Origin of the sequence: Streptococcus penaeicida (assembly GCF_002887775.1) — a bacterium.
Classification (GTDB): domain Bacteria; phylum Bacillota; class Bacilli; order Lactobacillales; family Streptococcaceae; genus Streptococcus; species Streptococcus penaeicida.
The window spans coordinates 1-90,547 of record NZ_LOCM01000020.1 but is presented as its reverse complement, the minus strand read 5'-3'; the positions used below and the strand labels follow the sequence as shown (position 1 = coordinate 90,547).

The window sequence follows — 90,547 nt, the reverse complement described above, 5'->3', positions numbered from 1 at the left end:
GAGGTAGCCTTTCTAAAGTGTTTTTAGACAATTCTATTTTATCAAGACTATCGCAACCATGCAAAAAGCAACGGCAAAAACCGTTGCTTTTTTGTTATAGTCGTGTAGACTTTTGTCCCAGACTCTTCTAGATAAGTCCGTAATATTTTAAGCCGAAGGCGATACCGTCTTCTGTGTTTTTATGGGTGATAAATTCCGCTAATTCTTTCAGTTGAGGGATTGCATTTTCCATTGCAACTGGATGGTCAACAGCCTTGAGCAGGTCCAAATCATTGCCTCCATCCCCAAATCCATATGTCGGGACATCATCTAAGTTCAAAGCACGTTTGATAATATCAACGCCTGTACCTTTGTTAAATCCTTTTTTTACGACGTCTATTGAATAGGGACTATTCCTTAAAAAACAAAGATTAGGAACTGCTTCTACATAAAGATGGTCGTTTTCAATGTTGGAACCACCTACCAGAATCATATTGATGTCTACATCTAAGTAGTAGCTAGGGTCGGTTCGGGGAATAGGGCCATGGAAGTAGTTGAAGTGACCAATCAAGCCCGGAGACTGTCCAGCTAATACCAACTCTTCCGGGGTATAATAAGCGATACTTTCACCTAAACTACGGGCTAACTCTAATGTTTTTGTGATATCGTCATTATCAATTGTTTCTGAAAAAATAATCTCATTGTTAACTTGAACCACCATACCATTGAGCATGGCTACTGAATTGATACCAGATTCTTCCAAGACATTTTCTAATTCTAAAATGGAACGACCAGTAGCGATAACTGGAAGATAGCCATTGGCACGAAGTTGGTCTAATGCTTGTCGATTTTCAGAAGAAACATGAGATGAAGCATCAAGTAGTGTCCCGTCTAAGTCAAAAAAAACAATTCCCTTATAGTTCATAAATTCTTACCATTATATTTTCTATTAATTTTAGTAAAATCATTTTACCCTTAGATCTATTTTACCATGACTTTTGTAAAAACACTTTCATAAGGTCTTTCCTATCTTTTTAGATTTAATTGTGTTAAACTAGTCTAGTTGTTATTTGAACGACAGAACTATAAAGGCTTATAAGGCAGCTTCGCACTGCTTTTTTAGAAAAGAGAAACATTTGAAATTTACAGAATTAAACTTATCAGAAGACATCCAATCAGCTGTTGTAACAGCAGGTTTTGAACAAGCATCTCCAATCCAAGAGATGACGATTCCACTAGCATTAGAAGGAAAAGATGTCATTGGTCAAGCACAAACAGGAACTGGTAAAACAGCTGCTTTTGGACTTCCAACCTTGAATAAGATCCGCACGGATGAAAACATTATCCAAGCACTCGTTATTGCACCAACTCGTGAACTTGCTGTTCAGAGTCAAGAAGAACTCTTCCGTTTCGGTCGTGATAAAGGTGTTAAAGTCCGCTCAGTATATGGTGGCGCAAGTATTGACAAACAAATTAAAGCCCTTAAATCTGGTGCTCATATTGTTGTAGGTACTCCAGGTCGTTTGCTTGACTTGATTAAACGAAAAGCATTAAGACTTGACCATGTTGAAACACTTATCCTTGATGAAGCTGACGAAATGCTTAACATGGGCTTCTTAGAAGATATTGAAGCAATTATCAGCCGCGTTCCTGCTGAACGCCAAACCCTGCTCTTTTCTGCAACTATGCCAGATCCAATTAAACAAATCGGCGTTAAGTTCATGAAAAATCCAGAGCATGTCCAAATTAAAAATAAAGAATTAACCAACGTTAATGTTGAACAATATTACGTTCGTGTTAAGGAACAAGAAAAATTTGATACTATGACACGTTTGATGGACGTTGATCAACCAGAACTTTCAATCGTTTTTGGTCGTACAAAACGTCGTGTCGATGAAATTACACGTGGTTTGAAATTACGTGGTTTCCGTGCAGAAGGTATCCATGGTGATCTTGACCAGAATAAACGTTTACGTGTTATTCGTGACTTCAAAGGGGACCAAGTTGATATCTTGGTAGCAACAGACGTTGCTGCACGTGGATTAGATATTTCAAACGTAACCCACGTTTATAACTATGATATTACACAGGATCCAGAAAGCTATGTTCACCGTATTGGACGTACTGGACGTGCAGGTAAATCAGGGGAATCAATCACATTCGTTTCACCAAACGAAATGGGTTACTTGACTATGATTGAGAACCTCACCAAGAAACAAATGAAACCACTTAAACCAGCAACTGCTGAAGAAGCTTTCCAAGCTAAAAAGAAAGTGGCACTTAAAAAGATTGAACGTGATTTCGCAGACGAAACAATTCGTTCAAACTTTGATAAATTTAAAGGTGATGCTATCCAACTTGCCTCTGAATTTACACCTGAAGAGTTAGCATTATACATCTTAAGCTTAACTGTCCAAGATCCAGCTGACCAACCAGAAGTTGAGATTGCTCGTGAAAAACCATTGCCATTTAAATATGTTGGTGGTGGCCATGGTGGTGGTAAAAAATCAGCTAAAGGTGGCCGTGGACGTGACAATCGTCGTGGTGGTGGACGTGATGGTGACCGTCGTGGAGGCGGATACCGTGGTAAACGTGATGACCGTCGTGGTGGTGAAAAACGTGATGACCGTCGTAAAGATAAACGTGACGAAAACGGTGGTGGACGTGACTTCAAACGTAAACCAAAACGTAATGCGAGTGAATTCTTTAATAAAGACAAAAAATCAAATAAAAAAGATTCAGGGTTTGTCATTCGTCATAAAGGTGAATAATCCAAAAAGTGAGTTGAATTCGTTTTCAGCTCTCTTTTTTTATAGGTCTATCATATCTTTTTAGTATAGAATTTGTTATAATGGTGGCAACCATTTTTGGTATTTTTAATGAAAAATTAGGAGGACGATTGGATGTCCAATGCCAATCACCCGTCTTTTGATAAAGCTACAAAAGCCGGATTTGTAATCGCACTCGGAATTGTATATGGAGATATAGGAACAAGTCCCCTCTATACCATGCAGTCATTAGTTGAGAACCAGGGTGGTTTGACACAAATGTCTGAACAATTCATTCTAGGTTCAGTTTCACTCATTATTTGGACCCTGACCTTAATTACAACTGTTAAATATGTTTGGATTGCCTTGAAAGCTGATAACCATCACGAAGGGGGAATTTTCTCCCTTTATACTTTGGTTCGAAAAATGTCCAAATGGTTAATCGTACCAGCAATGATAGGTGGAGCTACCTTACTATCAGATGGAGCTCTAACGCCAGCAGTGACAGTAACCTCCGCCATTGAAGGTCTAAAGGCAGTACCTGGAATAGATACAATTTATAATAATCAAACAAATGTCATCATAACCACATTAATGATACTCTTAATGCTATTTAGTATCCAGCGATTTGGAACCAGTTTAATCGGTAAGCTATTTGGTCCAGTCATGTTAGTTTGGTTCAGTTTTCTTGGCCTTATGGGTCTAATTAACAGTTTAGGACACTTGGAAATTTTCAGGGCAATTAACCCTTACTACGCTATCCATTTATTAATGAGCCCAGAAAACCATCGGGGAATCTTTATCTTAGGATCTATTTTTCTTGCTACCACCGGAGCAGAAGCCCTTTATTCTGATTTAGGTCACGTTGGTCGGGGGAATATATATGTCAGCTGGCCTTTTGTAAAAGCCTGTATCGTCTTATCTTATTGTGGGCAGGGTGCTTGGATTTTAGCCAATAAAAATAGTGGCATTGAATTAAATCCCTTCTTTGCAAGCGTCCCAGAAAACTTCCGGGTTTACGCCGTAATCCTTGCCACAATGGCAGCCATTATTGCATCGCAAGCATTAATTACTGGGTCATTTACCCTAGTTGCAGAAGCAATGCGCTTGAAAATTTTCCCACTCTTTAGAGTTACCTATCCGGGTGAGAATTTAGGACAATTATACATTCCAGTGATTAACTGGGTTTTGTTCTTAATCACATCAAGTACAGTTCTTTATTTCCGAAATTCAGCACATATGGAATCAGCATATGGTCTAGCCATTACCATTACCATGTTAATGACAACCATCCTCTTAAATTATTATTTAATCAAACGAGGAATGAAGTCAATGTTGGCACATTTAGTCATGTCATTCTTCGCCATTATCGAGTTTATCTTCTTCTGGCGTCAGCCGTTAAATTCCTTCATGGTGGCTATGTTGTTGTTATCATAGCTTTTACCATTATTTCCCTTATGTTCATCTGGCATCGTGGAACAAAAATTGTCTTTAAGTATGTTAAGTCACTTAACCTTTTGGACTACCGTGATCAAATTAAAGCTCTTCGCGATGACACATCAATTGATTTGTACCAAACTAATGTTGTCTATTTAACTAACCGTATTAAAGATAACATGATTGATAAATCCATTCTCTATTCTATCTTAGACAAACGACCAAAACGAGCTAAAGTTTATTGGTTTGTGAATGTAAAAGTTACAGATGAACCCTACACAGCTAAATATAAGGTTGATATGATGGATACGGATTATATGGTTAAAGTAGAACTTTACCTTGGTTTTAGAATGCCTCAAACCGTTCCTCGTTATCTGAGAACCATTGTTCAAGATTTGATGGAAAGTGGTCGCTTACCGAAACAAGTACAAGAATATTCGATTTCACCAGGACGTGAAGTTGGGGATTTCCGCTTTGTCATCATTGAAGAACGGGTCTCTCAAGCTAGACAATTAACAGGTTTCGAACGTTTCATTATGCAAACCAAATCAAATATTAAACACTTCACAGCAACACCTACCCGTTGGTTTGGGTTACAGTATTCTGAAGTTAAAGTCGAATTAGTGCCATTGATACTTTCAGATATTTTAAAACTCCCAATCAAAGAAGTCAAAGAAGTCGAAGTAAAACCTGAGACAGTATAATCTAAAAGACATGGGAATTGTTCTCATGTCTTTATTTTTTGGACTAAGTATTTTATTTTTTTAGATGCTCTTTGATATAATCTAATTTTTGTTGACGTGTTTTCCGTTTTTTGAAGAGAGCTTCGGCGCTCATGGCTTCTTGTTTATTTGGAAAAGTTTCACTATATATAAGGTTAACAGGTAAGCGAGCACGGGTGTATTTTGCCCCTTTGCCAGTATTGTGCTTTTTCAATCTATTTTCTAAATCAGTGGTATAACCAGTATAAAGTGTTCCATCGGCACACTCTAATACGTACATATATGCTTGCTTATCTGTCATGACTGAAAGCCTTTTTGATTAATAAAAAGAGAGCTTGCAAGGCCAAGATAATAAAATAGAAGATAAACCAGACTAATTCGGTGACCATTTTTGCACCCGCAGTTTGAATGGCACCAGTGCCATCTGTATTACGAAACCATAAAAAAAGTGCAACAATGACAACTAAGCAAAATAAGATGAGGTTACCGAGGAGGAAAAATTTTTTCATAGGTTTTTACTTTCTTTTTCATTTTCATGTGAACCAAAATAAATCTGCTTAATTTGTTCAGTGTAGTCTCCATTGTCTTGGTGGACAATCAGTGGTGGCAGAATTTTTAATCCTTCAATAGAGCCATCTTTGATGGCTTCAATTAAGAGCATATTAGCGTCTTTTCCTACTTTGGGATAAACAAATTGAATGCGTTTTGGAGCTAAGCCATATTGTCTTAAACAATCTAGAATATCAATGAAACGATCGGGCCGATGAACCAGAGCCAAACGACCATTTGATTTTAGGGCATGTCGACTGATTTGACAAATTTCTTCTAAATTTGTAGTAATTTCATGTCGGGCTAAAAGATAATGCTCAGAGAGATTTTTTTTAGATGTTTCACTTGCTTTGAAATAAGGTGGATTACAAAGAATTAAATCAACTCCTGATCTAGGAACGTAATCGAGGAGATTTTTTAAATCATCACGGACCATGGAAACTTGTTCTTCTAAATGATTGAGTTTGATGGAACGTTGGGCCATATCAGCAAGTCTTTCTTGGATTTCAACTTCCACGATTCGTGCTCTTGTTTGTTGACTAGCAAAAAGGCCAACGGCCCCGTTTCCTGAACAAAGGTCGACGATTAACCCTCTGCTAGGTATTTTTGGAAAACGGGAGAGAAGGACACTATCTATAGAATAAGAAAAAACATCTTTATTTTGAATTATTTTAACTTGGTCTGAATAAAGTTGGTCAATACGCTCACCCGTTTTTAAAAGATTTTCATTCATAGCCTTATTATAGCAAAAAAAGAACATGATAGAAATGCTTTGCTTTGTATCCTCTTGAGTCTTGCTTGTATGATAAAGTTGACATTCAGTTGTTTCGTGATACAATAAATAAAGTCAAATCGATTAAAGGAGAATCAGTTGTTTTACGCTTATTTACGAGGACTTGTTGTCTTTATATTATGGGTTGTGAACGGCAACGCCCATTATCACAATGAAGAAAATATTTTGCATAAAGATGAAAATTATATCTTGGTAGCACCCCACCGGACCTTCTGGGATCCCGTTTATATGGCTTTTGCTGCCCGTCCTAAACAATTTATCTTTATGGCTAAGAAAGAGTTATTTACCAATCGCCTTTTTGCTTGGTGGATCAAAATGTGTGGTGCTTTTCCAATTGATCGTGAAAATCCATCGCCGGATGCCATTCGTTATCCCGTCAACGTTTTGAAAAAGAAAGACCGGTCCTTGGTCATGTTTCCAAGTGGTAGTCGTCATTCTCAAGATGTTAAAGGTGGCGTTGCGGTTATTGCTAAAATGGCAAAAGTTAAAATTATGCCAGCAGCTACGCTGGACCAATGACGCTCAAAGGATTAATTGCTGGTGAGCGCGTGGACATGAATTTTGGTCATCCGATTGATATTTCGGACATTAAACGCATGAATGATGAAGGAATTGCTGAAGTTGCTAACCGAATTCAAACGGAATTTAACCGCTTGGATGCTGAGAATGCACCTTATCAAACAGGAAAAAAACGTCATATTTTAACCTATCTCTATCGTATCCCACTGGCCTTGGTACTGATTATCGTACTCTTACTAACCCTCATCTTTACTGTTATTGCAAGTTTTGTTTGGGATCCAGATAAACATAAATCTTAAAAATATCCTTCTGGATATTTTTTTTTGATTTTCAGATATTATTTTCAAAAAAAGTCGAATGATATAGTGAGGTGAAAAAATGTTAGAAAAACTATTAGCTTTAAAAGAGAAGAATCCAGAAATCTTCAATTGGTCCAATATATTAACAGCCTTGTTAAGTTTCGCTTTACTAGTCACCTTAGGTCTTTTCTTTTTTGGGGGCATTAGGTCCCCAGAAAAGAAAACATCTAATGTCAATTTTGATACAATAGCCAAAAATAGTGAGGTGTCAGCTGAGCTAGTAGAATCAAAAACGAAACCTGATAGGACAACTATTCAAGAAATAGTGGTGGATTTAAAAGGGGCTGTTAAGAAAGAGGGGGTTTACCACTTGCCTCTTGAAAGCCGTCTTACTGATTTAATTGAAATGGCAGGAGGACTCAAGGAGTCAGCTGACCCTAAAGCTATTAATTTAGCTCAGAAATTAAGTGATGGATCGGTCATTTATGTGGCACAAAAAGGGGAAGCAAAAGCAGTAAATCTCACGGAAAATTTATCTTCCCAATCTTCTCAAGATGAAGGTGGAAAGGGCAAGGTCAATATTAATAAGGCAAGTGTTGCTGATTTGCAAAAGATTCCTGGTATTGGTGAAAAGAGAGCGCAAGAAATTATCGAGGCTCGAGAAGCTACTGGCGGATTTGAGAAACTGGAGGACCTTTTGAAAATTTCAGGAATTGGAAAAAAGACTTTAGAAAAGTTAAAAAATGAAATCAGCCTTGACTAAGCGATTTCCTATACCACTTATTCAATTCACTTACCTCCTTTTATTGGCCTTTTATAGTTTTCATTATCCAAGTTGGCCTTTGTTTCTTGTAGACTTACTAGCAGCATATCTCTTGATCAAAAATTATCCTAAGTTATTTATTAAAATGATCTGTCTCCTTCTTTTTGCGACGGGCTATTTTTTTCTGCAAGAAGTGAAAGAGCAAAAAGCGATGAATAAGCAAGTCATAAATCCTAATCAGGTTCGCTTAATACCAGATAGCCAATCCATAAATGGTGATTCCATGGCATTTATAGCTTCTGATTATCATGACAATAATTACAAAATCTTTTATCGATTGAAAAGTAAGAAAGAAGCTGATTTTTTTAAAGGAAATTCTGATTTTCTCTTAATTTCTGCAGCTATTAAACTTGAAAAAGCTGAACAAATGCGAAATTTTTCAGGCTTTGACTATCGGGAATTTTTAAAAAAACAAGGGATATATAGGGTCGGTCGAATAAGTGACATAAGGAATATAAGGATTTCAAAAGCAAATTCTATTTTTGAGCATTTAAGAAAGTGGAGACGGCAAGGAATTGTTCTTTGCCAAAGACAATTTCCAAAGCCCATGTCGGATTACATGACGGGCCTATTATTTGGTTATCTGGATAAATCATTTGGTCAAATGACCCAGATTTATAGTCAATTAGGAATCATTCATCTTTTTGCCTTGTCAGGAATGCAAGTTTCCTTTTTTCTCAATCTTTTTCGAAAATTCCTCGTCATTTGTGGTATTCCAAAGGATCATTTTCCCTATTTTGATTTGCCTTTCTCAATTGTTTATGCTTTTTTAACTGGATTAAGTATTTCCGTTATTAGAAGTTTACTGCAAAGAAATTTAAGAAATTTCCAGGTGAAAGGATTGGATAATCTTTCTCTAGCTTTCCTTCTCATGTTCTTTTTTCAGCCTAATTTTCTTCATAGTATTGGAGGAATCCTTTCTTTTGCTTACGCTTTTTTCATTACAATTATTAGTTGTGACCACTATGAAGGAAAGAAACGAATCCTTGTGGAAACATTTGTGCTTAGTATTTGTCTCCTGCCTTTCTTAATGATATTCTTTGGCCAGTTTAACCCAGTTGCTATTATCCTAACAGCGGTCTTTTCCCTACTTTTTGATAGTCTTATTCTACCTGCTCTTTGCCTTGCTTTTCTCTTATCACCTATTGTTAAGCTAAGCTCTTTTAATCCTATCTTTATGTTAATGGAAAGATTAGTTAGCAGTTTAGGGCAACATTTTAGCAGAGCAATTATTTTCGGAAAACCTAATAGCTTTCAATTTTTACTTTTAATCTTTTTAATTGGCTTTCTTTTACATGTCATTAAGGAGTTTAGAAAGACTATTGGAATCCTAGTGGTCATTTTTGTATTATCATTTAGCATCAGGCTGCCATTTACCAATGAAGTAACCATTGTTGATATAGGGCAAGGAGATAGTATTTTGATACGAGATACTTGGAATCGAACCATTTTAATTGATGTAGGGGGAAGTCAACATTTTCAAGGGAAAGAGGCTTGGCAGAAGAAGTACCAAGAGGCAAATGCTGAGGGAACGCTAATACCCTATCTAAAAAGCCGTGGTATCAGTAAGATAGATCAACTGGTTTTGACGCATACGGATAATGATCATGTTGGAGATATGGAAGCTGTAGCAAGGCATATTAATATTAAAGAGATATTAGTCAGTCAGGGAAGTTTAAAGAATAGTGCTTTTCTTTCAAGGCTAAAAAAAATAAATGTTCCAACAAGTGTCGTCAAAGCAGGTGACCGCTTGCCAATTATGGGTTCTTATTTACAGGTTTTATACCCCTGGAAAATTGGTGATGGTAAAAATAACGACTCGATTACCCTTTATGGGAAACTACTCAATCAAAACTTTCTCTTTACAGGTGATTTGGAAGCTGAAGGTGAAGAAGATATTATGGAGGAATACACCCACTTACCTGTAGACATTTTAAAGGCAGGTCATCATGGTTCAAAAGGTTCTTCTTCTAAAGTTTTTCTCAAACACATTTCTGCAAAAGTTGCCTTGGTTTCAGCCGGGAAAAATAATCACTTTCATCACCCACATCCTGAGACCTTAAACCGATTTAGGGAGAGGGGGATGACAGTTTATCGAACGGATCAACAGGGGGCCATTCGTTTTACTGGTTGGAAGGAGTGGCAGGTGGAAACTTGCCACTAAGTCACTATCATTAATTTTGATTAGTTGAAGGATGATGCATATAATAGTCGATAATTTTGATATAATAGGGACATGATTGCAATTGAAAAATTAAAAAAATTGTCTAAAGAAAATTTAGACTTGATTACTCTGGTGACTGGTGAAGATTTTGGCCAATACAGTCAAATCAAAGAAAGACTATTGGAAACAATTGGCTATGACAAAGATGATTTGGTCTATTCCTATTTTGATATGTCTGAAGGTGTCTATCAAGATGCTGAAATGGATCTTTTGAGCCTACCCTTTTTTGCAGATGCCAAGATTGTTATTTTTGACCAATTATTAGATATTACCACACAAAAAAAGAACTATCTAAAAGAACAAGAATTAAAAGCCTTGGAAGCTTATCTAGAAAATCCTTTAGAAACGACACGCCTGATTATTTTTGCTCCAGGTAAATTGGATGGAAAAAGACGGATTGTTAAGCTCTTGAAAAGAGATGCCCAGCTATTTGAAGCAAATCTCTTAAAAGAGCAGGAATTAAAGTCTTATTTTCAATCTTATGGAAATGAATTAGGGCTAAGCTTTGATAGTGGTGTTTTTGATCGCTTATTTGCTAAAGCTAATGGTGATTTTAGTCAAATGGTCAAAAATCTAAGGTTTTTAAGCTCTTACAAAAAAGATGGTCATATAACCTTGACGGATATCGAAGAAGCGATACCGAAGACCTTACAAGATAATATTTTTGATTTATCGCGGTTTTTAATTCAAAAGGAAAGTGCTCAGGTTACTGATTTGGTTCATGACTTAAGACTGGCTGGTGAAGATGAAGTCAAATTAATCGCTATTTTATTGGGACAATTCCGTCTATTCCTGCAAATTGCGATTTTACAAAAGCAAGGAAAGAATGAACAGGCCATTGTTCAAAGTTTATCTGAATTAATGGGACGAATGGTTAATCCTTTTCAAGTTAAATACGCCCTGAGAGATTCCCGACAACTGCGGTTAAGTTTTTTGAAGAAATGTGTGCATACCTAATTGAGACAGATTATCAGATCAAAACGGGTGTCAATGATAAGGCCTATTTATTTGATTTAGCAATGCTTAAAATCATGGTTGATTGACGGTTAAGAAAGTCTTTCCAAGAGCTTAAATGACTTGTTTCCTATTAATCAAAATAGTTGAAAGCTCTACCAAATTACGTTAATATAGACTTATCAAATAAAGGAAAAGAGGAATACCTAATGGCTATTATTTTACCTGAACTTCCATACGCATATGATGCACTTGAACCACAAATTGACAAAGAGACTATGACTCTTCACCATGATAAACACCATGCAACTTATGTTGCTAATGCAAATGCAGCTTTAAAAAAACATCCTGAATTAGGTGAAAATGTTGAAGAACTTTTAGCAAATGTTGACTCTATTCCTGAAGATATCCGTCAAGCCTTGATTAACAATGGTGGTGGACACCTTAACCACGCTCTTTTCTGGGAATTATTATCACCTGAAAAAACTGAAATCACTAGCGATGTTGCATCTGCTATTGACCAAGCATTTGGTTCATTTGATGCCTTTAAAGAATCTTTCACAGCTGCAGCAACTGGCCGTTTCGGTTCTGGTTGGGCATGGTTAGTTGTTAATGGAGAAGGTAAACTTGAAGTTATCTCAACTGCAAATCAAGATACACCTATTTCACAAGGTAAGAAACCTATCTTAGGTCTTGATGTTTGGGAACATGCTTACTACCTCAACTACCGTAATGTACGTCCAAACTACATCAAAGCTTTCTTTGAAATTATCAACTGGAATAAAGTTGATGAATTATATCAAGCAGCAAAAGCATAAGAAGAAGCTTGGCAAAACTATAGAAACTGATCCTCAGGATCAGTTTTTTTGGCTCTTTGACAACTGTAGTGGGTAGATGAAAAGCTAAGTTCTAGAGAGTATCAATTTGATACTCTCTTTTTTTATGAATGATTTCATGACTTATTTCTTTCCACTTGAAGAGAGCTGATTGTATTGAATTTTGTATTTTTGAAATGAATATCTCATCAAAATTAAATAAAAAATAAAAAATTACTAATTTTTTAACAAAAGAGACCTCTAAAATTTTATTATTATTTGAAAACACCATAAAACATAGGTTTTGTAATCAAAATGACATACTAATGTCGAAAATTTGCAACAAAGCCTTGCTTTTTTATTAAATTAATATAAAATATAATTATAGGAGATGAGATTGTGCGTGATAGAAAATTTTTTGGGATGCCAGAAACTGTTAAAATCGTTGTTTTAGCTATACTAGCTCTTTTTTTAGGTCTAGTTGTAACCGTTTCAGCTTTAGAAAAAGGCAAAGCCCATTCACATAAAGATGAAGTAAAAAAAAATTATTAAGAAAAAAAGAAAAAGCCCAAAGAAAAAATCTGCGGAGGCTAAAAAAGGCAGTTATGGATGCTGATTTAGCGCGGATGGATTCTTTAGGTTTATATTATGAATACGATAAATTAAGTTTAGTTGATACCGTTAAGGCTTATTTGGATGAATTTGGTATTGATCATTCACAAATTGCTTTTACTTACAAAGATATTGAATCGGGTAAAATGTATTCCATGAATGAAACCCAACCTATGACTGCTGGTTCAACTTATAAATTACCTTTAAATATGTTGGTAGTTGATGAAGTGGAAAAGGGTAAATACACTCTAGACGAGCGCTTTGACATCACAAATACAACTTATGAGTATTTAATGGAACATAATGCTTATGTTAACCAATTTGCTGGAGCCATGTCAATTCCAGATATGCAAGAATATTCTTTAGTTTATTCTGAGAATACGCCTGCCTACGCCTTAGCGGAACGTTTAGGAGGCATGGAAAAAGCCTACAAAAAGTTTAGTCGTTATGGTAAATCAAAAGCAGAAATAAAGACTATTCGTGAGGAAGGTAATAAGACTACAACAGATTACTATATCCAAGTCTTAGATTACCTTTGGAAACATAAAGAAAAGTATAAGGATATTTTATATTACATTGGCGAATCTTTCCCAGGTCAGTATTATAAGACTTATTTGCCTGCAGATTTAGTGGTTTATCAAAAGCCGGGCTACGTACGTGAAGCTCTCAATGTAGATGCTATTGTCTGCGAAAAGAGTCCCTACATGATTGCTCTTTACACAAAAAATTTGGGTGGGTCAACTGAGAAATCTGAAGAAATTTCTGGTCCTGGTTACAACCAACTAGTTGGTTTAACTTATGTCATAAATGAGTGGCATCGTGTTAATCAAAATAAAGAATAAATTTGAAGCCAAAATAACCGAGACATAAATCTCGGTTATTTTTTTGCTATTAAATAAATAAAGCCGTAGGTATATTATTTTTAGTGCAAAATCAATTTTTTAAAGTTGTCTGTCTTTTTTAAGGCTGACTATTTTACAAACATAGCGTCACCGAAACTAAAGAATCGGTATTTTTCGTCAACGGCATGTTTGTAAGCTTCAAGGACAAATTCGCGTCCAGCGAAGGCCGATACAAGCATGACTAAAGTAGATTTTGGTAAGTGGAAGTTGGTTGAAAAGGCATCAACAACTGTAAATTTGTAACCCGGTTTGATAAAGATATTTGTCCAACCAGAATCAGCTTGGATCTCTCCCTTAAATTTGCTACCAATCGTTTCTAAAGTTCGGATTGAAGTTGTTCCGACTGCGACAACACGACCACCCGCTTTTTTAACATCGCGAAGGATTTGGGCAGACTCTTCTGATAGATGGTAGAACTCAGAGTGCATTTCATGAGCATCAACATTATCGACCGATACCGGACGGAAGGTACCAAGTCCGACGTGAAGGGTTAGGTATACCAAATGAACCCCTTTAGCCTGAATTTTTTCCAATAATTCCTGAGTGAAATGGAGGCCAGCTGTGGGGGCTGCCGCAGAACCGTTTTCTTTAGCATAAACGGTTTGGTAACGTTCAGAATCCTCTAATTTTTCATGAATGTATGGTGGGAGTGGCATTTCGCCAAGGCTTTCCAAGACTTCTAAGAAGATACCTTCATAAGAAAAGGAGACGATTCTACCACCATGCTCAAGTTCTTCAAGGACAGTTGCTTTTAAGCGACCATCACCAAATGAGATTTGGCTTCCAACCTTAAGGCGTTTGGCCGGTTTAGCCAGTACCTCCCAGTCATCCCCTTGGGTATTTTTCAAAAGTAAAAGCTCTACATGCCCGTGGGTATCTGGTTTTTCACCATGTAGGCGGGCTGGTAAGACGCGGGTATTATTCATAACTAGGGCATCGCCTGGATTGAGTTGGTCGATGATGTGATCGAAGTGGCTGTCAACCATGGTCTTTTTTTCGTGATCAATAATCAGTAGCTTTGAGCTATCTCTTTGTTCCAGTGGTGTTTGGGCGATTAATTCTTCGGGTAATTCAAAATCAAAATCGTTTGTATTCATTCTTGCTCCTTTACTGGTTTTATCCTGTCCAGGCAAACCAAATCTTAACTATTATAGCATGCTCGTGATACTACGTCATTAGTCTAGCTTAAAAAAGAAATGATAGTTGACAAATATTGGTCTATACCATATAATAGAATTATAAATAGGTCTATACCAATAAAGGAGATATCATGAAAGTTATTCGTGTTCAAAATCAAACAGAAGGTGGCCAAGTGGCCTTTACGTTATTGAAAGAAGCTATGGCAGATGGGGCTAAGACATTGGGATTAGCTACTGGTAGTACACCGCTTGCTTTTTATAAAGAAGTGGTGGCATCTGATTTGGAATTCACTGATATGACAAGCATCAACCTAGATGAGTACGTGGGTCTGGCTAAAGAACATGACCAAAGTTATGATTACTTTATGCGTGACAACCTTTTTAATGCGAAACCTTTTAAAGAAAACTTCTTACCAAATGGACTTGCAAGTGATTTGGATGCTGAAGTAAAGGCTTATGATGGGGTCATCGCTCAACACCCAATCGATTTCCAAATTCTTGGTATTGGTCGTAATGGTCACATTGGCTTTAATGAACCTGGCACATCTTTTGATATGACAACTCATGTTGTGGACTTGCAAGAATCAACTATCGAAGCTAATAGCCGTTTCTTTGCCTCTCGTGAAGATGTTCCTAAACAAGCTATTTCTATGGGGATCGCATCAATCATGAAATCAAAAACCATTATTTTAATGGCTTTTGGCAAAGAAAAAGCCCATGCCATCAAAGAAATGATTACTGGACCTGTAACAGAGGATCTTCCTGCGTCAGTGCTGCAAAAGCATGACAATGTCATTGTCATTGTTGACCAAGAGGCGGCCTCAGAATTAGAAAGCCTTTAAGAAAAAACTTGAAGAAAAGCGGAAGTCCATCTTCCGCTTTTTGTGTTACACTATTTTTATGCGATTAGATAAATTTTTAGAAGCTCAAAAAATTGGCTCAAGAGGCCAGGTCAAAAAACTGATAAAAAATCAAGAAATCTTAGTAGATGGGCAAGTTGCAAGTTCTGGCCGTCAGAACGTTGACTCAGGCCTGCAAGCCATTACTTTAGGAGATCACTTGTTAGAAGGGCAGGGGCATCATTATTATATTCTCAATAAACCTAATGGACATATCTGTGCTCGTAGTGATGCCCAACATCCTACTGTTCTAGACTGCTTATCTGATCAAGATCGTTGGCCGGATCTTTACCCCATTGGTCGGCTGGATCGGGATACGGAGGGCTTGGTCTTGTTAACGGATAATGGTCCCCTAGGCTTTCGTATGCTGCATCCCAAGCACCATGTCACAAAGACCTATTATGTGGAGGTTAATGGCTATTTAGGGGATGACGCGCCTGAATTCTTCAGATCTGGGGTTCGCTTCCTTGACGGCACGGTCTGTAAAGCGGCAGCCTTGGAGATTTTGTCTAGCAGTCCGAATTTGTCTTCGGCGCAGGTGACTATCTCTGAAGGGAAATTCCACCAAGTCAAAAAAATGTTCCTAGCCTATGGTCTTAAGGTAACTTTTTTGAAGAGAATAAGCTTCGCAGATTTTCACTTGGGAGATTTGGCTGTCGGCAAGTATCGAACATTAAGTCAGAAGGAGATTAGCCTTTTAAAAAGCTACTTGGACTGAAAATATGATGGAAATATCATGAAATAATTCACAATCCTTGAAAAAATGACCTGCTACCGCTATACTGGTTAAGGATCATTTTTTAAGGAGTTTTTTTATGTCACATAAATTGTCGACCAAATGGGCCATCTTGTCCGTTTCACTTTTCTTGATGTCACACTTAGCCATTGCTCCGGCCATTCCTAAGTTGTATCAACTCTATCATGGGGCAAATCCCCATATTGGCTTGGCTTCTGTGGAAACCTTGGTGACCATTCCAGCATGATGATTACCCTTTTTGTTCTCCTCAGTAATCTTGTGGTGGCAAAAATTGGTAAATTGAAGACCATTCGTCTTGGCTTAATCCTGATTTTAATCTCAGGTATTGTCTCATTTTTAACCAGTAAATTTGTCCTTGTTCTATTAGCTCGTTTACTTCTTGGAATTGGGATTGGGCTTTATAATTCACTGTCTATCAGTATCTTGAGTGATTTTTATGAGGGTGATGAAAGAGCTAGTATGATTGGTTTCCGGACCGCGACTCTCAATATTGGTAAAGCCTTAACCACTTTTATGGTTGGTTTGGCCCTCATGATTGGCGTTAATTATACTTACTTGGTTTACCTCCTGGTTATTCCTGTTTATTTCTTCTTCAATGCAAAGGTACCAGGTTTAGACAAGGAATTAGTATCCTTAAAGTCAGCCCGCATTTTTGATGCTAAGATTGCTATGTTAATGGTGATTACTTTTTTAGTGGGCGTTGCTTATATTGGGGCAACGGTTAAAATTCCAACTCTTTTGGTGACCAAATACCATTATTCAAGCTTCTTTGCTAGTAATATGCTGACAGTTTTAGCCTTTTCAGGAATTTTCTCTGGTCTCTTATTTGGCTTCTTAACCAAATTCCTCAAAGAAAAAGCGCTCTTAGTCATGCTTGCCTTGATGGCACTTGGCAATTTCCTCTTTGCTCTTAGTCCATGGCCAATTCTCTTTGTTCTGGCTTCCGTTCTGATCGGAGCTAGTTTTGTCGGAACCATGTCATCCGTCTTTTACTTAATCGCAAAAAGCTATAGTCAAGAGCATATCCACTTTGTGACCAGCTTGGCTATTACCGCAGGGAACATTGGGGTTATTTTAACGCCGGTACTACTCACTAAAATTCCCGCAGCCTTTCATTTGGAGGCCTTCACAACGCCTTTCTTAATCAGTACGGCTTTTATGGTGATTAGTCTGGCCCTTTTCCCACTCTTGCAGAAAAAATAATTTTTGTGAGTTATCTTCGGATAACTCTTTTTTTTCGAATAAAGAAGTATGGAAAGTGGAGGTGTCTATGTTAAAGGCTTTAGATTCTGACGGAAAAATTTTCTGTTTACTTGATGGCTTGCCAGTATCAGGTGCTTACTTTTGTCCCCTGTGTCGGGGGAAGCTTTGCTTCAAGAATGGAAAAATTATGCGACCGCACTTTGCCCATCTACGTGTGGGGAATTGTCATTATGCTTGGGAAAACGAGTCAGAGGAGCATTTAAGTTTGAAGGCTTTGATTTACCGCAACTTGAGGCCTTTTCATCAGGTGGAAATTGAAAAGTATTTGGACGACTGTGAGCAGGTGGCTGATTTGCTTGTCAATAACCGCCTTGCCTTGGAAATTCAATGCAGTACATTAGCCATTGAGCGCTTGAGAGAGCGGACTTTGGCTTATCAGAAGGAAGGTTTTCATGTTCGTTGGTTGTTAGGCAAATCACTATGGTTGGGGAGAAAATTAAGTCAGCTACAGCGACAATTTCTTTTGTATTCGCGCACCATTGGTTTTCATTTATGGGAATTAGATTTGACCAAAGAAAGTATTCGTCTAAAATACCTCATTCATGAAGATTATTTTGGACGAACTTACTATCAAACAAGGGAGTTTCCATTGAGTTCGGACATGTTAAAAATCTTAAGAATCCCCTTCATTGACCAATTTGTTGAGCCCTTGACTCTAGAGATGCCCAAAAATCTTTTGGTGAAGATTCAAAAAGCTTTACGCCGGAAAAACCCTTATTGGTTAAGAGAACAAGAAAATGCCTATTTACGAGGGGAAAATATCCTGATGAAAAAGGCGGAGGATTTTTTTCCATTTTTTCATCCACCCCTATCTGAGATTGGTTTTTGCCAGATTGATAAAGACTATCTAAGAGACGGTGACAACTTTTTTTTTATATTATAAGAATATTAGGAATAAACAGGTACAAACCCTCTACCCTCCCTATTTTTATGTTAAAATGGAAGTAAGAAATTTTTAGGAGGATATGATGGCAGATAACAGAAGTCATTTAGACGAAAAATACACTTGGGATTTAAGTACGATTTTTGCAAGCGACCAAGAATGGGAAAAAGAAGTAGAGCTTCTTAAAACAGAGTTAGATAAAGCTCAAGGACTAGCAGGACATTTACTTGATTCCGCAAAAACATTGTTAGAAACAACAGAGATTGAATTGGACTTGTCTCGTCGTATTGAAAAGATCTATGTTTATGCGTCAATGAAGAATGACCAAGATACAACTGTAGCTAAATATCAAGAATATCAATCAAAAGCATCAGCTCTCTATGCAAAATTCAGTGAAGTTTTCTCGTTCTATGAGCCTGAATTTATGACAATTAGCCAAGAGCAATTTGAAACCTATCTTAATGAAGAAGAAAAACTTGAAAGCTATCACCATTTCTTTGAAAAATTATTAAAAAATAAAGACCATGTTCTTAGCCAAGTAGAAGAAGAATTATTAGCGGGTGCTTCAGAAATCTTTAATGGCGCTGAAGAAACTTTTGGTCTCTTAGACAATGCCGATATTCAATTCCCAATCATTAAAGATGAAGATGGCAATGAAGTTGAAATCACACACGGTAATTTTATCCATTTGATGGAATCTAAAGATCGGTCAGTTCGTCAAGCTGCCTATGAAGCTCTATATAGTACCTACGAACAATTCCAACACACTTATGCTAAAACACTGCAAACCAATGTTAAAGTGAATAATTTTAAGGCGCGTGTTCATCATTATGAATCTGCTCGTCAAGCAGCAATGAGTGCTAACTTTATCCCTGAAAAAGTTTATGAAACACTTTTAGAAGCTGTTAACCGTCATTTACCATTATTGCACCGTTATCTCAAATTACGTCAAAAAGTTTTAGGAGTGGACAGTCTAAAAATGTACGATGTTTATACACCATTGTCACAAACGGACTTATCTCTTAATTATGATCAAGCTTTAGATAAAGCTGAAAAAGTATTAGCCATTTTTGGTAAAGAATATAGCGATTACGTCCATGAAGCATTTTCTGAAAGATGGATTGATGTCCATGTTAATAAAGGAAAACGTTCAGGCGCTTATTCTGGTGGTTCTTATGATACCAATGCCTTCATGCTTTTAAATTGGCAAGATAATTTAGATAATTTATATACCCTTGTTCATGAAACAGGTCATAGCTTGCATTCAACTTTTACGCGTAAGAATCAACCTTATGTCTATGGTGATTACAGTATTTTCTTGGCGGAGATTGCCTCAACCACAAATGAAAATATTTTAACCGAGGAACTCCTCAAAGAGGTGACTGATGAAAAAGAACGCTTTGCGATTCTTAATAATTACTTAGATGGTTTTAGAGGAACTATTTTCCGTCAAAGTCAATTTGCCGAATTTGAGCATGCTATCTATCAAGCTGATCAAAATGGACAAGTCTTAACCAGCGACTTCTTGAACAATCTTTACGCTGATTTGAATGCTAAATACTATGGTTTAGCCAAAGAAGATAATTATTATATTCAATATGAGTGGGCTCGCATTCCTCATTTTTACTATAATTATTACGTTTACCAATATTCTACTGGTTTTGCGGCAGCAAGTTACTTAGCTAATAAAATTGTCCATGGTCAACAATCCGATATCGACCATTACTTAGATTATTTAAGGGCTGGTAATTCTGATTATCCATTAGATGTGATTGCTAAAGCTGGTGTTGATATGACAAATGACGCCTATCTTGATGCGGCTTTCAAGGTCTTTGAAGAACGTTTAACAGAATTAGAAACATTAGTTGAAAAAGGCGCACACCTATAATACGGAAAAGATAGTTTCGACTATCTTTTTCTATAATAGGATTTAGCAATCGCGATAGAAGCAATTTTGAGAGGTTAATTATGGAGAAGAATATGGGAAAATGGGTCATTTTTGACATGGATGGGGTTATCGTTGATTCCGAATATACCTTCTTAAGCAGTAAGACAGAAATGTTATTAGATCGTGGTATCGATACAGATGAAAGCTATCAGTATCAATTTATGGGAACTACTTTTGACTACATGTGGCGAGTGATGAAAGAAGAATGCCAGTTAGAGGATTCAGTAGAAGTCCTCATTACTGAAATGAATCGCAGACGCCAAGAAATGATTGATCGAGATGGCGTTAAAGCAATTAAAGGAGCAAAGGAGCTTATTCAGTTTCTAGCTAATAAGGGCTATCAGTTAGCTGTAGCCTCTTCCTCACCCAAAGATGATATTGAAAAAAATTTAGCGGCACTTGGTTTAAGCCAATATTTTAAAGTAACCGTTAGTGGGGAAGAAGTGGCTCATTCTAAACCCCAACCAGACGTTTTTCTACGTGCGGCTCAATTATTGGGAGCTGAACCTGAGAAGACTTTTGTTTTTGAAGATACTAAGAATGGTAGTTTAGCGGCTAAAGCTGCGGGTATGATTTGTATTGGTTTTGCGAATCCTGATTATCCTAAACAGGATCTGTCTGCCTGTGATTATCTAGTCGCAAAATTCGAAGATTCCTACATCTATTTTTAAAAACATACGTTTTTTATCTGCAAATCAAATACTTTGACAAAAAATAATTAGTATAATAAACTAAAACCCTAACTATTACTTATGTTAGGGTTTTTATTGTTTGTTTTTAGAAAGGTATCATCGTGAAAAGTACAAATCGTTATATCGTGGCCGGTGCTGGCGTTATTTTCCATCTCATGTTAGGCTCAACTTACGCTTGGAGTGTCTTCCGTAATCCAATTATGATGGTAACAGGATGGAGTCAATCTTCAGTAGCTTTTGCATTTTCTTTAGCCATTTTTTGTTTAGGCATGTCGGCTGCCTTTATGGGTCGATTAGTTGAAAAGTTTGGACCACGCTTAGTTGGTAGCTTATCAGCCCTACTTTATGCTAGTGGTAATATTATTGCTGGCTTAGCAATTCAAGAAAAAGAACTATGGTTACTTTACTTGGGTTATGGGGTAATTGGAGGCTTGGGCTTAGGATCAGGATATATTACACCAGTATCGACCATTATCAAATGGTTCCCAGATAAAAGAGGTTTAGCCACTGGTTTAGCCATTATGGGCTTTGGTTTCGCATCATTACTTACCAGTCCTGTTGCTCAAAAATTCATGGAGTCTGTTGGTCTTGTTAAGACCTTCTATATTCTTGGTTTCATCTATTTTGTTGTCATGCTATTAGCAGCTCAATTCATTAAGAAACCAAGTGATGAAGAATTTGCGCAATTGGTAGCCAAAGCTAAAGGGCAATCGAATACTAATCTTCATCATGGTATGGTCGCAAAACAAGCCTTAAAAACCAAAGAATTTTACATTCTTTGGATTGTCCTCTTCATCAATATTTCTTGTGGTCTAGGTTTAATCTCTGTAGTTGCACCGATGGCACAAGATTTAGCTGGAATGTCAGTGGAAGCAGCAGCTGTTGTTGTTGGCTTAATGGGTGTCTTTAATGGTTTTGGACGTCTTTTATGGGCAAGTCTTTCGGACTTTATTGGTCGTCCTCTGACCTTTATTATTCTCTTTATGGTCAATATTCTAATGTCGCTGTCCTTGTTATTCTTCCATGTACCAACACTTTTTATTCTTGCAATGGCCATCTTGATGACTTGTTATGGTGCTGGTTTCTCTCTCATCCCTCCTTATCTCAGTGATATTTTTGGAGCAAAAGAATTGGCCACCTTGCACGGTTATATTTTAACAGCTTGGGGAATTGCTGCTTTGGTTGGTCCTATGCTCCTCTCTTGGACTTTTGAATTAACTAAAAGTTATTCCACAACCCTAACCGTTTTTATCGGGATGTATCTATTTGCTTTGGCAATTTCCTTCTGGTTACGACAACGTCTTGCAAAAAAATAATGTAGTAATCAACCCTAGCCTTGACTAGGGTTTTTAGTTATAATAAAATTGTTGAAAAAGCTGAAGTTTCAGAGACTTAAGAAGGAGATGCAATTTGCAGAAAATAGTATTTTTTGATCTTGATGGTGTCTTATTTGATTCTTATGATATTTGGGATCAGATGGTTAAGAGTTTACTTGAAAGATATGGAATCCCTTTTACAGATGAGCTTCAGGCCAAGCTTTGGAGCTTGGAGATGGATCAAGCAGATCTTTACTTGACTCATCTTTTAGCGGATTTTCTGGATGAGACATCATTTAAGGTGGCTAAGGAAGAGTATTTACTTGAGGAATACAAATCTGTTACTTTAAAGAGTGGCACAAAGGAATTATTACCTTATTTGATAAAAAAAGGATATAACCTCTATGCTGTGACTAGTAATTATGGTCACTTGGCCAAAGCAGGTTTAGAAGCCAACGGGTTACTTCCTTATTTCCAACAAGTCATTTCAACATTTGACTATAATTCGGACAGTAAAGATATAGAATTTTTGAATAGCATTATAAGTTTTTATGAGCTTGAAAAGCATTCAATAGCGATGGTTGAAGATTCTTGGAAAAATCTTCTGGAAGCTAAAAAGGCTGGTATAGAGACCATTTACCTGCTTAATGATGTTTACCCCCTAGAGAAAGTTGCCAAGGAGACAATTGATTTTGCTATCACAGATTTGGATCAACTGTCCACTATTTTAAGGTAATACTAAAAATGTAAGCCTTGTCATAAAAAGTAAAATATGATAAGATTTGCTTATCAAAATGAATTAGACATTTGGGGTGCGTAAAGCTGAGATTATACCCATTGAACCTGATACAGTTAGCACTGGCGCAGGGAAATGTGTACCATTATTTTTTGTAGTGGTTTTTTTCAAAGCATGCTTTGAAATAATCTTAAGAATTTTCTCTACACCCCATTTGCATGCAAATGGGGTGTTTTTCGTCTGTCTATTTTTGAAAATGATATTAAGAAAGGATGAGGTGTTTACGTCAAAGAAGCTATGTATAACGATATTGATTAAAAATCAGTTACTTATGGATTTGTCTTATGGATTAGCTTAGCACGAATAGTACTAAGTCATATGACACTTATTTAAAAAATGGAGGAAGAAAATGAAATCATTTAGTTTAAGAGATGTCTTATTAATTGCCTTGTTATCTGTTGTTTTAGGGATTGTCTATTTTGGAGCCGGATATGTTTCAAGCTTTTTTGTACCATTCATTGGTCCCATTGCCCATGAAATTATTTATGGTATCTGGTTTGTGGCAGGTCCAATGGCCCTCTATATTCTAAGAAAACCAGGGACCGCCATTGTGACGGAGGTATTAGCTGCCTTAGTAGAAGTACTTATTGGCTCTATTTATGGACCCAGCGTCTTAATTATTGGGACTTTACAAGGTTTAGGATCAGAACTTGGCTTTACAGTTTCTGCTTATAGAAAATTTGAATGGCCAAACTTTATTCTTTCAGCCATTCTAACGTCAGTCTTTTCTTATGTTTGGTCGTATTTTGTTAATGGCTTAGCTGCCTATTCTATTTCCTATAACCTAACCATGCTTTTAGTAAGAACTCTGTCATCAATTGTTTTCTTTCTTATGACAAAAGCCTTGTGTGACAAGCTACAAGCAGCCGGAGTCTTACAATCATATGCCTTAGGACAAAAGGCCTAGCCTATGTTAGAAATCCATAATCTAACTTATGGCTTCTCCGAGAAAGCTTCACTTTTTGAAAACTTATGTTTAATAATTGAAGTAGGCCAAAGAGTACTCATTTCAGGCTATTCAGGCTGTGGTAAATCAACCTTAGCTTATCTTTTAGCTGGACTAAAAAAAGCCCAGCAAGGGTCAATCACTCTAGATGGGGAAGAGATAAAGTCAGAATCGGTCGGTCTAATCTTTCAAAATCCAGACCTACAATTTTGTATGGATACTGTCGAACACGAGCTTTTTTTCGTTTTAGAAAATCAAAGAACTCCGAAAAATCAAATGACTAATCGAGTCAAACTGGTTCTTGAACAGGTTGGTTTACCTAATACTCAGAAACGAAAATTAGACAGCTTATCTCAGGGTGAAAAACAGAGGTTGTCCTTAGCCTGTCTGTTCTTACGAGAGCCCAAAGTCATTATTCTTGATGAGGCTTTTGCCAACTTGGATTCTAGCAGTGCCAAAGCTCTTTTTAAGCTTGTGCTTGCCTATCAAGCACAGCATAGAGCCATTCTGATTTGCATCGATCATTTGTTTGCCTATTACCAGGACCAAATGGATACTTATTATTGGTTTGAAAATGGTCTCACTGCAGTCAGTTATCAGCACTTACAAAATGCCATGCCAGCACTATCCATTGGCAAAAAAGCTCTGCCATTAGGCAAAAAATTACTAGAAACTAAGGGTTTGAAAGTCAGAATTGACAAGGGCCATCATCAGGAATATCCAGATATCAGCTTGAGTGAAAATGAAATCATCTGTTTAAATGGCCCTTCTGGGTCGGGCAAATCAAGTTTCTTCCTGGGAATTTTGGGTCTCTATCCTAAGAAAGCAGATGTCTTTCAAATGGTTAAAAAGCAAGAGCTTGCCTTCTTGTTTCAGAATCCTTTAGAACAGTTTATCTATGCTAAGGTTTATGATGAAATTTTTCAAAGCTGTCGGAATCAATCTAAGACAAAAGCAATTTTAGAAAAATTAGATTTGTGGGATAAAAAGGATTTATCACCATTTCAATTGAGTCAGGGACAACAAAGGCGTTTAGCAGTTGGTATAATATTGGCTAGCCAGGCTAAACTAATCCTTTTGGATGAGCCCACTTATGGTCAAGATGCCTATCATGCACAATTAATTATCAATTTAATTTTGGACTATTTTAATCAGCATCAATGTGGCCTGATTTTTACAAGCCATGATGATCACCTTAAGACTTTGCTTGCGGATAGGTTTGTGGAGGTAGAGCATGCTTAATATAAAATCCTATAATCCATCCATGCTTTTTCTAGCCCTATTGCTTGTTACATTCACTTTCAGCTTTACCCTAAACCTCATAGTCACCCTAACTTTATTAGCTCTGGTTTGGTTGCTTTTATTAGCAAGCCATGTGGAATGGCGCCATTTTCTTAGACTTAATGGCATCGCCAGTCTCTTAATGCTTTCCATTTTTCTGGGAACTTACTTTTGGGGCAGGAATGCTCACAATCTCATCCTCTCCTTCACAGTTGCATTGAGACCTGTGCTCTTTATGAATCTTGGCTTGCTCTTTTTAACAGCTCATGATGCCTATGCCTTTCTAGTATCACTGCATCAGAATTTTGACTTACCTAGCCAGTTTACCTATGGCATACTCGCCATCTTTAACCTGATGCCACAACTTAAATTACAGTACAAACGCAACAAATTAGCCTTTGCGCTGAGAGGTCAAAAAATCACTTTTATGTCACCTAAATTGCTCCTATCACTCTTGTTTAAGACGATTTATTGGGTTGACTATTTGGAAATGGCCATGCTGTCAAAAGGGTTTAATGCTCAAGAAAAGCGGACCTATGCCCATACCTATCAAATTAAGAAAAGGGATTATGGATTACTATTTGCTAGTTGGCTATTATCAGTATTGCTGATTTGGATCTCACTAAACTACTGAGAAATTGGATAGAATCGAGGAAATTTATGTTACGAGAAAAAATGATTGCTAGCGGACAGAAATATATTGACATTATCTATGATGACCCCTTTATTCAAGGCATTATTGCTGGTAATCTTGATTTCGAGGCTGTTTGTCATTATTTAAAAGCGGATCATATTTATTTAAAACAATTTGCCGATATTTATGCTCTCTGCTTAGCCAAAGCCAAAAGCAGAGAAGAAAAGCAGTTCTTCTTAGGTCAAATTGATTTTTTAATCAATAAAGAGTTAGAGGGAATTGAGGGTCCTCATCAATGTCTGGCAAGATATACGGGAATCCCCTATTCTGAAATCATCCAAGATGGAGAATGGTACCCTAGTGCCGATCATTATATCAAGCACATGTTTTATGCCATTCATGAACAGGGTATCGCAGGAGCCTTGTCGGCAATGGCTCCCTGCCCTTGGCTATATCATGAAATCGCCAAAAAGATTAAAGCCAATCACCAAATCGGAGATCAACACCCATTCCGAAATTGGATTGACTTTTATGAAGATCGGTCCAGCGATGGGATTATGGATTTCTTTTTTGACCTGATTGAAAAGTATTCCCTTGCTATGGATAATTTGGAGAAGGCTGCACTGATCGATAATTTTATGAAATCATGCCAACATGAGAGACGCTTCTTTCAAATGGCTGTAGATCAAGAAAAATGGGAGGATTAAGATGACTCAATTACATACTGTTTTAACCATTGCTGGAACTGACCCAAGTGGCGGTGCTGGTGTTATGGCCGATTTAAAAAGTTTTCAAGCTCGGAATGTCTATGGCATGGCGGTCATCACGAGTTTGGTTGCCCAAAACACCTGTGGCGTCAGAGCAGTGGAAAATGTGTCGGTCGATTTCATTAAGCAAGAATTGGATTGTGTCTTTGAAGATATTCCGCCTCAAGCTATTAAAAGTGGTATGTTGGCCAGCCTCGAGATTATTGACTTAGTGGCTGACTATTTGCAAGACCATCAAGACATTCCTTATGTGCTAGATCCTGTTATGGTCGCAACCCGTGGTCATCGGTTGATTAATGAGGATGCCATCGAAGCCTTACGTCAGAAATTACTTCCTTTAGCCACAGTTATTACGCCAAATCTCATGGAAGCAGAAGTCATTATAGATCGTCCTCTTACAGATGAAGTGAGTATTATCAGGGCAGGACGCGATATCCAGTCACTTTATCAAGTAAAGAATGTCATTATCAAAGGAGGACATTTAGAAGGGGAAGCAATTGACTATCTCTTCTTAGAAGATGGTTCCATTAAAATGTTAAGCAGTCAGCGCGTGGACACCAAACATACGCACGGGACTGGTTGTACCTTTGCGGCTGTTATTGCTGCTGAATTAGCTAAAGGCAAATCAGTTAGTCAAGCCTTTTCGACAGCCAAGGCTTTTATTACTAAAGCTATTGAAACAGCTCCGGAATTAGGTAAGGGCAATGGCCCTGTCAATCACACAACTTATAAAGGAGAATAAAATGTTTTTAGAAAAATTAAGAGAGTCAAAACCATTTGTGATTTCAATGACCAATGATGTGGTTAAAAACTTTACGGCTAATGGCTTATTAGCTTTAGGTGCAGTCCCAGCAATGAGCGACTATGTCGAGGATTTAAGGGATATGCTTAAAGTTGCTAACGGCCTTTTAATCAATATCGGCACTCTTTCTGAAAAGAGTTTAGAAAACTATCAAGCGGCCATCAAAATAGCTAGTGAAAATAATGTTCCAGTCGTCCTTGATCCAGTTGCTGCTGGGGCAAGTCAGGTCCGTTTAGCCATCTCACAAGAGCTTGTTAAAAACCATCCTATTACAATACTGAGAGGAAATGCTAGTGAAATTGCTGCCTTATTAGGGGAAAAGCAAGAGTCAAAAGGACCAGATGGTGGTTTCATCGAAGACGTAGCTGGTTTAGCCTTGCGAGCAGAAAAAGCCTTTCAGATGCCAGTTGTTATCACTGGTGAAAGAGATGCTATTGCCCTTGATGGCTCAGTGACACTTTTGGAAAATGGCTCTGCTATGATGCCGCTAGTTACGGGAACAGGCTGCCTTCTGGGAGCAGTACTTGCTGCTTTCATAGCGGTAGCTGACCCAAGCCAGTATAAAGACTGCTTAATCGAGGCCCTTTCAAGCTATAATATCGCTGGAGAATTAGCTGAAGAAGCTAGCGCAAATAAAGGTCCTGGAAGTTATCAGATAGCATTTCTCGATGCTCTTTATAACATCAAAGATAAAGACGTGGAAGAAAGGATAAAAGTAAGTCATGAATAAAGAACTACTAGCTCTTTACTTTATTTGTGGTAGTCAAGACTGTCCGAATGGTAATCTATTAGCGACTTTAGAAAAAGCCCTAGAAGCTGGAATAAGTCTTTATCAATTTCGAGAAAAAGGAAATGGTGCCAAGGATGGGATTGAAAAAAGAAACTTAGCACTAGCTGCACAAAAATTATGTCAGTCTTATGGGGTCCCATTTATCATTAATGATGATATTGATTTGGCAATAGAATTGGATGCTGATGGTATCCATATTGGTCAGGATGATATGCCACTTGAACAAGCAAGAAAACTTTTTCCAGATAAAATCATTGGTCTATCAATCAATAATATGACTGAATTCCATCACTCCCAATTGAATTTAGTTAATTATGTAGGACTTGGTCCTTATAAGGCTACAATCTCAAAAGCGGATGCCAAAACGCCAACTGGTCTTTCCTTAATCCAAGGTGTACGAGAAGTTGACAAAGCATTACCTATTGTTGCTATAGGTGGTATACAAGAGGAAGATGTTGAAGCTATTATTGCTAATGGAGCTGATGGTATTGCAGTCATTTCAGCCATTTCACGAAGTCAGGATATTAGCAAAACAAGCCGAAGTCTAAAAGAAGAAGTTGAAAAGCATCTAGCAGAGAAAATAGAAAATTCTTGACATGCTATTAAAGGAAACATACTATTAAAATCTATTATATTTTGATACTTTTTTAAGTGTTAGTACAACGGCAATTTCGTCTGATCAAGATATCATTTACTTAGCTACCTTTTAAAAAAATACGAGGACGGATAAACAAGGTCCACGTATTTTTTTTGATAAAGTGTAAAGATTAATAAGATAGCGACATATCCAATCCGTCAACTCCGCAATTCTTGACACTGTCTCTTGGTCTATGCTATCCTAGACTAATGGTAGAATCGTATAGTAAAAATGCAAATCACAACATGCGTCGTCCTGTTGTGAAAGAAGAAATTGTTGACTTTTTAAGAACAAAGCAAGCAACTAATGCTGGCTTTTTAGCTGAGATTGAGGCTTTTGCTAAAGAGGAAAATATTCCCATTATTCAACATGAAGTGGTGGCTTATTTTCGGGTGCTTTTGCAATCATTACAGCCAAAGAATATTTTAGAAATTGGTACAGCTATTGGCTTTTCAGCATTATTGATGGCTGAAAATGCACCTGATGCTAAGATTACAACTATTGATCGTAATCCGGAAATGATAGCTTTTGCTAAGGAAAACTTTGCAAAATATGATCATCGTAAGCAAATCCAATTGCTTGAGGGGGATGCAGCTGATGTCTTGAGTCAGCTTGATCAAGAATATGACTTTGTTTTTATGGATTCAGCTAAGTCTAAATATATTGTCTTTTTGCCAGAAATTTTAAAGCATTTAAAGGTCGGTGGTCTAATTGTTTTTGATGATGTCTTCCAAGGTGGCGATATCGCTAAGCCGATTGAAGAGGTGCGTCGAGGACAAAGAACCATTTATCGTGGCCTTCATAAATTATTTGACGTTACTCTTAACCATCCGGGCTTGACTTCGAGTTTGCTACCTTTGAGTGATGGTCTATTAATGGTTCGAAAAAACCAAGAACTGATTGAATGGGAGATTAAGTAATATTTAAGATAGTATGTTATAATGAATTGGTTAAAGATAAAAAGGAGCTCACTAAAATGAAAAAATCAAACAAGCTAGTTACTGGTTTTGTAACTTTGGCTTCAGTGATGACACTGGCTGCTTGTAGTTCAACGAATGACAGCACTAAAATTGCAACAATGAAAGGTGACACTATCACCGTAACAGATTTCTATAAAGAAGCTAAAGAAACAACTGCAGCCAAACAAACTATGCTAAGTTTAATCATGGCACGTGTTTTTGAACAAGAGTATGGTAAGAAAGTTTCTGAGAAAAAAGTTGAAGAATCTTATAATAAAACTGCAGAACAATATGGTTCATCGTTCTCAGATGCACTCTCTCAAGCAGGTTTAACACCTGAAGCATACAAAAAACAAGTTCGTTCAACAATGCTTGTTGAATATGCGGTTAAGCAAGCTGCTAAAAAAGAATTAACAGATGCGAATTATAAAAAAGCTTATGATGCCTATACTCCAGATATGACAACACAAGTTATCGCTATGGATGATGCTGATAAAGCTAAGAAAGTCTTAGAACAAGTTAAAGCTGACGGTGCTGATTTTGCTAAGATTGCTAAAGATAACACTATCGAAAGCAACAAAAAAGTTGATTTTACTTTTGATTCTGCAAGTAATGACTTGCCAAGTGACGTTATCGATGCTGCTACTAAATTAAAAGATGGTTCTAAATCAGAATTAATTACTGTTATGGACTCATCGACTTATCAGAAAAAATATTTCATCGTCAATATGGTGAAAAAAGCTGAGAAGAAAGCAGATTGGAAAGAATACAAGAAACGCTTAACTGAAATCATTATGAATTCAAAACAAAAAGACACAGCTTTCCAAAATAAAGTCATCGCAGCTACCCTTGATAAAGCTAATGTTAAGATTAAAGAAAAAGCTTTTGCTGATATCTTGTCTCAATTTGCTTCAAACAAAGGGACTGGTGGTATTGCCTCCACAGTTGGTCAAAAATAATTTCTATTTGACCTTGACTTAAAAAGACGCTATAATTAATTGTTAAGAATTGTTAGAGAAATAGATTTTCTACAGAAAAGTGACGGTTGCTGCGAGTCATGAAAATTGCTTTAACATGCTACTTAACACTATACAATTTTATAAAGACATTAAAGATAATGACAAGTTCATTGAATGGAGGTGGTACCGCGGTTTTCGCCCTCTATACAGTGGTCTTGTCTTTTATTTATGAAAAAAGGAAGGATTGAAAGTGTTTAGATATTTTGGTGCTGAATAATGCATCAGTAAATCAGAAGTTAGTGGTATCTCATTAACACACTTTCTCTAGAAAAAAATGAAATCATTAAGTTCAGCGCAAATTCGCCAAATGTGGTTAGACTTTTGGAAGTCAAAAGGCCATTCTGTTGAGCCTTCAGCCAATTTAGTTCCTGTCAACGACCCAACTTTGTTATGGATTAACTCCGGTGTTGCAACCCTTAAAAAATATTTTGATGGTTCGGTTATTCCAGAAAATCCAAGAATTACCAATGCTCAAAAATCAATTCGTACTAACGATATTGAAAATGTAGGAAAAACTGCTCGTCACCATACTATGTTTGAAATGCTTGGGAACTTCTCTATCGGTGATTATTTCCGTGATGAAGCCATTGAGTGGGGCTTTGAGCTTTTAACAAGTCCAGAGTGGTTTGATTTCCCTAAAGAAAAACTTTACATGACATACTATCCAGAAGATACTGATTCGTACAACCGTTGGATTGCTTTGGGTGTAGACCCAAGTCACTTGATTCCTTTAGAGGAAAACTTCTGGGAAATTGGTGCGGGTCCTTCTGGTCCGGACACTGAAATTTTCTTCGATCGTGGCCCTGCTTTTGACCCAGAAAACATCGGTATCCGTCTCTTAGAAGAAGACTTGGAAAATGACCGTTACATTGAAATCTGGAACATCGTTTTATCACAATTTAACGCTGATCCTGAGGTTCCTCGTTCTGAGTACAAAGAGCTTCCAAACAAAAACATTGATACGGGTGCTGGTCTGGAACGTCTTGTAGCAGTCATGCAAGGGGCTAAAACCAACTTTGAAACAGACCTCTTTATGCCGATTATTCAAGAAGTTGAAAAACTTTCTGGCAAAACTTATGACCAAGATGGCGATAACATGAGCTTTAAGGTTATTGCTGACCATATTCGTGCCCTTTCATTTGCTATTGGTGATGGTGCCTTACCTGGTAATGAAGGTCGTGGCTATGTTCTTCGTCGTCTACTTCGTCGTGCTGTTATGCATGGCCGTCGTTTAGGGATTACAGAGACTTTCCTTTACAAACTTGTTGTAACGGTTGGTCAAATCATGGAATCTTACTACCCAGAAATTCTTGAAAAACGTGACTTCATCGAAAAAATTGTTAAACGTGAAGAAGAAACCTTTGCTCGTACCATTGATGCAGGTTCTGGTCATTTGGATCAATTGCTAGCGCAGTTAAAAGAAGAGGGTAAAGATACTTTAGAAGGTAAAGATATCTTTAAATTGTACGATACCTATGGTTTCCCGGTAGAATTAACTGAGGAAATGGCAGAAGATGCTGGTTATAAAATTGACCACGCAGGCTTCAAAGCTGCCATGAAAGAGCAACAAGATCGTGCGCGTGCTGCTGTTGTAAAAGGTGGCTCAATGGGTATGCAAAATGAAACCCTTGCGGGTATTACAGAAGTTTCTGAATTCTCATACGAAGAAGAAACTTTAGAAGCAAATCTTTCAGTTATTATTGTCGATAACGAACGCAGTGAAATGGTTTCAGAAGGGCAAGCTTTATTGGTATTTGACCGCACACCATTCTACGCTGAAATGGGTGGACAAGTGGCAGACCATGGTTGGATAAAAAATGCTGCAGGTGATATTCTAGCTAAAGTCTTGGATGTCCAAAAAGCTCCAAATGGTCAAGCATTACATACAGTTGAAGTCTTGGCTAGTCTTTCACTTGATACAGATTATACCCTTGAAATTGACCATAAACGTCGTTTTGCAGTTGAGAAAAATCATACGGCAACTCACTTACTCCATGCTGCTCTTCACAATATCATTGGTGACCATGCTACACAGGCTGGTTCATTGAATGAAGAAGAATTCCTTCGTTTTGACTTCACCCATTTTGAAGCCGTAACGGCTGAAGAACTTCGTCGTATTGAAGAAGAAGTCAACCAACAAATTTGGAATGCCATTACTGTCAATACTATTGAAACGGATGTTGATACCGCTAAATCAATGGGTGCTATGGCCCTCTTTGGTGAAAAATATGGTAAGGTTGTTCGTGTTGTTACCATTGGTGATTACTCAGTTGAACTCTGTGGTGGTACGCACTTGTCAAATACTTCTGAAATTGGTCTTTTCAAGATTGTCAAAGAAGAAGGTATTGGTTCTGGCACACGTCGTATTCTAGCTGTGACCGGTCAGCAAGCTTTTGAGCTTTCCGCCAACGTGAAGACGCTCTTAAAGAAATTGCTGCTAAACTTAAAAGCTCCGCAATTAAAAGAAGTACCAGCCAAAGTGGCTAGTCTTTCTGAACAAGTGCGTGACTTACAAAAAGAAAATGCTGAACTAAAAGAAAAAGCTGCTGCAGCTCAAGCTGGCGACCTCTTTAAAGACGTTAAGGAATCTAATGGTCACACTTACATCGCAACTGAAGTAGCTGTTTCAGATGCTGGGGCACTTAGAACCTTTGCTGATAACTGGAAACAAAAAGATTATTCAGATGTTTTAGTCTTAGTGGCTTCAATCGGTGAAAAAGTCAATGTTCTCGTAGCAAGCAAAGACAAATCAGTCCATGCAGGTAATCTGATTAAAGTATTGGCACCTATCGTTTCAGGTCGTGGTGGTGGTAAACCAGACATGGCTATGGCCGGTGGTTCAGACGCAAGTCAAATCTCTGCTTTACTTGCAGCTGTTGCTGAAAACTTATAATAAATGAAAAGTGAAAACAAAATGCATTTGTTTTCACTTTTTTTGATGATTTAGCTATTAGTCTTACTTATAGCTTTTAATAAGATGATAGAATGGGCTAAGTTTGTTTTTTATTGCTATAATAGAAATACTCAAAAAAATGAAGAAAGAAATGAGTTTATATGAAAGTTTCGATTATCCAAATGGATGTTACTTATAAGGATCCAGCTCGAAATCAAGAAAGTGCCTTGAAGTTGATGGAAAAAGCTATGACAGATCAGCCTGATGTCATCATCTTACCTGAAATGTGGAATACCGGTTATGCTTTAAATGAATTAGCTGACATTGCTGATTTTCAGGGTCAAGAAACAATTGCCTTAATGTCGGATTTTGCTAAAAAATATGATGTCAATGTCATTGCAGGATCAGTTGCAGTTGAAAGAGATGGCCGCTTTTATAATACTGCTTACAGTTTTAATCGGAAAGGGCATCTCGTCAATCACTATGATAAGGTCCATTTATTTGGTTTAATGGCAGAGGATGAATACATTAGTGCTGGTGAACAAGAGTCTCTATTTGAGATTGACCAGGTCAGAGTTTCCCAACTGATTTGTTATGACATCCGCTTTCCAGAATGGGTGCGTAGCCAAATGTCTCAAGGAGCGGAAATATTGTTTGTCTCTGCCCAATGGCCAGACAGCCGGATTGAGCAGTGGGAAATTCTTTTGCGGGCTCGGGCTGTTGAGAATCAAGCCTTTGTTGTAGCAGTTAACCGCGTCGGGAAAGGCCCTAATGATCATTTTAATGGTCGTTCAATGGTCATTAATCCAATGGGTGAGCTTCTCTTTAAAGACGAAGAAGGTATGGAACTCGTTAAGACTGTCACTTTAGATCTTGAACAAGTCAAGCAAGTTCGGGGAATCATTCCAGTTTTTGCTGACAGACGGCCAGATTTATACAAGTAAGGAGCAATCATGTCATTTGAACAATCAGAATTATTAAAAGCATTACCGCCACAATTTTTTGCTAGTCTCGTAGCCAAAGTGAATGCAAAAGTAGCGAAAGGTCATGATGTCATCAATTTAGGCCAAGGGAATCCAGATCAACCTACCTATGATTTTATCGTTGATGGCTTGGTAGAGGCGGCTAAAAATCCTCAATCACATAAGTACTCTCAATTTCGTGGAAATCCCAATTTTAAAGAAGCTATTGTCAATTTCTACCAGAAGGAATATGGCGTTAAGCTGGATGCCAATCAAGAAGTTTGTGTTCTAGGTGGTGCTAAAATTGGGTTAGTTGAACTTCCGTGGGCTCTAACAAATCCTGGTGATTTAATCCTCTTACCAGATCCAGGTTACCCTGATTATTTGTCTGGAATTGCTTTGGGCAAAGCTGATTTTGTGACATATCCACTACTAGAAGAAAATCAATTTTTACCAGATTTGAAGTCTATTCCAGAAGATGTAGCCAGAAAAGCTAAAATGATGATTCTCAATTATCCAAATAATCCAACGGGTGCGGTAGCGACATTTGAATTTTACCAAGAGTTGGTGGTTTGGGCTAAAAGATATGAAGTTGCCATTATTAGTGACTTCGCATATGGTGCCCTAGGATATGATGGCTTTGAAAACCCAAGTTTCCTCAGCACACCAGGCGCTAAAGAAGTCGGAATTGAAATTTATACCTTCTCAAAAACCTTTAATATGGCTGGTTGGCGCCTGGCTTTTGCTGTTGGTAATGCTGAAATCATCGAAGCCCTCAATCTGATTCAGGATCATCTTTTCGTTAGCGTCTTCCCTGCTGTCCAAGAAGCTGGTATTAAGGCTCTTGAGGATAGACGATCAGCGCAGGCAGTAAGAAACTTAAACAAGCTTTACGATCAACGCCGAGAAGCCTTCGTGGCTGCCGCTGCCAGAATTGGCTGGAAGGCCTTTGACTCTAAAGGCTCCTTTTATGCCTGGATGCCCGTCGCCAAAGGCTATACCAGTCAAAGCTTCGCAGATCTCTTGTTAGACAAAGCCCATGTCGCAGTTGCACCAGGGATTGGTTTTGGGGAGCTAGGCGATCACTATGTTCGGATCGGTCTCTTAGTAGATCCTGATAGGTTGGAAGAAGCTGTTGCCCGAATTGCCAAATTAAACTTATTTTAATGTAAAAAAATACTTTGTCAGTGTTAGAATTGACAAAGTTTTTTTCAATTATCATTATGAACGTTTCATGACGATTTTTTCACTGAAAAATGACAAGAAAACCAGACCAAGCACTAGCCATTTCAGAAAAATTAAGAAATGGTTCTTGCTGATCGGTCTTTTTTAATCATTTGTTGGGCTAATTTTTGACAAGCCAATGCGGCTAAAATAGCTGTTGCGATGGGAAGACCGTTCCAGAGGGGTTGTCCAGTAATTTCTACCAGAAAGAAAATGGCGGCAATAGGAATATTGTTGATGATGGCTAGGAATAGGGCTGCTCCAATAACAATTGCAAAGGCAACTGATATATCGGGCAAAAAACTATTCCAAAAAACAGCTGCTAACAAGCCTAGTCCACCGCCCATCATCATGGATGGTGCGATTTTTCCGCCATAGGTTCCAGCGTAAAAGGTCACATAGACAGCGACAGCTTTTGCCAACAGTAACCCACTAGTATAGGGTAAATCTTGTTTGGCATGTAGGAAAAAAAGTAATCCTGCTTTGCCATTTCCTAGAATTTGTGGAAAAGCAATAGAAAGAAGGGCGGCAAGCATGAAGGAGGCGACAACCATATAAATATACTTACTGGAAGCCAAATGTCGTTTAGGGATAGCAGTGAGGAGTGCTTTGTATGCAAAGATAAGGATGGCAATGATCAAACCAAAAAGGCAAGCCCAGACAAAGAGATAGGGATTCCAACTTAAGGGTTTTAAGAAATATTGGACTTCGTTACCGGAAATCAAACGGACTGTCCAGACGGCCATAAAGGATGTGATGGTTGCTGATAGAAAATTGCGTTTGGACCATTTGAGGAGAATGTTTTCTAAAATAAAGATAAGAGTGGCTAGTGGGGCATTATAGACGGCACCGAGTGCGGCTCCAGAAGCACAGGCTAATAGTAAGCTAATCTCTTCTTTGGTCAGCTGGAAAAAGTGGAGCCAGCTAGCTGTTAGAGCCACTGAAACTTCACGAGATGCTCCTTCTCGGCCCAGGGGAGAACCCATAGAGACAGTCACTAGTTGTAAGATGCCATGAAAAAATTGTGACATGGGATGGGTTTCTGTATGTTCGTGGACAATGGCCTTAATGGTATAAAAAGGTTTAGCGTATTTGCCAAGAGTATACCAGCCAAAGGCAGCAACCAATCCAGCACAAATAACCGCTAAAGAGCGTCTGAAAGGTGAAATATCAGCAATTTCCAAGCTAAAGGCACCGGTGTGGTTACCGAAACTCAAGGTCTGAATCAAGTGGATGAGAACCGTGAGGGTGCTGGCAACTAGGCCTGCTGTTATTCCAGTTAAGAGTAGTAGTGCAAGCCACCTTAACTGATTTTCAATAGATTTATTCATAATATCATTATAACAAAAGCTTTTAGGCTTTGAAAGCTTAGCCTCTAATATAAGCTTAAGAATAAAAGAAAATTTTGATAAATTAAAAAAGCTGAAGCAATTCTTCAACTTTTTTGATTATATTGTTTTAAAGTCCCATTGTGTAGTCGTCATCTTGCATAGATTCTACAGAACCGAGTAAGTAGCCATTACCAACCTGACTAAAGAAGTCATGATTAGATGTCCCAGTCGAGATACCATTCATAACGATAGGGTTAACATCATTAGCAGTATCCGGGAATAGTGGGTCTTGTCCTAAATTCATCAAAGCTTTATTAGCATTATAGCGAAGGAAGGTCATGACTTCCTCAGTCCAGCCAACTTGATCATAAAGTGATTTTGTGTAATCTTCTTCATTTTCGTAGAGTTGATAAAGGAGATCATACATCCATTCTCTGAAACTCTCTTGTTGGTCTTCAGGAAGTTCATTGAAGCCAAGTTGGAATTTATAACCAATATAGGTTCCATGGACAGATTCATCACGAATGATTAATTTAATGATTTCAGCCACGTTAGCCAACTTGTTATTACCAAGGTAATATAATGGCGTAAAAAAGCCAGAATAGAAGAGGAAAGTTTCTAAGTAAGTAGAGGCAACTTTCTTTTGTAAGGCATCGCCGTTTGCATAAATCTCGTTAATGATTTTAGCTTTCTTCTGCAAGAATTCATTATTGTTTGTCCATTCAAAAATCTCTTCAATTTCTTTTTTGGTATTTAATGTTGAAAAGATAGAAGAATAAGATTTAGCGTGGACTGATTCCATGAACTGGATATTATTGAGGACAGCTTCTTCGTGAGGCGTTCTGACATCTGCACGAATAGCTTCAACACCAGTTTCAGATTGCATGGTATCTAGCAAAGTAAGCCCTCCAAAGACCTTACCAACTAAATCTTTTTCTTGAGCTGACAATTTGCGCCAGTCATCCAAGTCGTTTGAAAGTGGGATACGGGTATCAAGCCAAAATTGCTCGGTTAATTTTTCCCAAGTGGATTTATCGATGACATCTTCGATCTCATTCCAGTTTATTGCTTCATAATAAGTTGTCATTTCTTAAGTTCTCCTAAAGAGTAGTCGATATGAAAAACCATATCATAAGCCAGCAACCCATTCTTGAGTGGATTACTGGCGTTTTTTTATTGTTCAAGTCTTAATCTTCATTCATTAATGAATGAATGTACCTTGACATGTTATGTTTTTGATTAGATAACACAAGACTCACATTGATTTGCGCCAACTTCTTCACCATCATCAGTAAAGGTGCGGACATAATAGATTGATTTAATCCCTTTATTAAAGGCGTAGTTACGAAGAATTGAAAGGTCACGGGTTGTTTGTTTGCTTTCAGTTTTCCACTCGTAAATTTCCTTAGGCAGTTCACTACGTAAGAATAAAGTCAATGATAAGCCTTGATCCACATGCTCTGTCGCTGCGGCATAGACATCAATTACCTTACGCATATCCATGTCATAAGCAGAAGTGTAGTATGGGATAGTGTCAGTAGACAACCCATTGGCTGGGTAGTAAATCTTACCTATTTTCTTCTCTTGACGTTCTTCAATTCTTTGAGTGATTGGGTGAATAGAAGCAGAGCAGTCATTGATGTATGAGATTGAACCATTTGGTGCCACCGCTAAACGGTTTTGGTGATAGAGACCATCTTTTTGAACAGCTTGACGAAGAGCTTCCCAATCGGCTGCCTGAGGAATAAAATGCTCCTTGAAGAGACCTTTAACCAAGTCTGATTTGGGAACAAATCGACCAGTCACATACTTATCAAAGTAAGTACCATCTGCGTATTTAGAATTCTCGAACCCAACAAAAGTTGTTTTGCGTTCACGGGCGATGTTATTTGATTCCACCAGGGTCCAATAATTCATTAGCATGAAGTAGATGTCCGTGAATTCTACCGATTCAGGACTTCCATATTCAATGTGATTTTGTGCTAAGAAGGAGTGTAGACCCATTGCCCCAAGTCCAAAGGTGTGGGCTTGTTGATTTCCGTTCTTGATGGTTGGCACAGCTTCAATTTGCGAAGAATCCGTCACATAGGTTAAGGCACGTGTCATTGCTTTAATAGAGCGACCAAAGTCTGGCGATGTCATCATGTTTAGAATGTTAGTAGAACCCAAGTTACATGAAATATCAGTACCCAATTCAAGGAATTCTTGAGCGTCATTGATGACACTTGGCTTTTGAACTTGGAGGATTTCTGAGCACAAATTACTCATAACAATCTTACCATCTATAGGGTTTGCTTTATTAGCAGTATCAATGTTGATGATGTATGGGTAACCAGATTCTTGTTGTAGTTTAGAAATCTCGGTTTCAAGGTCACGAGCGCGAAGCTTAGTCTTAGTGATTTTAGGGTTGGCAAGCAACTCATCGTACTTTTCAGTAATATCGATATAGTTAAAAGCAACTCCATATTCACGTTCAACGTCATAAGGACTGAAGAGGTACATATCTTCATTATTTCGAGCTAACTCATAGAACTTATCAGGAACTGTTAAGCCAAGTGAGAGGGTTTTAACACGGACTTTTTCATCAGCATTTTCTTTCTTAGTAGAAAGGAAGGCAATCACGTCTGGGTGGAAGATGTTCAAGTAAACAACACCTGCCCCTTGTCTTTGCCCCAGTTGGTTAGAGTATGAGAAAGAATCTTCGAAAAGCTTCATAACAGGAACCACACCAGAAGCAGCTCCCGCATAACCCTTAATTGGTGCTCCAGCTTCACGTAAGTTGGATAAGGTAATACCTACGCCACCACCGATACGGGATAATTGCAGAGCAGAGTTAATGGAACGGCCAATGGAGTTCATATCATCTGTTACTTGAATCAAGAAACAAGAAACTAATTCACCACGGCGGCTGCGACCAGCATTCAAGAATGATGGCGTAGCAGGTTGGTAGCGCTGATTAATCATTTCAATAGCCAGATCTTTTGCTAATTCTTCATTCCCATCTGCGAAGTAAAGGGCATTGAACATAACCCGATCTTCAAGGCTTTCCAAGTAGTAGTTACCATCATTAGTTTTTAAAGCATACTGTTGGTAAAATTTATAGGCAGCCATGAATGATTTAAAGTGAAAATCTTCAGCTTTGATAATAGCAGCTAATTCCTCAATAAATTCAGGCTTATATTTTTTAATAAATGCTTTTTCGATATAGTCATTTTCCATAAGAAAATTAATTTTATCCGTAATAGAAGCAAATTGCTTTGTATTTGGGATAACATTTTCTTTGAAAAAGGCATCGAGAGCTTCTTTATCCTTATTTAATGGAATTTTTCCATTAACGGGACGATTAATTTCATTGTTAAGGCGGAAATAAGAAATATCGCCAATATCTTTAAGACTCATAAAAAACTTCCTTAATCCTTAAATAATTTCTTTTAGTTTAGCAGGTTGGAATCCTGAGAAAACCATCTGGTCACTTTCGATAACTGGAGCAGCTGTAAAACCTAGGCTTTTCACGTAATCAATTTTTTCAGGATGCTCATCAATATTAATTTCTTTGAAAGTAGCACCGTTTTGCTCTAGGAATTTTTTGGTCATTTTACATTGCATACAATTATTTTTAGAATAAAGTTTGATCATAGTTTTCTCCTTCGAATTTTTCAATACTCTAATATCATATAGAATTTGTATATAAAATGCAAGGTTTTTACCTGAAAAAAACACAATATTTTGGGGTGCATATTTAAACAAAGCACTATATATAGTATAAACACTTGGAAACTGCGATAATGACTGGCTTAATCGGATTAAGTTATAAAAACAAATCCAACAAAAGCGAATGAATATACTAAAAGATTGTTTTTTCGTCTAAATATTCCCTTGTTATCCTCCGAATCATTGAGAATTTTGATTGTAAAAGATAGTGAAATTATCAATGAAAAATTCAGAAATATTGCTTGGGAATTTGGCTATGCTTTTAGTCAACACTTAATAAGTAGGCATTATAAGCAAAAAGAAAGCAATGAAAATATTGTGAAAATTTTATTAGCTTTTAGCTAGACAGAAGATTTAATCTTGAAAACCAAAAGACAATATGCTATAATCTGTTATTGTAAGGGTTACCATGTGGTAGCTCAAAAATACACAACTATTAAAAGGAGAACCATACTATGGCTTCAAAAGATTTTCACATTGTTGCAGAAACAGGAATTCACGCACGTCCAGCTACACTACTAGTTCAAACAGCTAGCAAATTTGCTTCAGATATCACTTTAGACTATAAAGGTAAAGCTGTAAACTTGAAATCAATCATGGGCGTAATGAGCCTAGGTGTTGGTCAAGGTGCTGATGTTACTATCTCAGCTGAAGGTGCTGACGCTGATGACGCTATCGCAGCTATCGAAGAAACAATGACTAAAGAAGGATTGGCATAAAACTATGACAGAAATGCTTAATGGAATTGCAGCCTCTGATGGTGTTGCTGTTGCTAAAGCATATCTACTAGTTCAACCGGATTTGTCATTTGAGACTGTTACAGTCGAAGATACAAACGCAGAAGAAGCTCGCCTTGATGTAGCATTACAAGCTTCACAAGACGAGCTTTCTGTTATCCGTGAGAAAGCAGTAGAAAGCTTAGGCGAAGAAGCAGCTTCTGTTTTTGATGCGCATTTAATGGTCTTGTCTGACCCTGAAATGATCAGCCAAATCAAAGAAACCATTCGTGCAAAACAAACTAATGCAGAAACTGGTCTTAAAGAAGTGACTGACATGTTCATCACTATCTTTGAAGGAATGGAAGATAACCCATATATGCAAGAACGTGCAGCGGATATTAAAGACGTTGCAAAACGTGTATTAGCACACCTTTTAGGCGTTAAATTACCTAACCCAGCTACCATCAATGAAGAATCAATTGTCATCGCTCATGACTTGACGCCTTCAGATACAGCTCAATTAAATAAACAATTTGTTAAAGCTTTTGTTACAAACATCGGTGGACGTACAAGTCACTCTGCTATCATGGCACGTACACTTGAAATCGCTGCGGTTTTAGGAACAAATGACATCACAAAACGTGTTAACGATGGAGACATGGTTGCGGTTAACGGGATTACTGGTGAAGTTATCATTAACCCGAGTGAAGAACAAATTCTTGCCTTTAAAGAAGCTGGTGCAGCTTACGCTAAACAAAAAGCTGAATGGGCTCTCTTAAAAGATGCTGAAACAGTAACTGCTGATGGCAAACATTTTGAATTAGCAGCAAATATTGGAACACCAAAAGACGTTGAAGGCGTTAACGAAAATGGTGCGGAAGCAGTTGGTCTCTACCGTACAGAATTCTTATACATGGATTCACAAGACTTCCCAACTGAAGATGAACAATATGAAGCTTACAAAGCTGTTTTAGAAGGAATGAATGGTAAACCAGTTGTGGTTCGTACAATGGACATCGGTGGTGATAAGGAGTTACCATACTTTGACCTTCCTAAAGAAATGAATCCTTTCTTGGGATATCGTGCCCTTCGTATTTCAATTTCTGAAACAGGGGATGCCATGTTCCGTACACAAATGCGTGCCTTATTACGTGCATCTGTTCACGGACAACTTCGTATTATGTTCCCAATGGTTGCACTTTTGAAAGAATTTCGTGCAGCAAAAGCTGTCTTCAATGAAGAAAAAGCTAAACTTGAAGCAGAAGGTATCGCAGTTGCCAATGACATCCAAGTTGGTATCATGATTGAAATCCCTGCAGCAGCAATGTTGGCTGACCAATTTGCGAAAGAAGTAGACTTCTTCTCAATTGGAACAAACGACTTAATTCAATACACAATGGCTGCTGACCGTATGAATGAACAAGTTTCATACCTTTACCAACCATATAACCCATCAATCCTACGTTTAATCAACAACGTTATTAAATCAGCACATGCTGAAGGTAAATGGGCTGGTATGTGTGGAGAAATGGCTGGAGATCAACAAGCTGTTCCATTACTTGTGGGTATGGGCTTAGATGAATTCTCTATGTCAGCTACTTCAGTATTACGGACACGTAGCTTGATGAAAACTTTAGATACAGCTAAAATGCGTGAATACGCACAACGTGCTTTAACAGAATGTTCAACAGCTGAAGAAGTACTTGAATTAGCAAAAACATATTTACCAGAAGCTTAATTATAAGGAGTTGGGAAACCAACTTCTTTTTATGTACTCAACAATTTGATGTATCAAATTTTTATAATTTTCTGACAATAACCATATCAGAAGATTGAAATATCCTGAAAAAGTGATAGAATAGTTGTATTATCTAAAAAGGAGATAAGTAAATTGACTAAACAGTATAAAAATCTTGTCAACGGAGAGTGGAAACTTTCTGAAAATGAAATTAAAATCTATGCTCCAGCTACAGGTGAAGAACTCGGTTCAGTACCTGCTATGTCAACAGAAGAAGTAGACTTTGTCTATGATTCTGCTAAAAAAGCCTTTCCAGCATGGCGTGAACTTTCTTATGTTGAACGTGCAGCAATTCTACACAAAGCAGCTGATATCCTAGTTCGTGATGCTGAAAAAATTGGTGCTATTCTTTCAAAAGAAGTTGCTAAAGGTCATAAAGCAGCTGTCAGCGAAGTTGTTCGTACAGCTGAGATTATCAACTATGCAGCAGAAGAAGGCATCCGTATGGAAGGTGAAGTCCTTGAAGGCGGAAGTTTTGAAGCATCAAGTAAGAAAAAAATTGCTATTGTTCGCCATGAACCTGTGGGTCTGGTACTAGCCATTTCACCATTTAACTATCCAATTAATTTAGCAGGTTCTAAAATTGCTCCAGCTCTCATCGCTGGGAATGTTGTAGCCCTTAAACCACCAACACAAGGTTCAATTTCAGGTCTTTTATTAGCTGAAGTATTTGCTGAAGCTGGTGTACCTGCTGGGGTCTTTAACACAATTACAGGACGTGGTTCAGTTATTGGTGACTACATTGTAGAACATGACGCTGTTAACTTCATCAACTTTACAGGTTCAACTCCAGTTGGAGAACGTATCGGTCAATTGGCTGGTATGCGTCCTATCATGTTAGAACTTGGTGGTAAAGACTCTGCAATTGTTTTAGAAGATGCTGATTTAGCTTTAGCAGCAAAAAATATCGTTGCAGGTGCCTTTGGTTATTCAGGACAACGTTGTACAGCTGTTAAACGAGTATTAGTGATGGATTCAGTTGCTGATGATCTTGAAAAACATGTTTGTGACCTTGTGTCTAAATTATCTGTTGGCATGCCAGCTGACAATGCTGATATTACGCCATTGATTGATACAAAAGCAGCTGATTTTGTTGAGGGACTGATTAATGACGCAACTGACAAAGGTGCCAAAGCCTTAACTGAAATCAAACGTGAAGATAATTTGATTTCACCTGTAGTCTTTGATAATGTGACGACAGATATGCGTTTAGCTTGGGAAGAACCATTTGGACCAGTCTTACCATTCATCCGTGTTAAATCAGTTGAAGAAGCTATCGAAATTTCAAATGCTTCAGAGTATGGTTTGCAAGCTTCTGTCTTTACAAATAATTTCCCAAATGCCTTTGCTATTGCAGAGCAATTGGAAGTTGGAACAGTTCATCTTAACAACAAAACCCAACGTGGTACAGATAACTTCCCATTCTTAGGAGCTAAGAAATCTGGTGCAGGCGTTCAAGGTGTTAAATACTCAATTGATGCTATGACTAACTTAAAATCAATTGTTTTTGACATTGCATAATTACCCAGTCAAGTCCATACAATAATAAATTCATTAAGAACTAGTTATTCCATTTTCGGAATAGCTAGTTTTTTTGTTTATCAATAGCAAGATTCTAATTTTTCTATTATTTAATAATTTTATGATGATAAATTTCGGAATATTCATTTCTTTTTTGGGTGTCTTGTGTTAAACTAATGATACAGTTTTATAAGGAGAAACTATGAAGAAACTTTCATATATCATTATTACCCTTTTTCTCATTTTGGGTTTTAGTCTTTCAGCCTTTCTTTTTCATGAAAAATATATTCAAGGGAAACTAAACGAGATTATTAAGCAGGAAAAAAATGCCTTAAAGGAAGAAGGAGCCTATCAATCATTAGAAAACTTAAAGCAAGGAAAAGTTGACTTTTATTATTTTGCCCCCTTAAAAAATAATGCCGATTTTTACCAAGGAAATTTACCGCTATCATTATATAAAGAGAAAAGATCAGATTCTGAATTTGTTCTGATAATTCCGAAATTCACTAAAAGCTCCTTGCAAAATGTTAAACTAGCAAGTATTCATCAAGTAACTTATCGCAAGGGATTCTTAAAAGTGACTAAGAAATCTGACAAGGTTATCAGTAGCTATCATGTCACGAATGACTATCAGCAATTTCGAGTGACAGATTTGGTTAATGGTCATATAGACCGAATAGCTGAGGAAATTAAAAAATTAGATCCAGATACTGTATTTGATCCGACACTTACAGGTCATCTAACAGAAAAAAATGGCGTTTTAAGTGATTCCCTTAAAATAGATGAGAATAGTATCCTTGTCCAGGATAAAAAAGAGATAGCTTTCCAGAATCTCTTCGATGTGATTAATCCTATCTATTTAAGTGGTCAAACTAAAGTAGCCTATGACGATTATCAGAAAAAGAAAAAAGAGGAAGCTGCAGCAAAAGTTGCTAACGAAAAAATGGTAGCTCTAACTTTTGATGATGGTCCTAATCCAGAGACAACTCCTCGAGTATTAGAATTATTAGCTAAATATGGGGCTAAAGCAACTTTCTTTATGCTAGGATCTAAAGTAGCAGCAAATCAGGAACTTGTTAAGAAGGTACATGACAGTGGTAATGAGATTGGTAATCATTCGTGGGACCATCCCAATCTAACTAAATTGGCCCCAGAGCAAATTCAAAATCAAGTTCAATCAACAAATGATGCCATTGCTAAGGCTTGTGGCCAAAAGCCTATATATTTAAGGCCACCTTATGGTGCAACAAATGAAGTTGTCAAAAAAGCTTCAGCAATGAATCAGATGCTTTGGACAGTTGATACTAGAGATTGGGATAATCATAATACCCAACCATGATGGCAAATATCAAAAGTCAATTGCAACCAGGTGGCGTTGTTTTGATGCATGATATTCATAAAACGACAGTAGAAGCACTACCGACCATATTAGAATATTTTAAAAAAGAAGGTTATAAGTGTGTCACTGTTAGTCAGTTAATGGGACATAGTTAAGTCAGTAGTAAAAAAGTGAGTCTCGGACATTTCATCCTAGACTCACTTTTTTTTTTTAACTATTATTTTCTTTTTAATTCTTGATTTCGTAAAGTTAGTTCAGAAACCTGAGCAAATTTCTTTAATTTTTTGACATCCTCAGGATGATTGACTAAAGTGATGACACTACCTGCTTTACCCATTCGACCAGTTCGACCAGCTCGGTGCGTATAATTCTCTTTGTCACGCGCAACTTCAAACTGAATGACATATTCTAATTGGTCGATATCAATACCACGACCTACTAAATCGGTCGCCAATAATAAGGGAATTTGATGATCCTTGAATTTTTCTAAAATAGTTTTGCGGAATTTAACATTAACATCACTTGCAAGTGATACTGCATTAGTGCCCATAAATTGTAATTTTTCTTCAGTTGCACCTAAGTCAGAGAGACTGTTGAAAAAGACTAAGGCTCTGAAATCGGGAATATTAGCAAATTTCCGTAAGAGATCGAGACGATCTCTTTTTTCAACTTGAATATAAAAGTGTTCTAAATTACTTAAACCTTCTCCAGTTAAGTCAATGGTCTGAGTACCTGTTTCAAGGACATCTTTAGAGACGTTATCGGTTGCACTCATATAAATCATTTGATGATCACGTGGAACATGGTGAGCTATTTTTTGAACAAATCGGAATTGTGAATCACCTAGGAGTTCATCAAATTCATCTAGGATGATGGTATCGACATTCATCATCTTAATTTTTTTATGTTGAATTAATTCAAAGACCCGACCAGGTGTTCCAATAATAATTTGGGGCCCTTTTTTTAGGCGTTCAATTTGACGTTTTTGGCTTGTACCTGATATAAAGAGTTGCGCAACTAAGTCTAGTGGCTCTGCCCATTCCTTTGTTACTTCGAAAATTTGTCCAGCTAACTCGGTATTTGGAGCTAATATTAAGAGTTGTTGTGCTTTTTTACTCTCAATCTTTAAGAGGCTTGGAAGTAGATAAGCTAGGGTTTTTCCTGTTCCTGTCGGACTAATCCCTAGGATATTTTGTCCATCCAAGATGGGATGAAAAACTGCTTCTTGAATTGGAGTGAATTGATTAAATTGGCGTTCAGATAATTGATTTTGCCAAATTTGCGGTAATTTTGTAATCATGTAAATTCCTTTAACTTTAGTTATTCCATTATAGCATGAAAAAGCCTAAGTTCCTAAAAATCCAAGTCTTGTATTTAATAATCAGAATAGATAGCAAATTGATAGGAAATTTGGTAAAATATACCGAAGACTTTTAGAGACGGAGTAACACATGCACAAGAAACCCATTATTATCGGTGTAACAGGTGGTTCCGGAGGCGGAAAAACCAGTGTTTCCAGAGCAATTTTGGACAGCTTCCCAAATGCTCGGATTGCCATGATTCAACATGACTCCTATTACCGAGATCAAGCTCATCTCAGTTTTGAGGAACGTGTCAAAACTAATTATGACCATCCACTAGCTTTTGAAACGGATTTTATGATTGAGCAATTAAAAGAATTGCTTCAAGGTCGCCCAGTCGATATTCCGGTTTATGACTACAAAGCTCATACCAGAAGTGATAAGACCTTTAGACAAGAGCCACAAGATGTTATCATCGTCGAAGGAATTCTTGTTTTAGAAGATGAACGTCTGCGTGAATTAATGGATATCAAATTATTTGTTGATACCGATGATGATATCCGGATTATCCGTCGCATTAAACGTGATATGATGGAACGTGGTAGAAGTTTGGATAGCATTATTGAGCAATATACAACAGTTGTAAAGCCAATGTACCATCAATTTATTGAACCAAGTAAACGTTATGCTGATATTATTGTGCCTGAAGGGGTAAGTAATGTTGTCGCTATTGATTTAATCAATACTAAAATTGCTAGTATTCTAGCAGAACATCAAGGAGAGTAGGATTGGTCATCGCCCTTTTAAGTATATTATTAACCTGGAACATCGTTGTTTTTGCCTTATATGGCATCGACAAGCGCAAAGCCATTAAGGACCAATGGCGTATTTCAGAACGGACATTGATTCTTTCAGCCCTTTTCTTTGGTGGTTTCGGTGCACTATTAGGTGGTAAACTTTTCCATCATAAGACGCAAAAATGGTACTTCCAAGTTTCTTGGTATCTAGGCATTGCCATTATCTTTGTAGCAGCCTATTATATTTATGTTTATTTTTTCCAAAAATAGAATAGCAGTACAAGCCAGGGCTATATGTCTTGGCTTTTTACTTGCTCTTTGTGAGAAAAGTAAATCTTAAAGAAAAGGGACAGGTATGGTATAATAGAACAATGAATACGACCACTAAAGAAATGAATTACCAATTAATGATTGAACAGGCAAAAGCCCTGTTTGCTAATGAAAGCAATGCCTTGGCTAATCTATCAAATGCCAGCGCTCTTTTGATGACTACCTTGCCACACTCCGTTTTTACCGGTTTTTACTTATTTGATGGTCAGGAATTAATTTTAGGACCTTTTCAAGGTGGTGTTTCCTGTGTCCATATCCCCTTAGGTAAAGGTGTCTGTGGTCAGGCTGCTTTGGAAGAAAAGACTTTAATTGTTGCGGATGTTACCAAACATGCCAATTATATTTCTTGTGATTCCAAAGCTCGTAGCGAAATCGTCATCCCCATTTTTAAGAATCAAAAATTAGTGGGGGTTCTTGATTTGGATTCGGAATTGGTTGACGATTATGATCAGGTAGATCAAAAGTATTTGGAGGCCTTTTTGGAAATATTAGTCCAAGCTAGCCACTTTAATTTTGAAATGTTTGGAGTTGAAAATTAATGTATCAAGCCTTATATCGAAAATATCGCAGCCAGACTTTTTCTGAAATGGTTGGACAAAAAGTCGTTTCGACAACCTTGAAACAAGCAGTAGCTAGTGGAAAAATTAGTCATGCCTACCTTTTCTCTGGACCTCGTGGGACAGGGAAGACTTCAGCTGCCAAAATTTTTGCCAAAGCCATGAACTGCCCCAATCAAGTAGATGGTGAACCATGTAATAACTGTGATATTTGTCATGATATTACTAATGGTAGCTTAGAAGATGTTATTGAAATCGATGCAGCTTCGAATAATGGTGTTGATGAGATTCGGGATATTCGCGATAAATCGACCTATGCCCCAAGTCGTGCCACCTATAAAGTATACATCATTGATGAGGTCCACATGTTATCGACGGGTGCCTTTAATGCCCTTTTGAAAACCTTGGAAGAACCGACTGAAAATGTTGTCTTTATTTTGGCAACTACTGAACTTCATAAAATTCCAGCGACCATCTTATCACGAGTCCAACGCTTTGAGTTTAAGTCTATCAAGCAAAATGATATTGCCAATCACATGGCTTGGATTTTAGAGACAGAAGACATTCCTTATCAGGAGGGAGCTCTTGATTTAATTGCTCGCCGTGCTGAAGGGGGTATGCGTGATGCCTTGTCGATTTTGGATCAAGCCCTCAGTTTATCTTCTGAGGATCAAGTGGATTTGGCCATTGCTGAAGAAATCACAGGCTCAATTAGCTTGGCGGCACTGGACACTTATGTTTTTGAGATTAAGCAAAAGAATGCCCAAGAAGCACTTGCTCAACTGGCCACGATTTTCGAAAATGGCAAGAGCATGAGTCGTTTTGCCACTGACCTACTAACCTATTTGCGTGACCTCCTTTTGGCCAAGGCGGGTTCGGATTTGTACTTCCAATCTCAGCATTTTCAAGATAACCTGCAACTGAATAGCCAGGAAATTTATGCCATGATTGCGACCATTACCCATTATCTGCCGGAAATTAAAAAAGGGTCTCATCCTCGCATTTATGCAGAAATGATGACCATTGCTTTGGCTAATCCTGGCGAGATCAGCAGCTTAGAAGCATCGCCAGATTTGGTGGCCCAGTTAGAAAGTCTCAGGACCGAAGTCGCGCTGCTAAAAGAATCTATTGAGAAAATGGAATCTCAGGGACTTCAGGGAACAAGCCAGTCCTCAACTCCTGTCAGAGCTGTTAAGAGTCGTCAAACCTTTACCTACAAGGTGGATCGTCAAAAAATCTTGACTATTATGGAAGAAACGGTTCAAGATAGTGAGAAATCAAGACAATATTTAGAATCCTTGAAATCGGCTTGGAATGAAATTCTGGATTCCATTTCAGCACAAGATCGGGCCTTGCTTTTAGGGTCAGAACCTGTTTTGGCTAACGGAGAGAATGCCATTCTTGCCTTTGAAGCAGCTTTTAATGCTGAACAAGCCATGAATCGTAAAGATTTGAATGATGTTTTTGGCAATATTATGAGTAAGGCAGCTGGTTTTTCACCAAATATTTTGGCTGTTCCCAGAGCTGACTTTAACCATATCCGCAGTGAATTTGCTAAACAGATGAAATCCCAATCACAAGAAGTGGTTGAAGAAAAACCTACAACCGAGATACCGGAAGGTTTTGACTTTTTAATGGATAAAATTAAAACGAGTGAAGATTAAAAAAGAGATGGGAAGAAATGAACCGTCCCCAAAGTTAGAGTTATTCTAACTTTTGATGGGCGGTTCAGAAGACTCCATGCTCTTTTTGTTTATTACAATAATTGTAAATTTAAGAGACAATCATTTATGGTGTTTGGTTAATACTGCTTGTGTTAATAGCAAAGATATTTAAATCTTACATTTCCTTTAAATAAAAAATAGAATTTTGTTAAGTTGGATAACAGATTATGATATTTTCTGATAAGAAAAAAGCACCTACAGGTGCTGATTTTATGCATTTAATTTCTCTTTTAAAGCTTCTTGAAGAAGCTGGCTAAAATTTATATCTTGTTCTGTGCCTAAATCATTAAGCCATTTTGGAATAGTTAATGTTTTTTTTATTGAACGATTGTCTGCCTTAGAATAAATATAGCTTTTTAAAACATCAATAAATACGACTTTTTCATTTTCTTCGTATTTAGGAAAAATAGGTTTTGGAAACTCTTCATTGTTCGCTATCATATCAATGAGTACTCCAGTCAAAACGTCTTTTGCATTATAAATGGCTTCTTCTAAAGTATCTCCGTCTGTAAAGCAAGCTTTGATATCAGGGAAATTTACATAAAATACGTTATCTTCCTCAGTGATAATACAGGGATATAAGATTTTTTCTAGCATACAGTACCTCCTTATGGTATCAAAGGGGGAACAATTAAAAGTCCAGCCCTGTGATACGAACAATATTAGTTAATGTTCCACTAGGTATATCTTTTTTTGTACACTTAATGGGGCACATCCGACCATCTGTATGGCGATAAATCTCATGACTTCCTTCAGTTCGGACTTTTTCCCAACCGTTTTTTTTTCATGATTTTTACAACTAATCTGTAAGGTTTTGTTTTTGGCATAAAACTGTGTTTCTCCTTACACCAATAATATAACACGTGTTGAAACACGTGTCAATTATTAAATTTAGAGGATATAAATAAAATAATTATTTATGATCTAAAATTTTATTTTTTCTGTCAGATTCATGTAAGATCTTTTTATACTTTAGAATACTCTATAAAGAACTTCAACATAGGTTAAATCAGTCCACTTTGGCAATAACTAAGGTTAGATATCGTCGCATCTTAAATGAAAAATCAAAAAAAGCCATTTCATTTTTGAAATGGCAATTATTGCAATGTTATGAGTTAAATAGACGACTAAATCTTTCGACTCTCGAGTTGATAGCTACAAACGCCTATCTTAAAGCCATCAAAGGTTTAGCAAAATAACTTTTGTGATATAATATCAATATGACAATTAGACAATTTTTCATTATTACTTTTATTTGTGCTTTTGAAACATATTTTTTCAATGATGCGTTGCTGTCGGGGAATTACCTTTTTGCGACTTTTTGGGGCTTTCTCCTAGTTAGAGATTTGCGTAAGGCTTATAATATCCAAAAATTTACTCAGTCAATTTTGAAGGCGACTAAGGTTACCAAGAAGAAAGACTAATTTCGCCGCTGCTTAATATCTTTTCTTGGCCATCTGTCAGTTTAACAATGAGATGGCCTTGATCTGTGATATCAATGGCTTGGGCTTGGATGGTTTGGTCATTTTCGATAAAAGTGACTTGTTTGCCCAGGACTAAAGATTTTTCTTTATAGACCTTTAAGTGGTCCTTGACGGGGATTTCAAAGAAGAGTTTCCATATTTCAGTAATTAATTGGTTACGGCTGATTGGGCATCGCCCTGGAAAAGAGAAGCAGCCTTATTAGAAATGTCTGCTGGGAATTCTGGGATATCGAAGTTTAGGCCGATACCAATAATCACATCTGTAATCAGTCCGGTTTCAACAGAGGTTATGGCTTCTGTAATTATCCCGGCTATTTTTTTTTGCCCTAAATAGATGTCGTTAACCCATTTGATTTCTGTTTCGATGCCTGTCAGGCGAGAGATGGCTTTGACGACACTTGAGGCAGCGATCAAAGTATAAGGCAGCAGTTGGTCGTAAGTCACATTGGGGCGGAGGCGAAGGGACATGTAGATGCCACCCGTTTCTGAGGCAAAGAAGTCACGATTCATCCGGCCCTTGGCTTTTGTTTGACTTGGCGCCAAAAAGAGTTGAGGGCTTACCCCATTTTGGGCGATATTATCTTTGGCATCTTGTTGGGTAGAACTGCTCTTTTCCATCAAGGTAACTGGAAAGCCGACTTCTTGGCTAATGCTTTCTGCTAGCAGGATATCTCCTCCTAGGAGTTTATATCCTTTGACTTTTGATTTTTCAATCTGAAGACCTTGATTCTCTAATGTTTTGATAGCTTTCCAAATGGATGTTCTGGATAAATCCAACTTCTCTGCTAAGAGTTCACCGCTGACAAAATCCTTTTTTTGGGCTAAAAGGGTGTATATTTTTTCTGATGTTTTCATGCTTCTAGTATAGTACATTTCAAGGAATTTTCAAGTTCACTCCTTGGCTTTCTACTGTTTCTTTAGGCTCTAAATTGATAAGGCAAAAATGGCTCTAGCCAAACAGTCATAAAATGATATAATAGTAAAGTTAATGAGTCCCGAAAAGGCAGAAGTGATTCTGGTTCTTTGTAACTTTTTAACTCGACAAGGTTGTTATGCATTGTGCATTTGGCCGAATTGATATTACCAGAACAAAACTGGTAAGCTTTTATTATTTTAAAAGGGGGACATTTTTATGTCAGAACGTAAATTATTCACGTCTGAATCTGTATCAGAGGGGCATCCTGACAAGATTGCTGATCAAATTTCTGATGCCATTTTAGATGCTATTCTTACTGAGGATCCTGATGCCCATGTGGCAGCAGAAACAGTTGTTTATACTGGTTCAGTTCATGTTTTTGGGGAAATATCAACCAAAGCTTATGTTGATATTAACCGAGTGGTTCGTGATACCATTGCTGAAATTGGCTATACTGAAGCCGAATATGGTTTTTCGGCTAATGCTGTTGGTGTGCATCCATCTCTAGTGGAACAATCAGCTGATATTGCCATGGGTGTTAATGAGGCTCTTGAAGCACGTGAGGGGCAAGCAGATGATTTAAACATGATCGGTGCTGGCGACCAAGGTTTGATGTTTGGTTTTGCTATCGATGAAACACCAGAATTGATGCCTTTACCAATTTCACTGTCACATAAATTGGTTAAAAAATTAGCTGATTTGCGTAAATCTGGAGCTATTTCATATTTGCGTCCAGATGCCAAATCGCAAGTTACTGTTGAGTACGATGAAGCTGACCAACCAGTGCGCGTGGATACTGTCGTTATTTCCACTCAACATGACCCTGATGTGACTAATGAGCAAATTCGTCAGGATGTGATTGAACAAGTGGTAAAAGCGGTTATTCCAGCTAACATATTAGATGAGCAAACCCGCTTCTTTATTAATCCAACTGGCCGTTTCGTTATTGGAGGACCTCAAGGGGATTCTGGTTTGACTGGTCGTAAAATTATCGTGGACACTTACGGTGGTTACTCACGTCACGGTGGTGGTGCTTTCTCAGGTAAAGATGCCACTAAAGTGGATCGCTCCGCATCATATGCAGCTCGCTACATTGCCAAAAATATTGTTGCTGCTGGACTAGCTCGAAAAGCTGAAGTGCAATTAGCATATGCTATCGGTGTTGCCCAGCCTGTGTCTGTTAGAATTGATACCTTCAATACGGCAACTGTTGAAGAGGGGCGCATTGAAGCAGCAGTGAGACAATTATTTGATCTCCGTCCTGCCGGAATCATCAAAATGCTTGATTTAAAGAGACCTATTTATAAGCAAACAGCTGCATATGGCCATATGGGTCGGACTGACATTGATTTACCATGGGAAAAAACGGACAAGGTGGAGCAATTGAAAGCTTTACTTGGTTAAATTTTTGTTACAATTTTAATTTTTTATAAAGATGGACAGTCTTGTCTATCTTTTTTTACTGCAAAATAGCCTTTTAAGGTCTTTATCGAAGCAGTTTGCCCATTCAAGCTATTTGTATTGCTCATTAAATTATGATAAAATAAAAAGGTTGAATTCTAGTTTAAGAGAGATTTGAAAGTATGCGAAAAATTATCATTAACGGTGGCAAAAGATTGTCAGGGGAAGTAGCGGTCTCTGGCGCTAAAAACAGTGTTGTGGCATTGATTCCAGCAATTATTTTAGCTGGCGATAAAGTTACCTTAGATGGTGTTCCAGCCATCAGTGACGTGGCTTCTTTAGTCGAAATCATGGAAATTATGGGTGCTGAGGTTGATTATCAAGGAGAGACTCTTGTTATTGACCCAAGTCAAGTTCAAAGTATTCCCATGCCTTACGGAAAAATTAATAGTCTAAGAGCTTCATATTATTTTTATGGCTCACTATTAGGTCGCTTTGGTAAAGCTACTGTAGGTCTTCCTGGTGGCTGTGACCTAGGACCTCGTCCTATTGATCTTCACCTTAAAGCTTTTGAAGCTATGGGGGCAGAGGTTTCCTTTGAGGGGGAAAATATGCATCTTGAAGCTAAGGATGGTCGTCTCCATGGTGCCCATATCTATATGGACACGGTAAGTGTTGGGGCAACAATCAACACCATGTTAGCAGCAACCAGAGCTGAAGGGAAAACCGTTATTGAGAATGCGGCTAGAGAACCAGAAATTATCGATATTGCAACCTTATTAAACAATATGGGTGCTCATATTCGGGGAGCGGGTACGGATATCATCACTATTGAGGGTGTTGATACCCTTCATGGAACGAATCACCAAGTGATTCCCGATCGTATTGAAGCAGGTACCTATATTGCTTTGGCGGCAGCGATTGGTGATGGTGTTAAAGTTACCAATGTTCTTTATGAGCACCTTGAGAGTTTTATTGCCAAACTTGAAGAAATGGGTGTACGGATGACAGTTGAAGAAGATGCCATTTTTGTTGAAAAACAAGAAAATCTTAAAGCTGTTAATATCAAAACATCACCATATCCAGGTTTTGCTACCGACTTACAACAACCAATGACACCACTTTTATTAACAGCAAATGGACGTGGAACCATTATTGATACCATCTACGAAAAACGGGTCAACCATGTTCCGGAGATGGCACGAATGGGAGCTGACATTTCTATTGTTGGTGGACAAATTGTCTATCATGGTCCAAATCAATTGACGGGTGCTCAAGTAAAAGCAACTGACTTAAGAGCAGGTGCAGCACTTGTGACAGCAGGATTGATGGCAGAAGGAAAAACAGAAATTCGTAACATTGAATTTATTTTACGCGGCTATGCTAATATCATTAAGAAACTTCAAGATTTAGGTGCAGATATCTCTTTGATCGAAGAATAGATCAGGAAGTTAGAAAAACACCAGTTTGAAACTTGCTTTCATTCGATATCTAAAAAATATAAAGCCAGGGATAGGATTGTCCCTGGCTCTTTTTGTCTGATGATTTACGTGATACCAACTATATTTATCAGATGAATTAAAGAATCTCTATAAAATATCGGTTATAATCTCTCCGGATTTACTGGTTTTTTTATAAAATTAATATTTTTTCAAAAATAGAGTTGACAATTCATCAGACGAATAGTATTATTAACTTGTAAATAAAACGCTTCCAAAAAAGGGTAGCAAAAACAAGGAGGTTTCTCTGATGGAGAAAACATTTGAGGAAAGACAAGAAGTTGTCACATACAATCGTGCGAAAGTTTGGCAATTAGTGCTATTTGCTCTAAATAACGCATCCACAAATATTTATTTATTTGCCTTTATGTTTGTGACTTACTTTTCTACAGGTATCTTAGGTCTAGCAGCGATCTTTGTTAGTCAGATTATGGGTTACATTCGAATTTTTGATGGTTTTATTGACCCGGCAATCGGAATTCTAATTGATAAGACGGAAACAAAATTCGGGAAATACCGTCCAATTTTGATTCTTGGTAATATCATTACCGCCTTATCATTGATTATGCTCTTAGCTTTAGCAAATGTTGATCAAGGTATCCGTTTCCCTCTATTTGTCATTGTTTTGATTATTCATAAAATCGGGTATTCAATGCAACAAACCATTACTAAAGCAGGGCAAACAGCTCTTACCAATGATCCAAAACAACGTCCAATCTTCAATATCGTAGATGCAGTTATGACACTTCATTGATGACAGGTGGACAATTCGTTGTTTCCTCATTCTTAATTCCTAAGTTTGGAAATTTTACTCCTCAATTCTTTAATGCCTTAATCTATGGTACCATTGTTATTTCGGCAGTATTGGCTACCCTCGCAGTTATTGGCATTTGGTCTAAAGACCGTAAAGAATATTTTGGACTCGGTGAGAAAACACAGAAAACGCAACTCAAAGATTATTGGAAAGTTCTTAAAGGTAACAAACCGTTACAAGTGCTTTCTATAGCAGCTGCTTTGGTAAAATTCACTGTTCAATTCTTTGGGGATTCAGTTGTTATGGTAATGCTTTACGGAATCCTTTTTGGTAACTATGGCTTATCTGGTCAATTCTCATTACTCTTTGTTGTTCCTGGTGTCTTAATCAATATCTGGATTTCAGCAATGGCACGTAAAAAAGGCTTACGTTTCTCATATATTAAGGCATTACAGTTATCTCTAATGTCACTTCTTGTATTCGGAGTCGTTCTATTCTTTGGTAAACCTGGTTCTTTAAGTTTAACAAACATTAATTTATATACCATTACATTTATCATCACTTATATTGCTGCGCGCTATTTAAGCCAGGCACCAGCAGGACTTGTATTAACAATGGGTGCGGATATTTCTGACTATGAAACATCTGAATCTGGTCGTTATGTTTCAGGGATGATTGGAACAATCTTCTCCTTAACAGATTCGATTGCATCATCTTTTGCACCAATGGTTGTCGGAGCTATCTTAGCGACAATTGGTTTTGCGAAAAAATTCCCAACAATGGAAACACCTTTGACACCAGAACTTAAAATGGCTACAATTATCTTATTAGTAGGTATTCCATTTATCTCTTTACTAGTTGCTCTTTTCTTAATGAAATTCTATAAACTAGACAAAGAAGAAATGGTTCGCATTCAAGAAAAAATTCAAGTCATGAAGTCTGCTTCAAGTGATGAACGTGTTAAAGCGATTGCTAAAAACGTACCATTAACTGATATGGATTATGTTGATGTAACCGATTATCCAGTCGACAAAGACTAATTCAAAGAAACAGCTTCACCTCAAGTGAGCTGTTTTCTTTATATGAAAAGAATTATATAGGAGGTTAATGTGAAAAAAGTCGTTTCATTAGGTGAAATTTTATTACGTTTAAGTCCACCTCAATACCAGACCTTAACACAGGCCAATCAATTGGATTGTCAGTTCGGAGGGTCAGAGCTTAATGTCTTGGCGACGTTGGCGCAACTGGGTCTTCACGTTTCCTTGATTTCAGTCATTCCTGATAATGACTTGGGACGGATGACAGAACAATTTCTTTTTTCTAAACAAATCGGCCAAGATTATATTCTTAGAAAAGGTCATCGTCTAGGACTCTATTTCTATCAAAAAGGCTTTTCTTTGCGTGCTAGTCGAGTCACCTATGACCGAAAGTACTCTGCTTTTTGGGAAAGTAAACTGGCTGATTTTGATTTTGCAAAGGTTTTTGATGGAGCAGATTGGTTCCATGTCTCAGGCATCACGCCGGCATTAACGACTGATTTGTATGACTTAACCTATTTCTTAATGGAGAAGGCACAGGGATTAGGGATAAAAATATCCTTTGATTTGAATTTCCGAGCTAGCTTATGGGATTCTTTCCAAGATGCCCGAGAAAAATTATCACCCTTTTTAAAACTGGCTGATGTTTGTATTGGTCTTGAGCCCATTGATTTGCCAGGTCAAGAAGGAGACTTGAAAGATGAACTAGGCCTAACAAGGCCCTATAAAGATCAAGAGTTATTAAAGCAAGTTCTTAAGGAATTAGCTGAATGTTACCAATTAGAAAGCATTGCTTTTACCCAAAGAGAAAGTACTCATACCAATGAATACCAATTGAAAGGCTTTCTCTATCAAGATGGTAAACTCTATAAAACTGAGAAAGCTGGCATTCAAGTGCTAGATCGTGTTGGAACAGGTGATGCCTTTACTGCAGGACTGATTCATGGCTTATTAAAACAATCACCAGCTCAATTAGTTCTCGATATAGCCATGGCTTGCTTTAAGTTTAAACATACTATTGAAGGTGATATTAATGTTGTGACTAAACACGATATTGAACAATTATTATACCAAGAGTCACATGAAATCAAACGATAAGGAGAAAAATAATGTTATATCCAAGTTTAAGTAAAAGTAGAAGTGTCTATGATTTGAGTGGTTTATGGCAATTTAAATTAGGAAACCATAATCCAGATGAAATTTTATCAAATGAAGAAGTTATGGTTGTTCCAAGTTCTTTTAATGATGTGGTTGTTGATAAAGATAAACGTAATTACATTGGTGACTTCTGGTATGAAAGAACACTTGAAATTCCTAAAGTAGCTGAAAATGAAGAGTTGGTCTTGCGTTTTGGCTCAGTAACCCATCATGCCAAAGTCTATGTCAATGGACAACTGCTTGGTCAACATAAAGGTGGCTTTACACCTTTCGAGATAGTTGTACCTGATCAATTAGTTAATGAGTCTAGCTTACGCTTATCAGTCTGTGCCAATAATATACTTGATTACAGTACCCTTCCAGTAGGTAATTATTCTGAAGAAATTGATGAAGATGGCCAAGTTCGCAAAGTTGTTAAAGAAAACTTTGATTTCTTCAACTATGCTGGCATTCATCGTCCCGTTAAATTAGTTGTTAGACCCAAAAACCATATTAGTGATATTGTCATTACATCCCAACTATCAGATGATTTATCTAGTGCCGACCTTCATATCGCAGTAGAAACTAGCCAAGCTGTTGATAGCTATCGTTTCACCATTATGGATGATGATGGTAAAATCCTAGCTGAGTCTGAATCGTCTGACATCCACCTTAACCAAATCAGACTTTGGGAAGTTCTAGATGCTTACCTATACACAGCTCGGATCGAAACATACAAGAATGGTCAGCTGTTAGATGTCTATGAAGAACCTTTTGGTCTCCGGAAAATCGCTGTGCAAAATGGCCAATTCTTAATTAATAACAAGCCAGTTTACTTTAAAGGTTTCGGAAAACATGAGGATACCTTTATAAACGGCCGCGGCCTTAATGAGGCAGCTAACTTAATGGATTTGAACCTGATGAAAGAGATGGGCGCTAATTCCTTTCGAACCTCTCACTATCCTTATTCAGAGGAAATGATGCGCTTGGCAGACCGCATGGGTATTCTTGTTATTGATGAAATCCCTGCCGTTGGCTTATTCCAAAACTTTACCGCATCACTAGACCTTGATGGGAAAGATAATGGCACTTGGCAAAAAATGGAAACGAAAGAAGCCCATCAATTGGCAATTCAAGAATTGGTTGCTCGCGATAAAAATCACCCATCAGTGGTCATGTGGGTGGTGGCCAATGAGCCTGCCAGTCATGAACAAGGGGCACATGAGTATTTTGAACCCTTAGTTAAACTCTATAAAGACTTGGATCCACAAAAACGTCCGGTTACCTTAGTAAATATCTTGATGGCGACACCGGACAAAGATTTGGCTATGGATTTGGTGGATGTCATCTGCTTAAACCGTTATTATGGTTGGTATGTAGATCATGGTGATTTGAAAAAAGCGGCAAAAGGTCTTCGTCAAGAACTCTTGCAATGGCAAGAAAAATTCCCGGAAAAACCAATCGTCATGACGGAATATGGGGCTGATACCTTACCAGGTCTCCATTCTTCCTGGGATATTCCTTATACTGAAGAATTCCAGTCAGCCTTTTATGAAATGACTCATGGTGTCTTTGATGAGATTCCGAATTTGATTGGAGAACAGGTTTGGAACTTTGCGGACTTTGAAACCAATTTGATGATTCTGCGCGTGCAAGGAAATCATAAAGGACTCTTCTCAAGAAATCGTCAGCCCAAACAAGTGGTTAAAGATTTCAGAAAACGTTGGCAAGCCATTCCTAATTACCATTACAAAAAGAAATAGTGTACAATAGTAATAGGTAAATTAGAAGAGGTGACAAAATGGCTAGACCATTAGTAGAACAAGCAGCAGAACGCTTGTTACAATTGATATTAGAACGTGATTATCCCATTGGTGCTAAGCTTCCCAATGAATATGAATTAGCTCAAGATTTAGATGTTGGTCGTAGTACTGTTCGTGAAGCTGTTCGTAGTTTAGCGGCTCGTAACATCTTAGAGGTTAGACAAGGTTCAGGGACCTACATTAGTTCCAAAAAAGGTGTTGCAGAAGACCCTTTTGGCTTTGCCTTTGTTAAAGACCGGGTTAAGTTAACAACTGACTTATTTGAGTTACGCTATCTTTTGGAGCCGAGAATCGCTGAGCGGGCAGCTCAATTTGCTTCCGACGAAGATATTGTTAGGTTGGAAGAGGTTGTCTTAGCTATCGAGAAGGCTCTGGCAGAAAATGATCCCATCCATTTGGAATTGGATGTTAAATTCCATAGTATGCTGGCGGAAATGAGTGGTAATATTGCTGTTACCAGTATGATTCCGGTTATCAATCAGTCTATTCAAATCATTAATGAGGATTATTCAAATCGTCAGATGAAACAGACTAGTATTGATGCTCACCGAAATATTTTAAAAGCTATTCAATCTCGCCACCCAATTGCTGCATATGATAGCATGCTTGCCCATATATTGACTGTTAGACAAACGGTTTTAAACGATTGGTTTGATAAGAAAATTGACATTCAAGGTCTACCGGCTACAGATAATCCTAAAAAATAAGAGAAGGAGATCAGAGAAATCTGATCTTTTTTTTCGATTTTTAATATAAAATCCTTGACAATTCATCTGATGACTTCTATAATAGAATTATGATAACGATTACAAATGAGGAGGTCACTATGTTAGATGTCTTAAAAGAAAATTACTTTTTTGCAGTGGTACGTGGAGCGGATGAAGAGGATGCTAAAGAGATTTCACGTTATGCTATTGCTGGAGGAATTCGCAATATTGAAATCACTTTTTCAATACCAAATGCAGCCCAAGTTATGGCAGATTTGTCTGAGGAATTTGCAGATCGTAAGGATGTGGTCATTGGTGCTGGTACAGTTATGGATAGCAAGTTAGCGCAAGAAGCCATTGATGCAGGTGCCGTCTTCCTAGTAAGTCCTCATTTTGATCCATCAATAGCAAATTTAGCTATTGAAAATAAGGTTTATTATTTCCCAGGTTGTGCGACTGTTACAGAAGTTGTTACTGCTATGAAGCTTCTTGCCCAATCATTAAACTTTTCCCTGGGGGGCAAGTTGGACCTGGTTTTATTAAAGATATTCACGGACCGATCCCAGAAGTTGCTTTAATGCCTTCGGGAGGTGTTTCAATCGATAATGTTGCTGACTGGAAAAAAGCTGGTGCGGTTGCTGTTGGTGTTGGCTCAGCTTTAGCTCGGAATGTTGTCAGTCAAGGATACGAAAGTGTCACAGAAGTTGCAAAAGCTTTTGTTTCAGCTTTAGACAAATAAGAGGAGTAGCTTATGGCTTTCAATGATGACAATTTTATGCTACAAACGGGTGCTGCGAAACGCATCTATCAAGACATTAAAGACCAACCTATTTTTGATTACCATTGCCATTTAGATCCTAAAGAAATCTTTGAAGACAAGGTTTACGAAAATATTGTTGACATCTGGTTAGGTGGTGACCACTACAAATGGCGTCTCATGCGTGCTAACGGTGTTTCTGAAGATGAGATTACTGGTAGCGCTGATAAACTAAGCAAATTCAAAGCTTTTGCTAGAACCTTGGAACGTGCTTATGGTAACCCAGTATACCATTGGTCAGCAATGGAATTGAAGAATGTCTTTGGGATTGAAGAAGTCTTAACTGAAGCAAATGCTGAAGCGATTTATAACCGTCTCAATACTTACATTCAAAAAGAAGAAATCTCACCAAGAAAACTGATTGCAGCAAGCAAGGTTACCTTTATAGGAACAACCGATAATCCTTTAGATGATCTGGAGTGGCATTCAAAACTGGAGGCTGATGACAGCATGTCAACAACTGTTGCGCCGACTTTCAGACCGGACCAAGCTTTTATTGAACATACTCAATTTGCTGATTTTGTTAAAGGCTTAAGTGAAAAAACCAATCGTCAGATTACAGATTTCCAATCTTTTGTGGCTGCTTTAGAAGAACGGATTGCCTACTTTGCTCAACATGGTTGTAAGGCAAGTGACATTTCCTTTACAGAAATTGTCTTTGAAGAAGCTGATGACCAAGTCTTAGATAACTTGTTAGCGAAAGCACTTAAGGGTGAAAAAATGGCTACTTTAGATATCAAACAATGGCAAACAGCACTTTTTGCCCAACTATGCCGACTTTATAAAAAATATGGTTTTATCACACAGGTTCACTTTGGAGCACTTCGGAATAATCATTCAGAGCTTTATAAAAAATTAGGTGCCGATGTTGGTATCGATTCCATGGGTGACCAAACTGCTTTAACTCTTAATATGAACCGTCTCTTGGACAATCTTGTTCAAAAGGACAGTCTGCCAAAAATGATTTGGTATAACCTTAACCCATCCTATAACATTGCGGTGGCAAATACCCTTGCCAACTTCCAAGCTAATGAAGATGGGGTTAAATCTTATCTTCAATTTGGTGCAGGTTGGTGGTTTGCGGATACTAAGCTTGGTATGATTAGTCAAATGGATGCATTAGCAGAACAAGGTATTTTAGCGAACTTTGTTGGTATGTTGACAGATTCGCGCAGCTTCTTGTCTTATCAACGTCATGATTATTTCCGCAGAATACTTGCAAACTACTTAGGTCAGTGGATCAGCCAAGGCCAAGTTCCTGAAGATTATGATGCTCTAGGCAAGATGGCTCAGGACATTGCTTATAACAATGCGCAAGCCTATTTTAACTAAAAAGAAAACTAGAGGTATTAAGATGAAATTGTCATTTAGATGGTACGGGAAAAATGATCCTGTAACCCTTGAAGAAATTAAAGCTATTCCTGGTATGCAAGGGATTGTAACAGCAGTTTATGATGTTCCTGTTGGTCAAGCTTGGCCTTTGGAAAACATTTTAGAATTGAAAAAAATGGTAGAGGATGCTGGTTTAGAAATTACAGTTATTGAATCAATTCCCGTTCACGAAGATATCAAACAAGGTAAAGACACGCGTGATCAGTTGATTGAGAACTACAAAACATCCATTGAAAACGTTGGTCAAGCTGGAATTCCAGTTGTTTGTTACAATTTCATGCCTGTTTTCGACTGGACACGTTCTGACTTAAACCATCCACTGCCAGATGGGTCAACTTCCCTAGCTTTCTTAAAATCTGACTTAGAAGGTGTTGATCCTGTAGCGGATGACTTAAACTTACCAGGTTGGGATTCATCATATTCCAAAGAAGAAATGAAAGCCATTATTGAAAACTACCGCAATAATATTTCTGAAGAAGAGTTGTGGGCTAACTTAGACTACTTTATTAAAGCTATCATGCCTACAGCTGAGGCAGCTGGTGTAAAAATGGCGATTCACCCTGATGATCCTCCGTATGGAATCTTTGGTTTACCTAGAATTATTACTGGACAAGAAGCAGTTGAAAGGTTCTTGAATATCTATGATTCAGAAAATAACGGCATTACCATGTGTGTTGGATCATATGCGTCAGATCCTAAAAATGATGTCCTTGCTATGACAGAATATGCTTTGAAACGAAACCGTATCAACTTTATGCATACACGTAATGTAACTGCTGGTGATTGGGGCTTCCAAGAAACAGCTCACTTGTCACAAGCTGGTGATATCGACATGAACGGTGTTATCAAACTCTTGGTAGATTATGATTGGCAAGGGTCACTTCGTCCCGACCATGGTCGTCGCATTTGGGGTGATCAAACCAAAACACCAGGTTATGGTCTTTACGATCGTGCCTTAGGTGCAACCTACTTTAATGGTTTATATGAAGCAAATATGCGTGCAGCAGGTAAAACACCTGACTTCGGTATTAAAGCAAAAACAGTTGGCAATAAATAATTCGGAAGAAAAAGAAAGAGGATAATATGGCTAGAGTAATTGATTTTAAAGATAAAGTAGTTGTTGTAACGGGAGCTGGTGGTGTCCTTTGTGGCTTTATGGCTAAAGAATTCGCTAAAGCAGGTGCTAAAGTTGCCCTCTTAGACCTTAATCAAGAAGCAGCTCAAAAATTCGTTGATGAAATTGAAGCAGAGGGTGGCATTGCTAAAGCTTATAAAGCAAATGTTTTATCAAAAGAAAACTTAGAAGAAGTTCGTCAAGCCGTTCTTAAGGATCTTGGCGTTACTGATATCTTAGTAAATGGTGCTGGCGGTAACTCACCAAAAGCAACAACTGACAATGAATTCCATGCTCTTGATTTACCAGCAGAAACAAAAACTTTCTTTGACTTAGATGAAGCAGGTATCAGTTTTGTCTTCAACCTAAACTACTTAGGTACCTTATTACCAACACAAGTTTTTGCACAAGATATGGTTGGTCGTCCAGGTGCAAACATTATTAACATTTCATCAATGAATGCCTTCACACCCCTAACAAAAATCCCTGCTTATTCAGGTGCAAAAGCAGCAATCAGTAACTTTACCCAATGGTTAGCGGTTCACTTCTCTAAAGTTGGTATCCGTTGTAACGCCATTGCTCCAGGTTTCCTAGTAACCAACCAAAACCGTGGCCTTCTTTTCTCTGAAGATGGTCAACCAACAGCTCGTGCAGAAAAAATCCTTAATAACACACCAATGGGACGTTTTGGGGAAGCTGAAGAATTGATCGGCGGTCTCTTCTTCCTAGCTGACGAACAATCAGCAAGCTTTGTAAATGGTGTCGTATTACCAATCGATGGTGGATTTGCTGCCTACTCAGGTGTTTAATCTTTTCGTCACTTTGTGACATCGCAAAGCTAATAGTGTGTCTTCTCTAAAAATCATAAAAGCTCTGACCTTTAGTTAATCTCCCTAAAGGCCCGGGGCTTTTTGATTTAGACCGAAAAGTGATCAGGCTCTAACCCCATAGCATTCATCTGAAAATGCACAAAAAGCAGTCATTTCATATTTCAAACAATTTTTTCGAATAGATGACTTAGCTCTTTGAAAAACAGAAAGTGGTCATATGATTTTATCTTATAAATAAGTTATTTTTTAATTGACACCGTTTTCAAGTCGTGATATAATAAATTCATCAGATGAATTACAGGAAAATGGAGGTTCTTATGACAGATATAAAGCAAAGCTATGTCTTTTGTGTTGATTCCGATGGTTGTGCCATGGATACCATGACCTACAAACACCAATTGTTTTTTGGTCCCATCGCTGCTGACACCTTTGGTATTTCCCAAAAAGAAGACTTTTTGATGGAATGGGATCGGGTTAATCTTTTTTCGAAAACCCGTGGCGTTAACCGTTTTGTTGGTTTGGTTATGGGCTTGGAATATGCTGGTTTGGAAAATATCTCAGCTCTTAAAGAGTGGGTTGAAACAAGCAATTCCCTCTCAAATCAGTCTTTAGAAGAGGCTCTCGCAAAGAATTCAAGTGATGATTTGCTGAAGGCTTTGGACTGGTCAAATGAAGTCAACCGTCAGATTAAGGCCTATGAAGGTGATGCTTTAGCTTTCCCAAGTGCTCTTGAAACCCTGGCAAAATGTCATGATTTAGGAAAAGTTTATGTTGTGAGTTCTGCGAATAAAGAAGCGGTTGAAGAAGAGTGGCAAGAACAAGGATTGATGGCTCATGTTGACGACCTATATTGTCAAGACCGAGGTAAAAAAGAAGATGTCATCGCTGGTCTGATTAAAGAAGGCTTTACCCCTGAAAAAATCATGATGGTTGGTGATTCACCTGGTGATTTAGCAGCTGCTGAGCAAAATGCTGTTAGCTTTTATCCAATTCTTGTAGGGAAAGAAGAATTCTCTTGGCTTAATTTAAAAGATAAAATCGCAGATGCTTTTGTAAATGGCAACTTAAGCGAGCAAGATAAAGAAGCATTCAAAGATGCATTTTGGCAAAACTTAGAATAGACGAGCTGTCAGAAAGGACAAAAAAATGACACATTTAGTTGATTTAACAAAAAAACCCTTTAACTTAGATCAGGAAGCAATTGCTTGGGTTGAGAAAACCATTAGCGAGATGACACTTGATGAAAAAATTGGTCAATTATTCTTCAATATGGGAGCTAGTCGTTCAGAAGACTATTTGACACAAGTTTTAAATGATTACCATATCGCAGCCGTTCGTTATAATAAAGGACCTGCTAGTGAGATTTACGATCAAAACTTTATTTTACAAACCAAATCAAAATGGCCAATGTTAATTGCTGCCAATACCGAATCCGGTGGCGATGGTGCTGTAACTGACGGTACTATGGTTGGTGATGAAATTAAGATTGCTGCAACAAATGATTCTCAATATGCTTATGAAATGGGGCGTATTGCTGGTATTGAAGCTTCAGCTGTAGGTTGTAATGCTTCCTTTGCACCAATTGTTGATATTACCCGTAACTGGCGTAACCCTATTATTGCTAACCGTACTTGGGGTTCAAATGTTGATCAAATTATTGACCTTTCTAAACAATACATGAAAGGGATTATGGAGCACAACATTATGCCATTTGCCAAACACTTCCCGGGCGATGGTATTGACGAGCGTGACCATCATTTATCTTACGCTTCAAACCCAATGGGCAAAGAAGAATGGATGTCTACTTTCGGTCGCATTTATGGTGAATTGATTGAAGCCGGTTTACCTGGTATTATGTCAGGGCATATCCACTTGCCAAATGTGGAAAAAGAAATGCATCCTGAGCGTGAACTGGATGAGATGTTACCAGCATCTTTAAACAAAACATTACTTGATGAATTACTGCGTGGTGAATTAGGTTATAATGGGGCAATTGTTACCGATGCCTCTCACATGGTTGCCATGACGGCTTCAATGCCACGTCGTGAATTATTGCCAACAGCTATTGAAGCTGGTTGTGACCTTTTCTTGTTTTTTAATGACCCAGAAGAAGACTTGCAATGGATGAAGGAAGGCTATGAAAATGGTATTCTTTCAGATGAACGCTTGCACGATGCTCTTCGTCGTTCTCTTGGTCTCCGTGCTAAATTAGGGCTTCATCAATTTGAAGGTCGCCGTCAAGACTTATTCTTACCAAAAGAAGAAGCAATGGCACGTATTCATTCTGACAAAGCGCAAGCTATTTCCGATCAAGTTGCGGATAAAGCCATTACCCTGGTTAAAGACAAACAAAAAGACATTTTCCCTGTGACTCCTGACCGTTACAAACGCATCTTGATTGTCAACGTTGAAGGCCATAAGGGTGGCTTCGGTGCTATGATTGCCGGAAATAAAAAACGAGCTTCTGATCATGTTAAAGAATTGCTTGAGGCGCGTGGTCATCAGGTGACAGTTTGGGAATCTACGGAAGAAAGAATCATGAAGTTACCTGAAAGTGAACGTGCGGCAGCCTTTGCTAATGTTTACGCTCAAAAACAACCAATTTCTAACTTGACTGACAATTATGATTTAATCATTAACTTGGTTGATGTTAACTCTGGTGGAACGGTTCAACGAATTGTTTGGCCAGCTGCTAAAGGTACGCCAGACCAACCATTCTACGTTCATGAAATTCCATCTATCGTTGTTTCTGTTCAACATGCTTTCGCTCTTGCTGATATGCCGCAAACTGGGACATATATCAATGCTTACGATGGCAAACCAAATACGATGGAAGCCCTTGTTCGTAAATTAGCCGGTGAATCTGAATTTACTGGTGTCTCATCTGTGGATGCTTTTTGTGGCTTGATTGATACACATATTTGGAGACAGCACAAATAAGCCATTTAAATAATGCTAAAGACTCTGATTTCAGAGTCTTTTTTGGTGTGATTGATACAGTTTCTGATTTTCATCAATCTGTTATAGTAAAATAGTTAAAAATTTGTTATAATTATCTCAAACTAGGCAAGGGAAAAGGTGTTTATGGATTTTTGGACGCAATTGGCGAAATTGACTTTTCTAGAGAGTGACCGCTTGTATTTGAGGCCTGTGACTTATGCAGACGCGTCAGCCTTTTTTGAGATTGCGTCGGATGCCCAAGAGCTCTCGTTTATTTTTCCAGCAGTGGCAACTAAGCTCGAGAGTGATTACCTTTTGACCCATGCTTTTTTGAAAAATCCGCTAGGATGCTGGGCTATTTGTCTAAAAAATCAGGATCAAATGATAGGCTTTCTTAAATTTGAGAATGTGAATGTCAGCGATGGGAAGTCGGAACTAGGCTATTTTTTGAGGTCCAACTATCGGGGCAAGGGCTATATGACTGAAGCAGTCCGTTTGGTCGCTTGGCGGGCTCTGACACAGTTGGGGCTAGTGTCGCTCCAAATTGTTACCCACAAAGAAAATCTGGCTAGTCAAGCTGTTGCAAGAGCTGCTTCCTTTGTCTTTAAAAAGTCTTTTAAGGGCAGTGATCGTTACACCCATAAAATGCGTGAGTATTATGAATACCAAATAACTAAAGGTGATTATCATGAGTAAACATCAGGAAATTTTAGAGTATCTTGAGAAACTTGCTATCGGCAAGCGTGTGAGTGTCCGTAGTATTTCTAACCATTTGAAGGTTAGTGATGGGACAGCTTATCGGGCTATTAAAGAGGCGGAAAATCGTGGGATTGTTGAGACTAAGCCACGGAGTGGAACAGTTCGGGTAGAACGTAAAAACCGGATGCGGATTGACAAGCTGACCTATACTGAAATTGCTAGAATTTCAAATTCTGAGGTCTTAGCTGGTCATGTTGGTCTCAGTCACGAGTTTTCGAAATTCTCCATTGGTGCCATGACGGAGAAAAATATTGGACGATATTTGGTAAAAGGGGGACTTCTCATTGTTGGGGACCGTGAAGAGATTCAACTTCTGGCTTTGAAAAACCATAATGCCATTTTGGTTACAGGTGGTTTCCCTATTTCAAATCGGGTTCTCTCAACTGCTAATCAATTAGGTATTCCTGTTATGGTAACTCGCTACGATACCTTTACGGTCGCAACCTTAATAAACCATGCCTTGCTCAATTTCCGAATTAAGACGGACTTGAAGACTGTCGAAAGTGCCTTGATTCCGCTTGATGATTATGGCTATATTCATGAGCTCGACTCTATTGCCAATTTTAACCGCTTGGCTAAGGCAACAAGTAATGTGCGTTTCCCCGTTCTTAATAAAGAGAATAAAATTGCCGGCGTTGTCAGCATGCGCGATATTGTTGGTCGAGAACCAAACACCATTATTCGTGAGATTATGTCGCAGGATCCTATTGTTGTTTATCCGAAAACGAGTCTAGCTAATGTCGGACAAAAGATGATTTTCGAAGATTTAAACATGTTACCTGTGGTCGACGACGATAACCGAGTTATGGGTGTTATCACCAGACGTCATGCCATGGATAATTTAAAAAAGAGTCCAGCCATTAGTCACAATACCTACAGTGAACAGATTATTTCTGAATTAGAAGAATACAATCACTTTTTCCAATTAGTGGTTGAACCTAATATGATTGATAGTACAGGGAATTTGGCGCAAGGGATTATTTCGGAGTTGTTGAAAGAAATTTCGGTTAAAGTCTTAACTCGGAAATATCAAAAAAATATCATTATTGAGCAAATGATGATATACTTTTTACATGCTGCACAGATTGAGGATCAATTAAAAATTTATCCGAAAATTATTACAGAAACCAGAAGAAGTGGTATAGTTGACTTTGAAATCTATATCAATAATCAAATTGTGGCAAAAGCAGTTATTACAAGTCGAATAAATTAAGTTAGTTTGAGGAGATAAAAAAGAATGATTACATTGAAATCTGCGCGTGAAATTGAGGCAATGGATGTTGCTGGGGATTTTTTAGCAAGTATTCATATTGGCCTTCGCCAGATTATTAAACCAGGTGTTGATATGTGGGAAGTTGAAGAATATGTTCGGAAACGCTGCAAGGAAGAAAATGTCCTTCCTTTACAAATTGGTGTTGATGGCCATGTGATGGACTATCCATATGCTACTTGTTGTTCATTGAATGATGAAGTGGCCCATGCCTTTCCAAGACATTACATCCTTAAAGAGGGTGATTTGTTAAAGGTTGACACTGTCTTAAGTATGCCACTTGATAAATCTATTGTTGATGTAGCAGCCTTAGATTTTGATAATGTTAAACAAATGAAAGCTTTGACTGAGCCTTATAAAGGTGGTTTGGCTGATTCTTGTTGGGCTTACGCTGTTGGTAAACCAAGCCAAGAAGTAAAAGACTTAATGGATGTTACCAAAGAAGCCATGTATATTGGTATTGAAAAAGCTCAAGTTGGCAATCGTATTGGTGATATTGGTGCTGCCATTCAAGATTATGCTGAAAGTCGTGGCTATGGAGTTGTTCGTGATTTAGTTGGTCACGGTGTTGGGCCAACAATGCATGAAGAACCAATGGTACCAAATTATGGTGTCGCTGGTCGTGGCTTACGCCTTAAAGAAGGTATGGTCTTAACTATTGAACCAATGATTAATACCGGCACTTGGGAAATTGATACTGATATGAAAACAGGTTGGGCTCATAAAACCTTAGATGGTGGGCTATCTTGCCAGTATGAACATCAGTTTGTGATTACTAAAGATGGTCCAAGAATCTTGACCAGTCAGGGAGAAGAAAGAACTTATTAATATGGAAAAGAAGAAGAACTTTTTGACAAGATTAATAGAAAAATGGCAATATGAACCTGTTCAGGCTTTCATGAAACACTTTATTAGTGCAGAAATGGACCTGTCCTCTATAGCTGTGGCCTATTATCTGATTTTAACAGTTTTTCCTCTCATCATTATTGCTGCTAATATTTTCCCCTATCTTAATATTGATACTTCAGACTTGCTCAACTTGATGAAGCAAAACTTGCCAAGAGATATTTACCGTCCAGCCGCCTCGGTTGTAACTAATATTTTCTCTAAACCAGCGGGTAGTATTTTGGGGATGGCGACAGTAGCTGGTCTCTGGACCATGTCTCGGTCCTTAACCTCCCTACAAAAAGCTATTAATAAAGCCTATGGAGCATCACAACACCGAGATTTTTTGGTTGGTCATATTATTGGCTTACTAATTAGTGTCTTCATCCTTTTCTTATTAACCTTTGTCCTAATTTTTTCAACCTTCTCAAAGGCTGCTATTCAAGTTATGGACAAACATTATCATTTGAGTGATAATGTCACCTCCCTTTTCTTGTTATTAATACAGCCAATTACCATTGTTATTATTTTTCTTGGCATTATGGTCCTTTATTTCTTATTACCAAATGTCAAGATTCATAAGATACGTTATATTTTACCAGGCACTTTTTTAACTGCATTCGTAATGACCTTTTTGAGTAATATGATTGCTAACTATGTGGTCCACAGTGTTGAACGGATGGTCGATATCAAAATGTTTGGTTCCATTATGATTTTCATCATGATGCTTTGGTTTATCTTCCTAGCTCGAATCCTGATATTTGGTGCCATTTGTAATGCTACCTATCAAGAATTAGACCAAGGAAAATTAGTCGGACGAAGAGGCAATGTAGCCTCGATTATCGAACGCCTTTTTGGCAAAAAGAAAAAGTCGGAAACAAAAGACAAACAAAATACAAATGAAAGCTAGGACACCAGTGTCTTAGCTTTTTCACATCTAGAAGTTACGACAGACTTATGATAAAATGTTAAGGATTAAACAAGGAGAAAGCATGTTACTGAAAACCAATGCAAAAGCTTTAAAAGGGACAATCAGAGTTCCAGGTGATAAATCCATTAGCCACCGTGCTATTATTTTTGGTGCCATCTCTGAAGGCCAAACAGAAATTGAAGGGCTCTTAGAGAGTCAGGATGTCTTAGCTACCATCAGTGCTTTTCAAGAAATGGGCGTCCACATCTCCCAAGATAATAATCGCTATCTAGTTGAAGGCCGAGGCTTTTCCGGTCTTAAGGAGCCTCAATCTTCTCTTGATATGGGGAATTCAGGGACTTCTATGCGACTCTTAACTGGAATCTTAGCGGGTCAAGATTGGACAGTTACCCTCAAGGGCGACGCCAGCCTGAGCAAGCGTCCAATGGACAGAATTGCCATCCCACTAGAGTTAATGGGTGCCAAGATTCAAGGCCAGGGGCAGCGCCATTTACCCCCTCTAACCATAAAAGGTAGCTCCAACTTAAAAGCCATTTCATATGTTCTGCCAGTTGCTTCTGCCCAGGTTAAATCAGCTATCTTATTTGCTGGCTTACAGACAAGAGGTCAGACGCAACTAAAAGAAAAAGCCATTACACGTAATCACACCGAAGATATGATTAAGCTCTTTGGTGGGCAGATTGAACAGGATGGTAAGCAAATCCGTTTAAGTGGACCACAAACATTAAAAGGACAGAAGATAAGAATCCCAGGCGATATTTCCAGTGCAGCCTTTTGGCTAGTGGCCGGACTGATTATTCCAGGTTCGCAAATTATTTTGGAAAATGTCGGGATTAACGAGACAAGAACTGGCATTTTAGATGTCATCAAAGCCATGGGTGGCCAAGTAAACTATATCTCTCTAGATTCCAAAACCAAATCAGCAACACTAGAAGTCTCCTACTCGCAACTAAAAGGGACGGAAATTTCAGGAGACCTCATTCCGAGACTGATTGATGAACTGCCAATCATCGCACTTTTAGCCAGTCAGGCTCAAGGGCAAACGGTGATTAAGGATGCTGAAGAATTGCGCTACAAAGAAACGGATCGCATTGCAGTAGTAACGGATATCTTAAAAAAAATGGGTGTCCAAATCCAAGACTTGCCTGATGGCATGATCATTACCGGAGGGCAAGCCCTAAAAGCCTGCCAAGTAGATGCCCAATTGGATCACCGCATTGCATGATGACAGCCATTGCTGCCCTTCTGGTAAAAGAAGGCAATGTCCAATTAGAGGGAGTAGAAGCAATTGCAACTAGCTATCCAGAATTCTTTAAGGACTTAGAAAGGTTAGAAAATGCCTAAAGTATTACTAGGTTTCATGGGAGCCGGAAAAACCACAATCGGTTCTCTCTTAGACGATCATTTTTTAGATATGGATATGATTATTGAAGAACGGATTGGCATGTCCATTTCCGATTTCTTTGTCCACCAAGGCCAAGCAGCATTTCGAGAATTGGAATCAGCTCTGCTAGCAGAATTAATGATTCTCGACGAATCCTATATCGTTTCAACAGGAGGGGGAGTGGTGATCAGCGAAGCCAACCGTCAGCTTTTACGGCAAAACCGTAAACATAATATTCTGCTCTCCGCATCCTTTGAAGTTCTCTATGACCGCATCAAAAAAGACAAGAATTTTCAGAGACCACTTTTTTTAAATAATTCCAAAGAAGATTTTCACGGTATCTTTGAGCGTCGGATGACCCTGTATGAGGGACTTTCGGATTTAATCATTAATGTCGATCATCGGACCCCTGAAGAAATTGTCCGAATTATTAAAAGTATTTAGGAAATTGTGGCAAAATTTAAGGAGGAACCTTGAGCAAAAAGCTTAAGGTTTTCTTAAGTTTTCTTAAAATCTTGATTTTTCACAGACAAGTTAGAGAAGTTACGTTATAATAGAAGTTATTGATAGTATTTGAGAGAGAAATACAGATAAGTAAATGGACATGATATGGCAAGACAAGGAAATAATGGTTTAAGTCACCATGAAGAACTTAGGTATTTTTACCTACTGAGAAACTTGAGTTACCTCAGTGAAAACGAGGAAAGAGAATACCGTTATTTAAAATCTAAAATGGGGGCGGGCATAGGTCCGGTTCAAGAAAAATATTCAGCTGAGAACCATCAGGTTTATCAGGATTTTTCTGCTAGTCAAAATCATTACATGGAAGACTATCCAGAAGAAAACCATTGGCAAGAAGAAACATTACCTGGAGGTTTGCCTCTTTATCCAACCCAAGAACCTTTATCTCGACGGGCAAAGAAAAAAGCAAAAGTCAAAAAAGAGGAGCCACTCCCTGAATACTTAGTAGGAGCAGATCACTTTTATCAAGAACAGGAAGAATATGCCAGACCCCAAAGCCATAAAAAGCCAAAGAAAAAGGGACGCTGGAAAAGATACCTTAAACTTATAGGGATTCTCCTCTGCATTATTCTATTTGGTATCATTTTCATGTTTGCCAAAGGCTATCTTGATATTTCAGGTAATAAAACGAAATATAAGCCTGCGGTCACGGAAACTTTTAATGGCATTGATACTAAGGATGGTACAAATATCTTAGTCTTAGGTTCTGATCAACGAGTGACGCAAACGACAAGTGAAGCTAGAACTGATACCATTATGGTTATTAATGTTGGAAATAAGGACAAAAAAATCAAAATAGCTAGTTTTATGCGTGATACTTTAGTTAATATTCCCGGATATAGCTATAATGACAGTAACTCATATGATTTAAAATTAAATTCGTCATTTAGTTATGGTGAGCAAGATGGACATCAAGGTGCAGAAATGGTACGAAAGACCTTGAAACATAATTTTGATATAGATGTGAAATATTATATGATGGTTGATTTTCAATCTTTTGCAGAAGCTATTGACACCCTATTTCCTAGTGGGGTAGCTATTGATGCAAAGTTTGCAACTATTTCGGGTGAAGCGGTTGATTCTGTCCAAGTTCCAGATGATTTACGAATGAAAAATGGTGTCGTTCCAGATCAAACAATAAAGGTAGGACAACAACGAATGGATGGTCGGACGCTGCTTAACTATGCCCGTTTCCGTAAGGATGATGATGGCGATTATGGTCGGACAGTTCGTCAGCAACAAGTCATGACAGCAGTCATGTCGCAAATAAAAAATCCCACAAAATTATTTACGGGTTCAGCAGCCTTAGGAAAGATTTATGCTTTAACTTCTAGCAATCTCCCCTTCCCAGTACTCCTCCAAAAGGGCATTTCAACAGCGACTGGTGGTGCTAAAGTAGAACGCATAACGATTCCATCTCAAGGTGATTGGGTAGATGAATACGATATGTATGGTGGTCAAGCCCTCTATATTGATTTTGCTAAGTACCAAAAGAAATTAAGTAAATTAGGATTACGCTAAATATGGTATAATGAAGAGTAACTTAGGTTGCTCTTTTTTAGTGCCAACCTCCCTCCAAGTAAAGGAAAAATCATGTTAAAGAAAAATGAAATTGTAGAAGTGGTCATTGAAGATTTAAGTCACCAAGGATCAGGTGTAGCCAAAGTTGATGGCTTCGTCTTTTTTGTGGAAAATACTCTTCCAGGTGAACGAATTACCATGCGCGTATTAAAACTCAATAAGAAGATTGGTTTTGGTAAAGTGGAAGAATACCTGGAAAAATCCCCACATCGTAATGAAGACCTAGACGCGACTTATTTAAGAACAGGCATCGCAGACTTTGGTCATCTAGCATATGACCAACAATTGCTTTTTAAAGCCAAACAAGTTAAAGATAATCTCCATAAAACAGCTGGAATTGATAGCGTCGAAGTCTTGCCGACCATTGGTATGGAGCAACCCTATGCCTACCGAAACAAGGCTCAAATCCCTGTTAGGCGTGTTAATGGTCAATTAGAAACAGGCTTTTTTAGAAAAAATTCCCATGATTTATTGCCAATCAGTGATTTTTACATCCAAGACAAAGAAATCGATAAATTAATTCTTTTCGTCCGTGACCTCTTACGCCGCTTCCAAGTTAGCCCTTATAATGAAGCAGACCAGTCCGGCCTGATTAAAAACTTGGTGGTCCGCCGCGGCCATTATTCCGGACAAATGATGCTAGTCTTTGTCACCAGCCGTCCTAAAGTTTTCCGTGTAGATCAAATGGTACAGATGATTACAGAAGCCTTTCCGCAAGTCGTTTCCATCATGCAAAATGTTAACGATCAAAATGGCAATGCTATTTTTGGCAAGGACTTTAAAGTGCTTTACGGCCAAGATTACATCACTGATAGTATGTTAGGCAACGATTACATGATTTCAGCCCAATCCTTCTACCAAGTCAATACAGTTATGGCGGAAAAACTCTACCAAACAGCCATTAATTTTTCGGAACTTAGTAAAGATGATGTGGTTATTGATGCCTATTCAGGAATCGGAACCATCGGACTTTCCTTTGCCAAAAAAGTCAAAAAAGTATACGGCGTTGAAGTCATTGAAGCTGCGGTCAAAGATGCTCAGAAAAATGCGGAACGAAATGGCATCCGCAATGCAACATTTGTAGTGGACACCGCAGAAGTAGCCATGGAAAAATGGAGCAAAGAAGGCATCAAGCCAAGTGTCATCCTAGTTGACCCACCACGCAAAGGCCTAACCGAAAGCTTTATCAAAGCCAGCGCCGCCATGGAACCGAAGAAAATCACTTACGTTTCTTGTAACCCAGCTACCATGGCGCGTGATATCAAACTCTACCAAGAACTAGGCTACGACCTCAAGAAAGTGCAACCGGTGGACTTATTTCCTAACACGCACCATGTGGAGTGTGTAAGTCTGTTAGAAAAACGCAAGTAATTCATGGCGCTTTTGAATTTTAAGGCGCCATGCTAAAAAGGTCCACAGGACCTTTTTACTCCCTTCAACGCTTCACACCAAGTGTGTGGTTTTGACGTCATGGAAATTTAATATCAAAAAGATGTATATAAAAGAGGATAAAATAAAGTGTAATGAAAAAATCTATGCCTTAAAATGTACAGGAAATCGTGTGTTCAAGAAGCAGTTTTGCTTCCAATGTTGGTTGGTATATGATGAATGAATTATCATCTATTGATAGTGAAATTAATACTATTTGAATAAATGGAGGTGACTATATGAGTATTTGGGAAGAATTAAAATTAGTTCATTTGGCAAGTCGTGCGTCATTTTATAGAGGAATTTTATATTATCAAAATAAGTCAGTGGTAAATGAAGTGTGTAGTGGCAGTGGTGTCTATGAAGGGGAAGTTAACGGCTCTCAAGATAATGTTTATAACGTTTTAATTGATATTAATCATCCTAGAAAATCAACTTGTACTTGTCCTTTTAGTAAAGGAAGAAGAGTGATTTGTAAGCACATGGTAGCTTTATACTTCTCACAATTCCCTAAACAAGCTGATGCTATTATTGCAGAGTGGGAGGAAGAGGAACGTGCACATGAAGAATCATACAATGAATGGGCAGATGAATATCAAAAAGAGCGATTGAAAGAAATCGAAGAAATTACAGCTTTTGTAAATAGTCTAAGTGTTGAACAAGTCAGAAAAAAATTGATAGATGCCCTTTTAAAAGAGTTTGATAGTGAATATCCTGATTATGATTATTTTGATGATTATTATTCTGATGATTATTATTATAAATAAATAGTGATATCATATTAAATGGTGCAAATACAAAATTTCAAGTGTAATACCATAATTAGTTCGGTACATATCCAAACAAATATATCGAATTTTTTCTTTTTCATGCACTTCTAAATTGAAAAATCAATTTAGCTCATCTTTTTTGTAAGGAAGTTTCACTCTCGTCAACCGATTTTCTTAAAATCATACATGTCAGTTAAATAGTTAGTTTGAATATTTAATCAAATAATATATCGCAATAATTTACATCTCTAAGAGAGATAAAAATTAAAAAAAGAATAATTGCCGATTTCTACAATTTTTCCGTTGATATATCTCCTCTATGATGATTTTTACACTTTTTTTGTTGATATATGTCACTTATGGTGATATATCTATTTAGAAGGTTAATACTGCTTTAGGACAAATAATGCAGTTTTGATATAAAGTCAAATTAATATTAATGAGATTTTTGGAAGAGAAGATGGCACAGCAAAATATCTAAGTTTCATTGATTGAAAAGTCACTATATTTAATACTTCAGTTTGTGAAATAAACGGATTCTTTCATTCTCTTAAACTCATATAAGTGGGATTAATAAAATCGAATATAATACTCAAAACACTTGATTTCAAATCAAGTGTTTTTTTGGATTGATAAGAGTTAAGTGGTGTTATATACTGTTATGGAGGAGATTATAATGAAGATAATACTTATTAATGGCAGTAGTACACCATTATATGAACAGATAAAAAACGCAATTAAAGAGAATATCGTTGATTCTACGTTGTCATCTGAGGAACAATTACCGTCAGTTAGACAGTTATCTAAAGAGCTGAATGTAAGTATTTTGACCGTCAAAAAAGCTTATGATGAGTTGGAAAAAGAAGGCTTTATTCTAATTCGTCAGGGATTAGGAACCTTTGTTGCTGCCATGAATCCAGATATATTAAAAGATGAAAAGCAAAAAGAGATTGAAAACTATTTAACCAAATCTTGTCAAATTGCTAAGGCAATTAACATCAGTGAATCTGAATTAATAGACCTTATACACTATATATATAAAGGAGATGTGTATGAAGAATAAAATAGAAATAAAACATTTGAATAAAAAGTATTCTGAATTTGCTTTAAATGATGTTAATCTTACCGTTCCAAAGGGTTATGTTACTGGCTTTATTGGTAAAAATGGTATGGGAAAAACCACAACAATTAAATCAATTCTCTCATTGATTCATTATGATGGCGATATTGAATTTGGAGATTCTAATACCGGAACAAAAATTGACAACCAAAAAATTGGTGTCATTATGGATGATTCTTTTCTTGCAAAAGATTGGAATATGGATTTAGTCAATAAGGCCATGAAGGTTGGATATGATGAATGGGATGAGACATTATTCCAGAAATATTTATCTGACTTCACTATTGACAGAAAGCTTAAGGTTAAAGAATTATCTCGCGGCATGAAAATCAAACTGATGTTGGCCATTGCTTTGTCGCATCATGCAGATGTCTTGATCCTTGATGAACCTACAAGTGGTTTAGATCCAAGTATGCGCGAAGAGTTTATGGAAATCATTTCTGACTATATGCAAGATGAAAACCATTCAGTACTCTTTTCTACTCATATTACACAGGACCTTGAAGCAATAGCAGATTATATTGTATTTATAGATAATGGGAAAATTCTACTCTCTCTAGAAAAAGATGACTTCATGAATTATTTTATGATATTGAAATGTGATATACAAAATCAATGCTCATTAAATGAATCTCTTGTTTTAGGAAGGAAAAAGACAAAATATCAGATTGAATACTTGGTGAAGCGTAGTGAAGTGGATGAAATACCAGAAGGGTATATCGAAGATCTCATTTCTATTGATCGCATTATGATTCTTTTTAGAAAGGGTGTCTAATGGACTTAATGAAAGTATTAAAGCTAGACATATTGTCAGTTAAACCTTATTTTACAATTAAAAACCTCATTATCTTATTTGGAATGGGAATTGGATATGGTGCCTTATCAAAAAATCCTGTAACAGCACTAGCTACAGCACAAATGTTTGCTATTCTCTTTTCTGGGTACCTTTCATGGTGGGTGAAGAGTCAGGAATTGATCCCCTCTATAAGTTGTTTGGTATCTCTCCCAAAGATGTTGTTAAGGGTAGATATTTACTAGCCACTTTATTTGTAGGATCTATGATCCTTATCGGTATTGTCTTAGCATTCATTATTTCTCTAATCTTCCAAATTAATAATGGTGCGCTAACTATTTTAGTAACAGCACCCATAGTAGGTTTAGTGACTTTATTTATTATTTTTATGGAATACCCCATTTATTTTAAATATGGTATAAAAAAGGAAAAACACTGGTGACAATTCCTTTTCTATTGTTGGCAGTTATTGTGCTTGCATCTACCTTTTTCGCGAATCAGTTGAAAGTGGTAACCGACTTTTTACTGATGAACAAGATATTTAGTGTCAGCATACTCCTTGCTATAATAATAATAATAGGAATGATCCTGTCCATGAAGTTATCAAACAAATTTTATTCTGAAAGTGATTTTTAATTTATTCCAATTAATGATAACTAGGGAGTGACTTACCCAAATAACTAATATATTGAACAAAAAATAGCCACTCATGAAGAGTGGTTTTTTGATGTTTTCAAAAATGATCTCAAAACAAAAATAATATTTTTCTTTTAAAAATAATTTTCTCATTTTCCAACTTTAAATTATTGTATAATTGAGATAGAAAGTATTTGAGATTCAAATAGTAAAACACGTTTTTCATTTTTTTGTCTATTTCGTCCAACTTCGGAGGCTCTAAATGAAATTTACGGTTAAATCATGGACTTTGGGTCCAGCTACCTCGTCTTTAATTTTGAGTATCATTTTTAATACTTTTGCGATTGCCTTGCTTTATCATTTTTTGACCTCTTTTTATCGTAGTGGCTGGGAAGTTTTTGGTGCTACTGTGAGGTTTGCGGTTGGGATTCCTGGAGCTTTTTGTTTTATTGGTATTCTCCGTGAACGCAAAGTTGTTAAAAAGGAATTTTTCCCTTTAAATGAAGGCCTTGGAGCAAGTCATGTCTTGGAATTGGCTAATAAATTGCAGGATCGTCTTTCAGCATTGAATTGTCTGATTGAAACCAATGAAGATGGCATCCGAATTTCAAGACTTTTAAGTCCTGAGGAAGAGGCTAAACTGACCTCAGGCGAAACCCTATACAATGAAGGTACTGTTCTTTTAAAAACTTTGCAAAAGAATAAATTTAAACGCTTAAATTTTAAAAGTGCTCTGACAAAGGAATCTGGTATCTATCATCAAAAAAACTAGACTAGTCGGTGGTCGCTCTATCTCATTTTCTTACAGGGCGGAAGTAGATCCTAAAAATGGAAACATACAAGTCAATAAATGTCTGTCAAATCCTCAACACTTAGGAGATATTTTAAAACTATCTAAGAAGGAAGATAACTGGAAAGAAGCCTTTGATGCGAAAACTAAATATGCTCTTCAGATGGCAGCCCTAGGTAGTGGGGCGCTATTGTGGTTTTAATTGGATTTTTCATTCAATGGGTAATTGAAAAATTCTAGAAAGAAAAACAACAAATAGGTAATTATTTCTTAAAAAATATAGAGGGAGTTGGGAGATGTTAGTTATTAAATTGATTTTCGGGATTTTCCTTGCCCTAGGGGCTTTAATTCTATTTGTCATTGCTTTTAAATTCTTTTACAAATATTTGTTACAAGAGTCTCGATGTACGGAAGAGACCAGTGGAGAAGTTATTTCCTATACTAGAACAAGCAAAGGCTTTGAAGATTCGGGTATTCATTTACCCATTGTCTCTTATACTGTTAATGGTCAACACTATAAGGTAGTTGGCCCAGAATATAAGGCTTATAAAACCTACTCTCACAGGTCGCCAATTGCTGCTAATACTATTAGGGCATCTTATGAGAAAAATCAAGTACTTTATATCGACCGGAGTTTGAATAGTCATTTTGGCTTGATTAAAAATCCTCTTGAGGAGATTTACCCGATTGGCAGTCAAGTTAAGGTCTTTTATGCTGCAGATAAACCACAATTGGCATATGTTGAAAGATATTGTCAGAAGAAATGGGCTTTTTATCTAACCTTTGTTACAGCCATCTGCTTACTCATTATAGATTTATTGATTGTCATTCTCTTGCCATAATGTTCTGAAACTAATTAGAAACTTACTTTTAAAAAAATAATAAAATGGAAAATAATCATTTACTACCAGGACTTAGTCCTATCAAAAATGCTGTTGATGCTTTACGCAAAGAAATTGTTGATCTTGTTTTTGAGCGAGATCAGCTTAAGTTCACGGTTTGTGAAAATATTAAAGCTTCTTATATCCGTGAGTATGGTGATTTAGAATATCGCATCTATCAAGCCTACACAGTTTTTATGAGATTGAGACGGAAAAAAGACTTTATCCAAGCCAGGATAAACCGTCAAGAGGAAATTAATCTTGTTGAAATCGAGACACTTTTAGATCAAGAGTTTCAACACTACCAAGAAAGCTTACAAGAAAAATTAGAAGAAATGGCGAAAGCTGTTGAAAGAGTCAATGGCACACCATTAACTGGGGAAGAAAGTAAAGAGTTGAAACAACTCTATAAATTATTGGTCAAAAAATTGCACCCAGATTTGCAGCCTGATCAAAGTGTACAGGATGCAGAGTTTTTCAAATCGGTCGTTTCAGCATTTAAAGCCTGCGATTTAAAGACCTTAAGACTAATCGATTTACTTTTACAAGAGGGCAGTAGTGACAGTGAAACTGGTTTGTCGACGGTTAAAGATTCCCTTGAGCAAGAACAAAAGAAATTGGAAGTGATAAGAAAAAACATTCAAAATGAGATTGAAGAACTTAAGTCGGTCCCTCCATATACCTTGAAGGAGTATTTGGCAACTGATGAGATCATTCGTAAAAGAAAAGATAGTCTGCAAAAGCAACTAGTAGCTTATCAAGAAGCCATTAAGACGCAAAATGAGGCACTAAAACAATTATTAGGAAATAAACATGAATGAATTAATGACAAATAACAATCATGGTTTGATTAAGTATTTGCAAAATCGGGAATTGGGTCTCGTTTTGCCAACTCCCTTCGAAAGAGATATTTACTTATTTGAAACCATAGTTGCAGGTACCAGTCACATTGAGAATATCGCGGACATTGAAGCCCAACTGGCCCTTGACGATAAGCTGGTCTTCTATCGGGAGCCAGATAATCGCTTTGATCCCCAGGCGATCAAAATTGCAACCTTGAAGGGTGATAAAATCGGCTATATTCCGAAAAAAGACAACCTGATTTTTTCTCGCCTCATGGATGCGGGCAAGGAGCTTTTTGGTAAAATTACCCGTAAAGAGAAAAAAGGTCAATGGACCAAGATTGAAATGGCCATCTATTTACATGAAAGTTAAGCCTAAAAAAGCTCCAATCTGAAAGTGTCAGAAAGGAGCATATTTTGATTTTATTTAATAAGCAATAAAGCTAAACCGATTACCATGAAGGCAACAATCTTATAACTTTCGTTGATAAGAATTAATTTTACTGGACGTTGCTCAAAGAAGTAGTTCTTAAGTCCAGAAAGAACCGTAATAATACCGATGATGATGGCATTAAGGGGGTTGCAGCATTGATAGCTGATAAGAATAAGATGGTAACAATGCTGATGATAACTTCAACGATGACTGTCATAATCATTTCTTTTTTACCATCGCCGTTTTTACCAATATCTTCAGGGTTAATTCCCATTGCTTCAATCCAAGGTTTTTGGAAGAGGAGGCCATACCAGAGGGCACCAATCATAAAGTTAATAATGCCGGCTACAATTGCGATAATAAGTGTCATTTTTTTCTCCTAATGTGAATGCTTGGGGGTGTGAATTAATGTTTAACTTTGTACTCAAGGCCCAGGGCACCAGTACTGAAGCACTCTGAGCTGATTAGTTCTAAGTCTGTGCTGATATCTTCAAAGAGGCGCAAGCCATTCCCAACAACAGTGGGAGAGACTGACAATTTAATCTTATCGATGAGATTTTCAGAAAGTAAGGAGCGTCCGAGGCGGGGGCTACCTAAAATTAAAATATTTTGACCGTCCTTATTTTTCAACTCTTTAAGATATTGGCTTAAATTTTCAGATACTATGGTAGAATTATTCCAGTCAGCAGATTTAAGACTTGTAGAAGTAACAACCTTCTCAACATCACTTATCCACTTGGCATGTCTGCGTTCATAATCTGTAGCTTCAGGATTATCAAGCATGTCAGGCCAATAGCTGTACATCATTTCATAAGTTGCTTTACCCCAAAGGATGGTATCAACGGTGGATAAGTTTTTTTGAGCAAAGGCTTCAAGTTCTTGATTATAGGCCACAAAGCCAATATCCATGGCTCCTTTTGGACCTTCGACAATGCCATCAAGTGACATATGTAAAAATAAAACGACATCTCTCATTTTTCAGACTTTCTAATTTTTAAAGTAACTTAGATAGTATACTGTTTTAGCAAGATAAAGTAAATTGATGTGACTGAAAAATCTTATACCGGTTCTAATTGTGGTTGATGATAATCAAGAAGTTTCTATTTTGTCTGAAGCTGTATGGTCCGAAAGCTTTAGAAAGGGCCGGCATAGAGGGCTTTCCATTTACTCAATCAGAATAAGATGATAATACTATTCTAGCTTATTTGTCTGAAAATGATCATCAAGCTAAAACGGTAGATGGTTTGGATATTTTTGCAGGGCTTGGCATTACAGATGCTTTATGTCTTATACCAAGATTATAATTATGGACGCTAGTCATTATTGTAGGTCTTATTTACCTCGTTTATAAAGTCAATACTTGATGAAAAATGGATCAAACCGTTATTAAATTGCCTATTGACTTGACAAATTGGGAGAAAAATCAGATACTTTAATAGTAAAAGCTAAGATATCAGAATACAAATCTTTAGAAATAAGGAGTCTTAAAATGTCGCGAGAAATTGCAACAACCCTGACCAATATGTGTATGATTTATGATGATCAAGGGCGTGTTTTAGTTCAGGATAAGGTCAGCAATGACTGGTGGGGAATAACTTTCCCAGGTGGACACGTTCACTATGAAGAGTCAGTAGTCGACTCGACCATAAGAGAAATCAAAGAAGAGACTGGCTTAGATATCAGCGATTTGGAAATATGTGGCATCAAAGATTGGACCAATTCCGATGGCTCTCGCTATGTTGTCTTTCTTTATAAAACCAATAAATTCTCAGGTCAATTGCAATCATCAGATGAAGGTGAAGTTTACTGGGTTGATTTAGAAGAACTCAAGCACTTGAAATTAGCTTCATCCATGGACATCATGCTAGAAGTTTTCTTACGTGATGATGTCAGCGAGCACTTTTTCTTCCAAGAAGATGGTGTTTGGAAAGATATTCTCAAATAATAGGATCTGAAAGTCATCTCTAAAGATGACTTTTTTTCTTAGAAGTGGTATCAAATTGAGAGCTTTAGTCCATTTTTTCATGATATAATTATCTTAAAGAATGATGCAATAAATAGCATTAAATCAGGCTTGCAACTGACAGTTGACAAATTGACGTGCTCACTTTATAGCTTGCAACTCCATTTTTAAGTATGCTAAAGCTATCAAGTACTTGGAGGTAAGAACAATGATTTTAGCAGATAAGATTATTGAGGAAAGAAAACGGAATGCATGGAGCCAAGAACAATTGGCAGAAAAATTAGATGTTTCAAGACAGTCTGTCTCAAAGTGGGAAAGTGCTCAATCCATTCCGGATTTAAATAGAATCATTCAAATGGCAGCTATTTTTGATGTTTCAACAGATTACTTGTTAAAGGATGACTATCCAAAAGAAGAAAGCGGAAAGCTTGTAGAAAGTCATGACGAACAGGGACCAAAACGATTTGTTACACTTTCGGAAGCTCAAGATTATTTAAATCAGGTGCAAGTAGACAGCCCTAAGGTAGCATTAGCTTCAAGTCTCAGTGTTTTATCCCCCATAGCATTACTTGCCTTATCTGGGATGGCTGAAAATAAATTAATGGGTCTCTCAGAAGGAATTGCTGGAGCAATTGGTATTGGCGTGCTTCTTATATTTGTCGCAATTGCTGTCTCCATTTTTATTTCAAGTGATAATCATCTTAAGAAATTTGATTACTTAGAAAAAGAAGCCATCGATACGGAATATGGGGTAGAAGGCCTTGTTAGAAAGCTTCAAAATGAATTTGACAGTCGTCATCAGCGACAGATTGTCATAGGCGTTATCTTATGCATACTAGGTGTCATCCCATTAGTCATGTTTTCCTTCTTAACCCAAGATGACCTTATTATTATCTTAATGGTTTGCTTGCTCCTTTCAATTGTCTCTATTGCTGTCAACCTGTTTGTCAAGAATTCAATGATTGCCAGTAGTTATCAAAAATTACTGGAAGAAGGGGACTTTAGTTTGGCCAAAAAGAAAAGTTCAATCCTTATCTCACGGGTGGCAAGTATCTACTGGTTATCAGCAACCGTTATTTATTTAGGATGGTCCTTTATCACTAATAGCTGGGGAATGACCTGGATTATTTGGCCAATCGCTGGAATTCTTTTTGTTATCGTGATGACCATAACTAAAATAGTCATAAAAGCTGAAGATTAGATAGCTGCCTCATTAAGAGGCAGATTTTTCTTGCGGTCGTGTTATAATAGTAGTACTAAAAATAGAGGAGTTTCCCATGAAGATTTATTTTGCAAGTCCCTTATTTACTGAGATGGAATTTACCTTTAACCAAGTTTTGGTGGAGAAAATTCGTAAGGCTTACCCTGAAGCTACGGTTTTCTTGCCACAAGAACAAGGTGAGATTAATGATAAAAATGCCTATGCTGATTCTAAAATGATTGCTATGTTAGATACGCAAGCCGTTCTAGAGAGTGATTTTGTGATTGCGGTCTTGGATGGTCAGGTGATTGATCCTGGCGTTGCGTCAGAAATTGGAATTGCCTATCAAGCAGGTATTCCTGTCTTGGGACTTTATACAGATTCCCGCCAATTAGGAGCGGATAACCAACAAAAATTAGATGCTCTCCAAACCGTTGGAGAATCACAATTTGGTTATGTGAATTTGTATACTGTAGGACTTATCAAATTAAATGGTAAAGTGGTTAGCTCAAGCCAGGAACTCTTGGATGCCATTGCTGACTTCGATAACAACTAAATCATTTTTAGATTGAAATAATCAAAGTTGTTTTTAAAATGAGAGACAATTGAACTGATTTATTTGCTAGAGATAAATCAGTTTTTGATTATAAATGACTGATCACGTAAAAAAGAGAAAACTATATGGAGGAAAATCCAATGATTCGTTTTGCTAGAGTAGAAGATGCCCCAAGTTTACAAGTGATTTGTAAGGAAGATTTGGGTTATGACCAACCACTTGAATCTGTGACAAAACAACTTGCTCGCTTTCATCACAATCAAGACCATCCTATTTTTGTTTTTGAGGATGATGAGAGTCAACAGGTTCTTGGGTTTTTAGAAGCAGAGGTTTATGAAACGATTTACAGTGATCCTGGTCTCAATATTTTAGGCTTAGCAGTGGTTCATTCTAGCCAAGGAAAAGGGATTGGCAAAGCCTTGTTGACTTTTTTTGAAGCATGGGCCATGGATAGACAGTTTGCCTTTATCCGCTTGAATTCTGGCTCTCAAAGGCTTGAGGCGCATGCTTTTTACCAAAGGATGGGCTATGATGGATGGAAGACTCAAAAACGCTTTATTAAGATGCGTGAAACTTTTGCTAGTTCGCAAACCAAGTAAACTATTTTCACAAATATTTTTTTAGCTCAGATGTCTATTTTATAGTATAATTAAGAACTGTAATGACTATATACGAGGTAGAAAAATGAAAAAAGAAGATATTGAATTAGCTGAAATTCGCGTTTTTGAAAATTATAAGATTGAAACTTTAGAAGCTGGTCATGCTGTGATGACAACAGAAGTTGTTGAACATTCTTTAAATTATTACAACATTTCGCATGGTGGCTATCTTTTTACCCTTTGTGACCAAGTTGGTGGTCTAGTTGCTAAGTCCTTAGGCGTTAATGCTGTAACCTTGCAAGCTAATATTAACTACCTTAAAGCCAGTCGCTTAGGTGAGACGCTTTGGGTTGAAGGAAAAGCTGTGCATAGTGGTCGCACAACTCAAGTTGTTGACGTAGAAGTGAAAAACAAGGATGGTAAAGTTTTAACAAAAGTGAGCCTAACCCTTTACATCACTGGTAAAATTGAATAAAATTAATATCTGAATCATTCATTTAGCTAGGACAATAGTCCTAGTTTTTTTATGCTAATCTCTTATCTTCTCATTTTTTAATCGCAAATAAGGACTTTTATCGAAAGAAGTGGTAAACTAGTTATTAAGAATGATTATAATTAAGAAACAACAGGAGAAAGAAATGGCATTATTAGATTTTACAGATGTCTCCTTTGTTGCCGACGGTAAAACGATTCTAAGTGATATTAGTTTTGCGATTGAGCAAGGAGATTTTGTTTCCATTGTTGGTCCATCAGGGGGTGGTAAAAGTACCCTTTTAAAATTGGCTTCATCATTACAAAGCCCGACAAGTGGTCATATTACCTTTGAGGGGAAAAAACTAGAAGATTATGAACCAACGCAATTAAGACAGCAAGTGTCTTACTGTTTCCAAACACCTTATTTGTTTGGTGAAATCGTTAAGGATAACATCCAATTTCCTTTTGATATTCGCCATTTGCCAATGGACCAAGACCGCGTTAAAAATTTGTTTGACCTCTTCAAAATGGATCTTTCTTATCTAGAGCAAGATGTCAAAAAATTATCAGGTGGAGAAAAACAAAGAATTGCTTTGATTAGACAGCTTCTATTTACTCCAAAAGTACTTCTCCTTGACGAAGTGACCTCATCATTGGATACGCAAAACAAAGAGATCGTTGAAGAAGTGATTGCTAATTTACAAGCAGAAGGGATGACTATTCTCTGGATTACCCATGATTCTAGCCAATCTCGTAAATATGCCAATAAGGTGATGACCATTGTACAAGGTCAATTAGAAAGTTTGGAGGTGATTAAATGAGTGGCGCAGATAATATTTCCGTAACATCCTTGCTTTTAGCATCCTCATTAGTTCTAATTACCCTTTTCTTTTCTTATTGGCAAAAACTGAAACTTGAGAAAGAAATTATCATTAGTGCTGTCAGAGCTGTTATTCAACTCTTAATTGTCGGTTTTATCTAGATTACATTTTTGGCTACAAGAATCCTATCTTTACAGCATTACTTTTACTCTTTATGATACTCAATGCCTCTCATAATGCTGCCAATCGTGGTAAAGGCATCAGCAATGGCTTTAAAATTTCCTTTATTGCCATTACTTTAGGAGCAAGTATTACCTTGTCAGTCCTGATTTTTTCAGGCATTTTACAATTTGTTCCAAACCAAATGATTCCTGTCGGAGGAATGATTATTAGTAACTCAATGGTGGCCATTGGGCTTTGTTACAAACAACTGTTAGCTTCTTTCCGTGATAAACAAGAAGAAGTAGAGACCAAATTGGCGCTTGGCGCAGATATTTTACCAGCTTCTATCGACATTATTCGTGACGTTATTCGGACAGGGATGGTGCCAACCATAGATTCTGCTAAAACTTTAGGGATTGTTTCCTTACCAGGGATGATGACGGGGCTAATTCTAGCAGGAACTTCTCCGATTCAAGCTGTCAAATACCAAATGATGGTTACCTTCATGTTACTCTCGACAACTTCCATCGCTTCCTTTATCGCTTCTTACCTAGCTTATAAGGGATTTTTCAACAAAAAGAAACAATTACAAGTCAAGAAAAATTAAAAAAGATTGGAAAATTTTCCAATCTTTTTATTATGTGACTTTTAGTCCGTTTCACTCCGAAGGTGTGAAACAAAAAACCACCCGCTATGCGGGTGTGCATCAAAGGTTATACCCAAAAGACTCCTAACGCGGTACAATATAGGTGTTCAAGCCAATT

79 protein-coding genes, 11 pseudogenes and 1 riboswitch are annotated in these 90,547 nt (G+C 37.5%); of the genes and pseudogenes, 74 read left to right on the top strand and 16 right to left on the bottom strand.

Annotated elements, in window-relative coordinates:
* Window positions 1-127: 127 nt before the first annotated feature.
* Window positions 128-904 carry a Cof-type HAD-IIB family hydrolase gene (locus AT575_RS05295; protein WP_102777468.1) on the bottom strand — a complete coding sequence of 259 codons (777 nt, stop codon included), beginning with the start codon at window positions 902-904 and terminating at the stop codon, window positions 128-130.
* A 211-nt stretch (window positions 905-1,115) separates the two neighbouring features.
* Here AT575_RS05295 and cshA point away from each other — a divergent pair, with 211 nt between their 5' ends.
* On the top strand, window positions 1,116-2,750 hold the full coding sequence (gene cshA, locus AT575_RS05290; RefSeq protein ID WP_102777467.1) for a degradosome RNA helicase CshA: 1,635 nt from the start codon (window positions 1,116-1,118) through the stop codon (window positions 2,748-2,750).
* A 132-nt stretch (window positions 2,751-2,882) separates the two neighbouring features.
* Window positions 2,883-4,888 (top strand): annotated as a pseudogene (locus AT575_RS05285) (KUP/HAK/KT family potassium transporter).
* Window positions 4,889-4,940: 52 nt separating this feature from the next.
* On the opposite strand, the gene AT575_RS05280 reads toward AT575_RS05285, so the two are convergent.
* Genes AT575_RS05280 through AT575_RS05270 form a run of 3 tightly spaced genes read right to left on the bottom strand, consistent with a single transcriptional unit; the run spans window position 4,941 to window position 6,188 of the window.
* Complete coding sequence (locus AT575_RS05280) at window positions 4,941-5,207, bottom strand: GIY-YIG nuclease family protein (protein WP_102777466.1); 267 nt, start codon at window positions 5,205-5,207, stop codon at window positions 4,941-4,943.
* Window positions 5,197-5,415 carry a DUF3923 family protein gene (locus AT575_RS05275; RefSeq protein WP_102777465.1) on the bottom strand — a complete coding sequence of 73 codons (219 nt, stop codon included), beginning with the start codon at window positions 5,413-5,415 and terminating at the stop codon, window positions 5,197-5,199. The genes AT575_RS05280 and AT575_RS05275 overlap by 11 nt, the downstream gene beginning before the upstream one ends.
* Window positions 5,412-6,188: a tRNA1(Val) (adenine(37)-N6)-methyltransferase gene (locus AT575_RS05270; protein WP_102777471.1), complete on the bottom strand. Its 777-nt coding sequence runs from the start codon at window positions 6,186-6,188 to the stop codon at window positions 5,412-5,414. Before AT575_RS05270 ends, AT575_RS05275 begins: the two co-directional genes overlap by 4 nt.
* A gap of 138 nt (window positions 6,189-6,326) precedes the next feature.
* Between AT575_RS05270 and AT575_RS05265 the strand changes: the two are divergent.
* The 7 genes and pseudogenes from AT575_RS05265 to AT575_RS05240 all read left to right on the top strand — a co-directional run.
* A pseudogene (locus tag AT575_RS05265) lies at window positions 6,327-7,066 on the top strand (lysophospholipid acyltransferase family protein).
* Window positions 7,067-7,145: 79 nt separating this feature from the next.
* On the top strand, window positions 7,146-7,829 hold the full coding sequence (locus AT575_RS05260; RefSeq protein ID WP_102777464.1) for a helix-hairpin-helix domain-containing protein: 684 nt from the start codon (window positions 7,146-7,148) through the stop codon (window positions 7,827-7,829).
* On the top strand, window positions 7,810-10,053 hold the full coding sequence (locus AT575_RS05255) for a DNA internalization-related competence protein ComEC/Rec2 (protein WP_165778648.1): 2,244 nt from the start codon (window positions 7,810-7,812) through the stop codon (window positions 10,051-10,053). Before AT575_RS05260 ends, AT575_RS05255 begins: the two co-directional genes overlap by 20 nt.
* A gap of 72 nt (window positions 10,054-10,125) precedes the next feature.
* Window positions 10,126-11,156, top strand: a pseudogene (gene holA / locus AT575_RS05250) (DNA polymerase III subunit delta).
* Between the two features lie 120 nt (window positions 11,157-11,276).
* Entirely contained in the window at window positions 11,277-11,885 is a 609-nt protein-coding gene (sodA, locus tag AT575_RS05245; protein ID WP_102777463.1) for a superoxide dismutase SodA, read from the top strand.
* Window positions 11,886-12,281: 396 nt separating this feature from the next.
* Entirely contained in the window at window positions 12,282-12,434 is a 153-nt protein-coding gene (locus tag AT575_RS10620; RefSeq protein WP_165778647.1) for a hypothetical protein, read from the top strand.
* A gap of 41 nt (window positions 12,435-12,475) precedes the next feature.
* A pseudogene (locus tag AT575_RS05240) lies at window positions 12,476-13,336 on the top strand (serine hydrolase); the annotation flags it as partial.
* Between the two features lie 128 nt (window positions 13,337-13,464).
* Here the strand turns inward: AT575_RS05240 and queA are convergent.
* Complete coding sequence (gene queA, locus AT575_RS05235; protein ID WP_102777461.1) at window positions 13,465-14,493, bottom strand: tRNA preQ1(34) S-adenosylmethionine ribosyltransferase-isomerase QueA; 1,029 nt, start codon at window positions 14,491-14,493, stop codon at window positions 13,465-13,467.
* 173 nt (window positions 14,494-14,666) lie between these two features.
* On the opposite strand from queA, the gene nagB reads away from it, so the two are divergent.
* From nagB to AT575_RS05135, 20 genes and pseudogenes are all read left to right on the top strand, one after another.
* Window positions 14,667-15,377, top strand: coding sequence for a glucosamine-6-phosphate deaminase (gene nagB, locus AT575_RS05230; protein WP_102777460.1), 711 nt, complete (start codon window positions 14,667-14,669; stop codon window positions 15,375-15,377).
* 58 nt (window positions 15,378-15,435) lie between these two features.
* On the top strand, window positions 15,436-16,152 hold the full coding sequence (locus AT575_RS05225) for a pseudouridine synthase (RefSeq protein ID WP_102777459.1): 717 nt from the start codon (window positions 15,436-15,438) through the stop codon (window positions 16,150-16,152).
* A 97-nt stretch (window positions 16,153-16,249) separates the two neighbouring features.
* Window positions 16,250-17,394 (top strand): annotated as a pseudogene (locus tag AT575_RS05220) (MFS transporter).
* Between the two features lie 67 nt (window positions 17,395-17,461).
* Entirely contained in the window at window positions 17,462-18,337 is an 876-nt protein-coding gene (locus AT575_RS05215) for a competence protein CoiA (protein ID WP_245871466.1), read from the top strand.
* Window positions 18,338-18,422: 85 nt separating this feature from the next.
* The gene (gene pepF, locus AT575_RS05210) at window positions 18,423-20,225 is read left to right on the top strand and encodes an oligoendopeptidase F (protein WP_102777458.1); all 1,803 of its coding nucleotides are present in this window, start codon (window positions 18,423-18,425) and stop codon (window positions 20,223-20,225) included.
* A 92-nt stretch (window positions 20,226-20,317) separates the two neighbouring features.
* A complete protein-coding gene (locus tag AT575_RS05205; RefSeq protein WP_102777457.1) occupies window positions 20,318-20,956 on the top strand; it encodes an HAD family hydrolase in 639 nt (212 codons plus the stop codon).
* Between the two features lie 122 nt (window positions 20,957-21,078).
* Complete coding sequence (locus tag AT575_RS05200; protein WP_102777456.1) at window positions 21,079-22,293, top strand: L-lactate MFS transporter; 1,215 nt, start codon at window positions 21,079-21,081, stop codon at window positions 22,291-22,293.
* A 94-nt stretch (window positions 22,294-22,387) separates the two neighbouring features.
* Complete coding sequence (locus tag AT575_RS05195; RefSeq protein WP_102777455.1) at window positions 22,388-23,029, top strand: HAD family hydrolase; 642 nt, start codon at window positions 22,388-22,390, stop codon at window positions 23,027-23,029.
* 62 nt (window positions 23,030-23,091) lie between these two features.
* A riboswitch (TPP riboswitch) is annotated at window positions 23,092-23,180 on the top strand.
* Between the two features lie 258 nt (window positions 23,181-23,438).
* Window positions 23,439-23,996 (top strand): ECF transporter S component, encoded by a 558-nt coding sequence (locus tag AT575_RS05190; protein WP_102777454.1) that lies wholly within the window; start codon window positions 23,439-23,441, stop codon window positions 23,994-23,996.
* 3 nt (window positions 23,997-23,999) lie between these two features.
* Window positions 24,000-25,277 carry an ATP-binding cassette domain-containing protein gene (locus AT575_RS05185; RefSeq protein WP_102777453.1) on the top strand — a complete coding sequence of 426 codons (1,278 nt, stop codon included), beginning with the start codon at window positions 24,000-24,002 and terminating at the stop codon, window positions 25,275-25,277.
* Window positions 25,270-25,950, top strand: a complete 681-nt coding sequence (locus tag AT575_RS05180) for an energy-coupling factor transporter transmembrane component T family protein (protein WP_102777452.1) — start codon at window positions 25,270-25,272, stop codon at window positions 25,948-25,950. Before AT575_RS05185 ends, AT575_RS05180 begins: the two co-directional genes overlap by 8 nt.
* Before the next feature lie 26 nt (window positions 25,951-25,976).
* Complete coding sequence (tenA, locus tag AT575_RS05175; protein ID WP_102777451.1) at window positions 25,977-26,657, top strand: thiaminase II; 681 nt, start codon at window positions 25,977-25,979, stop codon at window positions 26,655-26,657.
* Between the two features lies 1 nt (window position 26,658).
* Window positions 26,659-27,459: a bifunctional hydroxymethylpyrimidine kinase/phosphomethylpyrimidine kinase gene (gene thiD, locus AT575_RS05170; protein WP_102777450.1), complete on the top strand. Its 801-nt coding sequence runs from the start codon at window positions 26,659-26,661 to the stop codon at window positions 27,457-27,459.
* Window position 27,460: 1 nt separating this feature from the next.
* Window positions 27,461-28,249 carry a hydroxyethylthiazole kinase gene (thiM, locus tag AT575_RS05165; RefSeq protein WP_102777449.1) on the top strand — a complete coding sequence of 263 codons (789 nt, stop codon included), beginning with the start codon at window positions 27,461-27,463 and terminating at the stop codon, window positions 28,247-28,249.
* Entirely contained in the window at window positions 28,242-28,904 is a 663-nt protein-coding gene (gene thiE / locus AT575_RS05160) for a thiamine phosphate synthase (protein WP_102777448.1), read from the top strand. Before thiM ends, thiE begins: the two co-directional genes overlap by 8 nt.
* 251 nt (window positions 28,905-29,155) lie before the next feature.
* Complete coding sequence (locus AT575_RS05155; protein WP_102777447.1) at window positions 29,156-29,866, top strand: O-methyltransferase; 711 nt, start codon at window positions 29,156-29,158, stop codon at window positions 29,864-29,866.
* A 56-nt stretch (window positions 29,867-29,922) separates the two neighbouring features.
* Window positions 29,923-30,864, top strand: coding sequence for a peptidylprolyl isomerase PrsA (gene prsA, locus AT575_RS05150; protein WP_102777446.1), 942 nt, complete (start codon window positions 29,923-29,925; stop codon window positions 30,862-30,864).
* 334 nt (window positions 30,865-31,198) lie between these two features.
* A complete protein-coding gene (gene alaS / locus AT575_RS05145; protein ID WP_102777445.1) occupies window positions 31,199-33,817 on the top strand; it encodes an alanine--tRNA ligase in 2,619 nt (872 codons plus the stop codon).
* A 161-nt stretch (window positions 33,818-33,978) separates the two neighbouring features.
* The gene (locus AT575_RS05140) at window positions 33,979-34,761 is read left to right on the top strand and encodes a carbon-nitrogen family hydrolase (RefSeq protein ID WP_102777444.1); all 783 of its coding nucleotides are present in this window, start codon (window positions 33,979-33,981) and stop codon (window positions 34,759-34,761) included.
* Between the two features lie 9 nt (window positions 34,762-34,770).
* Window positions 34,771-35,946 carry a pyridoxal phosphate-dependent aminotransferase gene (locus AT575_RS05135; protein WP_102777443.1) on the top strand — a complete coding sequence of 392 codons (1,176 nt, stop codon included), beginning with the start codon at window positions 34,771-34,773 and terminating at the stop codon, window positions 35,944-35,946.
* 131 nt (window positions 35,947-36,077) lie between these two features.
* Here the strand turns inward: AT575_RS05135 and AT575_RS05130 are convergent, their stop codons facing one another.
* The 4 genes from AT575_RS05130 to nrdH form a co-directional block, all read right to left on the bottom strand.
* On the bottom strand, window positions 36,078-37,334 hold the full coding sequence (locus AT575_RS05130) for a chloride channel protein (protein WP_102777442.1): 1,257 nt from the start codon (window positions 37,332-37,334) through the stop codon (window positions 36,078-36,080).
* Window positions 37,335-37,461: 127 nt separating this feature from the next.
* On the bottom strand, window positions 37,462-38,421 hold the full coding sequence (nrdF, locus tag AT575_RS05125; protein ID WP_102777441.1) for a class 1b ribonucleoside-diphosphate reductase subunit beta: 960 nt from the start codon (window positions 38,419-38,421) through the stop codon (window positions 37,462-37,464).
* Between the two features lie 152 nt (window positions 38,422-38,573).
* Window positions 38,574-40,733 (bottom strand): class 1b ribonucleoside-diphosphate reductase subunit alpha, encoded by a 2,160-nt coding sequence (nrdE, locus tag AT575_RS05120; protein ID WP_102777440.1) that lies wholly within the window; start codon window positions 40,731-40,733, stop codon window positions 38,574-38,576.
* A gap of 18 nt (window positions 40,734-40,751) precedes the next feature.
* Window positions 40,752-40,970 carry a glutaredoxin-like protein NrdH gene (gene nrdH, locus AT575_RS05115; protein ID WP_102777439.1) on the bottom strand — a complete coding sequence of 73 codons (219 nt, stop codon included), beginning with the start codon at window positions 40,968-40,970 and terminating at the stop codon, window positions 40,752-40,754.
* 530 nt (window positions 40,971-41,500) lie between these two features.
* Between nrdH and AT575_RS05110 the strand changes: the two genes are divergently transcribed.
* The 5 genes from AT575_RS05110 (at window position 41,501) to AT575_RS10995 (ending at window position 46,577) form a co-directional block, all read left to right on the top strand.
* Complete coding sequence (locus AT575_RS05110) at window positions 41,501-41,764, top strand: phosphocarrier protein HPr (protein WP_000146945.1); 264 nt, start codon at window positions 41,501-41,503, stop codon at window positions 41,762-41,764.
* Between the two features lie 4 nt (window positions 41,765-41,768).
* Window positions 41,769-43,502, top strand: coding sequence for a phosphoenolpyruvate--protein phosphotransferase (gene ptsP / locus AT575_RS05105; protein ID WP_102777438.1), 1,734 nt, complete (start codon window positions 41,769-41,771; stop codon window positions 43,500-43,502).
* 153 nt (window positions 43,503-43,655) lie between these two features.
* Window positions 43,656-45,083: an NADP-dependent glyceraldehyde-3-phosphate dehydrogenase gene (locus tag AT575_RS05100; RefSeq protein ID WP_102777437.1), complete on the top strand. Its 1,428-nt coding sequence runs from the start codon at window positions 43,656-43,658 to the stop codon at window positions 45,081-45,083.
* 202 nt (window positions 45,084-45,285) lie between these two features.
* Window positions 45,286-46,422 (top strand): polysaccharide deacetylase family protein, encoded by a 1,137-nt coding sequence (locus AT575_RS05095; RefSeq protein ID WP_281254353.1) that lies wholly within the window; start codon window positions 45,286-45,288, stop codon window positions 46,420-46,422.
* Complete coding sequence (locus tag AT575_RS10995) at window positions 46,422-46,577, top strand: polysaccharide deacetylase family protein (RefSeq protein ID WP_281254351.1); 156 nt, start codon at window positions 46,422-46,424, stop codon at window positions 46,575-46,577. The genes AT575_RS05095 and AT575_RS10995 overlap by 1 nt, the downstream gene beginning before the upstream one ends.
* Window positions 46,578-46,639: 62 nt before the next feature.
* On the opposite strand, the gene AT575_RS05090 is transcribed toward AT575_RS10995, so the two are convergent.
* Window positions 46,640-47,722, bottom strand: a complete 1,083-nt coding sequence (locus AT575_RS05090) for a DEAD/DEAH box helicase (protein WP_102777436.1) — start codon at window positions 47,720-47,722, stop codon at window positions 46,640-46,642.
* Window positions 47,723-47,873: 151 nt separating this feature from the next.
* Here AT575_RS05090 and udk point away from each other — a divergent pair, with 151 nt between their 5' ends.
* The 4 genes from udk to dnaX all read left to right on the top strand — a co-directional run bounded on the left by udk (window position 47,874) and on the right by dnaX (window position 51,071).
* Window positions 47,874-48,509: a uridine kinase gene (gene udk / locus AT575_RS05085; RefSeq protein ID WP_071792789.1), complete on the top strand. Its 636-nt coding sequence runs from the start codon at window positions 47,874-47,876 to the stop codon at window positions 48,507-48,509.
* Window positions 48,510-48,511: 2 nt separating this feature from the next.
* A complete protein-coding gene (locus tag AT575_RS05080; RefSeq protein WP_071792790.1) occupies window positions 48,512-48,790 on the top strand; it encodes a DUF1294 domain-containing protein in 279 nt (92 codons plus the stop codon).
* Between the two features lie 101 nt (window positions 48,791-48,891).
* Window positions 48,892-49,389 (top strand): GAF domain-containing protein, encoded by a 498-nt coding sequence (locus AT575_RS05075; RefSeq protein WP_102777435.1) that lies wholly within the window; start codon window positions 48,892-48,894, stop codon window positions 49,387-49,389.
* Entirely contained in the window at window positions 49,389-51,071 is a 1,683-nt protein-coding gene (gene dnaX / locus AT575_RS05070) for a DNA polymerase III subunit gamma/tau (protein ID WP_102777434.1), read from the top strand. Before AT575_RS05075 ends, dnaX begins: the two co-directional genes overlap by 1 nt.
* A 270-nt stretch (window positions 51,072-51,341) precedes the next feature.
* Here dnaX and AT575_RS05065 read toward each other — a convergent pair whose 3' ends face one another.
* Both AT575_RS05065 and AT575_RS10815 read right to left on the bottom strand, forming a co-directional pair.
* The gene (locus AT575_RS05065) at window positions 51,342-51,728 is read right to left on the bottom strand and encodes a type II toxin-antitoxin system HicB family antitoxin (RefSeq protein ID WP_102777433.1); all 387 of its coding nucleotides are present in this window, start codon (window positions 51,726-51,728) and stop codon (window positions 51,342-51,344) included.
* A gap of 34 nt (window positions 51,729-51,762) precedes the next feature.
* Window positions 51,763-51,870: a hypothetical protein gene (locus AT575_RS10815; protein WP_245871472.1), complete on the bottom strand. Its 108-nt coding sequence runs from the start codon at window positions 51,868-51,870 to the stop codon at window positions 51,763-51,765.
* Between the two features lie 481 nt (window positions 51,871-52,351).
* On the opposite strand from AT575_RS10815, the gene AT575_RS05050 reads away from it, so the two are divergent.
* Window positions 52,352-52,555 carry a DUF3272 family protein gene (locus AT575_RS05050; RefSeq protein ID WP_102777431.1) on the top strand — a complete coding sequence of 68 codons (204 nt, stop codon included), beginning with the start codon at window positions 52,352-52,354 and terminating at the stop codon, window positions 52,553-52,555.
* On the opposite strand, the pseudogene birA reads toward AT575_RS05050, so the two are convergent.
* Window positions 52,536-53,470: pseudogene (gene birA, locus AT575_RS05045) on the bottom strand (bifunctional biotin--[acetyl-CoA-carboxylase] ligase/biotin operon repressor BirA). The gene AT575_RS05050 and the pseudogene birA overlap by 20 nt on opposite strands.
* 277 nt (window positions 53,471-53,747) lie before the next feature.
* Here birA and metK point away from each other — a divergent pair.
* The 28 genes and pseudogenes from metK to AT575_RS04905 all read left to right on the top strand — a co-directional run bounded on the left by metK (window position 53,748) and on the right by AT575_RS04905 (window position 83,947).
* A complete protein-coding gene (gene metK, locus AT575_RS05040; protein ID WP_102777430.1) occupies window positions 53,748-54,935 on the top strand; it encodes a methionine adenosyltransferase in 1,188 nt (395 codons plus the stop codon).
* A gap of 179 nt (window positions 54,936-55,114) precedes the next feature.
* A complete protein-coding gene (locus AT575_RS05035; RefSeq protein WP_102777429.1) occupies window positions 55,115-56,374 on the top strand; it encodes a UDP-N-acetylglucosamine 1-carboxyvinyltransferase in 1,260 nt (419 codons plus the stop codon).
* 307 nt (window positions 56,375-56,681) lie between these two features.
* A pseudogene (locus AT575_RS05030) lies at window positions 56,682-58,225 on the top strand (MFS transporter).
* A 69-nt stretch (window positions 58,226-58,294) separates the two neighbouring features.
* The gene (locus AT575_RS05025; RefSeq protein WP_102777428.1) at window positions 58,295-59,320 is read left to right on the top strand and encodes a sugar kinase; all 1,026 of its coding nucleotides are present in this window, start codon (window positions 58,295-58,297) and stop codon (window positions 59,318-59,320) included.
* Window positions 59,321-59,328: 8 nt separating this feature from the next.
* A pseudogene (gene uidA, locus AT575_RS05020) lies at window positions 59,329-61,122 on the top strand (beta-glucuronidase); the annotation flags it as partial.
* Between the two features lie 38 nt (window positions 61,123-61,160).
* Window positions 61,161-61,889 (top strand): FadR/GntR family transcriptional regulator, encoded by a 729-nt coding sequence (locus AT575_RS05015; protein WP_102777426.1) that lies wholly within the window; start codon window positions 61,161-61,163, stop codon window positions 61,887-61,889.
* A gap of 89 nt (window positions 61,890-61,978) precedes the next feature.
* Window positions 61,979-62,628: pseudogene (locus AT575_RS05010) on the top strand (bifunctional 4-hydroxy-2-oxoglutarate aldolase/2-dehydro-3-deoxy-phosphogluconate aldolase).
* 12 nt (window positions 62,629-62,640) lie between these two features.
* Window positions 62,641-64,038 carry a glucuronate isomerase gene (uxaC, locus tag AT575_RS05005; protein WP_102777425.1) on the top strand — a complete coding sequence of 466 codons (1,398 nt, stop codon included), beginning with the start codon at window positions 62,641-62,643 and terminating at the stop codon, window positions 64,036-64,038.
* 22 nt (window positions 64,039-64,060) lie between these two features.
* On the top strand, window positions 64,061-65,155 hold the full coding sequence (locus AT575_RS05000) for a mannonate dehydratase (RefSeq protein WP_102777424.1): 1,095 nt from the start codon (window positions 64,061-64,063) through the stop codon (window positions 65,153-65,155).
* A 26-nt stretch (window positions 65,156-65,181) separates the two neighbouring features.
* The gene (locus AT575_RS04995; protein WP_102777423.1) at window positions 65,182-66,021 is read left to right on the top strand and encodes an SDR family oxidoreductase; all 840 of its coding nucleotides are present in this window, start codon (window positions 65,182-65,184) and stop codon (window positions 66,019-66,021) included.
* Window positions 66,022-66,359: 338 nt separating this feature from the next.
* Window positions 66,360-67,163, top strand: a complete 804-nt coding sequence (locus AT575_RS04990) for an HAD family hydrolase (RefSeq protein WP_102777422.1) — start codon at window positions 66,360-66,362, stop codon at window positions 67,161-67,163.
* 25 nt (window positions 67,164-67,188) lie between these two features.
* The gene (locus tag AT575_RS04985; protein ID WP_102777421.1) at window positions 67,189-68,982 is read left to right on the top strand and encodes a glycoside hydrolase family 3 protein; all 1,794 of its coding nucleotides are present in this window, start codon (window positions 67,189-67,191) and stop codon (window positions 68,980-68,982) included.
* Between the two features lie 144 nt (window positions 68,983-69,126).
* Complete coding sequence (locus AT575_RS04980) at window positions 69,127-69,678, top strand: GNAT family N-acetyltransferase (RefSeq protein WP_102777420.1); 552 nt, start codon at window positions 69,127-69,129, stop codon at window positions 69,676-69,678.
* Window positions 69,671-70,954, top strand: coding sequence for a CBS-HotDog domain-containing transcription factor SpxR (spxR, locus tag AT575_RS04975; protein ID WP_165778646.1), 1,284 nt, complete (start codon window positions 69,671-69,673; stop codon window positions 70,952-70,954). The genes AT575_RS04980 and spxR overlap by 8 nt, the downstream gene beginning before the upstream one ends.
* 24 nt (window positions 70,955-70,978) lie before the next feature.
* Entirely contained in the window at window positions 70,979-71,839 is an 861-nt protein-coding gene (locus AT575_RS04970; RefSeq protein WP_102777418.1) for a methionyl aminopeptidase, read from the top strand.
* A gap of 1 nt (window position 71,840) precedes the next feature.
* Entirely contained in the window at window positions 71,841-72,806 is a 966-nt protein-coding gene (locus AT575_RS04965; protein WP_102777417.1) for a YihY/virulence factor BrkB family protein, read from the top strand.
* Window positions 72,807-72,888: 82 nt separating this feature from the next.
* Window positions 72,889-74,171: pseudogene (aroA, locus tag AT575_RS04960) on the top strand (3-phosphoshikimate 1-carboxyvinyltransferase).
* On the top strand, window positions 74,164-74,655 hold the full coding sequence (locus AT575_RS04955) for a shikimate kinase (protein WP_102777416.1): 492 nt from the start codon (window positions 74,164-74,166) through the stop codon (window positions 74,653-74,655). Before aroA ends, AT575_RS04955 begins: the two are co-directional and overlap by 8 nt.
* Window positions 74,656-74,820: 165 nt before the next feature.
* Entirely contained in the window at window positions 74,821-76,254 is a 1,434-nt protein-coding gene (locus AT575_RS04950; RefSeq protein ID WP_102777415.1) for an LCP family protein, read from the top strand.
* Window positions 76,255-76,326: 72 nt separating this feature from the next.
* On the top strand, window positions 76,327-77,685 hold the full coding sequence (gene rlmD / locus AT575_RS04945; protein ID WP_102777414.1) for a 23S rRNA (uracil(1939)-C(5))-methyltransferase RlmD: 1,359 nt from the start codon (window positions 76,327-76,329) through the stop codon (window positions 77,683-77,685).
* A 296-nt stretch (window positions 77,686-77,981) separates the two neighbouring features.
* The gene (locus AT575_RS04940) at window positions 77,982-78,509 is read left to right on the top strand and encodes an SWIM zinc finger family protein (protein ID WP_102777413.1); all 528 of its coding nucleotides are present in this window, start codon (window positions 77,982-77,984) and stop codon (window positions 78,507-78,509) included.
* Between the two features lie 679 nt (window positions 78,510-79,188).
* Window positions 79,189-79,575, top strand: coding sequence for a GntR family transcriptional regulator (locus tag AT575_RS04935; RefSeq protein WP_102777412.1), 387 nt, complete (start codon window positions 79,189-79,191; stop codon window positions 79,573-79,575).
* Window positions 79,565-80,407 (top strand): ABC transporter ATP-binding protein, encoded by an 843-nt coding sequence (locus AT575_RS04930; protein ID WP_102777411.1) that lies wholly within the window; start codon window positions 79,565-79,567, stop codon window positions 80,405-80,407. Before AT575_RS04935 ends, AT575_RS04930 begins: the two co-directional genes overlap by 11 nt.
* Before the next feature lie 175 nt (window positions 80,408-80,582).
* The gene (locus AT575_RS10700) at window positions 80,583-80,867 is read left to right on the top strand and encodes an ABC-2 transporter permease (protein WP_217349834.1); all 285 of its coding nucleotides are present in this window, start codon (window positions 80,583-80,585) and stop codon (window positions 80,865-80,867) included.
* A gap of 456 nt (window positions 80,868-81,323) precedes the next feature.
* Entirely contained in the window at window positions 81,324-81,833 is a 510-nt protein-coding gene (locus tag AT575_RS04920; RefSeq protein WP_102777410.1) for a hypothetical protein, read from the top strand.
* Between the two features lie 314 nt (window positions 81,834-82,147).
* The gene (locus tag AT575_RS04915; RefSeq protein ID WP_102777409.1) at window positions 82,148-82,693 is read left to right on the top strand and encodes a DUF3592 domain-containing protein; all 546 of its coding nucleotides are present in this window, start codon (window positions 82,148-82,150) and stop codon (window positions 82,691-82,693) included.
* A 44-nt stretch (window positions 82,694-82,737) separates the two neighbouring features.
* A complete protein-coding gene (locus AT575_RS04910; protein WP_102777408.1) occupies window positions 82,738-83,553 on the top strand; it encodes a J domain-containing protein in 816 nt (271 codons plus the stop codon).
* Window positions 83,546-83,947 (top strand): HIRAN domain-containing protein, encoded by a 402-nt coding sequence (locus tag AT575_RS04905; RefSeq protein WP_102777407.1) that lies wholly within the window; start codon window positions 83,546-83,548, stop codon window positions 83,945-83,947. Before AT575_RS04910 ends, AT575_RS04905 begins: the two co-directional genes overlap by 8 nt.
* Before the next feature lie 50 nt (window positions 83,948-83,997).
* On the opposite strand, the gene AT575_RS11035 is transcribed toward AT575_RS04905, so the two are convergent.
* The 3 genes from AT575_RS11035 to AT575_RS04895 are packed head-to-tail and all read right to left on the bottom strand — an operon-like array spanning window position 83,998 to window position 84,982.
* Window positions 83,998-84,126, bottom strand: a complete 129-nt coding sequence (locus tag AT575_RS11035; RefSeq protein ID WP_342748315.1) for a hypothetical protein — start codon at window positions 84,124-84,126, stop codon at window positions 83,998-84,000.
* Window positions 84,075-84,377 (bottom strand): DUF1761 domain-containing protein, encoded by a 303-nt coding sequence (locus tag AT575_RS04900; protein WP_245871464.1) that lies wholly within the window; start codon window positions 84,375-84,377, stop codon window positions 84,075-84,077. Before AT575_RS04900 ends, AT575_RS11035 begins: the two co-directional genes overlap by 52 nt.
* Window positions 84,378-84,412: 35 nt before the next feature.
* On the bottom strand, window positions 84,413-84,982 hold the full coding sequence (locus AT575_RS04895) for a dihydrofolate reductase family protein (protein ID WP_102777406.1): 570 nt from the start codon (window positions 84,980-84,982) through the stop codon (window positions 84,413-84,415).
* Between the two features lie 514 nt (window positions 84,983-85,496).
* On the opposite strand from AT575_RS04895, the gene AT575_RS04890 reads away from it, so the two are divergent.
* The 7 genes and pseudogenes from AT575_RS04890 (at window position 85,497) to AT575_RS04860 (ending at window position 90,390) form a co-directional block, all read left to right on the top strand.
* Window positions 85,497-85,952 (top strand): 8-oxo-dGTP diphosphatase, encoded by a 456-nt coding sequence (locus tag AT575_RS04890; RefSeq protein WP_102777405.1) that lies wholly within the window; start codon window positions 85,497-85,499, stop codon window positions 85,950-85,952.
* A 226-nt stretch (window positions 85,953-86,178) separates the two neighbouring features.
* Complete coding sequence (locus AT575_RS04885) at window positions 86,179-87,171, top strand: helix-turn-helix domain-containing protein (protein ID WP_102777404.1); 993 nt, start codon at window positions 86,179-86,181, stop codon at window positions 87,169-87,171.
* 76 nt (window positions 87,172-87,247) lie between these two features.
* Entirely contained in the window at window positions 87,248-87,727 is a 480-nt protein-coding gene (locus AT575_RS04880; protein ID WP_071792867.1) for a nucleoside 2-deoxyribosyltransferase, read from the top strand.
* Window positions 87,728-87,867: 140 nt separating this feature from the next.
* The gene (locus AT575_RS04875; RefSeq protein WP_102777469.1) at window positions 87,868-88,326 is read left to right on the top strand and encodes a GNAT family N-acetyltransferase; all 459 of its coding nucleotides are present in this window, start codon (window positions 87,868-87,870) and stop codon (window positions 88,324-88,326) included.
* 85 nt (window positions 88,327-88,411) lie between these two features.
* A complete protein-coding gene (locus tag AT575_RS04870) occupies window positions 88,412-88,801 on the top strand; it encodes a PaaI family thioesterase (protein ID WP_102777403.1) in 390 nt (129 codons plus the stop codon).
* A gap of 163 nt (window positions 88,802-88,964) precedes the next feature.
* Window positions 88,965-89,621: an ABC transporter ATP-binding protein gene (locus AT575_RS04865; protein WP_102777402.1), complete on the top strand. Its 657-nt coding sequence runs from the start codon at window positions 88,965-88,967 to the stop codon at window positions 89,619-89,621.
* A pseudogene (locus tag AT575_RS04860) lies at window positions 89,618-90,390 on the top strand (ABC transporter permease). The gene AT575_RS04865 and the pseudogene AT575_RS04860 overlap by 4 nt, the downstream one beginning before the upstream one ends.
* Window positions 90,391-90,547: the final 157 nt, after the last annotated feature.

What these genes read in the sequence shown, in the direction of transcription:
- AT575_RS05050 (WP_102777431.1), top strand. Translation starts at nt 52,352, where the DNA reads ATGACAATTAGACAATTTTTCATTATTACTTTTATTTGTGCTTTTGAA.
- AT575_RS10995 (WP_281254351.1), top strand. Translation starts at nt 46,422, where the DNA reads ATGGCAAATATCAAAAGTCAATTGCAACCAGGTGGCGTTGTTTTGATG.
- AT575_RS05000 (WP_102777424.1), top strand. Translation starts at nt 64,061, where the DNA reads ATGAAATTGTCATTTAGATGGTACGGGAAAAATGATCCTGTAACCCTT.
- thiD (WP_102777450.1), top strand. Translation starts at nt 26,659, where the DNA reads ATGACTCAATTACATACTGTTTTAACCATTGCTGGAACTGACCCAAGT.
- udk (WP_071792789.1), top strand. Translation starts at nt 47,874, where the DNA reads ATGCACAAGAAACCCATTATTATCGGTGTAACAGGTGGTTCCGGAGGC.
- AT575_RS05205 (WP_102777457.1), top strand. Translation starts at nt 20,318, where the DNA reads ATGGGAAAATGGGTCATTTTTGACATGGATGGGGTTATCGTTGATTCC.
- AT575_RS04965 (WP_102777417.1), top strand. Translation starts at nt 71,841, where the DNA reads ATGGAAAAGAAGAAGAACTTTTTGACAAGATTAATAGAAAAATGGCAA.
- AT575_RS04895 (WP_102777406.1), bottom strand. Translation starts at nt 84,982, where the DNA reads ATGAGAGATGTCGTTTTATTTTTACATATGTCACTTGATGGCATTGTC.
- AT575_RS04950 (WP_102777415.1), top strand. Translation starts at nt 74,821, where the DNA reads ATGGCAAGACAAGGAAATAATGGTTTAAGTCACCATGAAGAACTTAGG.
- AT575_RS04990 (WP_102777422.1), top strand. Translation starts at nt 66,360, where the DNA reads ATGACAGATATAAAGCAAAGCTATGTCTTTTGTGTTGATTCCGATGGT.
- nagB (WP_102777460.1), top strand. Translation starts at nt 14,667, where the DNA reads ATGAAAGTTATTCGTGTTCAAAATCAAACAGAAGGTGGCCAAGTGGCC.
- AT575_RS05130 (WP_102777442.1), bottom strand. Translation starts at nt 37,334, where the DNA reads ATGAATAAATCTATTGAAAATCAGTTAAGGTGGCTTGCACTACTACTC.
- ptsP (WP_102777438.1), top strand. Translation starts at nt 41,769, where the DNA reads ATGACAGAAATGCTTAATGGAATTGCAGCCTCTGATGGTGTTGCTGTT.
- AT575_RS05035 (WP_102777429.1), top strand. Translation starts at nt 55,115, where the DNA reads ATGCGAAAAATTATCATTAACGGTGGCAAAAGATTGTCAGGGGAAGTA.
- AT575_RS05295 (WP_102777468.1), bottom strand. Translation starts at nt 904, where the DNA reads ATGAACTATAAGGGAATTGTTTTTTTTGACTTAGACGGGACACTACTT.
- AT575_RS05270 (WP_102777471.1), bottom strand. Translation starts at nt 6,188, where the DNA reads ATGAATGAAAATCTTTTAAAAACGGGTGAGCGTATTGACCAACTTTAT.
- queA (WP_102777461.1), bottom strand. Translation starts at nt 14,493, where the DNA reads ATGAATACAAACGATTTTGATTTTGAATTACCCGAAGAATTAATCGCC.
- AT575_RS04980 (WP_102777420.1), top strand. Translation starts at nt 69,127, where the DNA reads ATGGATTTTTGGACGCAATTGGCGAAATTGACTTTTCTAGAGAGTGAC.
- nrdH (WP_102777439.1), bottom strand. Translation starts at nt 40,970, where the DNA reads ATGATCAAACTTTATTCTAAAAATAATTGTATGCAATGTAAAATGACC.
- AT575_RS05225 (WP_102777459.1), top strand. Translation starts at nt 15,436, where the DNA reads ATGCGATTAGATAAATTTTTAGAAGCTCAAAAAATTGGCTCAAGAGGC.
- AT575_RS04915 (WP_102777409.1), top strand. Translation starts at nt 82,148, where the DNA reads ATGTTAGTTATTAAATTGATTTTCGGGATTTTCCTTGCCCTAGGGGCT.
- uxaC (WP_102777425.1), top strand. Translation starts at nt 62,641, where the DNA reads ATGGCTTTCAATGATGACAATTTTATGCTACAAACGGGTGCTGCGAAA.
- AT575_RS04940 (WP_102777413.1), top strand. Translation starts at nt 77,982, where the DNA reads ATGAGTATTTGGGAAGAATTAAAATTAGTTCATTTGGCAAGTCGTGCG.
- pepF (WP_102777458.1), top strand. Translation starts at nt 18,423, where the DNA reads ATGGCAGATAACAGAAGTCATTTAGACGAAAAATACACTTGGGATTTA.
- AT575_RS05275 (WP_102777465.1), bottom strand. Translation starts at nt 5,415, where the DNA reads ATGAAAAAATTTTTCCTCCTCGGTAACCTCATCTTATTTTGCTTAGTT.
- AT575_RS05015 (WP_102777426.1), top strand. Translation starts at nt 61,161, where the DNA reads ATGGCTAGACCATTAGTAGAACAAGCAGCAGAACGCTTGTTACAATTG.
- AT575_RS05215 (WP_245871466.1), top strand. Translation starts at nt 17,462, where the DNA reads ATGTTAAAGGCTTTAGATTCTGACGGAAAAATTTTCTGTTTACTTGAT.
- AT575_RS04910 (WP_102777408.1), top strand. Translation starts at nt 82,738, where the DNA reads ATGGAAAATAATCATTTACTACCAGGACTTAGTCCTATCAAAAATGCT.
- AT575_RS04920 (WP_102777410.1), top strand. Translation starts at nt 81,324, where the DNA reads ATGAAATTTACGGTTAAATCATGGACTTTGGGTCCAGCTACCTCGTCT.
- thiE (WP_102777448.1), top strand. Translation starts at nt 28,242, where the DNA reads ATGAATAAAGAACTACTAGCTCTTTACTTTATTTGTGGTAGTCAAGAC.
- nrdF (WP_102777441.1), bottom strand. Translation starts at nt 38,421, where the DNA reads ATGACAACTTATTATGAAGCAATAAACTGGAATGAGATCGAAGATGTC.
- AT575_RS05065 (WP_102777433.1), bottom strand. Translation starts at nt 51,728, where the DNA reads ATGCTAGAAAAAATCTTATATCCCTGTATTATCACTGAGGAAGATAAC.
- AT575_RS05185 (WP_102777453.1), top strand. Translation starts at nt 24,000, where the DNA reads ATGTTAGAAATCCATAATCTAACTTATGGCTTCTCCGAGAAAGCTTCA.
- AT575_RS05140 (WP_102777444.1), top strand. Translation starts at nt 33,979, where the DNA reads ATGAAAGTTTCGATTATCCAAATGGATGTTACTTATAAGGATCCAGCT.
- AT575_RS04875 (WP_102777469.1), top strand. Translation starts at nt 87,868, where the DNA reads ATGATTCGTTTTGCTAGAGTAGAAGATGCCCCAAGTTTACAAGTGATT.
- rlmD (WP_102777414.1), top strand. Translation starts at nt 76,327, where the DNA reads ATGTTAAAGAAAAATGAAATTGTAGAAGTGGTCATTGAAGATTTAAGT.
- AT575_RS04995 (WP_102777423.1), top strand. Translation starts at nt 65,182, where the DNA reads ATGGCTAGAGTAATTGATTTTAAAGATAAAGTAGTTGTTGTAACGGGA.
- AT575_RS05110 (WP_000146945.1), top strand. Translation starts at nt 41,501, where the DNA reads ATGGCTTCAAAAGATTTTCACATTGTTGCAGAAACAGGAATTCACGCA.
- metK (WP_102777430.1), top strand. Translation starts at nt 53,748, where the DNA reads ATGTCAGAACGTAAATTATTCACGTCTGAATCTGTATCAGAGGGGCAT.
- dnaX (WP_102777434.1), top strand. Translation starts at nt 49,389, where the DNA reads ATGTATCAAGCCTTATATCGAAAATATCGCAGCCAGACTTTTTCTGAA.
- AT575_RS04880 (WP_071792867.1), top strand. Translation starts at nt 87,248, where the DNA reads ATGAAGATTTATTTTGCAAGTCCCTTATTTACTGAGATGGAATTTACC.
- AT575_RS04970 (WP_102777418.1), top strand. Translation starts at nt 70,979, where the DNA reads ATGATTACATTGAAATCTGCGCGTGAAATTGAGGCAATGGATGTTGCT.
- AT575_RS05260 (WP_102777464.1), top strand. Translation starts at nt 7,146, where the DNA reads ATGTTAGAAAAACTATTAGCTTTAAAAGAGAAGAATCCAGAAATCTTC.
- AT575_RS04905 (WP_102777407.1), top strand. Translation starts at nt 83,546, where the DNA reads ATGAATGAATTAATGACAAATAACAATCATGGTTTGATTAAGTATTTG.
- AT575_RS05095 (WP_281254353.1), top strand. Translation starts at nt 45,286, where the DNA reads ATGAAGAAACTTTCATATATCATTATTACCCTTTTTCTCATTTTGGGT.
- AT575_RS04935 (WP_102777412.1), top strand. Translation starts at nt 79,189, where the DNA reads ATGAAGATAATACTTATTAATGGCAGTAGTACACCATTATATGAACAG.
- AT575_RS05155 (WP_102777447.1), top strand. Translation starts at nt 29,156, where the DNA reads ATGGTAGAATCGTATAGTAAAAATGCAAATCACAACATGCGTCGTCCT.
- AT575_RS05135 (WP_102777443.1), top strand. Translation starts at nt 34,771, where the DNA reads ATGTCATTTGAACAATCAGAATTATTAAAAGCATTACCGCCACAATTT.
- sodA (WP_102777463.1), top strand. Translation starts at nt 11,277, where the DNA reads ATGGCTATTATTTTACCTGAACTTCCATACGCATATGATGCACTTGAA.
- AT575_RS05090 (WP_102777436.1), bottom strand. Translation starts at nt 47,722, where the DNA reads ATGATTACAAAATTACCGCAAATTTGGCAAAATCAATTATCTGAACGC.
- AT575_RS04930 (WP_102777411.1), top strand. Translation starts at nt 79,565, where the DNA reads ATGAAGAATAAAATAGAAATAAAACATTTGAATAAAAAGTATTCTGAA.
- spxR (WP_165778646.1), top strand. Translation starts at nt 69,671, where the DNA reads ATGAGTAAACATCAGGAAATTTTAGAGTATCTTGAGAAACTTGCTATC.
- AT575_RS05075 (WP_102777435.1), top strand. Translation starts at nt 48,892, where the DNA reads ATGAATACGACCACTAAAGAAATGAATTACCAATTAATGATTGAACAG.
- thiM (WP_102777449.1), top strand. Translation starts at nt 27,461, where the DNA reads ATGTTTTTAGAAAAATTAAGAGAGTCAAAACCATTTGTGATTTCAATG.
- AT575_RS04955 (WP_102777416.1), top strand. Translation starts at nt 74,164, where the DNA reads ATGCCTAAAGTATTACTAGGTTTCATGGGAGCCGGAAAAACCACAATC.
- AT575_RS04900 (WP_245871464.1), bottom strand. Translation starts at nt 84,377, where the DNA reads ATGACACTTATTATCGCAATTGTAGCCGGCATTATTAACTTTATGATT.
- AT575_RS04885 (WP_102777404.1), top strand. Translation starts at nt 86,179, where the DNA reads ATGATTTTAGCAGATAAGATTATTGAGGAAAGAAAACGGAATGCATGG.
- AT575_RS04865 (WP_102777402.1), top strand. Translation starts at nt 88,965, where the DNA reads ATGGCATTATTAGATTTTACAGATGTCTCCTTTGTTGCCGACGGTAAA.
- AT575_RS10700 (WP_217349834.1), top strand. Translation starts at nt 80,583, where the DNA reads ATGGTGGGTGAAGAGTCAGGAATTGATCCCCTCTATAAGTTGTTTGGT.
- AT575_RS04870 (WP_102777403.1), top strand. Translation starts at nt 88,412, where the DNA reads ATGAAAAAAGAAGATATTGAATTAGCTGAAATTCGCGTTTTTGAAAAT.
- AT575_RS05180 (WP_102777452.1), top strand. Translation starts at nt 25,270, where the DNA reads ATGCTTAATATAAAATCCTATAATCCATCCATGCTTTTTCTAGCCCTA.
- nrdE (WP_102777440.1), bottom strand. Translation starts at nt 40,733, where the DNA reads ATGAGTCTTAAAGATATTGGCGATATTTCTTATTTCCGCCTTAACAAT.
- AT575_RS05190 (WP_102777454.1), top strand. Translation starts at nt 23,439, where the DNA reads ATGAAATCATTTAGTTTAAGAGATGTCTTATTAATTGCCTTGTTATCT.
- prsA (WP_102777446.1), top strand. Translation starts at nt 29,923, where the DNA reads ATGAAAAAATCAAACAAGCTAGTTACTGGTTTTGTAACTTTGGCTTCA.
- AT575_RS04890 (WP_102777405.1), top strand. Translation starts at nt 85,497, where the DNA reads ATGTCGCGAGAAATTGCAACAACCCTGACCAATATGTGTATGATTTAT.
- AT575_RS05280 (WP_102777466.1), bottom strand. Translation starts at nt 5,207, where the DNA reads ATGACAGATAAGCAAGCATATATGTACGTATTAGAGTGTGCCGATGGA.
- AT575_RS04985 (WP_102777421.1), top strand. Translation starts at nt 67,189, where the DNA reads ATGACACATTTAGTTGATTTAACAAAAAAACCCTTTAACTTAGATCAG.
- AT575_RS05255 (WP_165778648.1), top strand. Translation starts at nt 7,810, where the DNA reads ATGAAATCAGCCTTGACTAAGCGATTTCCTATACCACTTATTCAATTC.
- tenA (WP_102777451.1), top strand. Translation starts at nt 25,977, where the DNA reads ATGTTACGAGAAAAAATGATTGCTAGCGGACAGAAATATATTGACATT.
- alaS (WP_102777445.1), top strand. Translation starts at nt 31,199, where the DNA reads ATGAAATCATTAAGTTCAGCGCAAATTCGCCAAATGTGGTTAGACTTT.